The sequence below is a fragment of the Hydrogenophaga sp. genome (assembly GCF_050250835.1).
GTDB lineage: Bacteria > Pseudomonadota > Gammaproteobacteria > Burkholderiales > Burkholderiaceae_C > Hydrogenophaga.
In genome coordinates this window covers 1-108792 of record NZ_JBFWNX010000007.1, presented here as the reverse complement: position 1 = coordinate 108792, position 108792 = coordinate 1, and the positions used below count along the sequence as shown (strand labels likewise).

Below are 108792 nucleotides of genomic sequence, written 5' to 3'. Positions count from 1 at the left end.
CCAGTTCACCGACTTCTACGTTGAACCCGGCGCCAGCGCCGACGATGCCCTGGGCCACGCCCGCGCCCTCATCACCGACTGGCGCGACGGCCCGGGAAAGTTCTCCATGTTCGGCAAATACACGGTGCGCTTCGCGCGCACCTCCGATGGCTGGCGCATCCGCTCGGCCAGCGTCTACGTGCTGCCCGACGGGCAATAAGGAAACCACCATGAACACCGCCGCCACCGCATCCCCTGTCGATGCGCCCGATGCCCCGGTCCTGGACGAAGACCCGTTCTCGGACGAGAACCTGGCCAACCCTTACCCGCTGTTCGAGCGCATGCGCGAACTCGGTCCAGCCGTCTTCATCCAGCCGCACGGCTACTACGCCGTGGGCCGCCACGCCGAGGCCGGCATCGTGGCCAGCGACTACGCCCGTTTCACCACCGCCGGCGGCGTGGGCATGAGCGACATCCGCAAGCCCGGCGCCTGGCGCGCCCGCAGCCCCATCACCGAGGTGGACCCGCCCGAGCACACGCGGGTGCGCGCCGCCCTGCAGAAAATCCTTTCGCCGCTGGTGGTCAAGACCTGGCGCGAGGCCTTCGAGCAGCGAGCGCAGGAGGTGGCGGAAGCGGCACTGGCCAAGGGCGAGATCGACGGCGTGGCCGACATCGCCGAGGCCTTCGTGCTCAGCGTGTTCCCGCAGGTGCTGGGCGTGGCCGTGCCCCCCGAGCGCATCAAGCAGACCGGCGAACTCAACTTCAACCAGCTCGGCCCCAACAACGCCCGGCTGCAGGCGGCCATGGAGAAAACCGCCCCGCTGATGGAGTGGTACGCGCAGGTGCTGCAGCGCGAACACATGCTGCCCGGCGGATTCGGCGAGCGCATCTACCAGGCCGAAGACGCGGGCGACTTCGACCCAGGCACCGCGCCCCTGCACGTGCGCACCTTCTTTCGGGCCGGCGTGGACACCACCATGGCGGGCATCGGCTCCACGCTCAAGCTGCTGTCGGAGAACCCCGACCAGTTCGAGCGGGTCCGGCAGGACCCGGCCAAGCTGATCAAGTCGGCGTTCGAAGAGGCCCTGCGCCTGGAGTCACCGGCCCAGGTGATGTTCCGCGCCACCACCCAGGACGTGGAGCTCGGCGGTGTGAAGCTGCGCGCCGACACCAAGGTGGGGTACCACATGGGAGCGGCCAACCGCGATCCGCGCCAGTGGAAGGACCCCGACCGTTTCGACGTGACGCGGCAGACCACGGGTGTTCACCGCGCCTTCGGCCATGGCGCGCACGTCTGCATCGGGCAGATGATTGCGCGGCTGGAGGCGGAGTCCATCCTTGGCGCGCTGCTGCGCCGCGTCACCGCCATCGAGCCGGCGGGCCCGGCGCGCTGGCGGCCCGTGAACACGCTGCGCACGCTGGACACGTTGCCGCTGCGCCTGCGCGCCTGAGCACGGCACCCATGTATTTCGAACTCGTGCTGGGCGCGGTCGCCGACCCTGGCTCTGTGCCGCGGCCAGCGTCCTGCCTGGGCGCCTGGCGGGTGACGGCGGGCGCGCCGGTCCCTGGCCTCGTGAGCTTGCACCGCTGGAACCTGCTGAACGAGCGCGAGGCCGCCATCGCCGCCGGCACGCACCCGCTCCACGCGCTGCCCGGTCGCCACGAGGTTGCCATCTACGGCGCAAGTCCCGCCTGGCAGGCCGCGCGGCGCGAGGACGCCTTGCCCGCGGGAGCGGTCTTCGAACTGCGCATCCAGCGCATCCTCAACGGCCACGCCGCCGAAGCGGCACGCGTGATGGGCGAGTCCACGCTGCCGCTGCTTCAGGCCCTGGACGCCCGGGTGCTGGGCGTGTTCGATTTGCTGCTGGGCGCGCACCGTCCGCGCATGGCAACCTTTCTGGCGTGGCCAGACTTCGCCACGCAGCAGCAGGCCTGGGCACGCCTGGACGTGGAACCACGCTTCTGGCGCCGGCGCGACGAAGAACGAGCACGCCTGCACCGCCGCCTCTTTGGCGACGAACAGACACTGCTGCTCGCAGCCCTGCCCGGCAACGAACCCCAGGCGAACTTCGGGGTGGCGGCATGAGCGCGGCGCCGGGCCGTCCCCAAGCAAGCTCGCACCGCAGCCCGAAGGGCGAAGGTGCTCCAGTGAGCGCAGCGCCGGGCCGTCCCCAAGCAAGCTCACACCGCAGCCCGAAGGGCGAAGGTGCTTCAGTGAGCGCGCAGGGCTTCTGGGAGCTGCGGCTCTATGAAATGCTGCCGCGCCGCCTGCCCGACATGCACCACCAGTTTGCGCGCGAGGTGCCGCCGCTGTTCGAGCGCGCGGGCATCCCGGCGCCGCTGGCCTACTGGGACTGCTTTGCCGGCCCGATGACCGCCATGCTGGCCTACATCCTGCACTGGCCTGACCTCGATGCGCGCATGGCGGCCTGGGGCCGTTTCTACACCGATCCGCAATGGTGGAAGCAGTACGAGGACGCGCACGGCGGCGAACAGATGCTGGAGCGTTCACACGTGCTGGTGCTGCGGCCCTCGCCTGCGTGGTCGGCCGCGCCATCGGGCCCCCACCTGCAGGCCGGTCTTCACGAACTGCGCATGGTGGACCTGCTGTCGCAGGCGGCGGGGGCCGCGCACGACGCGCTGGTGCAGGTGGACCTGCCCTGCATCGAGGCACAGGGCGCGCAGGTGCTGGGCCTGTTCGACCAGGTGATGGGGCAGCGCCTGCCACGCGCCGTGGTGCTGCTGGCCTGGCCCGACCTTGCCACGCGCGAGGCCGCCTGGACGGCGCACGCGGTGGACCCGGCGGTGATGAGGGCGCGGACGAACGAGCACCAGACCCATGGGGCGCCCCTGGTGGGCAGCACCGAGGCTTTCCTGCTGCGCCCGGCGCCGTATGGCGCACGCTGGGCCGGCGACTGACGCGGTTCGTCCGGACAAACCCTGAGTTCGCCGCCACCGTCTGGCCGATGGTCCCCGTACGAGGGGACTGACCGCCAGCGGGGCCTTTTTGATACTGGAACCCGACACGGCACGCGCCGGTCCCACCGCACACATCCAGGAGACAACCATGGCTATTCGTCGCAGGCACACCCTACTGGCCGCCGCACTCATCGCGGCCGCGCCTCTCGTCTTTGCCCAGGGCAAGGACATTCCCGTCGGCGTGTTCAACGCCATGACCGGCACATACGCCTTCGGCGGCGTGCCGATCCAGAACGGCATGAAACTGGCGCTGGAGGAAGCCAATGCGGCAGGCCTGCCGGGCGGCAACAAGTTCAAGATTTCGGAAGGCGACACCGCTGGCGAAAAAGGGCAGACCATCAGCCTGGTGAACCAGTTCATCAAGCGCGACAACGCCATGTTGATCCTAGGCCCCACCACCAGCGGCGAGGCCCTGGCGGGCGCCCCGGTCGCCAACGAACTGAAGGTGCCCATCCTCGCCATCGGCAGCTCGCCCGGCATCCTGGCCACCGGCCCCTGGGCCTTCAAGATCCAGGCCACGCCCGTGGACATCATGAATTTCCTGGGCAAGCTCGCGGTGGAGAAGCAGGGCGTCAAGCGCATGGTGACCATCATCGACCAGAGCAACGACGGCTACGTGGGCCAGAAGGACGCGCTGATCGCCTACATGAAGGGCGCTGGCGCCACCATCGTGGCCGATGAGAAGTTCGTCTCGTCGGAGAGCAACTTCCTGGCCCTGGCCACCAAGGTCTCGTCCATGCAGACCGACGCGATCTTCATCGCCGCACCCGCCGAGGTGGCCGCCAACCTCATCATCCAGATCCGCCAGGCGGGCCTGGACCCGAAGGTCAAGATCTTTGGCCCCAGCACCTTTGGCTCGCTGGGCTTCATCAAGGCCGGCGGCAAGGCGGTGGAAGGCACCTACGTGGTGTCCGACTATTCGCCCAACAGCACCTCGGCACAGAACCAGGCGTTCGTGAAAGCCTACCAGGCCAAGTACAAGGCCATGCCGGACAACTGGGCGGGCATGGGCTATGCGCTGGGGACCGTGGCGGTGCAGGCCGTGCGCAACGCGGGTCCCAGTCCGGATCGCCAGAAGATCCGCGATGAGCTGGCCAAGCTGAACAATGTGCCGATGGTGCTGGGCAATGGCACCTGGAGCGTGGATGACAAGCGCAACCCGAGCTATGGTGGCGTGCTGCTGCAGGTGAAGGACGGCAACTTCGTCAGCATCCAGTGACGCCGCGCCTCCTGCCCGAGGCCCTGTCCCTGCAGGGCCGTCGCGTCCTCGTGACCGGTGCCGCCAGCGGCATCGGCCAGTCGGCAGCGGCATGCCTGGCATCGCTCGGCGCCGACCTGGTGCTGACCGATCGCAGCGCGCTGGAGGAAACGGCCGGGCTGGTGAAAGCGGCTGGCGCCCCGGCGCCACGCTGCATCCAGGGCGATGTCACCGACGACGCGGTGCAGCAGTCGCTGCTGGCCCTGGGCCCCTATTTCTCTCTCGCCAGCGCCGCTGGCGTGTTCGGCGGCCCGCCGGGCATGAGCGCACAGGAGAGCTTCGACTTCGTGATGGGCATCAATGTGCGGGCCACGATGAAGCTGGCCAGCGCCTGCGTGGACCAGATGATCCGTGAACGCCAGGGCTATGTGGTGCTGGTGGGTTCGGCCGCCGGCCGCAATGGCGGCGGTCTGCCCAACGATTCGCAGGAGTACGCGACGTATGCGGCGTCCAAGGGCGGTGTGCACACCCTGGTTCGCTGGCTGTCTCGCCGCGCCGTGGGCCACGGCGTGCTGGTCAACGGGGTGGCGCCCGGCATCGTGGCCACGCCGCTGTCGGCCACGCTGAAGGTGGACACCAGCATCCTGCCCATGAAGCGCATGGGTCGCCCGGAAGAACTGGGCTGGCCCATCGCCATGCTGTGTACCCCCATGGCTTCGTTCACCAGCGGCGCCATCCTCGACGTCAACGGCGGCATGTTCGTCGGCTGAGCCGCCGACGCAGGCGAGGTCTGCTTCGTCAGGCGGTCATGCCGCCGTCGACGTTGTAGACCGCGCCGGTGACGATGCTGGCCTGCGGCGAGAGCAGCCAGAACACCAGGTTGGCCACTTCGTCTGCGCTGGCGGCGCGCCTGAGCGGCTGGTTCAGGAAATGCTGTTTCAGGGCTGCCTCGGCTTCGGCTTCGGTGCGCCCGTCCACGCGAAAGGTGCTGCGCAGCAGCGGCGTGTCGATGGGGCCGGGGCAGATCACGTTGATGCGGATGCCGTGGGGTGCGAACTCCAGCGCCGCCTGCTGCGTCATGCGGATCACCGCCGCCTTGGAGGCGCCGTACACACCCAGCCCGGCTTCGGGTCGGCTGCTGCGCTGGCCCGAGACCGACGAGGTGTTGACGATGGCGCCCTCGCCCTGCTCACGCATCACCTTGCCCACCGCCTGCATGCCCAGCAGCATGCCGCGCACATTGACGGCGAAGATGCGGTCGAAGTCGTCCATGCCGAAGTCCAGCAGCGAGGACTGCGGCCCGACAATGGCCGCATTGTTGTGGAAGAGGTCGATGCGGCCGAAGCGCTGCACGGCGACCTGCGCGTAGCGCTGCACGTCGGCGGCCTGGGCCACGTCGGCCTGAACCCCGATGGCGCGGGCGCCGTCCATGCCATGCAAGGCCTGCTCCAGGGCGGCGGCGTCGCGGTCGACGAGGACCACGTTGGCACCGACACCGAGCAACTGCTGGGCCAGCGCCAGGCCCACGCCACTGGCACCGCCGGTGATGACGGCGGTCTTGTCCTGAAAGGGATGGCTGCTCATTGAAGTTCCACGGGAAGCGCCTCGGGGGCGCGGAAAACGAAGGTGTGCATGTGCCGGGCCTCGTCCGGTTCGCGCAGGCGCATGCCGGGGAAGCGCCTGGAGAACTCCTCGAACACGATCTTCATTTCCAGGCGCGCCAGCGGTGCGCCGAGGCAGAAATGCACGCCGTTGCCGAAGGTGAGCTGACGGCGTGCGTTGGGACGGGCGATATCGAAGCGGTGCGGCTGCTCGAACACGGCTTCATCGCGGTTGGCCGACGCGAAGGACAACATGATGGGTGCGCCTTCTGGAATCGCGACGCCGCGAATGGTCACATCCTGCAGGGCCACGCGGCGCCAGCCGATCACGGCGCCGGCAAAACGCATGCCTTCTTCCACCGTGTTGGCGCCCAGCGACGGGTCGGCGCACAGGCGCGCCCATTGCTCGGGGTGCTGCAGCAGCGTGCGGAAGGTGTTGGTGAGCTGGTTGGTGGTGGTCTCGTGCCCGGCAAATGCCACGCCGAAGGTGTGGTTGGTGGCCTCGCCCAGGGTCATCACGCGGTCGTCGCCGTTGCGGATGGCAAGGATGCGGCTGGTGAAATCGTCGCGCGGCTGCCGCAGCCGGTCTTCCACCATGCGCCGACAGTATTGCCAGTAGGCCACGAGGTTCTTCGCACCTTCGATCTGCTGTTCGTAGGTGGCGGGGCTGAAGTCGATCACGCTGCGCGTGCCGGCCCATTTCTTCACGTCGGGAATGTCCGCGTCGGGAATACCCAGCAGCTTGAACACCACCAGCGCGGGCAGTTCGTAGTTGAAGTCGCGCAGCAGGTCCACGTCGGCCTGGCCGTCGATGCGGTCGAGGGCCTGGGCCACCAGCTGGCGGATGTGCGGTTCCAGCTGGATGAACTCGCGCAGGTTCAGCACCTGCTGGGTCACGCCCCGGATGCGCCGGTGGGTCTCGCCGTCCAGGCTGGAGTGGCTTCCGGTGGGTGCGTAGCCGCCGTCCTGCAGGATCTTCAGCGCGTCCGGGTGCATGGGCGTCACCGGGCGCGTGGTGTTCTGCGAGGAAAAGCGCACGCCGTCGTGCAGAACGGCGTGCACGTCCTCGTGGCGCGTGAGCACCCAGTAGCCAATCTCCTCGCACCAGAACACCGGCTCATCGCGCCGCTGCGTCTCCAGTGCGGCGTGCAGCTCGGGGCTGTAGTACGGCTTGAAGCCGCTGCTGGGACCTCCCGCGTGGAAGGGACAACCGGTGGGGACGTTCATGTGGCTTGACTCCGATGGCGCGTGGCTTCGCTCAGCGCATGGAAAGACCGCCGTTGACGTCGAGCGTGGCGCCCGTGACGAAGGCCGCCCCGGGCGACACCAGGTAGCCCACGGCGGCAGCGATTTCTTCGGGCAGCCCGATGCGGCCGAGCGGCACGCTGGCGGTGCCCAGGTACTTCTGGCCTTGCTGCTCGGGCGGCACGGTCTGGTGCAGCATCGGCGTGTCGATGGGACCGGGCGAGATGGTGTTGACGGTGATGCCCAGCGGCGCAGCTTCGCGCGCGGCCACCTTGGACAAGGCCAGCACCGCACCCTTGGAAGCGCTGTAGGCAGCTCCGCTCTGCAAGCCGCCCATCTGGCCGGCGAGCGAGGACACCGTGATGATCCGGCCCTGCTCGATGACCTGCCCGTTCACCCGGCGCAGCATCTCGCGCACACACAGGAAGCTGCCGCGTGCGTTCACTTGCATCACGGCGTCCCACTCGGCCAGCGTGATGTCGGTGGTGGGCAGCCGGCCGGGCGTGGGGCTGGTGCTGAGGATGCCGGCGAAGCAGGCGAGCACGCTCACCGGGCCCAGGCGCGCCTGCACCGTGTCGAAGGCCGCACTCACGCTGGCCTCGCTGGTGACGTCCATGGCCAGGCCGATGTGCCCGCTGCCCGCGAGCTGCCGGGCCGCGGCGCTGGCCGCGTCGGCCTTCAGGTCGGCCACGGCCACGGTCAGGCCATCGGCCGCGAGGCGGTGGGCGCTGGCCAGGCCCAGGCCACTGGCGCCTCCGGTGATCAGGGCAACACGCATGGTTGGCTCTTTCCGCACAGGTTCATGGGGGTTGGGGATCGGGGTGGGCCTGCATCCAGCAGTCCACCATGGCCTGGCTGATGTACGCACTGGTGGACTGGCCGCCGTCCACGGCCAGCACCTGCCCGGTGACGAAGCCGGCGTCGTCGCTGCACAGGAAGGCGGCGGCGCCGGCCACTTCCTCGGGCAGGCCGGGCCGCCCCATTGGCAAGGTGCCGACGATGTTGGCGTAGAAGTTCGCGGTCTGCAGGCGCCCCGTCGTCTGTGGCGTGGCGATGATGCCCGGGGCGATGGCGTTCACGCGGATGCCACGGTGCGCGTAGTCGGCTGCCAGGTTGCGCGTCAGGCCCATCACACCGGCCTTGGCCATGGAATACACGGCCTGGCGGCGGTAGCCGACCAGGCCCAGGGTGGAGGCGATGCTCAGCACCACGCCCCGGCTGTCCAGCAGGGCATCGAAGCAGGCCCGTGTGATCCGGAAGTTGCTGCGCAGGTTGATGTCGATCCACTTGTCGTAGTCGGCGTCGCTGGTCTCGTGGAACGGCGGGCAGTTGCCCAGGCCGGTGTTGTTGACCAGCACGCGGATGCCGCCGAACGCCTCGATGCAGGCGTCGGCAATGCGCCTGGGCGCGTCTGCGGCGTTCACGTCTGCCTGCAGCGTGCGCAGGCTGGGCGACAGCGGCAGCGTGGCCAGGTTGGCCGCGTGGATGTCCACGGCCAGGACCTGTGCGCCTTCATCGTGCAGGCGCAGGGCAATCGCCCGCCCGATGCCGGAGGCCGCACCGGTCACGATGGCAGGGCGCCCTTCAAATCGCTTCATGCCACCTCCCACACGTCGTACACCGGACCGTCGGGTTCGCGCGTGCCAGTGCCGATGGCCACCTTGTCGTTGAGCCAGGCCAGCCTTGGCGCAGCGGTTTCAAATTGCACGACGACGCGAAAGTAGTCCGCCCCAGCCGGGATGGGATCGCGGTTCACGATCTTGCGCATGATCTCGGGCGTGGGTCCGTTGCGGCGGCCGTTGTAGGTCATGTAGACCAGTTCACCCTGCGTGGTCTGCAGCACCAGCCGCACGTCCAGGTGCAGGCCGCCATCGGGGCGCTCCAGCACCACGTCGGCGCCACCAGGCAACACCTGGCCGCTCAGCCGTTCACCTTCGAAATGGCCGCCGCTGACCACCATCACACGGCGGGTGAAACCGTGCGGCACCGCGCCCACCAGTTGTGGCGGGGCGGTGACGATGGCCTTGATGCGGAATAGCGGCGTGAGCTGGATCGGTGTCATCGACGAAGTGGCTTTTCGAGGGCAACCGCGGTACCGGCTTTGCCGGGCCGCTGGTTGCGCCCCCTTGACGGGGATGCGGCCGAACGCCGCTTCGGGGGGGAGCTTTCAGTCATATCGTTTGCGGACTTCCTTGATCATGCGGATCAACTCGGTCGGTACGTCCTTGCCTTCGGCCTGGGCCTTTTCCTTGCAGTCCAGCCACATCTTGAGGTCGGCATAACCTTTCTCGGTGTGGCGATTCCACTCCTTGTCCAGCGGCGTGGTGATCTCCAGCCGGATGCCGGCAGGGTCGTGGAAGTAGATCGACAGGATCATGCCCTTGTGGTCGGTCGGCCCGATCACTTCCACGCCGTTGGAGACGAGCCACGCATGCCAGCGCAGCACCTCATCGCGGTCCTTGGCCTGCAGCGCGATGTGGTTGAAGATTTCGTAGGCCGGGTGCGTGCTCTTGGCCGGTGCGGGAACGCCCGGGGCGTCGAAGAACGCCAGCGTGGAGCCATCGCCCATGCGGAAGAAGATGTGAAAGTAGGGAATCTTGTCGCCCGTGGAGGGCACGTGGTCGTCGAAGACCGTGCTGGCCAGCTCCATGCCCATGATGCGGGTGTAGAAGTCGGTGGTTGCGGCCACGTCGTGCGTCACCCACGCGGCATGGTTCAACATCTGTGGCGTCAGGCCGGGGTTGGGCTTGGCGCCGGCAGGGCGCAGGTGGCTCGGTGCGGTGGCTTGCATGGGTTCTCTCCGGTGGGAAGTTGGGTTCACAGCCCTTCAGAGCTGCGGGTCGGCAATGCGGACGCAGATGCCGTCCAGGGCATCGGTCATCACGATCTGGCAGGCCAGGCGGCTGTGGGGCTCGCGGGGCATGGCGGTGTAGTCCAGCATCTGGCTCTCGGTCTCGCTCGGCGGTGGCAGCTGGGCGGCGAAGGCGTCCTCCACCACCACATGGCAGGTGGCGCAACTCATCACGCCGCCGCAGTCGCCGACGACGCCGGACACACCGTGGCCGGTGGCGGCCAGCATCAGCGAAGTGCCGCTGGCCACGTCGAGTTCGGTCCGTTCGCCGTCGGATTGAAGGTAGATGACCTTGGGCATGGCTTTCTGTGTTTTCGGGTTCCTGAAGGAGACTGTGGTCCAGCCCGGGCGCGAAGTCAGTCCCCGCGCAGGGGACGTTCTCGGGACACTGGCGTCAATGCACGAGCACGTGGCGCGCCAGCCCCTCGAACGGGTAGGCGAGACCGCCCCGCTCATTGCGTCCGTACGGTGTCTGGAAGGCCTCGTTGCGCTGCAACCAGCGCGCGACGGCTGCACGGGCCTCGATGCGGTCCCGCCAGGCCAGCAGCTTCGCGTAGCGAACGGGGTCGTCGGGCGTGAGGTAGCGGATCCACGGAAAGCAGGCGATGTCGGCGATGGAGTATTCGCCCGCCAGGTGGTCCACGTCGGCCAGCCGCGCCTCCATCACGTCCCAGAGCGCGGCCAGCATCCGGTCGTAGCGGTTGCGCGGGTAGCGGAAATCGGTGGCGGGTTCGAGCCGTGGCGCGAACGCCCGGAAATGCCAGGCCTGTCCGCCGATGGGCCCCAGGCCACCCATCTGCCAGAACAACCACTGCATCGCCTCCAGCCGTCCGCGCGGGTCGCGCGGCAACAGGCGCCCGGTCTTCTCGGCCAGGTACTGCAGGATGGCGCCGGACTCCATCACGGTGATGGGCGCGCCGCCGTCAAGCGGCGCGGCATCGCGCAGCACTGGCACCTTGCCATGCAGCGCGCCGGCGAGCCGGGCCGGGTCCTTCTGCTCGCCCAGGCTCAGGTCGACCAGGCGCAGTTCGTAGGGCAGCTCCAGTTCTTCCAGGGCGATCATCACCTTGTAGACGTTGGGGCTTGACGAGTAGAAGAGTTCCAAGGGTTCCATGGTGTCCGCTCAGGGAAACATGAGGTTGGGCAACACCAGCGTCACCACCGGGAACAGCGCCAGCAGCGCGATGCGGAACACATCGGCCGCGATAAAGGGGCTGATGCCCTTGATGGTGGTGGCCAGCGAAACGTCGGGTGCCACCGCCTTGATGACAAAGAGGTTCATGCCGATGGGCGGCGCAATCAGCCCCACCTGGCACAGCACCACGATGAGGATGCCGAACCACACCGGGTCGTAGCCCAGCCCGACCACGAGCGGAAAGAACACCGGCAGGGTCAGCAGGATCATGGAGAGTTCTTCCATGAGCGCGCCCAGCACGATGTAGATGCCGATGATGATGAAGATCACCGTGATCGGCTGCAGGTCGTTGCCCTTCACCAGCTGAAGCACCGCCGAATCAAGTCCGGTCATGTTCATGAACTCGCCAAAGATGTTGGCACCGAGCACGATGGCGAACATCACGGCCGAGGTCTCCAGCGTGGACAGGAACACCTTGTAGAACTGCGCAAACCCCAGTCGGCCGCGAAACAGCGCGAACAGGAAGCCGCCCGTGGCGCCGACGCCCGCCGCTTCGGTGGCGGTGAACAGGCCGCTGTAGATGCCGCCCAGCACCACGCCGAAGAGCAGCAGCACCGGCCAGACCCGGCGGTAGGCGTCCTTGCGGTCTTCCTGCGTCGTGGGGTCGGCCAGCGGCGCACTGGCAGGATGGCGCCACACCGTCCAGCGAATGGCCGCGAAATAGCCGAGGATGCCCAGCACACCGGGAATCAGGCCGGCGGCGAAGAGCTTGCCGATGTGCGTCTCGGTGGCAATGCCGTAGATCACCATGATCACGCTGGGCGGGATGATGATGCCCAGCGTGCCGCCGGCGGCCACCGAAGCGGTGGCCAGGCTGTCGGCATAGCCGAAACGCCGCATCGACGGCAGCGAGACCTTGCCCATGGTGTAAGCCGTGGCCACGCTGGAGCCGCACACGGCCGCGAACCCGCCGCAGGACAGCACGGTGGCCATCGCCAGGCCACCGCGCAGTCGCCCCATCAGCATCTGGGCGGCGCGAAACAGATCGGACGAGATGCCGGCGGCAGCGATCAGGTTGCCCATCAGCACAAACAGCGGAATGACCGACAGCGCGTACGACATGCTGCTGTCTTTCGCCGCGATGGCCATCATGCTGAGCGCCGGCGTCAGGCCCTTGAGGACGTAGAAGCCGCCGAAACCGACCACCGCCAGCGAGATGCCGATCGGCACGCGGATGAAGATCAGCCCCAGTGCGGCCAGAAACCCCAGCAGGCCGGGAAGAATCATTCGGGAACCTCGTCGATGGGAAGGCGGGGATGCTCGAACTCGCCCGGGGAAAAGGCCTGCGGCAGCAGTGAGAGAAAAGCCAGGGTGGTCACCACGGACATCAGCGCAATGAAGCCGTAGACATAGACCAGGGGCAAGCCCAGGACGCCCGTCACCTCACCACTGGACCAGGCGTCCGTGGCCAGGTAGCCGATGCGCCAGGCCACCGCGACGAACACGGCCGCGCCAAGCAGGGCAGACAGCACGTGCTGGGCGCGGCGCAAGGGATCTGGCGTGATGCTGTCGAGCAGGTCGATGCTGATGTGCATGCCCTTGCGCGAGACGATGGGGTAGACCAGAAAGATGGTCACCACCATCGCCAGCTCGATCAGTTCCGAGGCCGGCCCGATGGGTTTGCTGAAGACCGTCCGGGCGATCACATCGACCACCGCCACGGTCATCATCACGAACAGCGCCGCACATGCGACGCTCCCCATCGCGGTTGACAACCAGGCCCGTGCCATGTCTTATTTCCGGCTTTCGTTCCTGGCGATCTCGGCTTTCAATTCCGCCAGCGCGCCTTCGGGGTTGGCCAATCCGGCCTTGCGGGCCTTGTCGAACATGGCTTTCTCCATGGGATCGAAGGCTTTCTTCATCTCGGCCACCATGGCGGGCGACGCTTCTGTCACCGTGCCGCCCTTGGCCTTGAACGCCGTCACGCCATCGGCCACGCTCTTGGAAAACACCACGCCGATGCGTTCGGCAAAGGGCTTGCCTGAGATCGCCTGGATCGACTTGCGGTCGGCATCGCTGATCTTTTTCCAGACGTCCTCGTTGATCAGCACCACCATGACGGAGCTGTAGAAGCCGCCGGGCACCACGGTGAGGTGCCGGGTCACTTCGCCCAGGCGCATGCCGTTGACCTGGTCCGGGCCAGCCAGCGTGCCATCGAGCACGCCGCCAGAGAGCAGTTCGTAGAGTTCGGTGGAAGGCTTCTGCATGGGCACCGCGCCCACGGCCTTGATGCTGTCCACCGTGGTGGTGACGGGGCTGCGCAGCTTCAGACCCGAGAAATCCGCCATCGAGGTCACCGGTTTCTTCGACGTGAAGATCTGGCCCGGTGACGTGGTGAACGCGCTCAGCACATGGGTGCCCTTGAACAGGTTCAACGCAGCGAGGTGCTTTTCGTAAAAGTTGTAGTAAGCCGGCGCACCCACGACCGGATCGGCGCTGGCCATGGGCAGCTCACCCAGGCCGAACACATCGAAACGCCCCGGGCTGTAGCCCGGCACCACGGTGACGATGTCGGCCAGGCCATCGCGTGCCACTTCATACTGCGTGCCCGGCGTGCCCACCACCTTGGGCAGGATCTCCAGCTTCACGCGGCCCTGCGTGGCCTTCTCGATCTGCGCCGCCCAAGGGATCACCACCTCGGTGTTGTACGAGTGTTGCATCGGAATCCAGTTGGACACCTTCAGCACGGTCTGCGCACCGGCGGTGCCCAGCACGCTGGTGAGGCCGGCACACAGAAGGGTGTGGCGGATGAGGGGGGACAGATTCAGCATGGTCGTCTCCAGGTCGATGGAATGCGGGGGGTGTTGGCGGCAAGAGAGGCTGCATTCTTGCGGTGCCCCTCGCTTCTGAGAGTCCCCCTGCGCGGGGACGCATTCCCACTACGTCCCCCCCGACGGGACAGACACCCCGGGGACCGCCACCTACAGTGGCTGCCACCGTGTCGCGCCAGGCACCACCAAGGACTTCCTCCATGATCGAAACCGACGTCGTCGTCATCGGCAGCGGCGCAGCCGGCCTCACCGCTGCCATCACCGCGCGCCATCTCGGACTCGAAACACTGGTGGTCGAGAAGACCGCCTGGTTTGGCGGCACCACCGCGTATTCCGGGGGTGCGCCCTGGATTCCCTTCAACCACGTGATGCGGCAGATCGGACTGGACGACAGTCGCGAAGCGGCGCAAACCTACCTCAGGGCGGTGCTGGGCGAAGCCTACGTCGCAGACCTGGTGGACAGCTACCTCGATCACGCGGCCGAGATGTTGAAGTTCCTGGAGCGCCATTCCGAGGTGCGCTTCAAGCCGTTCCCCCTGCCGGACTACGAGTCGGACCGCCCGGGTGCCGCGAAGTGCCGCACGCTGCTCACGCCCGAGTTCGACGGGCGGCGGCTCGGCGCGCGACTGGCCGAACTGCGCATGCCACTGCCTCAGTTGATGCTGTTCGGCAGCATGCAGGTGGAAGGCGCCGACATCCATCCGATGCGGCACGCGCTCAAGACCTGGGCAGGGTTTCGTCACACCACGAAAGTGATCGCGCGGTTCGTGCGCGATCGCATCGGGCATGGTCGCGGCACGCGGCTGGTGAATGGCAACGCGCTGGCGGCTCGGCTGTTCCACTCGGCCATCCAGAGCGGCGCCACGCTGTGGCGCAACACGCCCGCGCTCGAACTGATCACCTCGGACGCGGGCTCCGTCTCGGGTGTCGTCGTGCAGCGAGACGGCCAGCGGCTGGAAGTGCGCGCGCGCCGAGGCGTGCTGCTGGCCAGCGGCGGCTACGGCGCCAGTGAGGCGCTGCGCGCGAAGTTCATTCCCATGGCGGCGCACCACCATTCGCTGCAACCTGAGGGCAATGTGGGCGATGGCGTGCGCATGGGCAGCGCAGCAGGCGGCTTCCACGATCCCGCACATGCGGGCGACTGCATCTGGACGCCGGTGTCGGTTCACCACAGGCCCGATGGCAGCGTGGTCCGGTACCCGCACATCTTCATCGACCGCGCCATGCCGGGCTGCATCGTGGTGGGGCCGGACGGGCGTCGTTTCGTCAACGAGGGCACGTCCTACCAGACCTTCGTGAAGACCATGCACCAGCGCGGCTTCACGAAGGTGCACCTGGTGGCCAGCCGCGATTTCCTGCGCAAGTACGGCATGGGCCTGGCCCGGCCTTCGCCCTTCAGCGCCAGGCGTTTCGTGAAGGACGGCTACCTGATCGAGGCGCCCACGCTGGCCGAACTGGCGCGCCGCATCGGCGTGCCACCCGATGCCCTGCAAGCCACGGTACAGCGCTTTGACGACAGCGCCGAACACGGCAGCGACCCCGAGTTCGGCAAAGGCGCCGACGCGCATTCACGCTTCCGTGGCGACCAGACACACGCGCCCAACCCGGGCGTGGCGCCGGTGGGCGAAGGGCCGTATTGCGCCGTGGCCCTGTACCCCGGCGACCTGAGCACGGTGGGCGGGCTGGCGGCCAACGGCAGGGCACAGGTGCTCGACGCCGTCGGCAAGCCGGTGCCCGGTCTGTATGCGGCCGGCCTGGACATGAACTCCATGATGCGCGGCCTCTACCCGGGCGGCGGTTCGAGCATTGGCCCGGCCATGACCTTCGGCTACATCGCGGCGCAACAGATGGCTGCCGCGCACCAGCCGGCGAGCGCACGCCCAGTCGCGGAGGCCGCGTGATGGACTACGGACTCAACGGCCGCGTGCTCTTCATCACAGGCGGTGGTTCCGGCATCGGTCGCGCCATCGCGCTGGAGGCCGCTCAAGGTGGCGCGCATGTGGCGGTGGCGGACGCTGTGGCCGAGCGCGCCGCAGCAGTGGCCGCCGAACTGCGCGCGCTGGGCGTGCGGACGATGGCCTGCACGCTGGACGTGCGCGACGCCCAGGCCTGCGAAACCGCGGTGGCCGAGGTCGAAGCCGGACTCGGGCCCATCGACGGCATGGTGGCCTGTGCCGGCATCTCGCCGCCGCAGCCCGCCGCCACCATGCCCGACGAGGTCTGGACGCGCTGCCTGGAGGTGAACCTCAGCGGCATGTTCCGCTCGATCCAGCCGGTGGGCCGGCGCATGCTCGCGCGCCAGCGCGGCGCGATCGTGACGATCTCTTCGGTCGACGGCCTGGGCGGCCACGCGGGCCGCGCGCACTACAGCGCATCCAAGCACGGCGTGATCGGTCTCACACGGGCGCTGGCCATCGAATGGGGGCGCCATGGCGTGCGCGTCAACAGCGTGGCTCCCGGTGTGGTGGACACGCCGCTGGTGCGCGCCAACATCCCCCCAGACCACATGCAGCACGCCATGATGGACCGGGTGCCGATGGCGCGACTGGCGCGCGCCGATGAGCAGGCCGGCCCCACTCTCTTCCTGCTCTCCGACGGCGCGAGCTTCGTCAACGGCGCCGTGCTGTCGGTGGACGGCGGCACCACCGCCGGCTATTTCACGCGCTGGAACGGAGCCGACCTGGGCTCGCGCGCACTCCTCGAAGGCGGCGTGTATGCCGAACCGTCGCCACCCTCCTCCCTCTGAACCCATCCGTGAACCCCATGAACCTCAAGAACCATTTCGACCTGCGCGGCCAGCGCGTCTTCCTCACGGGGGCCGGTGGCGCCATCGGCGGCGCCACGGCGCGCGTGTTCGCCACACTGGGCGCCGAACTCTTCATTGCCGACCTGAAGGCGCCCACCGATCTGGCCAGGGAGATCGGCGCGCGCGCTGCCTTCGCGCTGGACAACACAAAGCGCGACGACGTGAACGCCGTGGTGCGCGACATCGGCGTCGAGCTGGACGCGCTGGTGGACACCAGCGGCTACTACGTCAAGGGCGACTGGCTCAACGGCGGAGACGAATGGGAAGAACTCTTCGCACGCACCATGGACATCAACGTCAAGGGGCCGGTCAACCTGATCCGCGCCGTGATGCCGGGCATGATGGAGCGAAAGCGCGGGCGCATCGTGCTGACCAGTTCCATGGGCGCTCGCAATGCGGGTTCGACGCTGGCGGTGGAGCCAGCCTATGCCGCATCCAAAGGCGCCCTGTCCACGCTGGTGCGCTACTACGCGCGACAGGCTGCGGCCAGTGGCGTGGTCGTCAATGGTGTCGCGCCTGGCGCCATCTTCACGCCGCTGCTGGTCTCGGCCAACCAGCCCTTCGCGCTGGATTCCTACCCCATGAAGCGCTTCGGCCAGCCCGAGGAAATCGGCTGGCCCTGCGCGTTTCTCGCTTCCGAGGGCGCCACCTTCACCACCGGCGCCGTGCTGGACGTGAACGGTGGTGTGTGCTTCTCGTGAGCGATCTCGACGTTCTCTGGCAACCGGTGCGCATCGGCCATGTGCAGGCGCGCAACCGCATCTACCTGCCCGCCCACCAGCCGACCTACGACGCGGCCACCTACGGCAGCTACCTGCGTGAGCGCGCGCGCGGCGGCCTGGGCCTGATCGTCACGCACGGCTTTCACGTTCACGCCAGCAGCGCGGCCGCCGGTGTCTCGCCCTGGGAGCCCGGCTGGGCCGATGCGGTGCGCCAGTTCGTCTCGCCCGCGAAAGCCGAAGGTGTTCCCGTGTTCGTGCAGATCACGCACATGGGCGCCAGTGGTCGCCGCCGCACGGACCGCCTGGACCAGTGGGGCTCCGTGCTGGCGCCCTCGGCCATTCCCTCGCCGGTGCACCGGTCCATGCCCAAGCCGATGGAGGAGCAGGACATCCAGGACGTGATCGCCGGCTTCGCCGATACCGCTGCCAACGTGCAGGCTGGCGGCGGCGACGGCGTGGAGATTCACGGTTCGCATGGCTACCTGCTCTCCAACTTCCTCTCGCCGTACTGGAACCGTCGCAACGATGCATGGGGCGGCGACACCGAACGGCGCGCGCGTCTGGCGCTGGAAATCGGCCGGGCGGTGCGGGCCCGCTGCGGCCCGGATTTCGTGGTGGGCATCAAGCTGAGCCTGGACGAGTACCTGGGTGAAGCGGGCACGCAACCGCAGGAGACCGCGCGCATCGTGCAGGTGCTCGAACGCGAGGCCCTGTTCGACTACGTGTGCCTCTCGCACACCGACTACCACTTCAACCACAAGCTGGTGCCGCCCGCCTCCAGCGGCGAAACCGCGCCGCTGGCGACCCACGCGAAACTGGTGCGCGACGCGCTCGGTGGCCGCATCCCGCTGCTGATCCAGGGTTCGGTGCGCGACCTGCCCACCGCCGCGCAGATCGTGGCGCACGGCCAGTCCGATCTGGTCGGGCTGGTGCGTGCGCACATCGCCGATCCCGAGATCGTGAAGAAAACGCGGGAGGGTCGCACCGACGAGATCCGCCGCTGTGTGGGTGCCAACCAGGGCTGCTGGCGACGGCTGGGCCAGAACCTGAGCTGCACCGTGAACCCGGCCACTGGCCGCGAGGCCACGGTGGGCGTGTCGGCGATGCAGGCCGCCGCCCGCCCGCGCAAGGTGCTGGTGATCGGCGGTGGGCCAGCCGGCCTGAAGGCCGCAGACACCGCCGCGCAGCGCGGCCATGCGGTGACGCTCTGGGAGCGCGACACGCAGCTGGGCGGCCAGGTGCGCCAGGCCGCGCGCCTGCCCGATTACGGTTCATGGAATTTTCTGGTGGACGACCTGGAGGCCTCGATCCGACGCCGCGGCGTGGCGATCGAACTCGGCAAGGAAGCCACGGTCGACAACGTGCTCGCATGGGCGGCGGATGAAGTGATCATCGCCACCGGCGCGCGCTGGCAGACCAGCGGCTTCAGCACCTTTCGCCCCGACCGCGATGCGATCCCGCGGGCCGAAGGTGCTCGCGTGATGGACCCGCTGACCGCGCTGGCGAACCCCGCGGCTTGCGGCGCGAACGTGCTGGTGGTGGACGACAACGGCGACTACCTGCCGCTGGGCCTGGCGCGCCTGCTGGCCGGGCCGGGCCGGCAGGTCACGGTGGTGACCAGCGACGCCATGGCCGGCCGCAAGCTGGAAGCGACGCTGGACTGGCCCTGGATCATGCCGCGCGTGGTGGCCGCCGGGGTGCAGATTCGCACATCGACTTTCGTGGAGCGCATCGGTGTGGGCGAGGTCGAATTGCGCGGTGCACTGGGCGGCGCGGCGGAAGTGATCGTGGTCGACACTGTGGTGCTGAGCATGATGCGCCAGAGCGCCGACGATCTGTACCAGCAACTCCAGGCGCACGGCGTGGCCGTGCGGCGCATCGGCGATGCGGTGGCGCCGCGCGAGGTGGACGACGCGGTGCTGGAAGGCTTCCGGGAAGGGCTGGCGGTCTAGGGCAACACCCGCGCCGTTGCCTCGCCCAGGCCGATGCGCGCGCGCCCCGGCGTTTCGCACCAGCCCACGAGGGTGACTTCATCGCCGTCCTCCAGGAAGCTGCGGGTTTCGCCGCCGGGCAGCGCAAAGGGCCGCTGGCCGCCTTCGGTCAGTTCCATCAGGCAGGCCCGCGATTCGTCGGTCGGCCCCGACAGCGTGCCCGAGCCGATCAGGTCGCCCGCGTCGATGCTGGCGCCATTCGAGGTCTGGTGCGCGATCATCTGCCCCACGGTCCAGAACGAGGTGGCGCAGTTGCTCACCGAGAGGCGGTGCCGGGACACGCCCAGTTCCCGCATCCGTGCGCTGCGGATGTAAACCTCCACGGTGGCGTTGAGCGCGCCACGCGTTCGCTCTTCGGTGCCGTCCAGGTGCGGCAGCAGCGTGTGACCTGCGTCGTCGCCCCAGGGTGGCGCGGTCCAGAACGGCTCCAGCGCCTCGCGCGTGACCACCCAGGCGCCCAGCGTGGTGGCAAAGCTCTTGCCGAGGAATGGGCCCAGCGGTGCGTATTCCCAGAACTGGATGTCGCGGGCGGACCAGTCGTTGAGCAGGGCCACGCCGAAGAGGTGTTCACGCGCCTGTGCCAGCGGCACGGTGTCGCCCGCGTGGCTGGGTGCGCCCACCAGAAAACCGAGCTCGGCTTCGTAGTCGAGTCTGGCGCTGGGCGCGTAGACCACCTGCCGTTCGGGGCCCTGCACGATCTGCCCGCGTGGCCGGCGAAACGCCTGCCCACTCGGGAACACCGAGGTCGCGCGGCCGTGGTAGCCCACCGGCAGATGCCTGTAGTTGGGCAGCAGCGGCGCGTCGGGCCGCACCAGCGAACCGATGCGGATCGCGTGGTGGATGGACGAGTAGAAATCGGTGAAGGTTGGTGGTCGACAAGGCAGCAGCAGTTGCAGGCCATCGCTGGACAGCAGGTGCGCCGAGGCCAGGTCGCGCTGCGCCTGCGCCGCGTGGCTGCCCAGCAGGTCGAACAGCACACGCCGCAGCACCCGGCTGGCCTGCGGCCCGGCCGCCATGAGGTTCTGCAGCGAACCGCCCGCCACCGGCTGCAGCGCCAGCGCGAGCTCACCGGAAACGCCCGGGGCCTGCGCCAGCGCGGTCAGGTCCAGCGCGTGGTCGCCCACGGCCGTGACCACATGCTCAGCGCCGTCGAGCGCGATGCGCGCCAGCGGCAGGTTCTGGATCGGGAAGCTGTCGTGGCCGTTGGCACGGGTCACCCAGCTCGTGGCGGCGGGGTCGTGGGTGTGATCGAGCAGGCCGCCCATCTCAAGCCACCTGCAGCGTCTTGCGCAGCACCGAACGCAACACCGCCTGCAACTGCGAATCGGGGTCGGGATGGCCCTGCAGGGTTCGCCAGGCAATGATCTGGTCAGGGCGCACCAGCAGCACGCCGTCGTCGCCGACCTCGCGGATGCGGCGCCAGTCGTGCCGCAGGTCCTGCGCATCGCCACCGTCGCAGATCGACACCACCTCGATGCGCACGCCGAAGGAGCGTGCGGCGCGCCGGGCCGCGTCGACCCAGGGCGACAACGGGCGACCGGTGAGCAGCACGAACGCATCTCGCGGCACCAGGTCCTGGGTGGACACCTCTTTTCCGTCGCGCTGCAACCAGGCGTGCGGCAGGCGCGCACCGGGTCGGGTGGCGGGCACGTAGTGGCGGCCCGTGGGGTCGCGCCGGGGCAGCGGTGTGCCATCGGGCACCAGCGCGCCCAGCTCGTACTGCACACCGATCTCCAGGTCGTTGGCCTGGTACTCGGTGTTGTGCATCTTCATCACCTCGCGGAAGCGGTGGCGGCGCGACTCGCCGTCCTCGCTGTCGGCCAGCAGGGCTTCAAAGTTGGTCCGGCTGCGCTGCGGATCGCCCGGCACCAGGCCGATGGCCGCGCCGGTGAGCTGGTGGTTGGAGAACGTGAACAGGGCCCAGTTGACGTTGCGCTCGGCGGCAGGGCGGCGCTCGCTCTCGTAGGTGTCGAGCAGCGCGTCGCTGGCCTGGCCGCCGATCACCAGGGCCAGTTTCCAGGCGAGGTTGTGCGCGTCCTGGATGGCCGAGTTCAGCCCCAGGCCGGTGGTGGGCGTATGCCGGTGGGCAGCATCGCCCCCGAGAAACACCTGGCCGAAGCGGTAGCGATCCGCCAGCACGCCCTGCACGATCCAGTGCCCCACCCCCAGCACCTGGGGCTGCAGGTCGGGGATCTTCATCAGGGCACGCATGCGCGGGATCAGCTTGTCTTCGTTGAAGCGCTCGGGGTCGTCGGACTTGAAACTGAAGTGGAACATCCACTCCTCGGAGTGCCGGTCGCCTGTGGGGCCGAGCTTGCCCAGCACACCCGTGCCCCAGGACCCGGTATCGCCACCGGGTGCGGCCATCCAGTAGGCAAAGGAATCGTCGTTGTCCAGGTAGGCCGAGAGGTCGGCCCGGAAGTACATCGTCACCATGTCGATGAGTTCGGGCGTGCCCTCCAGTTTCACGCCCACCATCGGCCCGACGGTCTTGCCGCCGTCGGCGGCGACCATGTAGCGCGCGCGCACGGTGTGGGTCTCGCCCGTGGCACGGTCTTCCACCTGCGCCGTCACGCCCTGATCGTCCTGCTCGAAGGACAGCAGCGTGCAATCGAACATGAGCTTGCCGTGAGCCAGGGTCTCGGCGTGGTCGCGCATCAGCGGCTCCAGCCGAACCTGCGGATAGATGGTGCTCTCGCACGGGCTGTTGGCCTTGTAGTGCGCGCTGAGGGAACCGCCGCCGAAGGTCTCCATCTCGTAGAGCACCTTGCGATCGTGAGGGCCCTCGCCGCCCAGGCTGGTGACCCAGCGGGTGGTCGACACGTGCCGGATCGGCAGCGCCTTGGCATAGATGGTGTCGGCCAGGCCATGCTGGCGAAAGACCTCCATGGTGCGCTGGTTGAGGTAGCGCGCCTTGGGCATGGGTGAAGGCGTGGCGTGGCGCTCGATCAGCAGCGAAGGCACGCCCAGGTTGGACAGGAACATGGAGGTGGCCAGGCCGAAGCCGCCGCCCCCCACGATGAAGACCGGGGTCTCGAACGTGGCCATGGGCGCCCCTTATTCCGCCTTGATGCCGCGGTCGCGGATCACGTTGCGCCAGCGCACGGTCTCGGCCTGGATGTGAGCGGCGAACTGGCCCGGCGTGGAGGTCACGGTGTCGATGCCGGCGTCGGACAGCTTCTTTTTCAGCTCGGGCGCCGACACCGCCCTGGCGTACGCGGCGGCAATGGCCTGGATCACCGGCTCGGGCGTGCCCGCCCGCACCGTGAGGCCCTGCCAACCCTCCACGTTGAAGCCCTTGATGCCCGATTCGGCCACGGTGGGCACATGGGGAAAAAGTGCAATGCGCGTGGCGCCGGCGGCGGCGATGGGCCGCAGCTTGCCCGATTCGAGGTGCGGCTTGGCGGTGGCGCGGTCCAGGAACATCACGCCCACCTGGCCGCCCAGCAGGTCCTGCACGGCTGGGCCGCCGCCCTTGTAGGTGATGGCGATCAGGCGGGCCTTGGCCTCGCGGGCCAGCATCTCCATGGCCAGGTGGTGGGTGGTGCCGATGCTGGGCGAGGCGTAGTTCAGGCCGCTGGGCGAGGCTGCGGCGGCGGCCACCACGTCGGCCACGCTGGTGCCTGGCACCACGGCCGGGTTGGTCACCAGCAGGAAATCGAAGCGGGCCGCCATGGTCACCGGCGCCAGGTCCTTCTGCACGTCGTACTGCTGCTGCTTCTCGAACATGGTGGGATTGACCGCATACGTGGTCATGTCACCCAGCAGGATGGTGTGGCCATCGGCCGGTGCTCTCTGGGCCACGTATTGCGCGCCGATCATGCCGCTGGCGCCCGGGCGGTTGTCGACGATCACCTGCTGGCCGAGCGCTTCGCCCATGCCGGGGGCGATGGAGCGAGCGAAGAAATCGGTGCCGCCACCCGCCGGATACGGCACGATGAGCCGGATCGGCTGGTTGGGGAACCGGTCCTGGGCCAGCGCGGCTGGCGCCCAGGTGGTGGCGAGAGCGGCCAGGGCCGCGGCCAGAATATGTCGCTTGTTCATGCTTGTCTCCTTCAGAATGCGGGTGTGATGGCGACTCTATCTCCCGGCACCTGCAATTTCATTCCCCCTGCGGGGGGATCGCCCACGCCCGCGCGCTCGCTGGTTCACGCGCTGGAGGCCACCGGCACGGACCGGTTTGGCGCGACGTTGCTGAACCTTCTGCAGGAGACCTGCGGCGCGGACTATTGCGCGGTGTTCCAGCTCGGGCCCGACGCGCCCAGCGAACTCGTGACCGGCAGCCACGACGGCTCGGCCACCGCCCACGCCCGCGTCTCGACCTACCTGCAACGCCAGACCTGGGCCAAGGACCCGGCGATGGTGTACGCACAGACCCGCCTGCCGGTCCACCAGACCCTGCTGATGCGCGTGGACGTGAGCGACATCCAGGACGAGGACTTGCGCGAGGCCGTCTGGCCTCGCATCCGCGATCGTGTGGTGATTGCCGGCCGCAGCGGCCGCTCGGCCTACAGCGTGAGCATCCTGCGGGAAGGGCGAGGACGCTTCACGCCCGACGGCATTGGCCGGATTGCGGAATCGGCCCAGGTGCTGATCTCGGTGCTGGCCAAACACGCGGACCTCTCTGGCGCGGTCTTGCGACGCAGCGCCCAGTGCGATGTCTTCCGCTCGCTCGCCGACACGCAGGCCTGTCTCACGGCCCTGACACCCCTGGCAAGGCGCGAGGCCGAAGTCTGCGCGCGCATCCTTCATGGCCTGTCGACCCGCCGCATCGCGCAGGACCTGGGCGTTGGCGCCGAGACGGTGAAGACCTTCCGCAAGCTGGCCTACCGGCGGATGGGCATCGGCAGCGAGCGCGAACTGCTGGCCTGGTACCTCGGCCTGCAGGCGCGCTGGCGCACGTCGGAGGCCGGGGCCTGATGCCGCGCGGACCGCGTCCCCGGCGAGGGGACAGACGCGTGCGCTCGCGAGCCGCAAGATGCCAGGGCTGAACACCGAGGAGCCTTGATGAGCATGATCACCGAAAGCGAATTGCAGGAAGCGCCCGTCCTGGACATCGACCCCTACGACATGGATGTGCTGCGCGACCCCTATGCGTTCCAGGCGGCGCTGCGCGACGCCGGCCCCGTGGTGCTGATCAAGCCGCACGGCGTCTACGCCACAGGGCGGCACGCCGAGGCCAAGGCGGTGCTCGCCGATCACGCACGCTTCATGACCGGCGCGGGCATCGGCATCCAGGACATCCGGCAGCCGGGCGAGTTCCGCATACCGAGCCGGCTGCTGGAAGTGGACCCCCCCGACCACACCCAGGTGCGCGCGGCCGTCACGCGCGTGCTTTCTCCAGTGGCGATCCGCCGCTTCAAGGAAGGTTTTGCCGAGAGGGCCGAGGCGCTGGTGCAGAAGATGATCGACCTGCGCGAGTTCGATGCTGTCGAGCAGGGCGTCGAGGCTTTCGTGCTGGACGCCTTTCCCGCGGCCGTGGGGGTGCGCCTGCCGCGCACCGAGACCCTGGCCATCGGCGAGATGCGCTTCAACCAGAGCGGCCCGAAGAACGCGCTCTACCACGCCGCCATGGCGCGCGCTCAGCCGTACCTCGAATGGTTCGAGCAGACGGTGCAGCGCGACGCGGTGTTGCCTGGATCCATCGCCGAGATGCTGTTCCAGGCCGAAGACAAAGGCGATTTCGATCCAGGCGTGGCATCCAACATCATCCGCAGCTTCGTGGGCGGCGGCACCGACTCCACCATCGCTGGCATGGGCTTCACGCTGCACCAGCTCGCGCTGCATCCCGATCAATGGGCCAAGGTGCATGCCGACCCCAGCCGGGTGAAAGCCGCGTTCGAGGAAGGCATTCGCCACGAGGCGCCGTTCCAGGTCACGTACCGCACCACCGTGGGACCCACGAGCGTGTCGGGCATCCGGCTCGACGGCGACATGAAGCTCGGCGTGTTCCTGGGCGCGGCCAACCGCGATCCCCGGCACTGGGACCGCCCCGATGCCTTCGACATCGAACGGCCTCAGCTCGCGGGCAACCACCTGGCCATGGGGACTGGTGCGCACGCCTGCATCGGCCAGATGATTGCGCGCGGTGAGTCCGAAGCCTTGCTGGGCGCCATGGCGCGGCGCATCAAGGCCATCGAGCTCACCGCCAGACCCACCTATCGACCGATCAACCAGATGCGCATGCTCGACAAATTGCCCCTGCGCGTGACACCCGCCTGACGCATGCCCGACACCGACGCAACTGCCCACAGCCCGCTCGCGGGTCTCAAGGTCCTCGAGATGGGCCAGCTCATTGCCGGTCCGTTTGCTGCCAAGACCCTGGCGGATTTCGGCGCCGACGTCATCAAGATCGAACCCCCCGGTGCCGGCGACCCCTTGCGCAAGTGGCGGCTGCTCAAGGACGGCACCTCGGTCTGGTGGCAGGTGCAGTCGCGCAACAAGCGCTCGGTCGCACTCAACCTGAACGAGCCGTCGGCGCAGGACATCGTTCGCAAGCTGGCGTCCGAGTGCGATGTGCTGATCGAGAACTTCCGGCCCGGTGCCCTGGAAGGCTGGGGACTCTCGCCCGATGTGCTGCTGCAGGCCAACCCGCGCCTGATCGTGCTGCGCGTGAGTGGCTACGGGCAGACCGGGCCCTACCGCGACCGGCCAGGCTTCGGCGTGGTGGCCGAGGCCATGGGCGGCCTGCGCCACCTCACTGCCGAACCCGGTCGCGTGCCCGTGCGCGTGGGCGTGTCCATTGGCGACACGCTGGCCGCGCTGCACGGGGTCATCGGCATCCTGCTGGCCTTGCAGGAGCGGCAGCGGTCTGGGCGGGGCCAGGTGATCGACGTGGCGCTGTACGAAGCGGTGTTCAACTGCATGGAGAGTCTGCTGCCCGAGTACAGCGCGTTCGGTGCGGTGCGCGGCGCGGCTGGCAGCGCGTTGCCGGGCATTGCCCCGAGCAACGCCTACCGCTGCCAGGACGGCCACTACGCGCTGGTCGCAGGCAATGGCGACAGCATTTTCAAGCGCCTGATGGGCGCGGTGGGCCGACCTGATCTCGCGGCCGATCCTGCGCTGGCAGACAACGCGGGGCGCGTGGCGCGCGTGGCCGAACTCGATGCCGCCATCGGCGACTGGACCGCCCGACACGACGTGGCCGAGGTGCTGGCCGCACTGGACGCGGCCTCGGTGCCTGCGGGCCGCATCTACACCGTGGCCGACATTGCCGCCGACCCGCACTACCAGGCGCGCGGCATGCTGGAGACCGTGCGCATGGCCGATGGCAGCGATCTCACCGTGCCCGGCATCGTGCCCAAGCTCTCGCGCACCCCCGGCGGCCACCGCCGCAACGCACCCGACGTGGGCCAGGACACCGATGCCGTGCTGCGCGAGATCGGCCTCACGCCCATGCAGATCGACGAGCTGCGCCGGCGCGGCGTGGTGGCAGGAGGCCCTGCGTGAGCCGCGTCTTTTTTCACGAGGTCGTCACCCGCGACGGCTTCCAGATGGAGCCAGAATTCGTGCCCACCGATGCCAAGGTGGCGCTCCTGGATGCGCTTTCGGACTGCGGCTACGCGAAGATCGAGGTGACATCGTTCACCTCCGCCAAGGCCATTCCCATGCTGCGCGACGCCGAGGAGGTGATGGGACGCATCCGCCGCGTGCCCGGCGTGGAGTACGCGGTGCTGGTGCCCAACCTGCGCGGCGCCGAGCGCGCGCTGGAATCTCGGGCCGATGAGCTCAACCTGGTGATGTCCTGCTCCGAATCGCACAACCAGGCGAACCTGCGCATGAGCCGCGCGCAGAGCTTTGCCGCCCTGTCAGACGTGATCCGCATGGTGGACGACCAGGCGGCGGTCAATGTGTCGCTCTCCACCGCCTTCGGTTGCCCGATGGAGGGCGACGTGCCGCAGGCCACCGTGCTCGAGCTGGCGCAGCGCTTTGCCGACCTGGGCGTGCGCGGCGTCACCGTGTGCGACACGACCGGCATGGCCAACCCGGTGCAGGTGCAGGCCATGGCCGAGGCGCTGCAACGTGTGCTGCCCGCATCACTGCAACTCGTCATGCATTTCCACAACACCCGTGGCATGGGCCTGGCCAACGTGCTGGCCGCGGTGCAAGCCGGCATCGTGCGGTTCGACGGTTCGCTCGGCGGCCTCGGCGGCTGCCCGTTCGCGCCGGGAGCCAGTGGCAACATCGCCAGTGAAGACGCGCTGCACATGCTGCAGACCATGGGGCACGACACCGGCGTCGATCTCGAACGCCTGCTCGCCGTCTCGCGCGACCTGCCAGCCGTGGTGGGGCACGACGTGCCCGCCCAGGTGAGCAAGGCCGGGCCGGTGTGGCAGCTCCACCCGGCGCCCTGCGCGCCAGCCTGAAACCTTCCTCCAGAGCACCATGCGCGCTGCCTGCTACTCACACCAGGGCCCTGCGCCCGAGGTATTCACCGTCGGCGAGCAGCCGACACCCGAGCCCGGGCCAGGCGAAGTTCGCGTGCGCCTGCGCTGGTCCGGCGTCAACCCGTCCGACTGGAAGACACGCAAGGGGGGCGGTGGGCGCAAGCTGATGGCGCCCCTGATCATTCCTCACAGCGACGGTGCAGGCGTGATCGACGCGGTGGGCGAGGGTGTGCAGGCTTCGCGCATTGGCGAACGCGTGTGGATCTGGAACGGCCAGTGGAAACGCCCCTTCGGCACAGCGGCTCAGTGGATCGCGCTGCCGTCTGCGCAGGCGGTGAAGCTGCCCGATGGCGTGGACGAGGAAGCCGGCGCCTGCCTGGGCATTCCGGCCTTCACGGCCATGCACGCGGTGCGCCTGGCTGCGCCCCACCCCGGCACCACGGTGCTGGTGGCCGGTGGTGCCGGTTCGGTGGGCCACTACGCCATCCAGATGGCGCGGGCACGCGGCGCCACGGTGATCGCCAGCACCAGCTCGCCCGCCAAGGCCCAGCACGCGCTGGCCGCCGGGGCGGACCATGTGTTCGACTACCGCTCCAGCGATTTCGCCGCCCGGGTGAAGGCGGCCACCGGTGGCGCCGGTGTGGACGCGGTGATCGAAGTCAACCTCACCGCCAACGCAGCGCAGTACCCGGGCCTGCTGAAGGCGCATGGCCAGGTCGTGGTCTACGGCATCACGGGCGCCGAGGCCACGCTGCCGGCGCTGTGGCTCATGCAGAACAGCATCGCATTGAAATTCTTCATGATCTACGACATCCCCCCGGTCGACCGGGAGGCCGCGCTCAGGGAGCTGGACGCGCTCCTGCGCGCACAGCGGCTGCGCCACACGGTGGCCCTGCGTCTGCCACTGGACCGCATTGCCGAGGCGCACGACATCGTGGAGCGCGGGGAGTTGATGGGGCACGTGCTGCTGGAGGTCTGAACGTGCGCGTTCCTTGACGCAGGTCAAGGTCCATGGGGTCATGGCTCTGGATCATATATAGACCGACGCGTCGGTTTAACCAAACATCCAGAGGGACACGCATGACTGAGGCCATCATCACCCCACCCGCCCGGCGGCACGACTGGGCGCACCTGATCCAGCCCGAACAGGTGCATGGATCCATCTACACCGATCCCGCGATCTACCAGGAAGAGTTGCGCAAGATCTGGCAGCGCACCTGGGTCTATGTGGGCCACACCAGCGAAGTTCCCAACCCCCACGACTTCGTGATGAAGTCCATTGGCCCCGACCCGGTGCTGATGACACGCGACAAGGACGGCCAGGTTCACCTGTTGCACAACCGCTGCCCGCACCGGGGCAACCAGGTGTGCGAGAAACACCGCGGCAACCAGAAGAGTTTCACCTGCAACTACCACGGCTGGAACTTCGGCATCGACGGCAGCCTGCGCGGTTACCCGTTTCCCTCCGGCTATGCGCAGGACCAGCGCAAACAGCTCGGCCTGGGCAAGGTGGCCCGCGTGGGCATCTACCGAGGCTTTGTCTTCGGGTCGATGGCCGAGGAAGGGCCCACGCTGGAGGAGCACCTGGGCGGCGCGATGCAGGCCATCGACAACCTGTGCAGCAACTCGCCCGAAGGCGAGGTGGAGGTGACCTCGGGTTTTCTGCAGCACAAGGTGCTGGCGAACTGGAAGTTCGTGATGGAAAACGAGACCGACGGCTACCACCCTGCCTTCGTGCACGCCTCCATCTTCGACGTGGCCGAAAGCCAGATCGGCTCGCTCTACGCCGACACCTCCTCGGCGGTGACGCGCTACTTCGGCAACGGCCACAGCGAGGTGGACCTGCGCCCGGAATTCCGCCTGCGGGACCAGCCACTGTCCTGGTTTGGCACCGCGCCCGAGAAGCTGCCCGACTACGTGGCGAAGATGAACGCCGCCTACGGCGAAGCAAAGGCTCGCCAGATCATGGTTGACGGCACGCCGCACATCATGATCTTCCCCAACCTGTTCATCGCGGAAATCCAGATGTTCTCGATCCAGCCGCTGTCGGTGGGTGAGACGGTGCAACACGTCACGGCGCTGCAGTTCAAAGGTGCGCCGGACTTCAACCGGCGTCTGCGCCAGCAGACCATGGGCTCGGTGGGCCCGGCCGGTTTCCTGCTGGCCGACGACGCCGAGATGTACGAACGCTCGCACCGCGGCGTGCAGGAGCAGAAGCCCGAATGGGTGTACCTGGCGCGCGGCAGCCACCGGGAGCGGCTGGACGAACAGGGATACCGCATCGGCCATGCCACCGACGACCTGTGCTCGCGCGGCATGTGGCAACACTACCGTTCATTGATGGAGGCCGTGTGATGGGCGCTTCGGACCGCATGATGACCACCGACCTGGCCGAGCTGGTGCGCTACCACGGGATCACCCAGTTCCTCTACCGCGAGGCCCGCCTTCAGGACGAACACCGCTTCCTCGAATGGGAGGCCTTGTGGACGGACGACGCCACCTACTGGATACCCGCCAATGGAGAACAGACCGACCCCGAGCTCGACATGTCCATCCTTTACGACAATCGCTCGCGCATCGGACTGCGCATCCGCCAGTTCCTCACTGGCAAGCGCTACAGCCAGATGCCCACGTCCCGCTTGCGCCGCGTGATTGGCAACGTCGAGGTGCTGGGAGACGAGCCCGGCGGCACACGCGTCACCGCCAACATGGTGCTGTATGAATCGCACCGGCGCGGCCAGACGGTCTGGGCCGCCCGCAACGAGTACCTGCTGCGCCAGGTCGATGGCCAATGGCGGCTCGCGTTCAAGAAGGTGGCACTGGTGAACAACGACAAGGCGCTCACGACCATGGCGTTCCTGATGTGAAGCAGGACGGCGTTGCGTCTGCAGCCTTCGGGAAATCCATTAATAGTCCGCCGCGTCGGTTTATTATATGATCCCGACATGAGCCACCCCACGTCCTTCGACGACCCCCGCATCGTCGAGTTGCGCGAAGCCGCCCGGCGCCATGTGCGAAACCACATCGAACCCCATGGCGATGCCTGGGAGCAGGCCGGCACCACCCCCCACGAAGCCTTCCGGGCGCTGGGCGCCGAGGGGCTGCTGGGCCTGTGCCATGCCGAGCGGGACGGTGGCCGGAATCTGGGGCCTGTCGGCTCCGTGGTGTTCTCAGAGGAGCTCTCGGCCTCGTCGTATGGCGGTGTGGCGGAGGCGGTGCTGATCCACACCGACATGTCGTCCACCCACATCGGGCATCGCGGCTCGCCCGCGCAGCGCGCGCGCTACCTGCCTGGCATGTTGTCTGGCGAACTCATCTGCGGCATTGCTGTCTCGGAGCCTGAAGCGGGTTCCGACCTTGCAGCGCTGCAGACCACGGCTCGCCGCGACGGCGATGGCTGGGTGCTCGACGGGGTGAAGACCTACGCCACCAATGCCGTCCATGGCGATGTGATGGTGGTGGCAGCTCGCACCAATGCCCATGTCAAGGCCACCCGTGGCATCTCGCTGTTCATCGTGCGGCCGGACACGCCTGGCCTGCAGATCAGGCCCATGCCGCGCAAGCTCGGTCTGCATTCGTCGGACATCGCCGACATGGTGTTCACCGGCGCGCGGCTCCCCGCCGACAGCCTCCTGGGCGAGGAAGACGCCGGTTTTCACGCGATCCTGGAGAACTTCCAGAACGAGCGGCTGGTGCTGGGCGCCATGGCAGTGGGCCTGGGTCGCCGTGCACTGCAAGTGACACTGGCTCACGTGAAATCGCGCCGCGCATTCAGCGGCACGCTGTGGGATCTGCAGGCCACGCGGCAGCGGCTGGCCATGCTGTCCGCGCGCCAGCAAGCCGTGGCGGCGCTGGTGCACCAGACCGCCGTGCGCGTGGCGCAGGGGCAGGACTGCGTGCGCGAGGTGTCGATGGTGAAGGCCCTGGCTGGCGAGACCGTGCAGGACGTCATGCGCGAGTGCCTGCAGTTGCACGGCGGCGCGGGCTACATGGCCGATTGCCCGCTGGAACGCATGACCCGTGACGCACGCATCCTGACCATCGGCGGCGGCGCCACCGAGGTGATGCTGGAAGAAGTCGCCAAACGCCTGACAGAGGAGTGTTTTCAATGAACCACGACCCACGCGTGAAGGTGGAAGTGGGCGACGACCATGTCGCCCGCGTCACCCTGGTGCGCACCGATAAGTCCAATGCCCTGGATGGGCCCATGTTCGACGCCATCATCAACGCCGGCGAGCGGCTGCGCGCCGACCGCAGCGTGCGCGCCGTGGTGCTGGCCGGCGAAGGCAGGGGCTTCTGCGCGGGCATCGACATGCAGGTCCTGGCCGACATGAAGGACGGCACCATCGCCGGCACACGCGACCTGGTGGAACGCACCCACGGCCTTTGCAACCGGTTTCAGCACGCGGCCTGGATCTGGCGCGAGTTGCCCGTGCCGGTGATCGCGGCCGTACACGGCTTCGCGCTGGGTGGCGGACTCGAGCTGGCGCTGGGTGCGGACATCCGGTACGCCACACCCGAGACACGCATGTCCATCATGGAGGTCAACTGGGGGCTGGTGCCCGACATGGCCGGAAGCGTGCGTTTCTACGACCTGATGCGCGACGACATCGTGCGCGAACTGGCCTTCACCGGCCGCACGTTCGATGCCACACAGGCCCAGGGCTATGGCCTGGTCACACGCGTGGACGCCGATCCGCTCAGCCTGGCCCTGGCCACCGCGCGCGAGATCGCGGGGCGCAGCCCCGACGCCGTGCGCGCGCTCAAGCGGCTGTTCGCCGTGCAAAGCTCGCCCGCCGCCGCTGCCGGCCTGCTGGCCGAATGTGTGGAACAGCAAGAGCTGCTGGGCACACCCAACCAGCTGGAAACCGTGCGCGCCTCAAACGAGAAGCGCTCCCCTGTCTTCTCCGACTGACCTCTTCCTCTGGAGCTTCCCGTGCTGAACCTCGACCAGGACTATCTTTCCGACGAACACCGCCAGTTCCGCGAACAGCTCAGCCGCTACATCGCGCGGGAGGTGGTGCCCCACGGCCTGCAGTGGGAAGCCGCCGGCACGCTGCCGCGCTCGGTGTACCGGCAGATGGGCGAGCTGGGCTTTCTGGGCCTGGCGATCCCTGCGGAATACGGCGGCACCGAACTCGACGCACTGGCCACCGTGGTGTTCGGCGAAGAACTCGGGCGTTCCAGCTTCGGCGGCTTCGGCTCGGCCGTGTCGGACCACGCCGACATGGCCGCCCCCGTGATCGCGCGGGCGGGCAGCGAAGACCTCAAACGGCGCGTGCTGCCCGACATCGCCTCGGGCAACAAGATCCTGGGCTTTGCCGTGACTGAACCCGGCGGCGGCTCCGACCTGACCCGCATGAAGACGAGCGCCACGCGCAGCGGCGACCACTGGCTGCTGAACGGCCAGAAGACCTTCATCACCAGCGCGGTGTCGGCGGACGTGTTCATCACAGTCGCGCGCACCGATCCACAGGCCAAAGGGGGCAACGGTTTTTCCGTTTTCCTCATTGAAAAAGGCGGCAAGGGCTTCACCGTCGGCAAGAACTTCGACAAGACCGGCTGGTGCTCGGCCGACATGAGCGAGCTGTTTTTCGACAATTTCGCGGTGCCGGCCGCCAACATGCTGGGCGAGGAAGGCAAGGGTTTCTACATGCTGATGCAGGGGCTGGAGCGCGAGCGCATGAGCCTGTGCGCCCAGTGCATCGGCATGATGGAACGCGCCATCACCATCACGCTGGAACACGTGAAGTCCCGCGCTGCCTACGGGCGCACCTTGTGGGACCTGCAGGCGATCCGCCACGAGATGGCCGGCTACGTCAGCGAGGTCAGCGCCGCCAAGCTCATGCTCTACCACGCTGCGGCGCGCAAGGTGCGCGGCGAAAGTGCCCGTCTGGAGACCTCCATGCTCAAGGCCCAGGTACCCCAGTTGCTCAAGCGCGTGGCCGATGGCTGCGCGCAGATGCATGGCGCGTCGGGCTACATGCGTGGCACCGAGATTGAACGCATCTTCCGCGATGCCCGGCCCTATTCGCTGGGCGGCGGTGCTGCCGCCGTGATGCTCGACGAAGTGGCCAAACTGCTTTGAAAACGAACTTGCGAAGTGCCGTGACCGAGTTTGACCTGATCGACCCGCCCTGCATCACCGAGGAACTTCGCCTGCTGCGCGACCAGGTGCGGCGCTTCGTTGCCGAAGAGGTGTTGCCCGTGGCCGACCAGTGGGAGCGCGAAGGCTGCATTCCGCGGTCCATCTTTCGCCGGCTTGGCGCGCTGGGCCTGCTGGGCATGCGCCATCCCGTGGAGCACGGCGGCACCGACATGGGCCCGGTGGCTTCGGTGTTGTGGGCCGAGGAACTGGCCCGCAGCGGCTATGGCGGCCTGCCGGCCTCCGTGCTGGTACATACCGACATGTCGTCCACCCACATCAGCCGGCGTGGCAATGAGGAACAGAAGTGCAAATACCTGCCGGACATCATCCGTGGCGAGAAGATCGTGGCCATCGCCGTCACCGAGCCGGGCGCCGGCTCGGACGTGGCGGGCATGAAGACCCGCGCGGTGCGCGACGGCGATCACTGGGTGATCCAGGGCACCAAGCTCTACATCACCAACGGCGTCTACGGCGACATCTACATCGTGGCTGCCCGCACCGACCCCGAGGCCAAGGGCAGCCGCGGCATTTCGCTGTTCATCGTGGAAAAGGGCACACCGGGCCTGGTGGTCGCGCGCGAGCTGGAAAAGCACGGGGACCTGTGCTCGGACACGGCCGAGCTGTACTTCGACAACCTGCGTTTGCCCGACACGGCCATGCTGGGTGAACTGAACAAGGGCTTCTACGCCGTGATGGACAACTTCCAGAACGAGCGTCTGGTCATGGCGGGCAGCAGCATCGGCGCCAGCATGCGGGCCATCGAGCTCACGCTGGACCATGTGCGCACACGCCAGGCTTTTGGTGGCACGCTGTGGGATTTGCAGGCCACGCGCCAGAAGTTGTCCATGCTGGCGACAAAGGTGGCCGCCGCGCGAGCGCTCACCTATTCGGCCGCCGAGCTGGAGGCGCTGGGCAAGGATTGCGTGCGCGAGATTTCCATGGCCAAGGTCTTTGCCTGCGAGGTCAACGTCGAGGTGGTCAACAGCTGCCTGCAACTGCATGGCGGCAGCGGCTTCATGCGCGGCATGGCCATCGAGCGCATGACCCGCGACGCACGCATCCAGACCATCGGCGGCGGCGCCACCGAGGTCATGCTGGAGGAAGTGGGCAAGCGCCTCTGAGGGATGGGTGGCCGGTTTCGGCCATCCGGCGCCATCAGCGGCCGCGAAACACCGGCTTGCGGCGTTCGACGAAGGCGCGCATGCCTTCGGCAAAACTCTCGCCGTCAATCAGTGCCGCCTGGCGCTGGCGCTCCAGCTCGAGCTGCGCTTCCAGCGAGTTGCGTTCAGCGGCATCCAGCATGGCCCGTGCCTCCAGGATGGCATGGGCCGGCAAGGCCGCCAGCTGGGTGGCCAGCGCCATGGCTTCCTCCTGCAGGCGGTCGTCGTCCACGCAGTCCCAGATCAGGCCCCATTCGGCCGCCTTGTCGGCGCTGAGCCTGCGCCCGGTGAGCATCAGGCCCGCGATGCGGGCGCGCCCGACCGTGCGTGCGCCCAGCCAGGTGGCGGCAAAGTCCGGCACGATGCCCAATGCCGGCACAAACGGCAGGTAGAAGAATGCGGAGCGCGCAGCGATCACCATGTCGCCCACCAGCGCCAGCCCGAAGCCGCCGCCGGCCGCTGCGCCATTGACGGCGCAGACCACCGGCACCGGCAGGGTGCGCAGGCCGTGGAACACGGGGTTGCCGGTTTCACCCATCATGCGGCCCACGTAACGGCCCAGGCTGTCGCCCGGCGCCATCTGCGCGGCGCGCTGGCTGAAATCCTTCAAGTCGGCACCGGAGCAAAAGCCGCGGCCGCGCGCTGTGAGCACCAGGGCGCGAATGGAGCGGTCGGTGCGGACATGCGCAATCACCTCCAGCAGCCCGGCCTGCAAGGAGGCCGACAGCGGGTTCATGCGTTCGCCTTCGTTCAGCGTGGCCACCGCCACGCCGTCATGGATCTCGAACAGGACGGAGCCCTCGCTCATGGTGTCGGCTCCTTGGATTGCGCCGGGAAATAGGTCTTGACGATATGCCCGTCCAGCCGCAGCGCATGGCAACCGCCCAGCGGTGAGGAGCGTTCGGCGCTTCCCTGGGGGTCCACGGTGGTGAAATCGCTGTCGGCCCAAAGCATCTGGAAGGCGACGCTGGCCATCAGCGGCAACAGTTCCGTCATGTGCGAACACCCCTGGGTACCACGGAACATGCGCTTGACCTCACGGGTGAAGCCCGGCTCGATGCGCATGCCCACCAGCCTGCGGTAGCCGGCCTCCACCTCCATGCAGTCCGGGTAGGGGTTGTGCTCGCTGTAGGCGCTGGCATCGACGATGCGACGTTCACCGTCCATGGTCACGCGCACCCGCATCTGGTGGATGGGCTCTTCCGGTGGCACTTCTTTGTTGACCAGGCGCAGCCGCGTGGGTTTGGTGTCGATCAACAGGCCCTCGATCTCGAACAGGCCGTCTTCGCGCAGAAAGCCTTCGCAGCTGATGCGACGCAGGTGCAGCCTGCGGCGGGCAGCGGGTGGGGGCGCAATGCTCATGCGGGCAGTTCCGGGTGCGCCACCTGCGCGCCCACCAGTTCTTCGATCTCGCTCGCCGAGTATCCCGCCTGGGCCAGCAGCTCCAGGGTGTGCTCGCCGGTGCGTGGTGCCTTCGCGGGCAGGGCAGATGGCGTGCGATCAAAGCGCGGCGCGGGTGCGGGCTGCAGCACACCATCCTGCCGCACGAAGGTGCCGCGTGCGGCGTTGTGGGGATGGTCGATGGCTTCGTTCATGGACAGCACGGGTGCAAAACAGGCGTCTGTTCCCTCCAGCAGTTCGCACCACTGGGCGCGTGTGCGGGTGAGGAACAGCGCCGCCAGCTTGTCGCGCAGCGCGGGCCATTCGCCTTGTGCCCATTGCTGCTCGAAGTGTGCGTCGGTGATGCCGCACAGGGCCAGCAACTGCCGGTAGAACTGAGGTTCGATGGCGCCGATGGCGACGTGCCCGCCATCCCGGCAGGCGTAGGTGCCGTAGAAATGAGCGGCGCCATCCAGGAAGTTGCTCTCGCGCTGGTCCTGCCAGAAACCCTTGGCCATCAGGCCGTACTGGGCGGCCATGAGCAGTGCGGCGCCGTCGGTCATGGCGGCATCCACCACCTGGCCTTCACCGCTGTGCCGAGCCTGGTTGACGGCGGCCAGCACGCCCAGCGCGAGCAGCATGCCTCCGCCCCCGTAGTCACCCACCAGGTTGAGGGGCGGCATGGGCTGGTCGGCCTTGCCGATGGCGTGCAAGGCACCGGTGAGCGCCACGTAGTTGATGTCGTGCCCCGCCGCCTGCGCCAGCGGGCCGGTCTGGCCCCAGCCGGTCATGCGGCCATACACCAGCTTCGGGTTGCGCGCATGGCATTCGGCCGGCCCCAGGCCCAGCTTCTCGGCCACGCCCGGGCGAAAGCCTTCCACCAGGACGTCGGCCTTTTCCACCAGTTTCAGAACTGCCTGCACGGCACGCGGGTTCTTCAGGTCGAGCGCAAGCGACTGGCGCCCACGGTCCACCACGCTGTCGTTGCGCATCAGCGCCTCCAGCCCGCCGCGTGCGGGCACGGGGGGTCGGTCGATGCGGATCACCCGCGCGCCCATGTCGGCCAGCAACATGCAGGCAAAGGGCCCCGGGCCGATGCCGGCCAGCTCGATGACGGTGAGATGGGACAAAGGTCCGGGCATGGGTCAGAGGCCTTCCACGTCGATGCGGCTGCGCCGGCCGCTCCACAGACTGGGCGGGTAGTAGCCGCCCCAGTCGTCGTCGATGCGCTGGTAGGGAACGTCGGACCACACGCCATGGTCGCGCAGGTACTCCATGTGGACCGAGCCGTCTTCCTTGTACTGCTGCAACACGGCATCGTGCAGGCCATCGAAATCCGTCGGCGGCACCCGCATCAGCGTGCACAGCTCCTGGTTGAAGGCGGGCACGGCCTTCAACCAGCGGCCCTCGATGTGCAGCGCGGCCCAGCCGTGGTGCATGAACACTTCGCGGTGGCCCATGATCTTCTGAAGCCTGGGCGTGCTGAAATGGTTCACCACATCGGACAAGCCGAGTGCTGCCGGAATGCCCAGCCACCGCGCGCCAGCGATCAGCAGCACCGCCTTGGGGATGCAGAAAGCGCCACGCTCGCGCACCACGGTACTGGCACGAAAGCATTCCGGCGTCATGCGCATGGAGTAGGGCTCGTAGCGCACCTGATCGCGCACCGCCGTGAACAGCCTCACTGCCTGCTCACGGGGCGTGGTGGCGCCTGCCGTGGCTGCGCGCACGAAGGCCACCACCTCCGGCTGCTCGAAATCGAAGAAGCGAGTCGGCGCGAGGTACAGCGGTCCCGGCTCGGGCCAGCCGTAGGGCGTGAACACCTTGTCCGTGAGCTGCATCGTCTACATCCGCTTGGCGACTTCTTCCAGCATCACCTCGGTGGCGCCTCCACCAATGGTCAGGATGCGGGAATCGCGCGCCATGCGTTCCACCGGTGTGCCGATGATGTAGCCCGTGCCGCCATGCAGCTGCAGGCAGGTGTGGACCACCTCCTGCAACGTCTCGGCACCGAACGCCTTGAGCATGGAGACCTCGCGCACCGTGTCCTTGCCCTCCTCGATCATCTGGGCGCACTGGTAGGTGAGCGCGCGCACCGCGGCCGCCTTGGCCGCGATCCATGCGATCTTGTTGCGAACCACTGGCTGGTCCCAAAGCGACTTGCCAAAGGCCTGCCGGTTGCGCATGTAATCCACGGTGAGTTCGATGGCCTTGGAACTGGCGCCCGACACCAGCGCGCCCACCACCAGCCGCTCGTTCTGGAAGGTGCTCATGATGTAGTAGAAGCCTTTGCCCTCTTCGCCCAGCAGGGCATCGTGGGGCAGCTTCAGGTCGTCCAGGAAGAGTTCGGCGGTGTCGGATGAACGCCAGCCGTGCTTCTCGAACTTGCGCGCAATCTTCAGCCCCGGGTTGCCCTTTTCGACAATGAACAGCGAAATGCCCCGGCTGCCCTTGGCCTCGGGGTCGGTGCGGGCAGCCACAATGTAGATGTCGCCGTAGACGCCGTTGGTGATGAAGGTCTTGGAACCGTTGAGCACCCAGCCATCGGCGGTTTTCACAGCGCGCGTCTTGAGCCCGGCCACGTCCGATCCGGCGTGCGGCTCCGTCACGCAGACGGCGCCGACCTGGCTGCCGGCGCAGGCGGCGGGCAGGTATTTCTGCTTCTGCTCGTGCGTGCCCCGGTGGGCGATGTGCGAGATGGACATGTCGCTGTGCACGGTGAGGGCTGAGGCCACGCCGCCGAAAGTGGAGCGCGCCAGCTCCTCCCCCAGCACCACCGAAGCAAGCGCCCCCAGGCCGCCGCCGCCATATTCGACCGGGTGTCGCATGCCCAGGAACCCCATTTCACCAAGCTCGCGAAACACGCTGCGCGGGATCTCGCCAGAGGCCTCCCAGGCATCGCCGTGGGGCACGATCTTTTCATTGACGAAGCGGCGCACCTGCTGGCGCACCATGCGCAGGTCTTCGTCCAGGATGTCGGGTTCGCTGAATTCGAATTCGGTCATGGCATGCGGTGGGTTGATGTGCGTCAAGGCGCAACGGGTGAGCGCCAATTATAGTCCGGCGCGTCGGTTTATTTATTTTAGATGCGCTCGATGCCCTCCGCAAGCGCATTGCTACACTCGCGTCCGACAGGAGAAGCCATGCCCCGTGTACGTTCGGACGACTACGAATCCAAAAGCCAGGCCATCATGGACTGCGCTGCCGCGCTGTTTGCCAAGGAGGGCTATCCGTCCGCCAAGATGCAGGACGTGGCGGCGGCCTGCGGCGCGACGAAGTCCATGCTCTACCACTACTTTCCCACGAAGGACGACCTGCTCTTCGCGATGCTGATGGAGCACCTGGAGCGTGTGCTGCAAGGGGTGGACGAGGCGATTGCCAGCAAGGGATCGGCGCGCGAGCGGCTCTCGGTGCTGGTCGAGACCTACACCCAGAAGTCTGCGCAGTCGCGGCGAAGGCACATGATTGCCATGCAGGATGTGAAGTACCTGCCCAAGCCGAAACAGGCGCCACTCATCGAGCTGCAGCGCAAGCTCACCGACCGGGTCTCCGATCTGCTGAAGGAACTCAACCCGGGGCTGCCCGAGGGTGTGTACAAGCCCTACACCATGATGCTGATCGGCATGCTGAACTGGACCGACATGTGGTACCGCACCGGTGGCACCATGAAGCCCCAGGAACTGTGTGACCGCATGTCACGGCTGTTCCTGAAGGGCTTCATGGCCGAGAAGGCCTGAGCCTTACTCGACGGTCTTGTAGGTCGCGGCCGCCGGATCGGCCTTCAGCAGAAACAGCTTGGGCGCAGCCAGGTGGTTGGTGGGGCTGAAGCTGACCGGCGTCATGGCACCGGTTTCCAGGTTGCGCACTTTCTCCAGTTCCGCCTTGGTGCAATCCCAGGTCAGCGCCTTGCCGCAGCGGCCCATGGCGTCAAACAGGGCGCGGGTGGCCGAATAGCCGGTGAAGGTGTAGCGGTTCACACGCGCCAGCTCTTCGGGCGCCAGGAACTTGCCCAGCTTTTCCTGGAAGTCCTTGGCCTGCGGAGACCCTTCCAGGTACACGTAGTCCACGGTGTACACGTTCTCGGCGGCCGATCCCATCATCTTGGCGCTCGCCGGTACGCGAGAGACGTAGGTCACGCCCGTCGGGATCTTGTGGCCGATGCGTTCGAGCTCCTTGGTCATGGTGACGTTCTCACCCAGCACGCCGCCCGCCATCAGCGCCTCGGCGCCGGCCTGCTTGACCTTGAGGATCTCGGAAGAGAAATCCTGCTGGCCCTTCTTGTAGATCTGGGTGGAAACCACCTGCAGGTTCTTGGCCTTGACGGCGCGCTCGAACCCGGTTCGCACGTTCTCGCCGTAGTCGTCGTCCTGCGAGATGAGGGCCCACTTCTTGCCCGGGTACCGGTCGGCCATGCGCGACACGAGTTCGGCCACCGCATCGGCCATGTCGTAACCCACGGCAAACACGTTCTTGATGACCGGCTTGTACAGGCCTTCATAGGTGGTCAGCGGTGCCATGGCGGGAATGCCCGACTGTTGAATCAGCGGCATCGCTGCCTGCGCCTGCGCCGTGCCGGACACGGAGGTGAGCGCAAACACCTTGTCGCTGTTGATGAGCTTGCGCACGCCCTGCACGGTGCGCGAAGGCACATAACCATCGTCTTCGGAGATCAGGCGCAGCTTGCGGCCGTTGATGCCGCCGGCCGCGTTGACCTCGGCCACGGCGGCCTTCACGCCCAGGTTGTGCGCCACGCCCAGCAAAGCCGGCGGGCCGGTCAGTGGCAGGATGTCACCGATCACGATCTCGGTGTCCGTGACGCCTTGCTGCGCCAGGGCTTGCCCGCAGGCAAAGGCGGTCAACAGGCTGAGGAAAGCGAATTGGGGAAGTCTCCGGTTCATGCTAGCTCCTTGTGATGATGGCACCTGCCACCGTGAAAAAAGGGGGAAAGCTCAGTAGCGCAGGGGCCAGAAGACCCATGCGTGCCTGACGTCGTGCCAGATGCCGCGCAGGCCACGCGGGTCAAAGCGCAGGAATCCGATGATGGCCAGCCCATACAGCACGCTCTTGATTTCGTGGGCGCTGGTGGTCATGAGGTCTTGCAGGCGTCCACCCACCACCGCCACCAGCGAGCTGAAGACCTCGGGCAGCAGGACGATGAAGATCGTGCCGAACACCGCTCCCAGCACGGAGCCCAGGCCGCCGACGATCACGATGGCCAGGGCCTCGATGGACAGCAGGAAGGGGAAGCTCTCCACGCTGACGATGCTGAGGTACATGCCCATCAGCGCGCCAGCAAGCCCGGTGAGCGCGGCGCTGACCAGGAAGGCGAGCAGCTTGAAGCGCACCAGATTGATGCCCATGGTGCGGGCCGCGATGTCGTTGTCGCGGATGGCCACCAGTGCCCGGCCGATGTAGGAGCGTCGGAAGTTCAGCGTCACGAGCACGCACAGGACGCACACGACGAGGCAGAACCAGTAGAAGCGCTGGTCACTGGAGAGGTCGACACCCAGCATCGTCGGCCGCTCGATCATGATGCCGCGACCCGCGCCGGTGAACTTGCCGCCCGCCAGGATGGCAGCGGTCACGATGTAGCTGAAGGCCAGCGTCGTGATGGCGAGGTACAGGCCATGCAGGCGCAGCGAAGGAATGCCCACCAGCAGGCCGAAGACGGCGGGGACGACCGCCGCCATCACCAGCGCGAGTTCCGGCGGCAGGCCCAGCCTCGTCACGCCAATGGCGTAGGCATAGGCACCCAGCATGAGAAAGCCCACATGGCCGAGCGAGATGAGGCCGGTGAAGCCGGTCAGCACCGTGAGGCCCAGCACGCCCACCAGCGTGAACAGGATGATGGTCACGTACGACAGCACGAAGCTGCTCAGCACCAGGGGCGCAGCGGCCATGGCCACCAGCAGCACCAGGGTCCACACCTTGACCGCTGGAGAGTCCGTGAGGACGAGCAGGTCGCTGTAGCGTTGTTTGAAGTATCCGCTTCTCATCAGACTCTTTCGATTCGTTTTTCACCGAACAGCCCGAAAGGCCGCACCATCAGCACCACCAGGATCAGCACGAAGCCCGAGATCTCCTTCAGCGTGCTGGGCAGGTAGCCGCCCACCAGGTTCTCGAAGACGCCGATGATCAGACCGCTGAACCCGGAGCCAAGCACCGAGTCGAATCCCCCCAGCACGGTGGCCGGGAAGGCCTTGAGGCCGAGCTCGAAAACGGTGGGGGTCAGGCCGTAGATGACGGCGAACATCGCACCCGCCAGGCCGGCCAGGCCCGAGGCCGATGCCCAGGCCACCGCCTGCACGCGCGCGGTGGACACGCCCATCAGCCGGGCGGTCTTTTCATCGGCGGCCACCGCCCGCATGGCCACGCCAAAGCGGCTGTGGCGCAGAAAGAACCAGAAACCGGCCAGCGCCAGCAGCAAGGCCACGATCACACTCACCTGGCTCGCACGGATGCCGATGCCGGCGATGTCGAGAATGGTGTCGGCCCCGGCGACCTCGAACTTGTGCGGCGACGCGCCCCAGATGATGGTGACGATGGAGCGCAGCACCACCGCCAGGCCGACCGTGACCAGCACCACCGACAGCACCGGCTCCCCCAGCATGGGCCGCATGATGAGACGTTCACAGATCAGCCCCAGCAGAGCACCGACCACGATGGCGATGAACACCGTCGCAATACCGCCCGTGCCCAGGGTGACGGCCAGCGACCACGTGGTGTAGGCGCTGAGCATGCCCATTTCGCCCTGCGAGAAGTTGACGATGCCGGTGGCCTTGTAGATCACCGCAAAGCTCATGGCGACCAGGCCATAGATGGCACCGACCGCGAGGCCGGAAACCACCAGTTCGATGAAGTAGTTCATGCCCCGGCTCCATAGATCTGCTCGAGCTCGCGCGCGAACTTCTTGTTGATGAGTCCTCGACGGACTTTCTGCGTGGCGGTGAGCTCGCCGTCGTCGTGGTCGAGCTCCTTTTCAAGCAGCACGAACTTGCGGATGTTCTCCACCCGGGCAAACTTCGCGTTGACCTCGTCGACCACGCCCTGGATCAGCTCCAGCACCTCGGCCATCTGCGTCAGCGACTTGAAGGTCGTGTACTGCAGGTCGCGCTCGCCGGCCCAGCGCCCGACGCTGTCGAAGTCGATCTGGATCAGGCCGCCCAGGAACTTCCTGCCTTCACCCACCACGATGGCCTCGCGCACGAAGGGACTGTCCTTGAGCGCGTTTTCGATTTCCGACGGCGCGATGTTCTTGCCGCCGCTGGTGATGATGATGGCCTTCTTGCGGTCGACCACCGCCAGTTCGTCCGGCCCCCGTTTTTCCACGATGTCGCCGGTCGCCAGCCAGCCGTCGGGTGTGAGGATGTCGGCGGTGCCCTTGTCGTCAAACAGGTAGCCCTTGAAGACACCGGGCGATCGCACGATGACCTCGCCATCGTCCGCCACCTTCCATTCCACGCCTTCCATGGCCGGCCCGCAGCTCCCCGAAATGAAAGGCCGTCCCGGCACCTGCACGAAACACAGCCCGCCGGCTTCCGTGAGGCCGTAGCCCTGGCCCACCGGCAGCCCGATGACGTCGAAGAACCTCAGCGTCTCCGGCGAGACCGAGGCACCACCGCACATGCGGGTGTGGGTCCGGTTCAGCCCCATGTGGCGCTGCATGTTTCGAAACAGCAGCACGTACCACAGCGCGAACTCGATGCGATCGCTCCAGGCGACCAGGCGTCCGTGTTCGGCACGCCGGTCCGACAGGGCACGCCCGCGCTTCATGCCCACGCGGTAGATCCAGCGCTGCGCCCGCCCGCTGTCCTTCATTCGGAACTCGAACCCCTGTTGCAGCTTTTCCCAGATCCGGGGCACGCCGAGGAAAAAGGTGGGGGCCACTTCACGAATGTTGGTGGCCACCGTGTCGATGGACTCGGCGAAGTTCACGCAACCACCCGAGATGAGGTGCTGCACGGTGGAATAGGTGCGCTCGGCCACATGGCACAGCGGCAGGTAGCACACGGATTCAAACGGCTTGTCGGCCATTCGGCGAGCCACCATGTAGGCGTAGGCGCCATAGACAAAGTTGCGGTGCGTGAGCATCGCGCCCTTGGGCGGTCCGGTGGTGCCCGAGGTGTAGACCAGGATGTTCACGTCGTCGGGGACCAGCTGGTCGATGGCGGCATCCAGCCAGGCCTCAGCCTGCGGGTTCTGCCTCACGTGCTCGTCGCCCAGCGCCATCAGGTGGTCGAAGCCGTGCGGACGGCCCGGCGTGTAGCGGCGCAGGCCCTTCATGTCCACGCAGAAGATGTGTTCCAGGTGCGGCAGGCCGTTGCCGTTGTCCATGGCGTCGAGCACCTTGTCGGTCTGCTCCTGGTCGCCGGTGATGGCGAGGCGTGCCTGGCAATGCCCGGCGATGTATTGCACCTCGGGCCAGGGGTTGGTCGGGTAGATGCCCACCACCTGCACGCCGATCATCTGGGCGCCGAGGTCGGCATAGAACCATTCGGGCACGTCCTCGGCGGCGATGATGATGCGGTCGCCGCGCTTCAGGCCCAGCTGGGTCAGGCCGAATGCCACGCGCCGGGCGTCGCGGTTGTAATCGGCCCAGGTGCGGCCGCGCCAGATGCCCTGCACTTTTTCGCGCAGCGCCACCTTGTCACCCAACTGGCTCGCCTGGTGGCGCAACAGTCCGGGCATCGTGGCCTCGCCACGGATGAGCTTGTCGTGTTCAAGCATGTGCCGCCTCCTCGCCCAGGTAGGCCTTGAGCACCACCGGGTTCGCTGCAATCTCGGCGGGTGTTCCCTCTGCGATCAGCGAGCCGAAATCCAGCACGTAGACGCGGTCCGACAGGTCCATCACGACCTGCATGTCGTGTTCGATCATCAGCACCGCCACGCCGAACTCGTCGCGAATGTCCAGCGTGAATCGCGCGATGTCCTCCTTTTCCTCGCGGTTCATGCCGGCGACGATCTCGTCGAGCAGCAAGAGCCTGGGTTCGCAGGCCAGGGCGCGTCCCAGTTCGACGCGCTTTTGCTGGCCGTAGGCCAGTTGCGACACGGTCTTGTCGCGCAGTTCCTCGATCTCCAGGAATTCGATGATCTGCTCGACCTTTTCGCGCGCGGCGATCTCCTCGCGGCGCGGACGGCCGAAGTAGAGCAGCGATTCCAGCACCGAATAGCGGAAATGAATGTGGCGACCCACGAGCAGGTTCTCCACCACCGTTCCATGGCGGAACAGCGCCAGGTTCTGGAACGTGCGACCGATGCCCAGGCCGGCGAAGTCGGACGATTTCAGCTTCGCCACGTCCTTTCCTTCGAACAGGATCTGGCCATCGCTAGGCGGGAGCACGCCACTGATGAGGTTGAAGGTGGTGGTCTTGCCGGCGCCATTGGGACCGATCAGGCTCACGATCTCGCCGGGCATGACCTTGAGGCTGACCTCGTTCACCGCCTTCACGCCGCCGAATCGCTTGGAGACCTTGCGGACCTCCAGCACGGGTTGCACGTGGGCGTTCATGACAGCCACCTCTTGCGGCGTTTGTAGTGCTTGACGTCTTTCATGTGGGTGCGGCCCGCCTGCGAGGACAGACCGAGGTAGAACTCGCGCACGTCCTGGTTGCGGCGCAGCTGTTCGCTGGTGCCGTCCAGCACCACGCGGCCGTTTTCCAGGATGTAGGCGTAGTCGGCGATCGCCAGCGCGCGGCTTGCGTTCTGCTCGACCAGCAGAATGGTCAGCCCCGCGGTCTCGCGCAAACGGCGGATGCTGTTGAAGATTTCGGTGACGATCAGTGGCGCGAGCCCGAGCGAAGGCTCGTCCAGGGCGAGCACCTTGGGCTGGCTCATCAGCGCCCGGCCGATCGCCACCATCTGCTGCTCGCCCCCCGAGAGGTAACCCGCGATCTGCTTGCGCCGGTCCGCCAGGCGGGGGAACAGTTCGTAGACCTGGTCACGCGCTTCGGCCATGCGGGCCGTGCCTTGCAGATGGGCGCCGACAACCAGGTTCTCGTCCACCGTGAGCGTGGCAAAGAGGCGGCGGCCTTCGGGCACCTGCACCATGCCGCGCCGCACGATCGAGGGCGCCTCTGCGCGTTCGATGGCCTCGCCGAACAGCTGGATGGAGCCTTTTTCAATCTCGCCGTCTTCGGCGTCGAGCACGCCGGAGATGGCCTTGAGCACGCTGGATTTGCCGGCGCCATTGGAGCCGAGCAGCGCCACGATCTGGCCGGGGCGAACCTCCAGCGAGACGTCGCGAACGGCCTCGATCGCGCCGCCGTAGACGATCTGGATGTTGTGCACGGCCAGCGCGGGCGGTGGTGCGGAAGTCGCATCGGGTGGGTTGGTCATTGTCTTGATAATTAGTCCGTCGCGTCGGTCTTTGAATTGGGCGAATTATGGGCTGAATGGGTCGGGCAGGACCACCTAGGGCTTACCCGTAACCGCGGTGGATTCGGCGAGAAGGTCCTTGAGGGGAACGGATTCATCCGACAGGCGGTCGGCATCCAGCGTCAGCGCCTGCGCGAGCGCGCGGCGCACCTGCATGAAGTCACCGGGCCGGTTGACGGCATCGACCGCCAGCACTCGTTTCCCCTGGAGGTAGAACGCGCAGAAGCTGCGCGCCTGAGGGTTTCCCCGCACCACGCAGCGGTCGTGGCCTTGCGAGAGGCCTGCCATCTGCAGCTTGAGTTCGTATTGATCGGACCAGAACCACGGCACCGTGCGGTTGGGCCTGGGTTTGCCGCACAACCACGAGGCGGCGGCACGCGCCTGCTCCAGCGCATTGGGCACGGACTCCAGGCGCAGCTGACGGTCGTACAGGGCATGGTGCTGGAGCGTGCAGTCGCCAGCGGCCACCACATCGGGATCGGCGGTGCGCGACAGGTCGTCCACCGGAATGCCGCCATCCTCGGCCAGGCCGGCGTCGCGCGCGGCTTCGATGTTCGGCAACATGCCGATGCCGGCCACCACCAGGTCGGCCTGCAGGCGCTGGCCGTTGCTGCACTGCACGGCGACGATGCGCCCACCCTCGCACTCCACGCGGGCGAGGCCGGTGTCTGTCAGGATCTCCACGCCGGCCTCGCGGTGCACGGATTCGTAGAAGCGCGAGACCTCGGGCCCTGCCACCCGCGCGAGCACGCGCGGCTGGGCTTCCAGCACGGTGACCAGCGCGCCCTGGCCGCGCGCGGAAGCGGCCACTTCCAGCCCCACGTAACCGCCGCCCACCACCACCACCCGCGCGCCGGGACGCAGCACCGCGCGCATGCCATCGGCATCGGCCAGCGTGCGCAGGTAAAACAGGTTGGCAGGTGGATGTTCGGGGTCGATGCCTTCGCACACCAGGGGCCGGGGCCGGCCGCCGGTGCACAGCGCGAGCTTGTCGTAGGCCAGCACACTGCCGTCGGCCAGCGTCACGCGGCGCGCGGCGCGGTCGATGGCCACCAGCCGCGCGCGCTGCATGCGCTCGATGCCTGCCGCTTCGTAGGCGGTCGCCGGCCGCAGCGCCAGCGACTCCACGTCCGTCTTGCCCAACAGGTAGGCTTTGGACAGCGGCGGGCGCTGGTACGGCACGCCGGCCTCTTCGCCCAGCAGGACGATGCGTCCGGTCCAGCCGCCCTGGCGCGCGGCCACGGCGAGCTCGCTGCCCGCGTGCCCGGCACCGACGATGAGCAATCCGCAGTGTGGTGTCTCCATGCTTACCCTGATCTGTTTCGGCCGGATGTGCTTTATAGTCCGACCCGTCGGTCTAACTATAAGGACATTGAGGCTGGCGCGCAAGGGTTGTCGGCACATGTCCGGCAAATCAGGGAACATGGGGCCACCATGGCCACAGGAGCAGGACGATGACGCGAGCACGCGCCGAGGATTACGAGGACAAGAAGCAGGCGATTCTGGACAAGGCCGCCGCGCTGATTGCCCGCAAAGGGTTCGAGGTGGCCACCATGATGGACGTCGCCAAGGCCTGCGGCACGTCGAAGTCCCACCTCTATCACTACTTCCCCAGCAAGGAAGACCTGTTGTACGCCATCGTGCACGAGTACATCACGCGCCAGGCTGCTGAGCTGGCACGCATCGTGGCGCAGCCGTTGTCCGCCGAGCAGCGGTTCGAGCAGTTCGTGGACAGCTTCATCCAGGGCGCGGCCCGCGCGCGCAACGAGCACCTGATCCTGATGAACGACATCAAGCTACTTCCCAAGCCGCAGCTGGAAAAGGTTCGCAGGATGGAGGTGGAGATGACGGAGCTCATGGAAACCCTGCTGCGGGAGATGAACCCCGGGTTCATGGCCGAGAGCCAGCTGAACAAACCCTATGCCCTGCTGCTGTTCGGCATGATGATCTGGACCTTCTCCTGGTACCGGCGCACGGGTACGATCACGCCGCACGAACTGGCTCATCGCATTTCAGAGCTGTTCGTGCACGGCTTCAAGGCGCTGCCGACCGATCCCTGAGCGCTGGCGCCGGGTTTCAGTTCACCGAGCGCTTGCGGTCCTTCCAGTACGGTTCTCGCAGCACGTTCTTCATGATCTTGCCGGCGCCCGAGAGCGGCAAGGCATCGCGGAACTCGACCTGCCGCGGGCATTTGTAGTTGGCGATCAGGCGGTGGCAGTGCGCAATGATGTCTTCGGCCGTGGCGGCTTTGCCGTCCTTGAGCGTGACCACCGCCAGAACCGCCTCGCCCCAGCGCTCGTCCGGCACACCGATGACGGCGCATTCGCGCACCGAGGGGTGCGCATGCACGGCGTTCTCGACTTCGCGGGAATAGATGTTCTCGCCGCCACTGATGATCATGTCCTTCACGCGATCGACGATGTAGACGAAGCCGTCTTCGTCCATCCAGGCTCCGTCGCCCGTGTGCATCCAGCCGTTGCGGATGGCGGCTGCGGTGGCCTCGGGCTTGTTCCAGTAGCCCAGCATCACCTGCGCGCCGCGCACGGCGATCTCGCCGGGCGTGCCCCGCGGCAGCTCCCGGCCTTCCGGGTCCACGATCTTCAAGTCCACCCCGTAGGAAGCGCGGCCGGCCGCAGCCCGCCTGGCCTTGCCGTGTTCGCCGTCGAAGTGAAAGCGCCACGGAAGGCTCACCGTCAGGGCCGCCGTCTCGGTCATGCCATAGCCCTGGATGAACTCCCACGAGGGCAGCTTCTCGATCGCTGCAGCCAGCACTGCGTCCGGCATGGGCGAGGCGCCGTACTCGCAGTACCTCACGCTGGTGAGGTCGTACCGGTCGAAGTCGGGATGGTTCAACATCATGTTGATCATCGTCGGCACGAAAAGCACGTAGTTGATCCGGTGCGTCTGGATCGCCTCGAAGGCCAGCAGCGCGTCGAACTTGGGCAGGCACACGTGGGTACCACCGGCCAGGGTCAGCGCGAAGGCGGGCGACGCTCCGGCCAGATGAAACAGGCCCGCCGAATGCATGTACACCGTCTGGTCCGAGAAATGCAGCGTGGCGATCCAGTTCACCGAGGCCGCGCAGAAGTTGGTGTGCGAGAGCATCACGCCCTTGGGGTGGCCGGTGGTGCCGCCGGTGTAGTAGATGCCGCAAAGGTCGTCGCCCTGGCCACACTCGTCGGGCATGGGGGACGAGCGCTCGATCAGGGCCTCGTAGCCCTGCATGCCTGCCGGCGTGGGGCCCTCGCCCATGTAGACCACCTGTGCCATTGCATGGCTCGCCAGCAGATCGGGCACCTGGGCGGCAAAGGCATCGTCTACCAGCAGGCCCGCGCATTGCGCATCGGTCAGGCTGTAGACGTTTTCCGGAATCGCCCAGCGCGTGTTCAGGGGCACGAGGACCAGGTTGGCCCATGCGGCGGCAAAGAACAACTCGATGTAGTTGTCGCTGTTGAGCGCGAGCACGGCCAGCCGGTCGCCGGGCTGCAAGCCCAGGCCACGCAGGCCGGCCGCGAGCCGGGGCACCCGGTCGCCGATCTCACGCCAGCTGCGCTGGCGGCCGTTGTAGATCGTGGCGGGGTAGCGGTGCCGCGTCTGCACCGCGCGATGAAGGGCCTGCGTCAGTTGCATCATGGCGGCGCTCCTGCCTGGGCCTAGAGAGCGGGAAAGCGCTGCGGCGCGGCATAGCGTGCAAAGCCCTCGGCCACGCCGTACTCACTGATGCCCATGCCGCTCAGGCCGTCCGTGGTGACACGCACCACATGGTCCGAGAGCGTGCGTGCGCGCTCTCGCGTGAGCGCATCGTCGAGGTCCCACACGTCGTGCGCCTGGGCATAGGGTCCGCGATCGTCACCGTGGTTCCAGCCGCCAAAGCCGCCGTACAGCCCCCCCTTGAGATAGAAGCGGATGGGCAGCGGTTCGAGCTGGAGCACGCGCGGCGGACCTTCCTCGAAATCGAGTTGCAAGGTGGCGCGCGCCATGGTCTGGCCCAGAGGATCATCGGCCCACTCGATGTCGTGACTGGCCGAGACCGCCTCGCGTTTTCGCACGCTGCCATCGGTCTGCCGCACGAATTCCGCACCCGACAGGTAATAGGGCTTGCCGGCCTCGCGCTCCTTCATGAAGATGGACACGCCCACGCTGTCGCACTGGAACATCGACCAGGTCCAGAAGAAATTGGAGTGCTGCTGCATGGGAGGTTTGGCGAAATCGGTGCGCATCTCGGAGCGAATGCCCCAGGAGCGGTCGCGCTGACCCCACCAGGTCGCTGGCTCCAGCAGGTGCCGCTGCCCCTCCACCACCAGCCAGCCTCGGTAGCGGCCCAGCTGCGCGACGCGCGCCAGGTCCTCTTCCACCTGTCCCTTGCGCTCGCGAAAGCTCTGCTTTTCCTGCGCGGCGGGAAAGCTGGCTTCGAAGGTGATGTCGAACGACACGCCCGAGCCGTTGTCCTCCAGGGTCAGTCGGTGCCGCTGCTGCCCTTCCACCATCTCCAGACGCAGCGGTCCCACTGCAGTCTCCAGCGGGTTGTGGCCCAGCTGGCGCGAGGCGCGGAAGTTGTGCTGCCGGCGACCCACCGTCACGCCCGCAAAACAGTCCATCACGCCCCGATTCGGGTAGTAGCCCAGCCCGATGTCGATGAGCAGGGGCGTGCCGTCCACGGGGTGCGCTGTGTACCAGTAACGCTCCGTGAAGCGCGGGTCGCCGTTGCCAGCCTGCGCGAAGGTTCCGGAAGTCTGGTGGCCCAGCAGGTCGTCTTGAGAGGTGAGCATGGATTGCCTTTCAGGGTGGGACAGGCTCACGGGCGGGCCGCCGCGGTCATGGCGCCGAAGTCGGTGAGCGGTATCAGCTTGCGCTGGACGAGGAGTTGTTCACGCAGGGCCTGGCGCAGGATGGCGTCGAGCTCGTCGCGCAGCGGCGCTGGCAACGTCTCCCCGGCATCGAACAGCCAGTCCGTCAGTTGCATCACGCGGGCTTCGGCGGCCTGCAGGTCGGCAGCAGGCGCCGGCGCTGCAGGGGGCAGCTCGACACCCGCCAGCGCCAACCGGGCGGCAAAGGCGGCGCAACCTTGCGCGAGCACGCTGGCCTGCTGAGCGGCGGCATCGGGCGACCACACCGCCATGCGCTCGACCTTGCCGAGAATGTCCAGCACGGCGGCCAGTTGCCCACGGGCATGGTCGGTGCTCAGCTCGGGGCGAACCTCGTCGGCCAGGCTGCGGCGCAAAGCCTCGATCAGCTGCGAGAGCTCGATGTTCATGCGGCGACCTCCGTGAGCAGGCGGTTGAGTTCCAGCAAGGTGGAGGCAAGCTGAAAACCCATGGACGCCATGCGCACGTCGCGCGCCCGGCCCGTGGCCACGCGCTGGGTGGCGCCCATGAGCATTGCGGCACTCTTGAACAGACCCAGGATCTCGTAGTAGCGGATCACCTCCGGGCGCAGGCGAACCCCGCTGCGTTCGGCATAGCGTCGGCTGAAGGCCTCGCGCTCGATCAGGCCGCCGATGCGCGGCGTACCCGCAGCGAACACGCGAAGACCTGCCCATGCAATGTCCTCCAGCGGATCACCGGCATGCACCAGTTCCCAGTCGAGGATGGCGGTGATGTGACCACCCTTCTGCAGGAAGTTGCCCACGCGGAAGTCGCCATGGACGATGGTCACCTGCTCGGCCACCGGTGCTTCGCGCTCCAGCCAGCGCATCGCGTGGTGCATCTGCGGCGGCACGTGGATGCGCGGCACGTCCAGCAGGCCCGCATGGCGTGCCCAGTGGCGCACCTGCTGGCGCGCCACGGTGTCGGGCGAGGCATCGGGCCAGAGCCGGTCCAGTGACGAGGCGCGCCAATCCACGCGGTGCAGGGCTGCCATGGCATCGGTGAACTCGCGCGAAAGCGATTCGTTCTCGGCGGCATCGCGCTGCTCGGCGTTGCCTTTCCAGGGCATCGGCGTGTCACCTTCGACACGCCCGGCAACGAGAAACGGCGCGCCGATGATGCGGTGATCGTCGCTGTAGGCGTGCATTCGGGGCACCGGGAGACCAGGCACCGTCTTCAAGGCGTCCAGCACACGGAATTCCGGCTCTGCCACGTAGGGCGCCAGCAAGCCCCGTGGGTCGCCAATGCGCAGGATCAGCGCCAGCGACTGGTGGCCCTGCGGTCGCTGCACATGGCAGGTGCAGCCCAGCGTCACCCAGGAAAAACCGGCAGGAAAGCGTTGCCACCCCTCCAGGCGAACCGGCGCGGACCACGTCGCCTGCAGAAAGGCTTCGAGTCGGGGCCCCAGTGTCTCGGGCGACAGGTCCAGAGCGAGTGCGGGAAGGGAGAGGTCGGTCATGAGAGACAGGATCAGCCCGTGACCGACTTGAACATCAGTTCGGGCAACCACAGCGTCACCGCCGGCACGGCGGCGATCAGCAGCACGCGCAGCAGGTCCACCACGATGAAGGGAATCACGCCGCGGATCACCGTGGTCATGGAGATGTCGGTCATCACGGACCGGATGACGAAGAGATTCACACCGATGGGTGGCGTGATCAGGCCGATCTCCACCACCACCACGATCAGGACGCCGAACCACACTGGGTCGTAGCCCATGGCCATGACAATGGGAAAGAAGATCGGCACCGTCAGCAGGATCATCGACAGGCTCTCCAGCACGCAGCCGAGCACCAGGTAGACAAGCAGCATCAGCAGCACGACTCCGAAGTCCGACAGGCCACTGCCCTGCACCACTTTCAGCAGCCCTTCATGCACGCCGGTGATGTTCACGAACTCGCCGAACAGGGCGGCGCCCAGGATGATGCCGAACATCATCGCGGAGGTGCGTGCGGTGTCGGCGAAGATCGCGTAGATGTCCGCCAGCCTGAGGTTGTGGCGCGTCAGCGCGAACAGCAGCGCCGCCACCGCGCCAATGCCAGAAGCTTCGATCGAGGTGAACACACCACCATAGATGCCGCCCATCACCACACCGAAGATCACGAGCACCGGCCACAGCGAGCGCAGCAGGGCGAAGGTGTCCGTTTTCTCGGCCTCGTCGGCCAGGGGCGCCACCGAAGGATCGCGCCACACGCTGTACTTCACCGCCGCCATGTAGCCCAGGATGGCGATGAGGCCGGGCACGATGCCCGCTGCAAACAGCTTGCCGATGTGCGTCTGCGTCGCCACGCCGTACACCACCATGATGATGGACGGCGGAATGAGAATGCCCAGGGTGCCGCCGGCGGCGACGGCGGCCGACGACAGCGAGTCGCCATAGCCCAGGCGACGCATCGACGGAATGGCCACCTTGCCCATGGTGGCGGCCGTGGCGACGCTGGAGCCACAGATGGCGCCAAAGCCGCCGCAAGCGGCCACGGTGGCCATGGCCAACCCGCCACGGCGGCGCCCAATGATGGCCTGGGCAGCCCGAAAGAGATCACCCGAGATGCCGGCGCCGGCAACCAGGTTGCCCATCAGCACGAACAGCGGCAGCACGATCAGGGTGTAGGCCAGTGTGGAGTCGCGCGTGATGTTGGCCACCATGCTGAGCGCGGGTGTCCAGCCGCTGAGCACGATCACGCCGCCAAAGCCGACCAGGCCCAGCGCGGTGGCAATGGGCACCTGCGCCAGGATCAGCGCGAAGGCGATGAAGAAGCCGACGAGCGTGGCGGTCATGCGTCAATCCACCGCCGTGCCCTGCGCGGGCACTTTGCGCGGGACCGCAGCCAGGAAGGCGAACGCGGACACCACCGACAGCGCGCACATGCCCCACAGCACGTAGGCCGTGGGAATCTGCAGCAGCGGCGATGCATCGCCATAGCCGGCGGAGCGGATCGCCTGGCGCGCAGTGCAGAAGGCGATCACCCCGAACAGGGTGGCGCCCACCAGCCCGGCCAGCGCGCGCTGCGGTGCCCGCAACGCGCGCGGCAACGGGATCAGATCCACCGTGATATGGCTGGAACGCAGCGCCAGCACGGGGTACAGGGCGAAGATCAGCACGGCCAGCACCACTTCCAGCAGTTCCGTGCCCCAGGGCAGGGGCCGGTTGAACAGGTTGCGGCCGACCACGTCGACGAAGACCACCACCATCAGGATGAACAGGGCAACGACACCCGCGCCTTCCAGCGCGAGCACGAACCTGCCGTGTGCCCGTTTGGCCACCTTGGTCTCACTTCGCCGCAGCGAAGTCAGCGCGCAACTGGTCAATCAGCTTCTGGGGATCGGCCACGCCCTTCTTCTTCACTTTCTCGACCCAGTCCTTCTCGATGGGTTGCAGCGTTTTCTTCATCTCGGCCACCACCGGTTCGGAGAGCACTTCCACTGTGCGGCCCGCCTTGCGGATGGTGTCGAACGCCGCCTTGTCTCCCTTGGCGTAGGCGCGGCCGATGTTCGCCGCAAAGACATCACCCGAGATGCGGGTGATGGCGTCGCGGTCCGCCTGGCTGATCGACTTCCATTTGTCCTCGTTGATGCCCAGCACCAGCACGGTGTTGTAGAGCGCACCGGGCACGACGGTGGCGTGGGGCACCAGGTCGGTGAGCTTGTAGGCAGGGATGGATTCCGGTGGCATGAAAGTGCCATCGAGCACGCCCGAGGACAGCAGCTCGTAGGTTTCGCTCACAGGCTTGGAAACTGGCACGGCGCCCAGCAGTGTCAGCGCCTGGGTGGCACTGGCTTGCGGACTGCGGACCTTCAGACCTTTGAAGTCGGCCAGCGCCTTGATCGGGCGCACGCGGTTGAAGATCTGGCCCGGCGAGACCACATAGACGGACAAGGGATGCACGCCCTTGAACTCGTTGTACGACGCCAGGTGCTTGCGGTAGAAGCGGTCCACCACCGGCGCCAGCTTTTCCGGGTCATCGCCCATGAAGGGCAGCTGCGCCACTTCCAGGATGTCGAAGCGATTCGGCGTGTAACCGGGGATGAACACCACCAGGTCGGCCTGGCCGTCACGGGCCACGTCGAACTGCGCGGGGACGGTGCCCACGACCTTGGGCAGGGTGTCGATCTTCACGCGCCCCTGGGTGACCTTCTCCACCTCCACGATCCAGGGCTCGATCACCTCCACGCGCATGGCCTGGCCCGCAGGCAGCCAGTTGGAGTATTTCACGGTGGTGGTCTGTGCCGAGGCGCTGGCAGCGCCGAAAGCGCAGCCAGCCACGGCCAGAGCAGCGGCCAGACATCGAAGCGAGTGAATCATGGCGAGTCTCCTGGAGGAATGATTGGTGGGGTGCCGGGGCCTAATTAGACCGACGCGACGGTCTATATTAAGGTCAGGCCACCCGGATCGTGCTCCGGGTTTGCCCGAACGGCTGTCCCTCGCCCGGGGGACAGCGACCCGCGCAGCGGCGGAGCGTGGGGGCAACAAGAACGGGCCAGCCGCCGGGCCGCCCCAATGCAGGCCCAGCCCCCTCAGGGAGCAGCGACCCGCGCAGCGGCGGAGCGTGGGGGCCAGGGCCAGCCGCCGGGCCGCCCCCAAGGCAGGCCCAGCCCCCTCGGGGGGCAGCGACCCGCGCAGCGGCGGAGCGTGGGGGCCAGGGGCCAGCCGCCGGGCCGCCCCCAAGGCAGGCCCAGCCCCCTCGGGGGGCAGCGACCCGCGCAGCGGCGGAGCGTGGGGGCCTAGCTAGCCAGCCCCAGCACCAGACCCCGTTCGATCAGTTTGCCGAACGCAGCCTGGTCGATGCCCAGCAACTCATGGAGCACCTCTTCGGTGTGCTGGCCCAGGAGCGGCGCCGGTCCGGCCGGCACCCGCAGCGAGGCCTGAAAAGTCAGCGGCGTTCCCGGCGCCAGCACGGGCCCCACGCCCGCCTGGTCGAATTCTCGGAACAGCGGGTTGGCCGCGCTGCACTCGGGATCGTCGTTGACCAGCTGGGCCAGCGTCTGGTAGCGGCTCCAGCACACGCCATGCTGATCGAACACCTGGGCCACTTCGCTCATCGGCCGCGCGGCGATCCAGGGCCGCACGAGTTCGGCGAGTTCGCGCCGGGCGCGGAAACGGTCGCCCTCCCGGCGCAGATCGAGCCCGAGGCGAGCACCCAGCGCATCGACAGCAGGTCCGATGGCCAGTGCGTCGCAGATGGAACGCCATTGCTTGCCGGTCAGGCCCACCACCATCACCCGTTCGCCGTCGGCGCAGACGAAGTCGCGACCAAAGGCGCCGAACAGTTCGTTGCCATGGCGCTCACGCACCTGGCCGGCACGGGCTTCGGCGATAAAGCCCAGGTTGCCCAGGGCCGCCAGCGCCACGTCCTGCAGCGCCAGCCTGACGTGCTGGCCCTCCCCCGTGCGGCGGCGGTGGCGTTCGGCGGCCAGCAGGCCCGTGGCCACGAGCTGGCCGGCGATGAGGTCCCAGGCCGGCAGCACGTGGTTGACCGGCTCTGTGGCATCTGGATCGCCGGTGATGAAGGGCATGCCGATGCGGGCGTTGGCGGTGTAATCCACTGCAGAACCACCGTGGCGGTCGCCTTGCAGGGTCAGCTGGATCAGGTCGGGGCGGCGCTGGCGCAAGGCATCGGGGTCGAGCCAGCCGCGCGGCGGGAAATTGGTCAGGAACAGGCCCGCGTCCTCGCCCGGCGCGGTGATGAGCGCCATCGCCAGCTCGCGCCCTTCGCCAGAGGCCAGGTCCAGCGCCACGGAGCGCTTGCACTTGTTCAAGCCACACCAGAACAGGCTGGTGTTGTCGGCCGTCACCGGCCAGCGGCGGTGGTCGAGCCCGCCGCCCAGCGGGTCGATGCGGATCACGTCGGCGCCCATCTGCGCGAGTGTCATCCCCCCCAGCGGCGCGGCCACGAAGGCCGAAGCCTCGACCACCCGCATGCCCGCCAGAATGCCTTCGATCATGCCGTCATTCTCCCGCCGGCTGGACACCCAGCGTGCGTTCCATCAGGCTGCGCGCGATCACCTTGAGCGCCAGCGTCTCCTCCGCGCCCTCGAAGATCGAGAGCACGCGCGCATCGACGAAGTAGCGGCTCACCGCCGTCTCCTCCGCGTAGCCCATGCCACCGTGCAGCTGCAGGGCCTCGCGCGTGACCATCTCGGCCGAGCGGCAGGCCAGCAGCTTGACCAGGCTGGCCTCCATGCGGCCATTGCCCTCATCGACGATGCCCGCCACCGTGTACGCCAGCTGGCGGCAGGCCGCCAGGCGTGCTGCCATGCGCGCGAGCTTGGCCTGTGTCAGCGGGAACTCGGCCAGCGCCGACCCGAAGACCTTGCGGTCACCGGTGTAGCGAATGGCCGCGCGCAGGGCGGCGCGCATCACGCCGCAGGCGCGTGCGGCGGTCTGCATGCGTCCGCCCACCATGCCGGCCATGGTGAAGTAGAAGCCCTTGCCCACGCCGGCTTCGCCACCGATCACGTTGGCATCGGGCACGAAGAAGTCCTCGAACGCGAGGTCGAACGAATGCATGCCTCGGTAACCAATGGTCGGGATGGCGCGCCCGGTCAGCTTGCCGCCGCCGTCCTGCTGGAAGGCGAACTCGTGCGTGTCGTACGAGGGCTTTTCCACCAGCAGCACGCTCAGGCCCTTGTGGCCGCGTGCGCGGTCGGGGTCGGTGCGCGTCACCACCATCAGCACGCCGGCCTTGCCGGCGAAAGTACACCAGGTCTTGGCTCCGTTGAGCCGCCATCCGCCGGGCACGCGCGTGCCTTTGAGGCCGAGCGCGGCGACGTCGGAGCCGTAGTCCGGTTCCGTGATGGCGATGGCGCACAGGGGATCGCCCGCCGCCAGGCGCGGCAGCCAGTCGGCCTTCTGCGCCTCGGTGCCGCCCGCCATCAGCGCGCGGCTCAGGATCTCGGGACGCGTGATGAGGCTGCCGGCTGCGGCCAGCGACCCTTCGGACAGCGCCTCGGTCACCACCACCATCAGCAAGGTGTCGTCTCGGTCGTCCGGCCCGCTGCCGCCGAATTTCTCGGGAATCGCCAGGCCGAACACGCCCATCTCGCGCATGGGGCCCAGCAAGGATTCGGGCACCGTCAGGTCGTGCCGGTGAATGGCCTCGGCCTGTGGCGCAACCACCTCGCTGGCAAAGCGGCGAAAGGCGTCCTGCGCCAGCGCGTGGGGTTCGTCGAGCACGATGCCACCCGGGTCGCCATCGGACGCGGCCACCGCCTGGCCCGCGGCCTCCAGCGCACGCGCTCCGCCTGCTTCGCGCCGCAGAATGGTCCACGCGGCACCGTCGCGCACGGCGCGCAGCGGCTCGGCGTCCAGGCCGGCCTCGGCATAGACCGTCTCCAGCCGCTCGAGCACCGAGCCCACGGCTTCCACCGTGAAGACCAGGGCCAACTGCGCCTGCAGTCGCGCGGCAGCGGGCGTGAGCGCGGCCACGCTGGTTTCGGCCGCCAGCAGTTCAGCACCGGCCCAGGCCATCTCGAAGCAGGCCACCTGCCGGGTATCGAGCAGTCGGTTGTCCAGCCGGCCATCGCGCGCGCAGGTTTGCGCCAGCGCCTGCACACCGGCATCGAGCGCGGGCCGCAGCGTGGCCAGCACCTCGCGTGCGGCGCCCAGTTGTCTTTCCATCGTGTCGTTCATCGGGGGCCTTTTCTCAGGCGACCGCTGTCGCGAGCGCGGCCAGGGCCTTGTTGGCGGCCTCACGACCGGTGTAGGCGCAAGCCTGGGTTCCGCCGTCGCCGTAGTCCTTCACCGCGTCGCCCACGTGCCAGAGGTTGGCCAGCGGCGTGTCCTGCGACATGTCGTAACCCGCGCAGGAACGCTGAGCCGGCCATCCATCGCGCATCACGCGCACGGACAGCATCTTCGCGTCCTTGAACCCGGGGAAGATGTCGCGCAGGTCCTGCAGCGATGCCTCGATCTCGGTTGTCTCGTCGAAGTCGCCAATGGCCGGGCGCGGCACGGCATAGGCGACGTACTGGTACCAGCCGGCGGGCGCGAGCTCGGGGCAGGTGGCGGTGAGTTCGCCCAGGTTGCACAGGCGCCGCGTCGGACCGAAGGTGACCAGGCCCGGCACGTCCAGCAGCCGCTCACGCGTGGCGAAGTTGATGACGATGTTGGCCGCCGGCCGTGGTGCGGACCTGGCCTGCTCGATGTACGTCGCACCCATGGCCTCGGCACCCGGCAGCTGCGCGGTGGCAGTGGGGCCGATATTGCTGATCACGACACCTGCCTCCACCCGCTGCACCACACCGTCGTGCTCGATGTCCAGCGCAGTGACGCGGCCGTTCTCCGCGTGCATCGCCACCACCGGCGAATCCAGCCAGATCTCGCCACCGCGCGCGCGGATGCCCTGTCCCAGGTCGTCCCACAGCCCGACGGTGCCGCGTGGGCAGAAGCCGAAGCGCTTGAAGGCCCCCTTCTGCGCAAAGTACACCAGGAAGGCACGCGCCGGAAGTTCGTCGGCATTGACCGCGAAGATGGCCGCGCAGAGGTTGCGAAAGATCGCGTGCACGGTCTTGTTGGAGGTGTATTGTTCCAGCCACTGCTGCGTGGTCAGGCGGGCCTCGGGGAGGTCGCCCGCGCGCGCATCGGCGAATTTGCCGCCGATCTTGGCGGCCTGTTTGGTGAAGGTGCCCAGCAGGACGCCCCAGCCGCCTTTGGCAACGTTGATGACCTTGCCATCAATGTAGAACACCGTCGCGGGATTGGGTTCGCGGATGTCCAGCGGCACGCCCAGCATGTCGAAGGTCTCTTCAAAGATGCCGCCGCGTTCGATGGCGATGGCCCCGATGTTCACGATGTGCCCGTCGATGACTTCGCTCGACGCGCGCCCGCCGAGGCGACCAAGCCGCTCGACGAGCAGCACCTTCTTGCCAGCGGCGGTGAGGCGTGCGGCCGCGCTCATGCCGCCGGCACCGGCGCCGATCACGACCGCGTCGAAGCGGGCGGTGGTTGCATTCATGGATGTGTCTCCAGGGTAGTTGGTCTGTTGGGGGGCAGGAAAGTCTCAGGCGAAGGTCGCCGTGGCCTTCATGCCGGTGAAGCCTTCGGCGTCGCTTGTCCAGAGCTCGGCGCCGGTGGTGGTGGGCGTGCCGCACAACTGCAGGGCGGCGCCCTCGAACGCAGGCCGCATGGCGCGAAACGAGAAGTTGCGGATGTCGGCGCCTGGGCGCTCGCGCTGCGCCAGATCCAGCAGCAGCGTGGCGAGCAAGGGACCGTGGACGACCAGCCCGGGATAGAACTCCACCTGCGTGGCGTAGTCGCGGTCGTAATGGATGCGGTGTCCGTTGTAGGTGAGCGCAGAGTAGCGAAACAGCAGGGGCGTGTCGGGCGCCAGTTCGCGCGACCATTCGGCCCCCGTGGGCGCGGTCTCACCGGGCGGCAGCGGTGCGTGGGCGGTGGGCGCCTCGCGGTAGACGATGTGCTGCAGCTCACTGATGCACGCACGGTCGTCCTGTGTCAGTTCGTGCGCCACCGTCACGAACACCAGCGCGCCGGCCTTGCCCTGCTTGAGATCCACGCTGCGCACCGTGGAGGTCTTGCGCGCGTTGCGGCCCAGGCGCAGCGGCCGGTGCAGCGTGAGTTCACCGGCGGCCCACATTCGGCGCGGCAGCGGCACGGGCGGCAGGAAGCCACCACGCCTGGGGTGGCCATCCACGCCGGTGCCGGCGCGGCTCGGTGCTTCCAGGAAATAGAGCCAGTGCCACAGCAGCGGCAGTGCGTCGCCCTCGACCGGCGCGGCGTCGCGGTCCAGCAGTCCGGCCAGGGCACGCGCCGCAAACGGCTCGAGGTGCTGCTCTTGCGTGGCCGATCGGCCGACCCACTGGCGCAGGTGATCGAGGTCGAGAGCGCCCTCGCTCATCGCTCCGCCTCCGGCATGACCAGAGGTTGCCCGAGCGCGACGCGGCGCACCAGCCAGGGGCTTGGGCGGTAGCGCGGATCACCCGTGGCGTCCTGCTGGGCGCGCAGGATCGCCAGGATGCGCGCTGGTCCGATGCGGTCGCCCCAGGCCAGCGGCCCATGCGGATAGCCCAGGCCCAGCTTCACGGCGTCTTCGAGGTCGGCCACGCTGGCGATGCCGCGCTGCGCGATGTTGGCCGCGATGTTGACGATGGTCGCGATCACGCGCTGCGCGATGAAGCCACCGGAGTCGTTGATCAAGGTCACCGCCACGCCATCGCTGGCCAGCAAGGCGTGTGCGGCATCGCGCGCGGGCCCAGCGGTGACCGAGGTGAGCATCAGCGTGCGGCGCAGGCCGAGTGGCGTGAGCGGGTCCACAGCCACGGTCCGGGCCGGGTCCAGGCCAAGCAGGAGCGCCGTGGTGGTGGCGTCCATACCCCATGGCTGCACGATGCACAGATCGGCGTCCGAACCGCGCGGAGCCAGCGCCAGGCCTGCCGCAGTGGCCAGGCCCTTCAAGCCGTCCGCCTGCTCGGCATGCGGGTCGACCCACACGCGCAGGTTGGCGGGCAGCGCAGGCACCGGGCGTGCGGCGGGTCGTTGTTGCTGACCGGCTTCGTAACGGTACCAGCCCTCGCCGCTCTTGCGCCCGAACAGACCGGCTGCCACACGCGGCGGCACCAGCGAAGAGGGGCGAAAGCGTGGTTCCTGCTGGAACTGTTCGTAGATGGAGGCCATGACCCGGGAGGACACGTCCAGGCCAGTGAGGTCGAGCAGTTCGAACGGGCCCATGCGAAAACCCAGGCCCTCGCGCAGCACGTCGTCCACGTCGGCAGGGCTCGCCACCTGTTCCTCGACCACGCGCAAGCCTTCGGTGTAGAGGCCGCGGCCCGCATGGTTCACCAGGAAACCGGGCTGATCGGCCGTGACCACCGCGCGGTGGCCAGCGCCTTCGGTGAGGGCCTGCAGCAGGCGCACCGTGGCGGCATCGGTGCGCACGGCCGCAATGACCTCGGCCACCTTCATCAAGGGCACCGGGTTGAAGAAGTGCAGCCCCGCCACTCGCTGCGGCCGCGCGCAGCCCGCGGCGATGTCGGACACGGTGAGCGACGACGTGTTGGTCGCCAGCACGGCATCATCGGCCAGGATGGCCTCCAGGCTGCGGAACAGCTCTCGCTTGACGCCCAGGTCCTCGACAATGGCTTCGATCACGACGCCACAACCCGCCAGCGCCGGCAGGTCGCCGGCCACGCTGATGTTCGCCCGGATGCGCTCGAACGCATCGGCGCTCAGACGGCCCTTTTCCACGCTGCGCTGGAGCATGCCCACGACATGCTCCACCGCCGCCTGGGCCGCACCGGCCTGCGCGTCAAAGCAGCGCACGGCATGGCCCGCCTGCGCGAACAGTTGCACGATGCCGCGCCCCATGGTGCCGGCGCCCACGACGCCGATGGTGATCTTCTCCGCCATGTTCAGAATCCCTTGAAGTCGGGCTTGCGTTTGTCCAGGAAGGCGCGCATGCCTTCGGTCTTGTCGGCGGTGTCGAACAGCAGCAGGAATTCGCGGTTCTCCAGCGCCAGCGCGGCATCCAGCGGCAGGTCGGCGCCCTGGCGCAACACACGCCGAGTGGCGGCCACCGCCTTGGGTGGCATGCGGGCCGCCTTCCTGGCCAGTTCCATGGCACGGGCCAGTGCGTGCCCGGGGTCGGCGAGATCGGCCACCAGGCCCAGCTGGAAAGCGCGTGTGCCCGTGACCTGTTCACCGGTGAGCAGCATCAGGCCGGCCACCTGCTTGCCCAGGCTGCGCACCAGCCGCTGGGTGCCGCCGGCGCCCGGCATGATGCCCACGGCGAGCTCCGGTTGTCCGAATCGCGCGCTTTCGTCGGCCACGATGAAATCGCACATCAGCGCGAGCTCACAGCCGGCACCCAGTGCGAAGCCACTGACCGCCGCAATGACCGGCTTGCCACAGTTCGCCACTGGCGCCCAGTACTGACCCAGGTCGATGTCGGCGACGTCCTGGGCGCCCTTGTCCACCAGCAGGTTGAGGTCGGCACCGGCGGCAAACACCGTTTCGCTGCCGGTGATGACCAGGGCGCGGATTTCGCCGTCGCGCGCCAGCTCCTCCACGGCAGCCGCAATGGCGGCGCGCATGGTGAGGTCCAGCGCATTCCTCTTTTCAGGGCGGTTCAGGGTCACCAGGCCCACCGCACCTTCGCGGCGCACCAGCACGGGTGGCGGGGTTGTGTCGGTCGTCACTGGTCGCCTCCCTGGCGAACAAAGTCGGGCGCGCGCTTTTCGCGAAAGGCCGCGAAGCCTTCCTGGAAGTCGTTGCCGAGCAGGCAGACGGCCTGGTCCGATTCCTCCCGTGCCAGTTCCTCCGCGAGGGAACCGGAAGCGTGGTTGAGTCGCTGCTTCATCCGGCTGTAGGCCTCCTGCGGCAGGCGCGCCAGTTCGGACGCCCTGCGCACGGCCGCGCCCATGACGTCTTCGTCGGCCACCAGTTCATCGAGCAGGCCGATGCGCAGCGCCTCGTCGCCGCCCACCGCCTCGCCGCGGCTGAGGATGCGGCGGGCGTTGCCGATGCCGACCTTGCGCGGCAGCGTGAGCAACTGGCCCCAGTCGGGCGCGAGTCCGAGCCGCAGGAAGGGAAAGAGCACACGAGTGCCCGGACCGCCCACCACGTGGTCCCCCAGCAGTGCCAGGCCGACCACTGCGCCCGCCGCGATGCCTTCCATGGCGCTGACCACCGGGAAACGCGCACCAGCCACCAATTGGCAGAGGACGTGGATGTGCTGCATCCGCGCGCGCGCTTTTGCCTCGTCCAGGCCCTGCATGCTGGTCACATCACCGCCAGCCGAGAAAACTCCGCCCACGCCACCCAGCACGAGGGCACGCGTCGAGGTGTCTTGCAGCAGACCGCGCAGATGCACGGTCATCTGCTCGCGCACGTCGAAGTCGATCGCGTTGCGCTTGAGCGGACGATTGATGAGCAGCCGGGCCACGTGCGGCGCAGGCTGGTCAAGCAGGACAGCAGGCTCCGCCACCGTCAGACCCCTTCCAGGCCAACGATGGAGATCGAGCACACGTTCTGCGAGGGCTGTCCACCCAGGTTGTGGATCAACCCGGTCTTCGGGTCGGCGAGCTGGCGCTGGCCGGCCCGGCCCTGCAGTTGCAGGTAGATCTCGTAGAGCATGCGAATGCCGCTGGCGCCCACCGGGTGGCCGAAGCACTTGAGGCCGCCGTCGATCTGGCAGGGCACGTCACCATCGGCGTCGAACACGCCGTCGAGCACGTCGCGCACCGCCTGGCCTTCGCCAGACAGGCCCAGGTCTTCCATGGTCACCAGCTCGGTGATGGAGAAGCAGTCATGCACCTCGGTCATGCTGAGTTCCTTGCGCGGATCGCGAATCCCGGCTTCCTGATAGGCCTTCTTTGCCGCGACGCGCGCGGTGTGCACGTAGCTGCCATCCCATTCGCTGGACTGGAGTTCCCAGCCATTGGACACCGCGACTTGCAAGGCCTTGAAGGTGACCAGATCGGTCTTGCCGAGCGCGCGCGCGATCTCGGGCGTGGTGACGATCACCGCCGCCGCGCCGTCGGACACGCCGCAACAATCGAACAACCCCAGCGGCGCCGCGATGGTGGGCGCCTTGAGGCATTGCTCTTCCGTGATGGCCTTCTGCAGATGGGCCTTGGGGTTCTTGGCGCCGTTGGCGTGGCTTTTGATCGACACATGCGAGATCGCCCGCTTGAGCAGCGCGGCGTCGATGCCGTGCTTGGTGCGATAGGCGCTGGCCAGTTGCGCGAAGTTGGCCGGAGCCACTGCGTTGGGATACCACTGTGGAATGTAGGTGCCGACCTGCGCCATCGGCAGGCCGCCGTAGCCGGTGTCCTTGAGTTTTTCCACGCCCAGCGCCAGCGCGATGTCGCAGGCACCGGCGGCCACCGCGTACACCGCTGCACGCGTGGCCTCGGAACCACCAGCGCAGAAGTTTTCCACGCGCGTGACGCCGATGTTGGGCAGGCGCAGCGCGATGCCCATGGCGGTGCCGCCGCGCCCCGTGCCCACGTCGTCCATGTGGGTGGAGTACCAGGCCGCGCCGAGTTGCTCGGGCGAAATGCCCGCGTCGGCCATGGCCTCGTTGTAGGCCTCCAGCATGAGATCTTCGGGGCTGGCATCCCAGCGCTCCCCGAACTTGCTGCAACCCATCCCGAGGATGGCGACCTTGTCCTTGATGCCTGTGGCCATGCTGGTTCCTTTCAAGCGTTGGCGGAAGCGACACGCACCGGCGTGGCTTTCCAGAAATAGCGGGTGAACCCGCGGCGCTCATCCACGTCCTTGACGCGAAACACCATCTCCATCGCGGTGCCGGAGTCGACCTCGCCGACATCAAGGTCGGTGAAGTCCATCAGGATGCGGCCGCCGCCATCGAAGTCGATCTGGCCGTAGTGGTGCGGTGGCGCCGGGTGGTAGGACAGGTATTCCGCCGACCACGAGAGGATGCGCGCCTGGCGGTCCGCCAGTTTGTAGGGTTTCTGCGTGTCCTGCAGCGGCTTGCCCTGGTCGTACGACAGGCGCGACGGCGGGAAATGCACGCTGCCCGTCACTTCGCAGCGACCCGCCACCAGTCCCATCAGCGCCTCGCGATGGCGCCAGGCGGTGGACAGGGCGGTCTTCTTGTCCTGCTCGCCGCGCATGCCGCGCTCCAGTTGAACCTGGCCCTTGAAGGCGAGGAATTTGGTGTAGTTGCGTTCTTCGACGCCGCGTGCAAGCCACTGGCTCACGCCGCGCACCGGCTTGAACGAGCCGATGGCATCGGTGACGCGAAACACCAGCGCCTGCGCGCCGCTGCCGAACTGCGCCACCACGATCACCTGGCCGGGCTGTGCGCGCTCGAGCACATGCGCGAGCAGCAGCAGTCCGTGCGGCAGTCCGCTGTCACCCACCCGGTCGAGCAAGGCATCCACCACCGCTTCGGCGCGGATGCCGCAGGCCTTGGCGAGTTGCCCATCCATCTTGGCAAAGCTGGAGGGGAAGATGAAGTGATCCACCTGCCCGGCGTTCACCTTCGCCTGTTGAAGCGCCGCAGCCACGGCACGCGGCATCAGCTTGCCAATGCCCTCGTCGCGCACCCAGCGCTCTTCCCAGTGGTAGTCCATGTCTTCGCCGCTGGCCCGGAAGTGGTCCACGAAATCCACAGAGAGCGTGCTGGAGCCCAGGTACTCGGCCAGCACCTTGTCCGTGCCGATCAGCAGCGCGGCGGCGGCGTCGCCGTAGTCCAGCTCCTGCTGGCTGGCCGCTCGCGTCCTGCGGTCGTCGGCAGCGAGAACCAGCACGTCGCCCGCGCCCGACTGCACGCGGGCCACCGCCTGCGCCACCGCCGACAGTGCCGCACGCTGCGAGCCCCCCATGTCGATGGCTTCAATGTCTTCGGCCAGCGTGAGTGCGCCCGCCACCACGCCCGCGTTGAGCCGTTCGGCGAATGGCAGCGTGTCGGAAGCCAGGAACACGGCGCGCACGTGCTGCCGATCCTCGCCCACGCCCAGGCAGTCTCGCGCGGCGGCCACGGCCATGGTGATGCTGTCTTCGTCCCAGTTGGCCATGGTGCGGGTGCCCTTGCGGCCTGCAAAACTGGGGGCGTACCAGGCATTGGCCTGTGCCACGGCTTGCCGCGACAGTCGCAATCGCGGCAGATAGCCGCCGAATCCGGTGATTCCGATCATGGATGTCTCTCTCGGGTGGAAGCGGCGTCGAATTGCGCCGCCAGGAACTGGCCGCCCGCCTCGAGCGCCTGTTGCGCCTCGGGCAGTTCGGCAGGGAATTGCTGGAAGACGTGAATCATTTCTGGCCAGATCTGCAGCTCGGCCTGCGCACCTGCCAGGCGCGCCTTGAGCACGAAATCTTCTGAATCACTCACCACGGTCTCGCGCTCGCCGACCTGCAGCAGCATCGGCGGCAGCGCACCGAGTTGCGCGGGTGTGGCCAGCAGCGGAGACACCAGCGGATCTCGGGCATTGCCTTCGGCGCCCAGGTAGTTGCGGGCCATGGCGACGATCATGGGACGCTGGTGGATGGGGTCGAGCGCGGAACGTGTCTCGTAGCTGGAGCCCGATGCGGTGAGGTCCGTCCAGGCGGACATGCCCCAGAAAGCCGATGGCAGCGGCTCGCCCCGCGCCTGCAAAGCGAGCAGCAAGGACAAGGCGAGGCCGCCGCCAGCGGAGTCGCCGGCCACAGCCACTTGCGATGGCTTCACGCCCTGGCCTGACAGCCACCGCCACGCACTCAGCGCATCGTCCAGTGCCGCCGGATACCGATGCTCGGGCGCGAGTCGGTAGTCGACCGCCAGCACCCGGGCCTGTGCGGCGCTCGATACGTCGGCCATGAGCTCCGCATGGGAGGCAAGCGAGCCCACCTGGAAGCCGCCGCCGTGGAAATAGACCACCACGCGATTTTCGCGCGCGCCCGGAGCGCAGATCCACTGGCACGGCACGCCGTTCGCGTCCACCGCTTCGACAAGCGCCTCTGCGCGTGCACTGAAGAGCGCGTCCCAGTCTGCGCGCATCTGGGCCACCGTGGTGTCGCGGCGCCAGCGACCATAGGTCTGGCTGACGCGCTGGACGATGGCCTGCACGGCAGGGTTCATGCCCCGCACCCCATGCCGCCAGACACGCCAAGCACCTCGCCAGTGACGAAGCCCGCGGCGTCCGACACCAGGAAAGCCACCGCAGCGGCCACTTCATCGGGCGTGCCCAGGCGTCCGGCCAGGGTGGCTCCGGTCATGGCGCCCAGGATCTTCTCGCCGGCGTGTTCCACCGCCTTGCGCAGCAAGGGAGTGTCGATCGGGCCGGGCGCGACCACATTGGCCGTGATGCCCTTGCGGCCGTTCTCGCGCGCGATGGAACGCGTGAATGCGATCACCCCGCCCTTGGCGGCCGCGTAGATCGAGCCGCCGCGCGAGCCCAGGCGGCCGGCTTCGGACGCCACGTTGACGATGCGCCCGTGGCCCGCTGCCTGCATGGCGGGCAGCACCGCATGGGTGGTGTTGAGCACCGATTCGAGATTCACCGCCAGCAGCCGGTGCCAGTCGGCCGGCGTGGTCTGGGTGAAGAAGGCGTGCTGGTCCACGCCTGCGCTGTTGACCAGGATGTCAAAGGGACCATGCTCGCGCACGGTGGCCTGCACACGATCGAAATCGACCACGTCGAGCTGCACGCTGGTGGCGCCGATCTCGGTGGCCAGGCGCGCGGCGGCGTCGCCCTGCAGGTCGGCAATGAGCACGCTTGCACCATCGGCGGCCAGACGCCGTGCGATGGCCGCGCCAATGCCGCTGGCACCGCCCGTGACGAAGGCGCGGCGCCCAGCCAGCGAGTTCGGATGGGTCGCGCTCATCATCGGCCCACGAAGCGCGGCGCGCGCTTCTCGATCACGGCCGTGAGGCCTTCGCGCGCATCGGCCATGCCGCTGAGCACGGCCTGGGTCTGGTTCTCTTCAGGCATGACAGCCTCGACACCCTGGCCAATGCCGCTCCACAAAAGGCGTTTGGTGTTGGCCAGCGCCGCTGGTGCGCCAGCGGCCAGTTGGCGCGCCAGGGCCAATGCTTCTTCGGCCAGGCGTTCGTCGGGGACCACGCGGGTGATGAGCCCCATCTCCCTGGCCTCGGGCGCCGTGATCACGGGATTGAGCATCAGGATCTCGGTGGCGCGGCGCAGGCCAACGAGTTGCGTCAGCGTGACCGACACCCCTGCATCCGGCACCATGGCCACGCGCGTGGCACCGGCCAGGAATTTGGCGGATTCGGCCGCCACCACAAAGTCGGACGAGCACACCAGCCCCATGCCACCGCCGCCGGCCGCAAAGCCCTGCACCGCCGACACCACCGGCGGGTTCAGTCGCATCAGGCCCGCCGCGATGAGTTGAAGGTACACCGTGGCCACACGGATGTAGTTCGGCAGGTCTTCACCCTTGGAGAGGAAGGTGTGCACATCGCCGCCAGCGCAGAAGTTCTTGCCTTCCCCGGTGATCAGCACGGCGCGCACGCGGCCGTCGCCATGCACTTGCATCACGACCTCGTGCAGCGCCTTGAGCAACTCGATGTTCAGGCCATTGGCCGCCTCGGGGCGGTTCAGACGAATGTGCGCCACACCGTCGGCGTGGAGTTCGAGCAACGCCGGCCCCTGGGCGACCAGTGCCTCGGGCGGGAGGTTGGGAGCAGGATGGTTCATCGTGTGGTCCTCAGATCAGGAAGGCCATGGAGTGCAGGGCCGTGTGGTTGTTGACCAGCATCACCTTCTTGAAGGCCATGCGCAGTTCGCCGCCTTCGCGGCGCAGGGTGTATTCGTTGCGCGATGCCCAGACGACATCGCCACGCGTGCGCGACTCGAAGACCATGGCGTTGGCCGCCACGCGCAGTTCCGCGCCTTCGTCAGACAGGATTTCCACGTTGGATACCAGGCGGCGCAGGCGCGACTGGGGCGTCTGGCTGAATCGTTTGCCAGTGTGGTACTGGCGGATGCGCAATGCAATGCGCGAGCGGTTGTCGTAGAGGATCGACATCTTCTGCTCGGGGTCGATGTCGTCACCATTGGCGGGCACCCAGTAGACGCCATCGTCGGTCCACAGGCTTTCCCACTCGTCGTACTGGTGCTCGTCCTGCAGCCGCGCTTCGCGGTAGATGAACTGGGTCACGTCCTGCAGCGTTTCCCGCTGTTCGGGGGTCATGGCCATCAGTCGGCCTCCATCATGGATTTGTAATGTCGCCAGATGCCCCGGGTCGGGACTTCGTCGGTGTTGTCGCCGACCAGGAAGCCGTCTTCGTCGCGCCGCTCCCGGTGCTTGCCACGCCCGAGGTAGAGCCATTCGGGGTTGCGCATCTGCACACCCATCTGCGTGCGCTCGTACATCTCGGCGTCGTCGGCCAGCAGGAAACCGGCCGGTCCGACCGAGCCCATGGTCTGCTGGCGCAGGCGGCGGTTGAGATCGGGAGCGCCCTTGAACTGGAGCGCGGTCACGTGCTGCACAGTCTCATCCACCCCCAACGGCTGGATCACGAAGATCTGGATCTCCGCGATGAACAGGTTGGGGAAAATCATCACGTGCGGCGTGCCGTCGATCATGATCTTGCGGGCCTTCTCCGGACCGTGCGCCGCGTTCATCTTCTCGACGTAGTCCGGCAGCTTGTCGGCGGTGGTGCCGAACCAGGACATGGGCACATCGCGCTTGCGAAATTCCGGGCGCAGGTCGTTTTCCGTGTGGCCATTGCCGAAGTCTCGCGAGACCGCGGTGGACTCGGCACTGTAGAGGCTGCCGATGCCGCTTTGCGCCACTTCGAAGATGGAGGCGTGGACAAACGACGGGTGGTAGCCATCGGTTTCGTTTTCCACCAGGAACTTCCAGTTGGCCTTGACCTTGTGCTTGAGGAAGCCGGCGGTGATTTCGACCTCGCCTTCGGGCGAGGTGTCGCAAAGCGCGTCGATCGAGCGCGCGGCACCGCCCAGGTGTTCCTCCAGGGTGGGGCCTTCTGCCGCCATGGAACCGAAGATGAAACCTCGGTAGTTGCCCACACGCGCCACACGCCCCAGGCCCAGCTCGCGGCGATCAACGCCCTCGTAGCCCGAAGGGAAGGGATAGCCCTTGAGGTCTCCGTCGTTTGCAAACGTCCAGCCATGGTACGGGCAGGTGAACGAGCGGGCATTGCCCTGCTCGCTCATGCAGACGCGGTTGCCCCGGTGAGGGCAGCGGTTGTGCAGCAGGTGAATGGCGCCTGCCTTGTCGCGCGTCATCAGCACCGGCTCGGGTCCGATGGACTTCATGACAAAGTCGTTGGCGTTGGGGATCTCGCTTTCATGACCCACGTAGACCCAGGTGCGTTGCCAGATCTTGCGCAGCTCTTCCTGGTAAATGGCGGGGTCGGTGTAGAGCGAGCCGTGGACCTGATCGGGCCGCACGAGGCGTTCCCAGGCCGGCGCCGGCGAGGACGCCGCAGGCGCGATCGAGAGGGTGGCGCAGTGTTCCAAAAGCTGACTCCGGAAAGGGTTGTTGGAGCGAATCGTTGGTGCAATAATAGTCCGACGGGACGGACTATGTCAACGGATTCCGCCCTCTTCTGCACCAAAGAAAGTACATCGCATGCCCACCGTCGTCTTCATTGATCACGCCGGCGCCACCTACCAGGTCGAGGCGCCGCTCAACAAAAGCCTGATGCAGGTCGCTCTCGACAACGCCGTGCCCGGCATCCTGGGCGACTGCGGCGGGTCGTGCAGTTGCGCCACCTGCCATGGCTACGTGGACCAGCCCTGGGCGGCGGCGCTGCCGGCGCGTTCCGAAACCGAGGTGTTCATGCTGGAAGGTGTGCCGGATCTGCGCGAGAACAGCCGCCTGTGCTGCCAGATCCGCATGTCACCCGAGCTCGACGGGGTGGTGGTGCATCTGCCGCAAGAGCAGGTGTGACGTCGTGGCCGCACGCGCGGCTCAGTCGGCGTAGGCCATCAGGCAGTCCTGCGTGAGCGTGGCGAGCACCCGGCCCTGCTGGTCGTGTACCGTGCCCATGGAGAGGCTGTGCCCGCTCGCACCGGCCGGGCTCGTGCAGTCCACATGAAGCCACTGGTCGACGCGCACCGATCGGTGCAGCCAGATCGCGTGGTTCAGGCTGGAGATGTAGAGCCGGCGCTCGCCCAGGTCGCGCAGGTGCAGTCCCAGCGAACTGAAGTTGAGCCACCAGTCCGAAAGATAGGCAAACGCCGCCGCGTGAGCGCGCGCATCGTCGGGCAAGGCCTGCGCGGCGCGCATCCAGAAGCGAAAGCGCCCGTCCATGGTTTGCGGGGCGAGCTGGCGTCCGGGGTCGGGAATGCGGAACTCGATGCTGGGCTTGCGGTCCTCTGAATAACCGCCCAGGCGCCGGATGCCCCGCATGAGAGCGGGGTCCACGTCGTCGAGCGTGGCCAGGTCCTCGGGGCACTCACCTGGCGGCGCCGCGCTGGGCTTGCCGTGGGTGGGCGAGTCCATGGGCACGGCACAGGTGACCTGCGCATCGAGCACCAGGCGGCCGTTGTCCTGGTGACCGCGCACGTGCCGCGAACTGAACCGCTTGCCTTCCTGGAGTTCTGTGACCTGCAGTTCCACGCTGTCCTGCGGCATCGCGCCCTGCAGGAACAGAAACTGCATCATGGTGGGCTCGCGTTGCGCAGGCACATCCATCAATCCCGCCATCAAGGCCTGCCCCAGGAGCTGGCCGCCGTAGGAGCGCCCATTGAGGTTGGCATCGCCATGGCGCGTGCGCCAGCGTCCCGGTCCCACGGCGTCCAGCGCCAGCAGTTCAGGGATGTCGAGTTCGTTCCAGGGGCTGATCGGCATGCATCACCCTTGCCGAATGGAACGCCGGTGCCCTGCCGTGCGGGGTGCGACGTCGGGCTTGAGGCGCCAGTCTGGACCGAACTCGGCGAGTGTGTGCGTGGGCAGGGTGTTCTCTTGTTCGATGGTGCGCAGGCGCGCCTCGTACGCATCCAGGTAGGCCCTGCGCTGGTCGTCGTCCGTGTACTGGATCGACCAGCCCACGAAGGGCTCCAGCACCTGCAGGCCGCTGTAGCCGAAGGTGCCATGGTGAAGGTGCCAGAGGATCACATCGCGCTGGCCCAACAGCCCGTCGGGCTCCATCATCTCGGGAAAGCATCCCGTGGTGAAGGCCAGCATGGCCTTGCGCCCCTTGAGGCCGCCCTGATCGAAACGCTTGCCACCGGCGCCGTAGACGGTACCGTTGACGAACACGCGGTCGATCCAGCCCTTGAGAATGGCGGGCACGGAAAACCACCAGAGCGGGAATTGCAGGATCAGCAGGTCGCAGGCCTGCAGCTTGTCCAGCTCGGTCTGGATTTCGGGCACAAATGTGTGCTGCTGAGATGCCTGTTTCTGCTCGCGGTCGTACTGCAACGCGTCCGGGAAGCGCCGCTGCGTGAAGTCCTCGCCGGTGGCCACCGGGTTGAAACCCATGGCGTACAGATCGGACACCACCACCTCGTGCCCGCAGCTGGTGAGGGTCGTGACCGAACGGTCCAGCAAGGCGCGGCCAAACGAGCGCGGCTCGGGATGGGCAAAGACGATCAGGATTTTCATGGGGCTCCGTTCCTCGGACAGGATCTTATAATAATCCGTCCCGACGGTTTATTTATGAAAAGTCCCGCCAGCGCTGCGCGCACCTTCCTGTTTCTTCCCGCCGACCGCATGGAGCGGCTGGACAAAGCCTTGGCCAGCGGTGCGCACATGGTGGTGCTCGACCTGGAGGACGCGGTGGCGCCTGCGGTCAAGGCGCAGGCCCGCACCGCTCTGACCGAGCACTGGTGCAGGCTGGACGAGGCGGCGCGCGCGCGCATCGCCATCCGCATCAACGCAACAGAAACCCCCTGGCATGCCGAGGACGTGGCCATGCTCCAGCACCTCAGGCCGTCCGGGCCGGGCGCCGTGATGCTGGCCAAGACCGAATCGGTCGCGCAGCTCGATGCGCTGGCGCTGCAGATCGGCGCCATCGCCTTGCTGGCGCTGGTGGAGTCGGCCGAGGGCCTGGCGGCGCTGGACGGCATCGCGCGCATGCCGGCGGTGGCCCGCCTGGTGTTCGGCCATCTCGACTTCCAGGTCGATCTCGGCATGCAATGCGATGCCGAAGAGCGCGAGCTCGACTCCGTGCGCCTGGCGTTCGTCTGCGCGGCTCGCCGCGCCGGGTTGCCCGGCCCGGTGGACGGCGTGACCATCGACCTCCACGACCCGGCGCGGCTCGCCGACGATACCCGGCGAAGCCGGCGATTCGGCTTCACCGGCAAGCTGTGCATCCACCCGAACCAGATCGACACCGTGAACGCATCGCTGGGCCCCACCCCCGATCAAATCGACTGGGCGCGGCGTGTTCTGGCGGCAGCGAGTGTCCAGCAGACGGGCGCCTTCCAGTTCGAAGGAGCCATGGTCGATGCCCCTGTGCTCGCCCGCGCGCGGCGCCTTCTGGGCGAACCGCGCCAGGGGCCTTGGCTATAATCCTGGGTTGCTTCATAGCCCCCACGTCGAAGCCATCCCCAGCCTTGAGGACACCATGAGCGACCACGCGCACGAACATCACACCGGCCCGATCAAGACGCCCGCCCAGCTGCTGTGGACGTCCTTCTTTGCGTTTGTCGCCCCCGTCTTCATCATCATCGGCCTGGTGTACTACGTGACCTCGGGCGACAAGCCCGCAGCCGGTGCGGTGGACCAGGAACTGGCCACGGCACAGCGCATTCAGCGCGTGGGCACGGTGGAGTTGCGCGACGCCAACCGTCCGCTTCAATCGGGCGAAGCCGTTTACGCCGCGCAATGCGTGGCCTGCCATGGCGCTGGTCTGGCCGGTGCACCCAAGTTCGGCGACGCCGGTGCCTGGGCGGCCCGCATCGCCACGGGCTACGAAGCCTTGCTGAACTCGGCGCTCAAGGGCAAGGGCGCCATGGGCGCACAGGCCGGCGGTGCGTTCACCGACATCGAGATCGGCCGTGCGGTGGTGCACCTGGCCAACGCGGCAGGCGGCAAGTTCGAGGTTCCCCAGGCGCCCGCGGCTGCGGCTCCGGTGGCCGAAGCCGCGCCGGCTGCCGCTGCTGCACCGGCACCCGCTCCCGCCGTCGTGGCCGCCGCAGCGCCTGCGGCCCCCGCGGCCGCCGCCAGCGCCACCGTGGCGGCCGGCACCGGCGAAGCGCTGTACAAGCAGTCCTGCACGGTCTGCCACGCGGCGGGCGTGGCAGGCGCACCCAAGTCCGGCGACAAGGCCGCCTGGGCCCCGCGCATCGCCCAGGGCATTGACGCGCTCACCGCCAGCGCCATCAAGGGCAAGGGTGCCATGCCGCCGAAGGGCGGGTCGGCCGCTTCGGATGCCGACATCCGTGCAGCGGTGCAGTTCATGGTGGACGCGGCCAAGTAAGCCCTGGCTGTCCACAGACAAAAAAACCGGTCTCTGACCGGTTTTTTTACGCTCTCGCCTTCAACGCCTGCGGACTGGGCACGTAGCCAAAGCGCGCGGGCAATTCCCCCGCCTGCACCGCGCGCGGCGCCCAGCGCCCGGTCTCCACTGCATCGGCAGCCAGCGCCATGTCGGCGCTGTGTACCAACCCGACCCCGAGCTCGCTGACCAGATAGAGGTGTCCGCTTTCATCCAGCAGGCTCGTCTGCACCAGCACCGGCAGCCCCGTGTGGCTGAGCACGCGCCCGTCGGGTTGCAGCCGCCAGACCCAGGGCGTGTGTTCGAGTTCAACATACACCCGCTGCGGACCGTTCTGGAAGTACCACTGCCCTCGCTCGTCGGCGGCGTAGTTGCGGTGAATGAAGTCGATGAGCTTGTCGTGCCTGAGCAGCGAGCCCTTGGCCGTGGGAAACGGCCCGCTGGCCTGCACGCGGTCGTCGCGCATGTACCACTGGCCACGAGCGTCCAGGCCGAGCCAGCCAAAGCAGTGCGGCACATTCGGCCATTTGGCCATCGCGGCCTTGACGATGTCGTCCATGGGGCTTGTTCGCTCAGACGTGGGTGAGCAGCCAGTTTCCCACGGCCTCGGGCATGGCGCGCACATGGCCCGGCAGGCCGAAGGGTCCTTGCGAAACCGGAAAGCCCACGTGCCCTCCCTGAGCAGGTTGCCACAAGGTCACCTGCGGGCCCGCCTCTCGCGCCGTGGGCAGCGAACTCGCGGGCACGAAGGGGTCGTTGCGTGCATTGAGCGCCAGCGCGGGCACGCGGATCTGGTGCAGCACCGGCTTGGCGGAGGCGCGGCGCCAGTAGTCGTCGGTGCCCTGAAAGCCGTGCAGGGGTGCGGTGAAAAGGTTGTCAAATTCGTACAGGTCGCGCGCGGCCAGCAGCGACGCGCGATCGAACAGCCCCGGGTGCTGCTCGAGCTTGCGGAGTGCCTTGGGCACCATGGAGCGCAGGAACATGCGGGTGTAGATGAGGCGGTTGAAGCCGCGCCCGATGGCGTGTCCCCCCGCGGCGAGATCGAGCGGCGAACACACCGCGGCCACCGCGCGCACGCGCTGGCCGGCGGCTGCGCCCATTTCGCCGGCCCAGCGCAGCAACGCATTGCCACCCAGCGAGACGCCCACGGCCAGCAACGGGCGGGCGGGGTGCTCGCGAGCGAATCGCTGAAGGATCCAGTCCACCTCGGCAAAGTCGCCCGAGTGGTAGGCGCGGGGCGCGTGGTTGAGTTCGCCGGAGCAACCGCGAAAGTGGGGCACAGCGAACGCGATGCCGCGTGCGGCCGCAAAATCGGCGAAGGCCACAGCGTACTGGCTGGACGACGAGCCCTCCAGGCCATGAAAGAGCACCAGCAGCGGTGCCTCGGCGGCGCTGGCGTGCCGGGCCTGATCCACGTCGATGAAGTCGCCATCGGGCGTGGCCCAGCGCTCCCGCCGCCAGCAGGGGGCCGCGCCTACATGGCGCCGGCTGGCGAGCGCCGCCCAGATGGTCTGCGCATTGCCGCCTGGCAACCACCAGGGCGCGTGGTAGGCGAAGCCGCTTGTGCTCAATGCAACACCGGTTTGGCGTTCAGCACCTCGGGCGGTTCGGCGCGGGTGCCCGGGCTGGCGTGGTGGGCCATCAGGCGCCATCCCTGCGCTGTCTTGGCATACACGTTGGTGGCCACCACCCACGCGTGCTGCGGTCCGTCGTCGGTCATCACCTGCACGCGCTCGACCACGCTGTGGACGCTGCAGGAGCCCGCATCGAGGCGGCGCACCTTCTCTGGCTGGGCCTGCACGCTGCCGTTGGAAAACAGCGCCTCGAACGCGGCCCGCACCGCCGCGTGGCCCACCAGGCGCGGGCCACCCGGGTGCACGCAGACGATGTCTTCCTCATCGGCCCAGCAAGCCATGAGACGCTCGATGTCGGCGTGCTGCAGGGCCTCGTAGAAGGCGTGCTCGGTGTCGTCGGGTGTGCCAGGGGGCAGTTTGGTCTTGGGCATGATGGCCGTGCATTCGTCGATCGTCAGGACTGGCGATTGTCGCCGGTCGTGCCCAGGCGATGCAGCCACTGGCTCAGCAGTGGTTCAGGGTCTGGCGCCGACGCGGCGGCCCAGACCAGTTCGGGCGCGGCCACATGGATGCCCGGCGGCGCCAGCTTGAGCGCGATGGTCGCCACGCGGGCCACGCCTTCGGCGCGCACCGGCTTCTGGTTGCTTGGCACGAGGTAGTGCAACGCGCCCAGCAGGCCCGCGGCCAGCCGGTTGAGAAAGCTGCCCGCCGCGGCCACCCGGGGACCTGGCTGGGCCGAGCGCAGCAGCAGCACGGTGCCAAACCCCATGGCCACCACGGCCTGCTCGTCCAGCGTGGCCAGGCCGCGTTTGATGGCCTCGGGCAAACGCCCTTGCTGGTGCGGCAGCACCACCACCAGTCGGCTCACGCCGCAGCGCCGCATCCATGCCGCCAATGGCCTGAGACCTTCGGGCTGCACCGCCAGCATGGCCTTCTCGCGCCCATGGAAGAGGCGCGGAGGATCCATCAGGATCCAGCCTTCCTCGGCGGGCTTCACTGGCCAGCGCGCCGGGTCGTCACCGAGCACGTGCAGGTCTTTCACGCGGCGCAGGCTCATGACCATGGGCTCGCGGACCACCACACTCAGGAGGCGCACTGCGCTGCTGGAGGCGAGGCGGGTCACCATGGCTTCTCCCAGCGCACCGGTGGCGCCCGCCAGCAGCACATGTGAGCCGCGAGCAGATGCCAGGGGGCTAGGCCGGTTCACGGCTTGCAGGACATCGGTGGTTTCGAGGCGCATGCCAAAATGCTACCGGATACCGACTGCACTCGACCGAATGGAGGACCCGATGACGAGACGCCACCTTGCTGCCCTGATGCTGCTGTGCGCCAGCCTGCTGACTGGCTGCGGCTACAACGACTTCCAGCGACTCGACGAGCAGAGCAGCTCGGCCTGGTCTGAGGTCCTCAACCAGTACCAGCGCCGCGCCGACCTGATCCCCAACATCGTCGCGACCGTGAAGGGCGAAGCCAACTTCGAGCAGGAAACCCTCACCCGCGTGATCGAAGCGCGCTCCAAGGCCACGTCGATCCAGATGACTCCGGAGATGTTGAACAACCCGGCCGCGATGCAGCAGTTCCAGGCCGCACAAGGCGAACTCGGCAGCGCGCTGAGCCGGCTGATGGTGGTGGTGGAACAGTACCCCAACCTCAAGGCCAACCAGGGCTTCAGCGACCTGCGCGTGCAGCTCGAAGGCACCGAGAACCGCATCACCGTGGCGCGCAATCGCTACATCCAGACGGTGCAGGAGTACAACGTGCTCGCGCGCAGCTTCCCCACCAATCTCACCGCCATGGTGTTTGGCTACCAGCCCAAGGCCAACTTCACCGTGGCCAACGAAGCCGCCATCTCGGCACCGCCCACGGTGGACTTCGAGAAGAAATGACCGCACGCACGGCATGGCTGAGCCGCGTGCTCTGCCTGCTTGTTCTCCTGCTGGCACCACCGATCGCACAGGCTCAGGCGCTGCAGCCGGTGCCGGCACTCACGACGCGCGTGATCGACCAGACCGGCACGCTGGACGCGGCATCGCTCGCCAGCCTTGAAGCCAAGCTGGCCGCCTTCGAGCAATCCAGGGGCTCTCAGGTGGTGGTGGTGATGGTGGCCACCACCGCGCCGGAAGACATCGCCGACTACACGCAGCGGCTGGGTGACGCCTGGAAGATCGGGCGCCGCGACGTCGGCGATGGCGTGCTCTTCGTGATCGCCAAGGACGACCGACGCCTGCGCATCGCCACCGCCAAGACGCTTGAGGGCGCGATTCCCGACCTGCTGGCCCGTCGCATCCTGGACCAGGCCGTCACACCGGCCTTCCGCCGGGGCGACTACGCCGGTGGAATCGAGGCCGGCGTGGACCAGATCCTGGCGCGCATCAGCGGAGAAGAACTGCCGCTGCCCGGCGACGGCCGGGATGCGCGCGCCGGCGGCACGGGCTTCGAGTGGATGGACCTGGTGATCTTCATGGTGTTTGCCGTGCCTTTCATCTCGTTGGCCTTGCGCAGCATCTTTGGCAACAAACTGGGCACCCTGCTCACAGGTCTGGGCGCTGGCGGCCTGGCCTGGGCACTCACCTACGTGCTCTGGATCGCCATCGGCGCGGGGCTCGTCGGCTTGCTGGCGGCCCTGTTCATGCAGTTCATGCCCGCATCCTCGTCCGGCGGAGGACGGGGCGGCCGGGGTGGCGGCCACTGGGGACCGCCCGGCGGTGGCTGGGGCGGGGGCGGGCGCAGCGGTGGCTTTGGCGGCGGAGGCGGGTTCAGCTCCGGCGGTGGTGGCAATTTCGGGGGCGGCGGCGCTTCCGGCGGGTGGTGAACGTCATGGTGGATCTGCCTCGCCTCCTCAAGCACCGCTGGCTGGATCGGTCGGACACCGCGCGCGCCGTGCCCGACGACATGGCCCAACGCCTGGGGCAGCGCGTGGCCGCCAGCGAAGTTCGCCACAGCGGTGAAGTGCGGCTGTGCGTAGAGGCCTCGCTGCCAACCAGCTACCTCTGGCGCGTGAGTGCCAGCAACCCACTTTCGGGCGTGGTTCGTGAACGCGCACTGGCCTGGTTTGGGCGGCTGCGCATCTGGGACACCGAGCACAACAACGGTGTGCTGATCTACGTCCTGCTGGCCGAACATGCCATTGAAATCGTGGCGGACCGCGGCTTGGCGAAACATGTCGGAGCCGCGCAATGGCAGGCCATGGTGGATCGCCTCGGCGCCCGACTGCGCAATGGCGCTTTCGAAGACGGCCTCACCGAGGCGCTGGAAGAGGTATCTGCCTTGCTGGTGGCGCACTTCCCGGTGGAAGCCGGAGCGACCAGCCCCAACGAGCTGCCCGACAGCATCGTGCGCTGCTAAAGCGCACTCAGGAGCGGGTGCGCTTGAACAGCCCGGTGCGGTTGTTGTTCATGGCCACGTTCAGCTCCTGTTGAAGCGCGCGGTTCATCTGGGCAAACGTCTTGAGCTTGCGTGTGGTCTCACGCAGCCGGTCGGCCATGCGCTTGGAGATGGCCAGGAGCAGGCGCGACCCCAGGCGCGGATCTTCTTTCAGCAATCGCATGAGAGCGGTTCGTGACAGCACCGCCACGGCGATGTCGGTGTTTGCGGTGCAGGTGGCCGAACGCGGTGCGCCGTCCAGTACGCCCATTTCCCCGATCAGGTGGCCAGGACCCATGATGTTGACGACCATGCTCTCCTGCAAGCCGGGCAGCTCGTTCTCCACCGCGATGTCACCTTCGAGAACGAGCAGCATGTAGTCGGTCTGCTTGACCTCGCCCTCCTGGATGATCACCGTTCCGGCCTTGAGCAGCTTGGGGCGCATGTAGCCCACGATCTTGAGCGCGTCGCCCAGGGTGAGATCGGCCAGGGCCGAGGACGTGACGAGCAAGCGTGCGGCCACCTCTTCGGGGGCCAAGTCCGGGCTTTCAAATATCGATGACATCACACGCTCCCAACTTCATTGTGCGGTCGATGATATTCGGCCTGTTACATCCTGTACCGCATTGACCAACTAAAAGACCGGCACTTGGCCGGTCTTTGAAGCATCGTGAAGGCGCAAGGCCATCGCCTATTTTTTCTGGCGGTATTTGCGCAAGGCCGCAATCTGGGCCGCCATCACAGCGAGTTCCGACGTGGCCTTGGCCAGGTCGATGTCGCTCTGTGCGTTTTTCACGGCCTCTTCAGCCTGGCGACGTGCCTCGGTGGCCTTGGCCTCATCGAGGTCGTGGCCGCGAATGGCGGTGTCGGACAAGACCGTGATGTGGTTCGGCTGCACTTCCAGGATGCCGCCGGCCACGAACACGAACTCTTCGCCGCCGTCGGCTTTTTCGATGCGCACGGCACCGGGCTTGATGCGGGTGATCAGCGGAATGTGACCGGGCAGGATGCCCAGCTCACCGGCTTCGCCCGGCAACGCCACGAACTTGGCTTCACCGGAGAAGATGGATTCTTCGGCGCTGACCACATCGACGCGGATGGTGCTCATTGGTACTCCTGTGAAAAGGGGGTGAAAGACCCGCTGCGAGACAGCCCCTTCGGGCCATCTCGGCACTCGGCTTTACGCCACCTTCTTTGCCTTTTCAAAGGCTTCGTCGATCGTGCCGACCATGTAGAACGCCTGCTCCGGCAGGTGATCGCACTCGCCGTTGGCAATCATCTTGAAGCCACGGATGGTTTCGGACAGCGGCACGTACTTGCCGGGCGAACCGGTGAACACTTCGGCCACGTGGAACGGCTGTGACAGGAAACGCTGGATCTTGCGGGCGCGGGCCACGGCCAGCTTGTCTTCCGGTGCCAGTTCGTCCATGCCCAGAATCGCAATGATGTCGCGCAGTTCCTTGTAGCGCTGCAGCGTGCCTTGCACGGCGCGGGCGGTTTCGTAGTGTTCCTGGCCCACGACCAGCGGGTCGAGCTGGCGGCTGGTGGAATCCAGCGGATCCACGGCGGGGTAGATGCCCAGCGCAGCGATGTCGCGCGAAAGCACCACGGTGGAGTCCAGGTGGGCAAAGGTCGTGGCGGGCGACGGGTCGGTCAAGTCATCGGCAGGCACGTACACGGCCTGAATGGAGGTGATCGAGCCAACCTTGGTGGAGGTGATGCGCTCTTGCAGGCGGCCCATTTCTTCGGCCAGCGTCGGCTGATAGCCCACGGCGGAAGGCATGCGGCCCAGCAGGGCGGACACTTCGGTTCCGGCCAGGGTGTAGCGGTAGATGTTGTCCACGAAGAACAGCACGTCACGGCCTTCGTCGCGGAACGACTCGGCAATGGTCAGGCCGGTCAGTGCCACGCGCAGGCGGTTGCCCGGGGGCTCGTTCATCTGGCCATAGACCATGGCCACCTTCGACTCACCCAGGTTCTCCAGATTCACGACGCCGGAATCGGCCATCTCGTGATAGAAGTCGTTGCCTTCGCGGGTGCGCTCACCCACGCCGGCAAACACCGACAAGCCGGAGTGGGCCTTGGCGATGTTGTTGATGAGTTCCATCATGTTCACGGTCTTGCCCACACCGGCACCACCGAACAGGCCCACCTTGCCGCCCTTGGCAAACGGACACACCAGGTCGATCACCTTGATGCCGGTTTCCAGCAGTTCCTGTGAAGGCGAGAGCTCGTCGTAAGCGGGGGCCTTGCGGTGGATGGAGGCAGTCAGTGCCTGGTCGACGGGACCACGTTCGTCGATGGGCGTGCCCAGCACGTCCATGATGCGACCCAGCGTGGCCTTGCCCACGGGCACCATGATCGGGTTGGCGGTGTTGGTCACCACCATGCCGCGGCGCAGGCCGTCGGAAGAACCGAGCGCAATGGTGCGCACGACACCGTCGCCCAGCTGCTGCTGGACTTCCAGCGTCAGCGCCGAGCCTTCCATTTTCAGGGCGTCGTAAACGCGCGGCATCTGGTTGCGCGGAAATTCCACGTCCACGACGGCGCCGATGCACTGGACGATCTTGCCTTGTACTTGAGACATGATGGGTACCTTTTAAATTCTCTGGATTCTGTTGAACGGCTGCTTCAGACCGCTGCGGCGCCGGCGACGATTTCCGAAAGTTCTTTCGTGATCGCGGCCTGACGGGTCTTGTTGTAGACCAGCTTGAGTTCGCCAATGACGCTGCCAGCGTTGTCGGTGGCGGCCTTCATGGCAACCATGCGGGCGGACTGCTCGGAGGCCATGTTCTCGGCCACCGCCTGGTACACCTGGGCTTCCACGTAACGCAACAGCAGCTCGTCGATCACGGCGGCGGCGTCGGGTTCATAGATGTAGTCCCAATCGCGCCCACCGGCGTCGTCCTGCAGCTTGCCGGCGTTCAGCGGCAGCAGTTGCTCGATCACCGATTCCTGCTTCATCGTGTTGATGAACTTGGTGTAGCTCACATAGACCGCATTGACGCGACCTTCGGTGTACGCATCCAGCAGCACCTTGACCGGGCCGATCAGCTTTTCCAGATGCGGCGTGTCGCCGAGTCCGGTCACGCTGGACACCACCTTGGCGCCGATCCGGTTCATGAAGCCCAGGCCTTTGTTGCCGATGGCAACGACCTGTGCATCCTGCCCCTTGGCCTGCAGCGACTTGAGCTCGGTGGTCACGGCCCGCAACACGTTGGTGTTGAGACCGCCACACAGACCCTTGTCGGTCGTGACGACGACAAAACCAGCGGTCTTGGCGTCGTTCATCTGCATGAAGGGGTGCGTGTACTCGGGGTTGGCCCGGCTCAGGTTGCCGGTGATCTGGCGCACCTTCTCCGCATAAGGCCGTGCCGAACGCATGCGTTCCTGCGCCTTGCGCATCTTGGAGGCGGCGACCATCTCCATGGCTTTGGTGATCTTCTTGGTGTTCTCCACCGATTTGATCTTGCCGCGTATTTCCTTGCCTGCTGCCATTGGGGCTCCTTAGCTGGTCAACGGGGCGTTCAGTACGTGCCGGTCTTCTTGAAGTCGGCGACTGCGGCGGCGAGCTGGGCTTCGGCTTCCTTGTCCTTGTCCAGCGCCTTGCCGCTTTCCATTTTCTGCAGCAAGGCGGCGTGCTTGTCCTTCAGGAAGGCGTGCAGGCCGGCTTCGAACGGCAGCACCTTCTTGACTTCGATGTCGTCCAGGTAGCCCTTGTTCACGGCGAACAACGAGGCCGCCATCAGGCTGATCGACAGCGGCGCGTACTGGGCCTGCTTGAGCAGTTCCGTCACACGGGCGCCACGGTCGAGCTGCTTGCGGGTGGCTTCGTCCAGGTCGGAGGCAAACTGCGCAAAGGCAGCCAGCTCACGGTACTGCGCGAGGTCGGTACGGATACCGCCGGACTGTTTCTTGATCAGGTCGGTCTGGGCCGCACCGCCGACGCGAGACACCGAAATGCCGGCGTTGATGGCGGGGCGGATGCCCGCGTTGAACAGGCTGGTTTCCAGGAAGATCTGGCCGTCGGTGATCGAGATCACGTTGGTCGGCACGAAAGCGGACACGTCGCCGGCTTGCGTTTCGATGATGGGCAGCGCAGTCAGCGAACCGGTCTTGCCCTTGACTTCACCCTTGGTGAAAGCTTCGACGTAGTCGGCGTTCACGCGGGCTGCGCGCTCGAGCAGACGGCTGTGGAGGTAGAACACATCGCCGGGATAGGCTTCGCGGCCAGGCGGGCGACGCAGCAGCAGCGAGACCTGGCGGTAGGCCACGGCTTGCTTGGACAGGTCGTCGTAAACGATCAGGGCGTCCTGTCCACGATCGCGGAAGTACTCGCCCATGGTGCAGCCAGAGTAGGCCGAGAGGTATTGCATGGCGGCCGACTCGGATGCCGACGCGGCCACGACGATGGTGTATTCCATCGCGCCAGCCTGCTCCAGAGCACGCACAACGTTCTTGATCGACGAAGCCTTCTGGCCGATCGCGACGTAGACGCAGGTCATGTTTTGACCCTTCTGGTTGATGATCGCGTCGATCGCCACAGCGGTCTTGCCGGTCTGGCGATCGCCGATGATCAGTTCGCGCTGGCCACGACCCACGGGCACCATCGAGTCGATCGACTTCAGGCCGGTCTGCACCGGCTGGTCCACCGATTTCCGGGCAATCACGCCCGGTGCAACCTTTTCGATCACATCGGTCATCTTGGCGTTGACCGGGCCCTTGCCGTCGATGGGTGCGCCCAGCGCATTCACCACACGGCCGATCAGCTCAGGGCCGACGGGCACTTCCAGAATGCGGCCCGTGCATTTGACGGTCTCGCCTTCGGAAATGTGCTCGTATTCACCCAGAATCACGGCGCCCACGGAATCGCGCTCCAGGTTCAGTGCCAGACCAAAGGAAGGCACGCCGTCCTTGTTGGCGGGGAATTCCAGCATTTCGCCCTGCATCACATCGGACAGGCCATGGACACGGACGATGCCGTCGGTGACCGACACCACGGTGCCCTGGTTGCGCACATCGCTCGATGCGCCCAGCCCCTCGATGCGGGACTTGATCAGTTCAGAGATTTCGGCGGGATTGAGTTGCATGACTCTTTCCTTCTTTCGTTAAATGGTGTGCAGGCGGCGCGCCCGGGATGACGGCCGTCAGGCCGTCAGGGCTGCTTTCATTTGTTCCAGGCGGGCTTTGACCGAGGTGTCGAGCACCTCGTCGCCCACCACCACGCGGATGCCCCCGATCAGGTCGGGCTGCAGTTCGACCTGCAGGTTCAGCTTGCGGCCAAAGCGCTTCTCCAGCACGCCGGAGAGTTCGGCCAGCGCTGCGCTGTCGACCGCGAAGGCGCTGTAGACGATTGCATCGAAGGCACCCAGTTGCGCGTTCTTCAGCGCGCGAAACTGGCTGGCGATCTCAGGCAATGCGGCGAGGCGTCCGTTCTCGATCACCGTGCGCAGGAAGTTCTGCGCCTTCGCCGGCAGACTGGTTTTCAACACACCCGAGACAAGCGTGAACACCTGCTCGGGCGTGGTCTTGGGGCTGTCGGCGAACTGGCGCAACTGCTCGTTGGCGGCCACGGCGGCCAGCTCGTCGAGCCAGGCTGCGGTGCCGGCGGCGTCAGGTCCGGCGGACTTGAACAGCGCTTCCGCGTAAGGACGTGCGATGGTGGCGATTTCGGCCATGGTTTACCTTTGAGTGCCGGTTCGGAAGCGTCGGGCGTGAATCAGAGTTCGGTCTTCAGGCGGCCCAGCAACTCGGCGTGGACGCCTGCGTTGACTTCGCGCTTGAGGATCTGCTCGGCACCCTTGACAGCCAACGCAGCGACCTGCTCACGCAAGGCTTCGCGGGCCTTGATGATCTGCTGCTCGGCCTCCTGATGGGCGGCCGCCACGATCTTGGCGGCCTCATCGGTGGCGCGTGCCTTGGCTTCCTCGATCACAGCCTGAGCGCGGCGCTCGGCATCGGCCAGACGGGTGGCAGACTCGTTGCGCGACTTGCTCAACTCTTCTTCGACCCGCTTGTTGGCCACGGCCAGTTCGGACTTGGCCTTCTCGGCAGAAGCCAGGCCCTCGGTGATCTTCAACGCACGCTCATCCAGTGCCTTGGCGATGGGGGGCCACACGAATTTCATCGTGAACAGCACCAGGATCGCAAAGACGATGGCCTGCGCGAAGAGGGTTGCATTGATGTTCATCGCAACGCCTTTCTGTGTATGGACAAGAGGTGAAACGAACCTGCTGCGGCATCAGCGGAAAGCCGGAAGGCGAACCGGCTGGACCGATCCGCCTGGCACCGCTGCGCGAGGCAGCAGACCGATCAAGCCAGCGTGAAGGGGTTGGCGAACGCGAACAGCAGTGCGATGGCCACGCCGATCAGGAAGGCCGCGTCGATCAGACCGGCCAGCAGGAACATCTTGGTCTGCAGGTCGTTCATCAGTTCGGGCTGACGCGCACCGGATTCGAGGAACTTGCCGCCCATCATGCCGATGCCGACAGAGGCGCCCAGGGCACCCAGACCGACGATAAGACCGCAAGCCAGTGCGACGAGACCCAGAACGTTTTCCATGATGACTCCTTAGAAAGAAACGGAAGTTGAGAGAGGGAAAAGAAACAAAAGAAACCGGACGCGCCTGTTCAGCGCATGTCAGTGAGCGTCATGCGCCTGCCCGAAATAGATCAGGGCGAGCATCATGAAAATGAACGCTTGCAGCGTGATGATCAGGATGTGGAAGATGGCCCAGATCGAGCCGGCAATGATGTGACCGATGAAGAAAAGGCCTCCGCTGAGGGACACGGCAGCGAAACCACCCAGCAGCGCGATCAGCATGAACACCAGCTCGCCAGCGAACATGTTGCCAAACAGCCGCATGCCGTGCGACACGGTCTTGGCCACGAACTCGATGATCTGCATGGCGAAGTTCACCACGCCCAGCAGCAATGCAAACACCGGGTTCTTGCTGGTGCCGAACGGCGCACTCACCAGTTCGTGCGCCCAGCCGCCCAGGCCCTTGATCCTGACGTTGTAGTACAGGCAGAGCAGGAACACGGAGACGGACAGGCCCAGCGTGGTGGACAGGTCGGCGGTGGGCACCACTCGGAGGTAGTCCGGGTAGCCCATGGCGGGGCCGGCGACATGCCAGATGCCGGGCAGGAAGTCCACGGGCAGCAAGTCCATGAAGTTCAGCATGAAGATCCAGCAGAACACGGTGAGTGCCAGCGGAGCGATCAGCTTGCGGCTGTTGGCGTTGTGGATGACCGACTTGGCCTGGTTGTCGACCATTTCGACCAGGATTTCAACCGCTGCCTGGAAGCGACCCGGCGTACCGGACGTGGCCTTGCGGGCAGCCAGCCATAGAACAAAGCAGACCAAGGCACCCATGAGGATGTTGATCACCATCGAGTCGATGTTGATCACGGAGAAGTCGACGATCGACTCCTGCTTCTTGTTCGTCAGGTGAACCAGGTGGTGCCGGATGTATTCACCCGGTGTCAGCGCTTGTCCTTCAGCAGCCATGTTCGTTCAGTTCCATCAACCGTTTCAGTTTGGACGACGGGTCTGGATCCAGAATCCAAACCAGTACACCTTGAGTACCACCACCAGGCCCGCCACCAGGGCCAGCCAATTCAGGTCAGGGACGATTCTGGGCGCCGACCACAACATGGCCACCGACAGCAGAAGCTTGACCCCCTCCCACAACACGAAACTCATGAACGCCGAGATGACGTGCCCCGACGCTTGGCGGGACAGGGCACTCGACGTCACTCCCCAGGCCATCAAGGCCGTCGGAATCACCACCGAAGCTGCGCCGTACAGAACAGAATAGGCCACCGACTCGCTGCGGGTGAACAACCACGCCAGCACTCCAGCAACCAACCCCACCACCGTCTGGACCCCGACCACCCGCCATGCCGACAACTTCGGCTGGGAGGCTCGCCACCGCGACGCTTCGTCGTGGTTCAACGGCTTGAATTCGGGGTCTTTGTCGCCATCTTCCCAGTTGCCTGGGGCAGGTGCCTTCGACGTCACCGGGGGCATTGTCGACATGGCAGATTACGGATGGGTTACAGACGCGGGCGTTTAGGCACAGCCGTTGATTATACGTAGAAACCCCATGCGCCCGTCAAGGCTGCCTGACATCTTTCGCCCTGCGCGACACTCGCCGCCGATAATCCCCGCATGAACCTCTCGCCTAAGGGCCAAGGGCCCTCGCTTCCCGCGTCATTGTGTTACTTGAACGGTGAATTCACGCCTTTGTGCGACGCTCGCATCAGCGTGCTGGATCGCGGGTTCATTTTCGGCGACGGCGTGTACGAGGTGCTGCCCGCCTACGCTGGCAAGGTGTTTCGGTTTGAACATCACATGGCGCGGCTGGATCGCTCGCTGGCCGAGTTGCGCATCCCCAACCCGTTCACCCGCGAGCAATGGCTTGCCGTGGCGAGGCGACTGATTGACGACCTGCGGGCCACCACGCCTTCTGAAAATCAGTTGATCTACATCCAGGTCACGCGCGGCGTTGCGGTTCGCGACCACGTCATGCCGCCCAGCCTCCAACCCACGGTGCTGGTGACGGCTGCCGAAATGAAGCTGGCCACCCCCGGGCAGCGTGAGCAGGGCGTGGCCTGCGTGAGCGCCGACGACTTCCGCTGGAAGAAGGCGCACATCAAGACCACCAGCCTGCTGGGTGCCGTCCTTGCACGCCAGATCAGTGCCGATGCGGGTGCCGTGGAAACGGTGATGTACCGGGATGACTTCCTGAGCGAAGCGGCGGCAAGCAATGTATGGGTGGTGAAGGATGGGACGGTGATGGGCCCGCCCCGGGACAATCTGGTGCTCGAAGGCATCCGCTTCGGTCTGATGGAGGAACTCTGCCGCGAGCAGGGCATTCCCTTCGAGTTGCGGCGCATCAGCCGCGCCGAAGTGCTTGACGCCGACGAGCTGATGCTTTCTTCGGCCACCAAGGAGGTGCTGCCTGTCACGCTGCTGGACGGTCGCCCGGTGGGCAGCGGCCGCCCGGGCCCGGTGTACGCCCGCCTCTACGCCAGCTACCAGCAAGCGGTGACCGCGCAATCGGCCTGACAGGAGGACCCGACATGGACTTCCCTCGCGAAATTCCCCCTGAGCAATCGCTCATCGTCTACCCATGCGACTTCCCTATCAAGGTGATGGGCGCCAACGTGGAAGGATTTGCCCAAGCCATGACCCACGTGGCGCGTGCCTTCGATCCCGCCTTCGACCACGGCACGATCGAGCACCGCCCGAGCAAGGCCGGCAACTACCTGGGCCTGACGCTGACGGTGCGTGTGACCAGCCGGGAACAGCTCGACGAGCTGTACCGCACGCTGACCACGCACCCCATGGTCAAGATCGTGCTGTGATCATTCGACCCCTCGGCGGGGTGGACTATGCCCCCACCTATGAGGCCATGCAGGCGTTCACGGCCCAGCGCGGGGTCGGTACCGCCGACGAGCTGTGGATCTGCGAACACCCGCCGGTCTTCACCCAGGGACTGGCCGGGCGTGAAGATCACCTGCTCGCTCCCGGAAGCATCCCTGTGGTGCAGACCAACCGGGGCGGCCAGGTGACCTACCACGGCCCCGGCCAGGTGGTGGCCTATCCGCTGGTGGATCTGCAGCGCGCAGGCTATTTCGTCAAAGAGTTTGTCTATCGCGTGGAGGAAGCCGTTATCCGCACGCTGGCCCCCTTGAATGTCACTGGCCACCGAGTGGCGGGCGCGCCGGGCATCTATGTCCGGCTGGACGACCCGGGCAGCCATGCACTGCTGCCTCAACGCCCGCAGCGCAAGGTCGCGGGGCAGGACCGCCCCGATCCCGACTTCACCGGCCTGGGCAAGATCGCCGCGCTGGGCATCAAGGTCAGCCGCCACTGCACCTACCACGGCGTGGCGCTCAACGTGGGCATGGATCTGCAACCCTTCGAACGCATCAACCCATGTGGCTACCAGGGCCTGCGCACGGTCGATCTTTCTACAATCGGTGTCTCAGCCTCCTGGGACGATGTCGCGCAGGCCCTGAGCCAGAAGCTCTCGGCCCTTCTCGCTCCCTGACCCCAACCGCGCCACACGCGCCCTCGCCATGACCCGCCCCGACACCCCCACCGCCACCGACAGCAGCCCCGTCCGCCAGGCCCAGCCCGCTGCGAGCTACGACGCCACGGCCAAGCAGAAGAGCCAGGCCAAGACCGCGCGCATCCCGATCAAGGTGGTGCCCGCAGAGGTGCTGAAGAAGCCCGAGTGGATCCGGGTGAAGGCCGGCAGTCCCACCACGCGCTTCTATGAGATCAAGGACATTCTGCGCACCAACAAGCTGGTCACGGTGTGCGAAGAAGCGAGCTGCCCCAACATCGGCGAGTGCTTCGGCAAGGGCACGGCCACCTTCATGATCATGGGCGACAAATGCACGCGGCGCTGCCCGTTCTGCGACGTGGGCCACGGCCGTCCTGATCCGCTGGACACGGACGAGCCCGACAACCTCGCCCGCACCATCGCACAGCTCAAGCTGAAGTACGTGGTGATCACCAGCGTGGACCGCGACGACCTGCGCGACGGTGGTGCAGGCCATTTCGTTGCCTGCATCGAAAAGACTCGCGCGCTCTCACCGCAGACACAGATCGAGGTGCTGGTGCCCGACTTCCGTGGCCGGGACGACCGCGCGCTGGACATCCTCAAGGCCGCACCGCCGGATGTGATGAATCACAACCTGGAAACCGTGCCGCGCCTTTACAAGGAGGCACGCCCCGGCTCCGACTACCAGTTCAGCCTGAACCTGCTCAAGAAATTCAAGGCGCTGTTTCCGCACGTGCCCACCAAGAGCGGCCTCATGGTCGGCCTGGGCGAGACCGACGAAGAGATCCTGGCCGTGATGCGCGACATGCGCGCGCACCACATTGACATGCTCACCATCGGCCAGTACCTCGCACCCAGCGGCCATCACCTGCCCGTGCGCCGCTACGTGCACCCCGACACCTTCAAGATGTTCGAGGCCGAGGCCTACAAGATGGGCTTCACCCATGCCGCCGTGGGCGCCATGGTGCGCAGCAGCTACCACGCCGACCAGCAGGCGCATGGCGTCCTGAACCAATGAACCATCCATGCCACGCCGGGTGCGATCACCTGAGCGTGCGCGAATATGGCGCGTCTCATGGCAGCCACGATCACGACCATTTCCAGGTCCTCGTGGGCCTGGAGGGCGTGCTTGAACTGGAGGTGAGCGGAAGCGGGCGGCGAATCGCTGCCGGCGACGGCTGCGTGGTGCCTCCAGGGGAGCGCCACGACTTCGAGTCCCGCACGGGCGCCCGGTGCCTCGTGCTCGACAGCCACGCCAGCGAATGGGCCCGCGTCGGCGCGGCGTTGGCGCCACCGGCCACACGGGCACTGGCCAACTACCTCGACCGAGCAGTCACCGACCGCTTGCCGCGCGCACAGCAGCTTGGCCCCTCGCTGTTGCTCGAAGCCTGGTTGCGCCCCCTGCAAGCTACGCCGCAGCGCCATCGACGCGCCATCGACTGGGATGCCCTCGCCCGCTGGGCGCTCAGCCACACGGACGCCGCGCCCACGGTGGCCGACCTGGCCGAGCGCGTGCACCTCAGTGCCGCACAGCTCGCCGCCCGCTGCCGCGAAGAGCGCGGACAGAGCACCCAGCAATGGCTGCGCGAGATGCGCCTGGCGCGAGCTCGCGCCTGGCGCGCACAGGGCCTGAACGTGGCCGAGGTGGCGCGTCGCAGCGGCTACCGCTCGCCCTCGGCGCTCACGGCCGCGCGGCGTCGCGTCGGCATCTGACCACTGCCGCGCGACGCCAGAGCCGCGTTTCGCGACGATGGAATCGCTACGCTGGGTGGCATGAAATCCGCCAACCTCCTCGCACTGGGCGCCATCGTTTTGTGGGCCTCGCTGGCCGCTCTGGGCGTCGCGCTGTCGCATGTGCCGCCCTTTCTGCTCACCGGCCTTTCATTGCTGGTGGGCAGCCTGATCGCATTGCCGCTTTCCCGGTTCGACCTGCGACAGTGGCGCGTGCCACTGTCCACGCTGGCCCTGGGCGTGTACGGCTTGTTCGGCTTTCATTTCCTGCTGTTCATCGCGCTGCGCCACGCACCGCCGGTGCAGGCCAACCTGGTGAACTACCTGTGGCCACTGGGCATCGTGGTCATGGCACCGCTGTTTCTGCCTGGCGTGTCGCTCACCCGCCGACACATGGTGGCGGCCGTGCTGGGTTTCGCAGGTGCGGCCCTGGCGATTCTGGGTGGCTCGGGCGCAACCGGCGAAACGCGCTGGGCCTGGGGCTACATCCCGGCACTCGGCTCTGCGTTCATCTGGGCCAGCTATTCTTTGCTGACGCAACGCGTGAGGGCCTTTCCGACAGCCGCCATCGGCAGCTTTGCGCTGATCTCAGGCCTGCTCGCGCTGCTGTGCCACGCGTTGCTGGAGCCGTCGGTGAGCCTCTCTCCCCGCGACCTGGTCCTGGTCGCCGTGTTGGGCCTGGGGCCCCTGGGCGGCGCTTTTTTTCTGTGGGACGCCGCCCTCAAGCGGGGCGATGCCCGGCAGATCGGGGTGCTGAGTTTTCTCACGCCCCTGTTGTCCTCGTTGACGTTGCTGGTGCTGCGCGGTGAAACCCCCAGTGTGGCGGTGGGCGCCGCAGCCCTCATGATCGTCGGCGCGGCGGTGTTGGCCACGCGCCGGTAAACGGCTTCAGTCCACCATGAGCGCGGCAGGGTCCTCGGCCGCCAGCACGCTCTGCGCCCAGGTTTGCAAACGTCCAGTGTCGCACCGCAGGATCTGCTGCTTGACCGCCAGGATCTGCGACGGGTGCATGGAAAAGCTGCGCAGGCCCAGGCCGAGCAACAGTCGCGTGAGGGTCACGTCGCCGGCCATTTCGCCGCACACACTCACACCCTTGCCCTGCTCGCGGCACTGCGCGATGGTGCTGGCCAACAGGTGCAACACCGCCGGGTGCACAGGGTCGTAGAGATGCGAGACCGCCTCGTCGGCGCGGTCGATGGCCAGGGTGTACTGGATCAGGTCGTTGGTGCCGACCGAAAGAAAGTCGAAATGGCGCAGGAACAGCGGGATGGTGAGCGCCGCGGCAGGCACCTCGATCATGGCGCCGAGCTTGACCGCGCCCTGCGGCACACCCGCGCTGGCGAGTTGCTCCCGCGCCCGGTTGACGAGCACCAGTGTCTGGCGGATCTCGCTCGCATGGGCCAGCATGGGAATGAGCAGGTTGACTGGCCCGTGGGCGGCTGCGCGCAGGATGGCGCGCAACTGCGCCAGGAACATGGATGGCTCGGACAGGCTCCAGCGAATGGCCCGCAGCCCCAACGCCGGGTTGAGGTGATCTTCGCCCGCGCGCGAGGCGCTTCGGTCCAGCGGCTTGTCGGCCCCCACGTCCACCGTGCGGATCGTCACCGGAAGACCCTGCATGCCTTCGACCGCGCGGCGGTAGGCCTGGTACTGCTCCTCTTCGTCGGGCAGCTTGCCGTCTCGGCCCATGAACAGGAATTCGCTGCGAAACAGCCCCACTCCCACGGCGCCGGCCTTGAGCGCGGCGGCAGCGTCCTCGGGTTGCTCGATGTTCGCCAGCAATTCGATCTTCTGACCATCCAGCGTCACGGCCGGCGTGTTCTTCAAGCGAGACAGGCGCTCGCGCTCCACTTCGCCCTGGCGCTGCTTGAACCCGTATTCAGCCAGCAGGATGGGCGACGGATCGACCAGCACCACACCGGCATCGCCGTCGATGATGACCCAGTCGTCCTGCTTGACCAGGTGGCTGGCCGAGCGAGCGCCCACCACAGCCGGAATGTCCATGCTGCGGGCAACGATGGCGGTGTGGCTGGTCTTGCCCCCCACGTCGGTGACGAATCCCGCAAACACGCTCTGCTTGAACTGCAGCATGTCGGCCGGCGAAAGGTCGTGCGCAATGAGCACCAGCGGCACTTCCGAGGTGTTGTCGTGCACGGGCCGCGAGCCGCCCGCCACGGGTGAGGCCACACCGCGCATGACGCGCAGCATGCGTTCGACGACCTGCTCCAGGTCCGCCTTGCGCTCACGCAGATAGGGGTCTTCCATCTCGTCGAACTGGCGCGCGATCACCTCCAGCTGGGTGGTCAGTGCCCATTCGGCGTTGTAATGACGATCCACAATCCAGTGTTTCACACCACTGGTGAGCTGCTCGTCCTGCAACAGCATCAGGTGAACGTCGAGCAGCGCGGTGAGTTCGGGGTGCGCGTCGGTGGACTCCAGCTCATTCAGGCTGTGCTGGACCTTGAGGATCTCCTCGGCCACCGCGTTGCGTGCGTGGCGCAGGCGCTCGATCTCACCCTCCACCTCCTCGGCCTGGACGAAATAGTGCGCCACATCGACACGGCTCGACGCCACGATCACGGCCCGCCCGATGGCAATGCCTCGGGAAACCGCCAGGCCGTGGACGCTGAAAGTCATGCCAATCTCGCGCAACAGGTTTCACCGCCGGGCCGCCCCCAGGCGAAACAGCCCCCTCGGGGGGCAGCGACCCGCGCAGCGGTGGAGCGTGGGGGCAACGTTTCACCGCCGGGCCGCCCCCAGGCGAAACAGCCCCCTCGGGGGGCAGCGACCCGCGCAGCGGCGGAGCGTGGGGGCAAGGTTTCACCGCCGGGCCGCCCCAAGGCGAAACAGCCCCCTCGGGGGGCAGCGACCCGCGAAGCGGCGGAGCGTGGGGGCAACGTTTCACCGCCGGGCCGCCCCCAGGCGAAACAGCCCCCTCGGGGGGCAGCGACCCGCGAAGCGGCGGAGCGTGGGGGCAACATCACTCCCCCTCGCCGAACTTGTCGTCGATCAGCGCAACGATCGCATTCATCGCCGCCTGCTCGTCGCTGCCAGACGTTTCGATCTCCACCGTGCTGCCCAGGCCCGCCGCCAGCATCATCACACCCATGATGCTCTTGGCGTTGACGCGGCGGTCGGCGCGCGTCATCCAGACGTCGCAGGCGAAGCTGCCGGCGAGTTTGGTGAGTTTGGCCGAGGCGCGTGCATGCAGCCCGAGCTTATTGCTGATGGTCACGGTGGTCTTGATCATGGGTGGTTCGTCGGGCCTGGTTCTGGGGAGCGGTCACCGCGACCTGGATGACCCCCTGCGTGGCTCCGATCATGGCGCGGGAAATCAGGGCGTCGAGCGACTCGTGCCGGTACGACACGGTGCGCAGCAGCATGGGCAGGTTCACCCCGGTGATGAGCTTGGAGTTCACTCCGTCGATGAGCTTCTGCGCCACATTGCAGGGCGTGGCGCCAAACACGTCGGTGACCACCAGGGTCTGGGGCAGGTGCATCTGGCGCAACAGGGCACGCGCCTGCGCCAGCGATTCCTCAGGCGGCACGTTGGGCTGGATGTCCAGCGCGGCCACGGCCTCGGCTGCATCGGGAAACACATGCAGCACGCATTGGCGCAACGCTGCGGCCAGGGGAGCGTGCGCAATGATGAGGATGCCGTTCATGGGGACAAGTTTAGCCGGCCCGCCTGCCTTCGAGGCTGCGCCAGGCGCGCCAGAAGGCCGCGTAGGCGAACACACAACACACCCCGAAGATCGCAAAGGCACCTCGGTAGCGCGCGGGCTCGCTCCAGCCCAGAACGATCAAAGCCTCGACCAGGAGGCCAATGCCCCACTGCACCGCGAACACGCCACCGAAGATGGCCAGGTTGTAGGCCGAGAGCACACGCCCTGCCGCCTCGGGCGGCAAGGCCAGCGCCACGGCGGGCTGTGAGAGCGACGCAAAGGTGCTGCAGACGCAGAACAAGGCCCAGAGCGCCCAGCCGGCATCGGCACCGCGCAGCACGATGGCCGCCAGCACCGCGAGGCTCAGCGGCATGCCCCACCCAATCAGCCGTTCAGGTGAGAGACCTCGGCGCGCCAGGTGCGGGTTGACCATGCCCCAGGCCCAGAATGTGCAGAGCATCGACAGGTTGATGCCGAAGAGCCCGGCGGCAGCGGCCTCGGGCGTGTAGCCCGCCACCTTGACCATCCAGGGTCCTGCCCAGAGGGTCTGCACGGCGATCATGCCGCCGTAGTTGACGAAGCCGATCGGCAGCATCTGGCGAAAGTACGGATGGCGCCAGATGAATCCATAGCCTTGCATGACCGGTTCGACCGCTGCAGGCTTTGATGCGCCGTTCCGCTGCCAGCGCGGCACAGTGAACGCCAGCACGGCCATGGACAACAGGATCAATGCCGCCAGCAGCCAGAACAGGCCCCGCCAGCCGGTCAAGGGCATCAACCATTGCACCGGCAGTGTGGACGCCACCATGCCGAGTGAACCGGACATGAGCATCCATGAATTGGCCCGCATCTGCGCTGCCGGCGTGAGCCAGCGCCGGTAGCCGGTGAGCGGGGCCATGAGGCAGGCACTCACACCCATGCCGATCAGCACCCGCGCCGCCAGCAGACCGGAGAAGCTGGTGGCCATGGCGAAGGCCGCACATCCGAGCGCCGCCACGCTCAGGAAGCTCAGCACCACCACCCGAGGGCCGTACCGGTCAAGCCAGTTGCCCAGCGGCAGTTGCGTGAGCGCAAAGCCAAAGAAGTAGCCACCCGCCAGCAGGCCCAGGTCTCCAGCGCTGAGCGCCATCTCGGTGCTCAGGATCGGTGACAGCGTGGCGGTGATGGCGCGCAGCAAGGCCGACAGGAAGTAGGCAAAAACGAACGCCAGGAAAACGATGACCGCAGTGCGCGCGGTCAGCAAGTCGGATCGCGACACGGCGCTCATGGCAACTGCAGGGCCTCGAAGAACGTGGCGGTCACCTCGCCAGGCAGTTGAGGGCCGTAGACGGCCGCCTGAAACACCTGGGTGCCTCGCGCAAAGTACGCCGCACGCATCAGAACCGCCTGGCCTTGTGGCCCCGTCCCCTGCACGCTCAGGCCAAGCGCCTTCGGAGCGCCCGGCATCTGGAAGTCCCAGCGTGCCTGGGCGGCGTCGGCCACCTCGGGCGCCAGGCGCAGGCTGGCCAGCGAGGCGCGCGGCCATTCCACCAGTGCGGCGTCCACCCGCGCCAGCTCACGCAGGTCGACCCAGGCCACGGCGAAACTCAAGCCGCCGGTGTCGCAGCTGTGCAGGTGCATTTCCGTCCCGGAGCCCGCCAGGGGCACGGTGCGTGACGCATGCTCGGGCTTGCAGGGCATGAGCACCTTCAAGGGGGTGCCCTGTGGGCGCAGCTCGCGCCAGTTGAAAGTGGGACTGCAGGCCGACAGCGCCAGCACGGCGATCAACCCGGTCGACAGGCGACAAACGGGCACGCGGCCCGCAGAGAACAGAGGCATGGGATTTCCAGCTGAGCCACGACCGCGACATCGAGGCGCAGTTGGCCTCGCGCACAATGTCGGCATGAATGCTCTGGATGGTATCCGTATCCTGGACTTGTCCCGCGTGCTGGCCGGGCCCTGGTGCACACAGACCCTGGCCGACCTGGGGGCCGATGTGGTGAAGGTGGAGCGGCCGCCGGGCGATCAACATCCCGGCGGCGACGACACGCGTGGCTGGGGTCCGCCCTTCCTGCGCGGGCGCGACGGCGCCGACACCGCCGAGGCAGCCTACTATCTGGGCGCCAATCGCAACAAGCGATCCATCACCTGCGACATCGCCCGGCCCGAGGGTCAGGCCCTGATCCGCGAATTGGTTCAGCAAGCCCAGGTGTTCGTGGAGAACTACAAGGTCGGCGACATGGCGCGCTATGGCCTGGACTTCGACAGCCTGCGCCAACTGAACCCACGGCTGGTGTACTGCTCCATCACCGGCTTTGGCCAGCAGGGTCCCTACAAGGACCGGGCCGGATACGACTTCGCCATCCAGGCCATGGGCGGGCTCATGAGCGTGACCGGCGAGCGCGATACCCTGCCGGGCGGTGGCCCGCAGAAGGTGGGCGTGGCCGTAGCGGACTTGTTCACCGGCCTCTACGCGACCGTGGCGATCCAGGCCGCACTTCGCCACGCCGAACGCACGGGCGAAGGCCAGCACATCGACATGGCGCTGCTCGATACACAGGTGGCCATGCTGGCGAACCTGGGGGCGAACTACCTGGTGCGGGGCCGTGAGGACGGCAAGGTGCCCGGACGCGCCGGCAATGCCCACGCCAATATCGTGCCCTACCAGGTGTTCGAAGTGGCGCCGGACCAGCGGGGGCAACCCCAGCACATCATCCTGGCCGTGGGCAACGACGGCCAGTTCGCCAAGTTCTGCGCGGTGGCCGGCCAACCCGAGCTGGCCACCGACCCACGTTTTGCGCAGAACCAGAACCGGGTGCGCCACCGCGAGGTGCTGGTGCCCTTGCTGGAAACCATACTGAAATCCCGCAGCAAAGCCGACTGGCTGGCCGCACTGGAAGCCGCCAAGGTGCCCTGTGGCCCGATCAACAACCTGGCCGAAGTGTTCGCCGATGAACACGTGCGCTCGCGCGGCATGGTACACACCTGGACCCACCCCCTGGCCGATGCGGTAGACCTGGTGGCCAGCCCGCTCAAACTGGGCGCGACGCCCGTGCGCAACGACCTGCCACCGCCCCTGCTGGGCCAGCACACCGCCGAGGTGCTGAAGGACTGGCTGTCCTGCCCATCCGAGCGACTGGCCGAACTGCGGCGCAATGGCGCGGTCTGACGAACGCCGCGCGCTCATGTCCGATCAGCTACCCACTCCCGCCTCGCTGCGCGGCGCCGCTCAGGCGGCAGCCGCACGCGGCCAGCCGCTGGTGGTGATGATCACGCTGGCGGGGTGTCCTTACTGCGAGATCGTGCGCAAGCACTATCTGCTGCCCATGCGCCGGGAAGGCCTGGTGCATGCAGTGCAGCTCGACGTGCTTGACCGCACCGGCAACCTGCAGGGATTCGACGGGCAGATGACCACCCCGGCCGCGCAGGCCACGGCCTGGAAGGCCCGGTTCACTCCGACCGTGCTGTTCTTCGGCCCCGATGGACGCGAACTGGCGGAACGGCTGGTGGGCATCGCGGTGCCGGACTTCTATGGCGAGTACCTGGAAGCCCGGCTGACCGAGGCTCGGAACAAGCTCAAGTAGCCAAAACAACCAGACGAGAGCGGGCGCTTACTTTAATGAGCCGAACACCTTCTTGAGGATGGCGCTGCCCGTGCCCACGGGATCCTGGCGGATCTTGCGCTCTTCCTCGCCAATGATGGTGTAGAGGCCATCGAGCGACTTCCCGGTGACATAGCGCTGGATGTTGGCGTCTTCGCTCTTGACCAGACCGATCCCTGCCGCCTTGCCAGCGACCCGGTTGTACTGCTGGGCGAGGCCCACCTTTTCGGTGGCTTTGGTGACGATGGGCAGGAATTTCTCGCCCAGAGGACTGCGGGTCTTCTCGGCAAAGAACTGCGTCACGGCGTTGTCGCCGCCGCTCAGGATGTTCTTCGCATCGGTGACGCTCATGGACTTCACCGCCCCCACCAAGAGGTCCTTGCCCATGGGCACCGCCGCTTCCGCAGCCCGATTCATGCCGGTCACCAGCTCGTCCACTCGCTTGCCCTGGCCGGTCAGCTTGAGCAGCTTGGACGCATCTTCAAGAAATCCGGGCAAGGGAATCCGAACTTTCGGGTTGCCCAGGAATCCATCGGTCTTGCCAAGCAAAGCGACCGCCGCCAAAGCGCCCTTTTCCAGCGCCACTTTGATGCCCTGGCTGGCGTCACGGTCGGTCAGGTCGCCCAACGACAGTGCCCTGGCCTGCTGGTGTGCTGCCAGCACCAGTAAACCGATCAGAGCGGAAGTGGACTGGGTAAACTGACGACGTTGCATGGCGGGATCCTCCGGGATGGCTGTTCAAACTAAGAAGTGGGGCAATGTAGCCCCGGGGAAGTGAAAAGACAATGACCGATCTGAGCCCACGCGGCCTTCGCCGCAGGCGTACCCTTCTGGCCAGCGCCGCGCTGGGCACCGTGGTCGCGCTCGGCCTCGCTGGATGCAGTGGCCGCGACGCCGCGCCCGAATCCACGTTCGTGCTGCTGAACGGCACCAAGGCCACCACGGCCGACCTCAAGGGCAAAGTCACACTGGTGAACTTCTGGGCCACCACCTGCGTGACCTGCGTCAAGGAAATGCCCCAGATCGTCGCCACCTGGCACAAATACCAGGGCCAGGGCTTCGACACCGTGGCGGTGGCCATGGAATACGACCCACCGGCCTGGGTGCTCAATTTTGCCCAGAGCCGCCAGTTGCCCTTCAAGGTGGCCCTGGACAACACTGGCGACATCGCCCGGCAGTGGGGGGACGTGAAGCTCACGCCCACCACCTACCTCCTGGACAAGCAGGGCCAGATCGTCAAGCGCTACGTGGGCGAGCCCGATTTCCCGGCGCTGCACGCCCTGATCGAGAAGCTCCTCGCCCAGACCACCTGACCGGGGCGTTCCTCAGTTCTTCTGATAGGCGTCGTGGCAGGCCTTGCAGGTCTGACCCACCGACCCGAATGCCGTCCTGACGCTGTCGAGGTTGCCGGTCTTGGCTGCTGCCGCGAGTTTCGCGGTCTCCACCTGGAGCTTGTCCGAACCTTCCTTGAACTTGGCTTGTTCGGCCCAGATTTCCGGCTTTGCCCGCGTTTCACCCTTGTCGGTTCCAGCGACAAAAGCCTCCCAGGGCAGCTTGCTCAAAGTCTCCAGCAGAGCCGAGCTGTCCGCCGCCGCCTTGCCGTCAAAGGGAATCCGACCGTTGGCCATGGCGCCGATCCGGCCCGCATGGTTGCCCATGAGGGTCATGACCGCTTTGCGGTATTTCACCGCGTCTTCCGGTTTCTGGAACTGGGCCAAAGCGGGGGCCGAAAAAGAAGCCACGGACATGGCCAGGGCAAGCGGGGCGACGATTCGCATGTTGTCTCCTGATGGAAGGGTGGGGAAGTGACGCAGTGGCTCTGTGTCCACCTGCCCAGGAGTGTAGAGGCGAGGCCGAAGTTCCGCTGGAACCCTCTCCCGTGTATCGTCTCCCTTCAATTCCTGCAGGCTTCGGCCCAAACACCATGCACACCATCCGCGTCTGGGACCTTCCAACCCGCCTTTTCCACTGGCTGCTGGCGGCCTGTGTGATCGGCCTCGTGATCACCGGCAGCGTGGGCGGGAACTGGATGACCTGGCACTTGCGACTGGGCTACGCGGTGCTGACCCTGCTGCTGTTCCGGCTGGTCTGGGGCTTCGTGGGCGGACACTGGTCGCGCTTCGCCCATTTTCTCTACACACCTTCATCCCTCCTGGCTTACCTGCGCGGCCAGTCCCCGCCCGAACACGAGGTCGGCCACACGCCGTTGGGCGCACTGTCGGTGTTTTCGCTGTTGCTGATCCTGGCCGCCCAGGTCGGCACCGGGCTGATGAGCGACGACGAGATCGCGGTATCCGGCCCGCTCGCCCGCTTCGTCGCCAGCGAGACGGTGTCCCTGGCCACGGGCTACCACACCGAAGTGGGCAAGTTCATCGTCATCGCGCTGGTGCTGCTGCACATACTGGCCATTCTTTTCTACCGGTTCGTCAGAAAGCAAAACCTGGTGCGCCCGATGATCGTCGGCGACAAAGAACTGTTCGTCGCCGTGCCACAAGCCCGCGATTCCGCTGGCACGCGGTGGCTGGCCCTCTCGATCCTGATCGCTTGCGCCTCAGCGGTCGCCTGGCTGGTCCAGCTCGGGCAGGCCTTCTGAAACTTCCCACGAGGCTGTCGTATAGTGACGGCCACGCCACCGCCCGAACCCCGGTTCGCCCATACCGCCATCATGAACGACCACGGCGCCGCTGCCGTCTCGCTGAGACCGGCCCAGTTTCCCGACGACCTCCAAACCATTCGCGATCTGTTTCTGGAATATCAGGCCGATCTCGGCATTGACCTGTGTTTCCAGGGTTTTGCGGCCGAACTGGCCGGCCTGCCCGGCGACTATGCACCGCCCACCGGCGTGCTGTTGCTGGCCCTCGTGGACGGCGAACCTGCGGGCTGCTGCGCCCTGCGCGCCCTGCACAACTCGGACCACCTCAATGCCTGCGAAATGAAGCGCCTGTTCGTGCGTCCAGCGTTTCGCGGCTTCGGCCTGGGGCGACTGCTCGTGGAACGCATCTTGTCGGAAGGCCAGCTGGCCGGCTACACCACCATGCTGCTGGACACCTTGAGCGACATGGAAACCGCCCGAGCCCTTTACCAGGAGGCGGGCTTCGTCGAGGTCGCGCCCTACTACCACAACCCCATTGCCGGGGCGCACTACCTCAAGGTCGATCTCTGATCAGACACCCGCTCTGGCCTGGGCCAGCAAGGTGTCCGCGTCGCTGACTTCGAACTTGCCAGGGGCCTCGACGTTGAGCGTCCTGACCACGCCGTCCTTGATCAGCATCGAATACCGGTTGCTGCGCAGGCCCATGCCACGCCCGGTCAGGTCCAGCGTCAGCCCGGTGGCCTTGGCGAAATCAGCACTGCCATCGGCCAGCATGCGCACCTTGTCGCCCGTCTTCTGGTCGCGCGCCCATGCGCCCATCACGAAGGCATCGTTCACGCTCAGACACCAGATTTCATCCACACCGGCGGCCTTGAAATCCGCAGCGTGCTGCACGAAGCCCGGCACATGTTTCGCCGAGCAGGTGGGCGTGAAGGCCCCAGGCAAGGCGAACACAGCGATCGTCTTGCCGGCTGCGGTCTTCTGAACGTCCACCGGATTCGGCCCGATGCTGCAGCCATTGCCCTCGACTTCGCTGTATTCCATCAGCGTTGCCGTCGGAATCTGGTCGCCCACCTTGATCATGTTGTGCTCCTGGTCGTGATGGCCCGCAGGCCGTGGCTGGAAGACCCGATACATCCGGGTCTGAAAAAAGAAAAAGCGACCGAATTGTCGGTCGCTTTTTCGTTGTGTGCTGAGACCAGCAACTTGGGGCTTACACCAGTGCGGCTTTTTGCACCAGGCGGGTGGCAACCCAGTTCTTGGTCTTGGACAGCGGACGGCTCTCGGTGATCTCAATCACGTCGCCCATCTTGTACTCGCCCTTTTCGTCATGGGCGTGGTACTTGCTGGACTTCGCCACGATCTTGTCGTAGAGCTCGTGCTTCACACGGCGCTCAACCAGGACCGTCACGGTCTTGGAACGCTTGTCGCTGACCACCTTGCCAACCAAGGTGCGCTTGAGGGATGTTTTAGCTTCCGTCATGGTCACTCCTTATTTGGCCGAGGCCCGCTGCTTCTCGGCCAGGATGGTCTTGGCGCGAGCGATCGCACGGCGGGTGTCACCCAGCGTGGCGTTGTTGTTGAGTTGTTGCGTGGCTTTTTGCATGCGCAGGCCAAAGTGGGCCTTTTGCAGCGACTTCACTTCGGCTTCCAGGCCGGCCACATCTTTCTGGCGCAGTTCAGCAGTTTTCATCTTGTGTTCTCCTGAATCACTGACCCAGCATGCGCGTCACGAACGTGGTGCGCAGGGGAAGTTTGGCGGCGGCCAGCTGGAAAGCTTCGCGAGCCAGCTGCTCGGGCACACCCACGATCTCGTAGAGCACCTTGCCAGGCTGGATTTCGGCCACGTAGTACTCCACCGAACCCTTGCCGTTGCCCATGCGGACTTCAGCAGGCTTCTGAGAGATCGGCTTGTCCGGAAACACGCGGATCCATATGCGGCCGCCACGCTTGACGTGACGGGAGATCGCACGACGAGCGGCCTCGATCTGGCGAGCCGTGAGGCGACCACGGTCGGTCGACTTCAGGCCGAAGTCACCGAACGCGACGGTGGCGCCGCTTGTGGCGACGCCGGTATTGCGGCCTTTTTGTTCTTTACGGAACTTGCGGCGAGCAGGTTGCAACATGTTTATTCTCCTTTGCCGTCCGCAGCTGCAGATGCGGGCGCGGCGTCTTTGCGAACGCGCTTAACGGCGGGTTTGGTTTCGGTGCCAGCGGTGGCTTCGGCAGGCTTGTCGCTGCCATCGGCCGGGGCGGCATTGGCGCCAGGGCGGCGAACCGCAGCGCGGGCAGGAGGACCTGCCGGACGCTCACGGCGCGGACCGCGCGGACGACGCTCTTCTTCAGCTCTGGGCTCGGCCACCACCGGTGCATCGTTGCGGCCCAGGGTGTCGCCCTTGTAGACCCAGACCTTGACACCAATGATGCCGTAGGTGGTCTTGGCTTCGGACGTGCCGTAGTCGATGTCGGCGCGCAGGGTGTGAAGCGGCACGCGACCTTCGCGGTACCACTCGCAACGAGCAATTTCAATGCCGTTCAAGCGACCCGACGACATGATCTTGATGCCCTGAGCACCCAGGCGCATGGCGTTCTGCATCGCGCGCTTCATGGCACGGCGGAACATGATGCGCTTTTCGAGCTGCTGGGTGATGCTGTCGGCGATCAGCTTGGCGTCGATTTCGGGCTTGCGCACTTCCTCGATGTTGACCGCAACCGGCACGCCCAGCTTGGCGGCCAATTCCTTCTTCAGCTTCTCGATGTCCTCGCCCTTCTTGCCAATCACCACGCCCGGGCGGGCCGAGTAAATGGTGATGCGGGCGTTCTTGGCGGGGCGCTCGATCACGACGCGCGAAACGGCGGCGTTCTTCAGCTTGCCCTTCAGGTACTCGCGTACCTTGATGTCTTCGGCCAGCATGCCGGCGAAGTCACGGTTGCTGGCGTACCAGCGGCTGGCCCAGTTGCGGGAAACTGCGAGGCGGAACCCGGTCGGGTTGATTTTCTGTCCCATATTCCTGTGACCTCTTCAGTTGCCAACCGTCACGTAGATGTGACACGTGGGTTTGCTGATGCGGTTGCCGCGGCCTTTGGCGCGGGCCGAGAAGCGCTTGAGCGTGGTGCCTTGTTCGACATAGATGGTCTTGACCTTCAGCTCGTCGATGTCGGCGCCGTCGTTGTGTTCGGCATTGGCAATGGCAGACTCCAGCGCCTTCTTGACGATGCCGGCCGCCTTCTTCTGCGTGAAAGCCAGAATGTTGAGGGCCTGGTCGACCTTCTTGCCACGAATCAGGTCGGCAACCAGTCGGCCTTTGTCGACCGAGAGGCGAACGCCTCGAACGATTGAACGGGTTTCCATGGTTAGTCCTTACTTCTTCGCTTTTTTGTCGGCCGGATGGCCTTTGAACGTGCGCGTCAGCGAGAACTCGCCGAGCTTGTGTCCCACCATCTGGTCGGTGATGTACACGGGCACGTGCTGCTTGCCGTTGTGCACAGCGATGGTCAGGCCGATGAAGTCGGGCAGGATCATCGAGCGGCGCGACCAGGTCTTGACGGGCTTCTTGTCCTTGGTGGCCTGGGCTTTTTCAACCTTGGCCATCAGGTGGTGGTCGACAAACGGACCTTTTTTGAGTGAGCGAGTCATGTTGTCAACCCTTTACTTCTTGCGACGCGAGACGATCATCGACTGCGTGCGGCGGTTGTTGCGGGTGCGGTAACCCTTGGTCAGGTTGCCCCACGGATCCACCGGAGCACGGCCTTCGCCGGTCTTGCCTTCACCACCACCATGCGGGTGGTCGATCGGGTTCATCGCGGTGCCGCGAACGGTCGGGCGAATGCCCATGTGACGCTTCACACCGGCCTTGCCCAACTGGCGCAGGCTGTGTTCCTGGTTGGACACTTCGCCGATGGTGGCACGGCAATCCACGTGGACCTTGCGCACTTCGCCAGAGCGCATGCGCACCTGGGCGTAGATGCCTTCGCGGGCCAGCAGCACGGCTGAAGCACCGGCGGAACGCGCAATCTGCGCGCCCTTGCCGACCTGCAGCTCGATGCAGTGGATGGTCGAACCGACCGGAATGTTGCGGATAGGCAGGGTATTTCCCACGCGGATCGGCGATTCCGAGCCGGACAGCAGGGTGGCGCCCACTTCAACGCCACGCGGAGCGATGATGTAGCGGCGCTCGCCGTCGGCGTAGCAGAGCAGCGCAATGTGCGCCGTGCGGTTCGGGTCGTACTCGATGCGCTCGACCTTGGCCGGGATGCCGTCCTTGTTGCGACGGAAATCGACCACGCGGTAGTGGTGCTTGTGACCCCCGCCCTTGTGGCGGGTGGTGATGTGACCGTTGTTGTTGCGGCCAGCCTTCTGGAACTGGGGTTCCAGCAGCGGCGCAAAACCTTCACCCTTGTGCAGGTGGTCACGCGTGACCTTCACCATGCCGCGACGGCCTGGTGAAGTGGGTTTCATCTTGATGACTGCCATGATTAAACGCCCTCTCCGCCGAAGTTCAGCTCTTGACCCGGCATGAGCGTCACATAGGCCTTGCGGACGTGGTCGCGACGACCCACGGTCTTGCCAAAGCGCTTGGACTTGCCCTTCTGGTTGAGCACGGAAACACCCTTGACCTGCACCTTGAACATGAGTTCAACAGCGGCCTTGATTTCGGGCTTGGAAGCATCGCGCAGCACCTTGAACAGCACGGCGTTGGTTTGTTCGGCAACCTGAGTGGCTTTCTCGGACACGATGGGTGCCACGAGAACCTGCATCAGGCGGCCTTCGTCGAATTGTGCGGCGCTCATGCGAACATCTCCTTGAGCTGGTCGATCGCCGCCTTGGTGACGATGACCTTCTTGTAATGCACCAGCGACAGCGGATCGGCATAACGGGGCTCGACCACCAGCACGTTGGGCAGGTTGCGCGAGGCCAGGTACAGGTTCTCGTCGACTTCTTCGGCGATCACCAGGACCGACTGCAGGTTCATGGCCTTGAACTTGTCGGCCAGTTGCTTGGTCTTGGGCGAATCCACCTTGATGGACTCGACCACAGCCAGGCGGCCTTCACGTACGAGCTGCGAGAAGATGGACGCCATGCCGGCGCGGTACATCTTCTTGTTGAGCTTCTGGGTGAAGTTTTCGTCGGGGCTGTTCGGGAAAATGCGACCGCCTCCGCGCCACAGCGGGGAAGACGTCATACCAGCTCGGGCGCGGCCCGTGCCTTTTTGCTTGAACGGCTTCTTGGTCGAGTGCTTGACCATCTGGCGGTCTTTTTGCGCACGCGTGCCTTGACGGGCGTTTGCCTGGTAGGCCACCACCAGCTGGTGGATCAGGGCTTCGTTGTAGTCGCGACCAAACACGGTCTCAGGCACATCCACATTGGACGAAGCCTGGCCCTGGTCGTTCAGGAGTTCAACTTGCATCAGTTTGCTCCCTTGCCGGATTTGGCCTTGATGGCGGGACGCACGGTCACAAAACCGCCGTTGGAGCCGGGCACTGCACCACGGATCATGAGCAGCTGACGGGTTTCGTCCACGCGCACGATGTCGAGGTTCTGAATGGTCTTGGTGTCATCGCCCATGTGACCGGTCATCTTCTTGCCCGGAAACACGCGGCCCGGATCCTGGGCCATGGAGATGGAGCCAGGCACGTTGTGCGAACGGCTGTTGCCGTGCGAGGCGCGCTGGGACTTGAAATTGTGGCGCTTGATCGTGCCGGCAAAGCCTTTACCGATCGAGGTGCCTTGCACGTCCACCTTCTGACCCGCCGCGAAGATCGCGTTGGGAGCCACCACGGCACCAGGCTGGTACTGGGCAGCGACGTCGGAGGCGACACGAAATTCCTGGATGATTTCACCCGCTTCGACACCGGCCTTGGCCAGGTGGCCCGCTTCGGGCTTGGTCACGCGGGAGGCACGGCGGGCACCGAAGGTGACCTGCAGCGCATCGTAGCCATCATGGGCCAGGGTTTTGACCTGTGTCACACGGTTGTTCGACACGTCGACCACCGTGACAGGAACTGCGTCCCCATCATCGGTGAACAGGCGCATCATGCCCACCTTGCGACCCAACAACCCGAGGGAGTTGCTAAGACTCATTGTTTTCTCCGTTCCCGACTTCAATTGGCCGGGGCTGATGTTGCGAAACCGGGGTTTCGCGCTAAGGGCCAGCCAGATTCAGGATCTGGCCAGCACCACGAAATCTCCGGCCAGAAGCCGGAAAGCCCGCCAGTATAACCGGCGGGCCTTTTTTGTGCAAGCCGCTTGGCGGCCAAACACCTTATTGCAGCTTGATCTCGACGTCCACGCCAGCCGGCAGGTCGAGCTTCATCAGGGCATCGACCGTCTTGTCGGTCGGGTCCACGATGTCCATCAGACGCTGGTGGGTGCGGATTTCGAGCTGATCGCGGCTGGTCTTGTTGACGTGCGGCGAGCGCAGGATGTCGAAGCGCTTCATGCGGGTCGGCAGGGGCACGGGGCCCTTGACGATCGCGCCGGTGCGCTTGGCGGTATCCACGATCTCGGCGGCCGAGCTGTCGATGAGTTTGTAGTCGAACGCCTTGAGGCGGATGCGGATTTTCTGCTTGGTGGACATGGCCGCTCCTTAGGCGATGATCTTGGCAACCACGCCGGCGCCGACGGTGCGACCGCCTTCGCGGATGGCAAAGCGCAGGCCTTCTTCCATGGCGATCGGGGCAATCAGCTTGACCGTGATCGACACGTTGTCACCCGGCA

General features: G+C 66.7%; 122 protein-coding genes and 1 pseudogene (1 of these 123 only partly in view). 40 read left to right on the top strand and 83 right to left on the bottom strand.

All coding sequences use genetic code 11. The features are described 5' to 3' along the window. The 6 genes from AB7F11_RS11230 to AB7F11_RS11205 form a co-directional block, all read left to right on the top strand. A protein-coding gene (locus tag AB7F11_RS11230; protein ID WP_428288434.1) for a nuclear transport factor 2 family protein crosses the window boundary here: on the top strand, positions 1–199 show its 3' end. 254 nt of this gene lie to the left of the window's left edge; 199 of the gene's 453 nt are visible here — the last part of the coding sequence; its start codon lies beyond the left edge, outside the window; the stop codon is at positions 197–199. Positions 200–209: 10 nt separating this feature from the next. Continuing rightward, positions 210–1430 carry a cytochrome P450 gene (locus AB7F11_RS11225; RefSeq protein ID WP_428288433.1) on the top strand — a complete coding sequence of 407 codons (1221 nt, stop codon included), beginning with the start codon at positions 210–212 and terminating at the stop codon, positions 1428–1430. Between the two features lie 11 nt (positions 1431–1441). Then, on the top strand, positions 1442–2065 hold the full coding sequence (locus tag AB7F11_RS11220) for a hypothetical protein (protein ID WP_428288432.1): 624 nt from the start codon (positions 1442–1444) through the stop codon (positions 2063–2065). Between the two features lie 128 nt (positions 2066–2193). Beyond that, on the top strand, positions 2194–2898 hold the full coding sequence (locus AB7F11_RS11215; RefSeq protein WP_428288431.1) for an NIPSNAP family protein: 705 nt from the start codon (positions 2194–2196) through the stop codon (positions 2896–2898). Between the two features lie 148 nt (positions 2899–3046). Beyond that, positions 3047–4177, top strand: coding sequence for an ABC transporter substrate-binding protein (locus AB7F11_RS11210; protein WP_428288430.1), 1131 nt, complete (start codon positions 3047–3049; stop codon positions 4175–4177). Then, positions 4174–4926: an SDR family NAD(P)-dependent oxidoreductase gene (locus tag AB7F11_RS11205; RefSeq protein ID WP_428288429.1), complete on the top strand. Its 753-nt coding sequence runs from the start codon at positions 4174–4176 to the stop codon at positions 4924–4926. Before AB7F11_RS11210 ends, AB7F11_RS11205 begins: the two co-directional genes overlap by 4 nt. A 28-nt stretch (positions 4927–4954) precedes the next feature. Here the strand turns inward: AB7F11_RS11205 and AB7F11_RS11200 are convergent, their stop codons facing one another. The 11 genes from AB7F11_RS11200 to AB7F11_RS11150 form a co-directional block, all read right to left on the bottom strand. Next, complete coding sequence (locus tag AB7F11_RS11200) at positions 4955–5740, bottom strand: SDR family NAD(P)-dependent oxidoreductase (protein ID WP_428288428.1); 786 nt, start codon at positions 5738–5740, stop codon at positions 4955–4957. Next, positions 5737–6984, bottom strand: a complete 1248-nt coding sequence (locus AB7F11_RS11195) for a cytochrome P450 (protein ID WP_428288427.1) — start codon at positions 6982–6984, stop codon at positions 5737–5739. The genes AB7F11_RS11200 and AB7F11_RS11195 overlap by 4 nt, the downstream gene beginning before the upstream one ends. A 31-nt stretch (positions 6985–7015) precedes the next feature. Then, positions 7016–7780, bottom strand: a complete 765-nt coding sequence (locus tag AB7F11_RS11190) for an SDR family NAD(P)-dependent oxidoreductase (RefSeq protein WP_428288426.1) — start codon at positions 7778–7780, stop codon at positions 7016–7018. Between the two features lie 22 nt (positions 7781–7802). Continuing rightward, positions 7803–8600, bottom strand: a complete 798-nt coding sequence (locus AB7F11_RS11185; protein WP_428288425.1) for an SDR family NAD(P)-dependent oxidoreductase — start codon at positions 8598–8600, stop codon at positions 7803–7805. Further along, positions 8597–9064, bottom strand: a complete 468-nt coding sequence (locus AB7F11_RS11180; protein ID WP_428288424.1) for a DUF3237 domain-containing protein — start codon at positions 9062–9064, stop codon at positions 8597–8599. Before AB7F11_RS11180 ends, AB7F11_RS11185 begins: the two co-directional genes overlap by 4 nt. A 105-nt stretch (positions 9065–9169) precedes the next feature. Further along, positions 9170–9793, bottom strand: a complete 624-nt coding sequence (locus AB7F11_RS11175) for a VOC family protein (RefSeq protein WP_428288423.1) — start codon at positions 9791–9793, stop codon at positions 9170–9172. Between the two features lie 36 nt (positions 9794–9829). Then, positions 9830–10153 carry a 2Fe-2S iron-sulfur cluster-binding protein gene (locus AB7F11_RS11170; RefSeq protein ID WP_428288422.1) on the bottom strand — a complete coding sequence of 108 codons (324 nt, stop codon included), beginning with the start codon at positions 10151–10153 and terminating at the stop codon, positions 9830–9832. Positions 10154–10247: 94 nt separating this feature from the next. Beyond that, positions 10248–10967, bottom strand: coding sequence for a glutathione S-transferase family protein (locus AB7F11_RS11165; protein WP_428288421.1), 720 nt, complete (start codon positions 10965–10967; stop codon positions 10248–10250). Between the two features lie 9 nt (positions 10968–10976). Further along, a complete protein-coding gene (locus AB7F11_RS11160) occupies positions 10977–12275 on the bottom strand; it encodes a TRAP transporter large permease (protein WP_428288420.1) in 1299 nt (432 codons plus the stop codon). After that, a complete protein-coding gene (locus AB7F11_RS11155; RefSeq protein ID WP_428300742.1) occupies positions 12272–12778 on the bottom strand; it encodes a TRAP transporter small permease in 507 nt (168 codons plus the stop codon). The genes AB7F11_RS11160 and AB7F11_RS11155 overlap by 4 nt, the downstream gene beginning before the upstream one ends. A gap of 3 nt (positions 12779–12781) precedes the next feature. Further along, positions 12782–13819 (bottom strand): TRAP transporter substrate-binding protein, encoded by a 1038-nt coding sequence (locus AB7F11_RS11150; RefSeq protein WP_428288418.1) that lies wholly within the window; start codon positions 13817–13819, stop codon positions 12782–12784. Positions 13820–14019: 200 nt separating this feature from the next. Between AB7F11_RS11150 and AB7F11_RS11145 the strand changes: the two genes are divergently transcribed. Genes AB7F11_RS11145 through AB7F11_RS11130 form a run of 4 tightly spaced genes read left to right on the top strand, consistent with a single transcriptional unit; the run spans position 14020 to position 19299 of the window. After that, positions 14020–15720, top strand: coding sequence for an FAD-dependent oxidoreductase (locus AB7F11_RS11145; protein ID WP_428288417.1), 1701 nt, complete (start codon positions 14020–14022; stop codon positions 15718–15720). Then, a complete protein-coding gene (locus AB7F11_RS11140) occupies positions 15720–16565 on the top strand; it encodes an SDR family NAD(P)-dependent oxidoreductase (RefSeq protein ID WP_428288416.1) in 846 nt (281 codons plus the stop codon). Before AB7F11_RS11145 ends, AB7F11_RS11140 begins: the two co-directional genes overlap by 1 nt. 17 nt (positions 16566–16582) lie before the next feature. After that, positions 16583–17326 (top strand): SDR family NAD(P)-dependent oxidoreductase, encoded by a 744-nt coding sequence (locus AB7F11_RS11135; RefSeq protein ID WP_428288415.1) that lies wholly within the window; start codon positions 16583–16585, stop codon positions 17324–17326. Continuing rightward, positions 17323–19299 carry an FAD-dependent oxidoreductase gene (locus AB7F11_RS11130; protein ID WP_428288414.1) on the top strand — a complete coding sequence of 659 codons (1977 nt, stop codon included), beginning with the start codon at positions 17323–17325 and terminating at the stop codon, positions 19297–19299. Before AB7F11_RS11135 ends, AB7F11_RS11130 begins: the two co-directional genes overlap by 4 nt. On the opposite strand, the gene fahA is transcribed toward AB7F11_RS11130, so the two are convergent. The 3 genes from fahA to AB7F11_RS11115 are packed head-to-tail and all read right to left on the bottom strand — an operon-like array spanning position 19296 to position 23382. Next, positions 19296–20603 carry a fumarylacetoacetase gene (fahA, locus tag AB7F11_RS11125; protein WP_428288413.1) on the bottom strand — a complete coding sequence of 436 codons (1308 nt, stop codon included), beginning with the start codon at positions 20601–20603 and terminating at the stop codon, positions 19296–19298. The genes AB7F11_RS11130 and fahA overlap by 4 nt on opposite strands. Before the next feature lies 1 nt (position 20604). Further along, entirely contained in the window at positions 20605–22386 is a 1782-nt protein-coding gene (locus tag AB7F11_RS11120; RefSeq protein WP_428288412.1) for an FAD-dependent monooxygenase, read from the bottom strand. A gap of 9 nt (positions 22387–22395) precedes the next feature. Beyond that, positions 22396–23382, bottom strand: a complete 987-nt coding sequence (locus tag AB7F11_RS11115) for a tripartite tricarboxylate transporter substrate binding protein (protein WP_428288411.1) — start codon at positions 23380–23382, stop codon at positions 22396–22398. Positions 23383–23409: 27 nt separating this feature from the next. Here AB7F11_RS11115 and AB7F11_RS11110 point away from each other — a divergent pair, with 27 nt between their 5' ends. From AB7F11_RS11110 to AB7F11_RS11060, 11 genes are all read left to right on the top strand, one after another. After that, entirely contained in the window at positions 23410–24258 is an 849-nt protein-coding gene (locus AB7F11_RS11110; RefSeq protein ID WP_428288410.1) for a helix-turn-helix transcriptional regulator, read from the top strand. A gap of 87 nt (positions 24259–24345) precedes the next feature. Next, the gene (locus tag AB7F11_RS11105) at positions 24346–25560 is read left to right on the top strand and encodes a cytochrome P450 (RefSeq protein ID WP_428288409.1); all 1215 of its coding nucleotides are present in this window, start codon (positions 24346–24348) and stop codon (positions 25558–25560) included. A gap of 3 nt (positions 25561–25563) precedes the next feature. Further along, on the top strand, positions 25564–26787 hold the full coding sequence (locus AB7F11_RS11100; RefSeq protein WP_428288408.1) for a CaiB/BaiF CoA transferase family protein: 1224 nt from the start codon (positions 25564–25566) through the stop codon (positions 26785–26787). Continuing rightward, positions 26784–27704, top strand: a complete 921-nt coding sequence (locus AB7F11_RS11095; RefSeq protein ID WP_428288407.1) for a hydroxymethylglutaryl-CoA lyase — start codon at positions 26784–26786, stop codon at positions 27702–27704. The genes AB7F11_RS11100 and AB7F11_RS11095 overlap by 4 nt, the downstream gene beginning before the upstream one ends. 19 nt (positions 27705–27723) lie before the next feature. After that, positions 27724–28704, top strand: a complete 981-nt coding sequence (locus tag AB7F11_RS11090; protein ID WP_428288406.1) for an NADPH:quinone reductase — start codon at positions 27724–27726, stop codon at positions 28702–28704. Between the two features lie 101 nt (positions 28705–28805). Continuing rightward, positions 28806–30080 (top strand): aromatic ring-hydroxylating oxygenase subunit alpha, encoded by a 1275-nt coding sequence (locus AB7F11_RS11085; RefSeq protein ID WP_428288405.1) that lies wholly within the window; start codon positions 28806–28808, stop codon positions 30078–30080. Continuing rightward, the gene (locus AB7F11_RS11080) at positions 30080–30592 is read left to right on the top strand and encodes an aromatic-ring-hydroxylating dioxygenase subunit beta (RefSeq protein ID WP_428288404.1); all 513 of its coding nucleotides are present in this window, start codon (positions 30080–30082) and stop codon (positions 30590–30592) included. The genes AB7F11_RS11085 and AB7F11_RS11080 overlap by 1 nt, the downstream gene beginning before the upstream one ends. 78 nt (positions 30593–30670) lie before the next feature. Further along, on the top strand, positions 30671–31837 hold the full coding sequence (locus AB7F11_RS11075) for an acyl-CoA dehydrogenase family protein (protein WP_428288403.1): 1167 nt from the start codon (positions 30671–30673) through the stop codon (positions 31835–31837). Further along, positions 31834–32640, top strand: coding sequence for a crotonase/enoyl-CoA hydratase family protein (locus AB7F11_RS11070; RefSeq protein WP_428288402.1), 807 nt, complete (start codon positions 31834–31836; stop codon positions 32638–32640). The genes AB7F11_RS11075 and AB7F11_RS11070 overlap by 4 nt, the downstream gene beginning before the upstream one ends. A gap of 21 nt (positions 32641–32661) precedes the next feature. Continuing rightward, positions 32662–33813, top strand: a complete 1152-nt coding sequence (locus AB7F11_RS11065) for an acyl-CoA dehydrogenase family protein (protein ID WP_428288401.1) — start codon at positions 32662–32664, stop codon at positions 33811–33813. Between the two features lie 8 nt (positions 33814–33821). Continuing rightward, positions 33822–34994 (top strand): acyl-CoA dehydrogenase family protein, encoded by a 1173-nt coding sequence (locus AB7F11_RS11060; RefSeq protein WP_428300741.1) that lies wholly within the window; start codon positions 33822–33824, stop codon positions 34992–34994. A 34-nt stretch (positions 34995–35028) separates the two neighbouring features. Here AB7F11_RS11060 and AB7F11_RS11055 read toward each other — a convergent pair whose 3' ends face one another. The 5 genes from AB7F11_RS11055 to AB7F11_RS11035 are packed head-to-tail and all read right to left on the bottom strand — an operon-like array spanning position 35029 to position 39418. Then, positions 35029–35841, bottom strand: coding sequence for an enoyl-CoA hydratase-related protein (locus AB7F11_RS11055; protein ID WP_428288399.1), 813 nt, complete (start codon positions 35839–35841; stop codon positions 35029–35031). Next, on the bottom strand, positions 35838–36395 hold the full coding sequence (locus AB7F11_RS11050; RefSeq protein WP_428288398.1) for a DUF2889 domain-containing protein: 558 nt from the start codon (positions 36393–36395) through the stop codon (positions 35838–35840). Before AB7F11_RS11050 ends, AB7F11_RS11055 begins: the two co-directional genes overlap by 4 nt. Further along, positions 36392–37555 carry a CaiB/BaiF CoA transferase family protein gene (locus tag AB7F11_RS11045; RefSeq protein WP_428288397.1) on the bottom strand — a complete coding sequence of 388 codons (1164 nt, stop codon included), beginning with the start codon at positions 37553–37555 and terminating at the stop codon, positions 36392–36394. Before AB7F11_RS11045 ends, AB7F11_RS11050 begins: the two co-directional genes overlap by 4 nt. 3 nt (positions 37556–37558) lie before the next feature. Next, on the bottom strand, positions 37559–38254 hold the full coding sequence (locus AB7F11_RS11040; RefSeq protein ID WP_428288396.1) for a transglutaminase-like domain-containing protein: 696 nt from the start codon (positions 38252–38254) through the stop codon (positions 37559–37561). A 3-nt stretch (positions 38255–38257) separates the two neighbouring features. After that, positions 38258–39418: an acyl-CoA dehydrogenase family protein gene (locus AB7F11_RS11035; protein ID WP_428288395.1), complete on the bottom strand. Its 1161-nt coding sequence runs from the start codon at positions 39416–39418 to the stop codon at positions 38258–38260. A gap of 138 nt (positions 39419–39556) precedes the next feature. On the opposite strand from AB7F11_RS11035, the gene AB7F11_RS11030 reads away from it, so the two are divergent. Further along, positions 39557–40150, top strand: a complete 594-nt coding sequence (locus AB7F11_RS11030) for a TetR/AcrR family transcriptional regulator (protein ID WP_428288394.1) — start codon at positions 39557–39559, stop codon at positions 40148–40150. 3 nt (positions 40151–40153) lie between these two features. Here AB7F11_RS11030 and AB7F11_RS11025 read toward each other — a convergent pair whose 3' ends face one another. From AB7F11_RS11025 to AB7F11_RS10995, 7 genes are all read right to left on the bottom strand, one after another. Beyond that, on the bottom strand, positions 40154–41311 hold the full coding sequence (locus AB7F11_RS11025) for an ABC transporter substrate-binding protein (RefSeq protein ID WP_428288393.1): 1158 nt from the start codon (positions 41309–41311) through the stop codon (positions 40154–40156). Positions 41312–41362: 51 nt separating this feature from the next. Beyond that, positions 41363–42409, bottom strand: a complete 1047-nt coding sequence (locus AB7F11_RS11020) for a branched-chain amino acid ABC transporter permease (RefSeq protein ID WP_428288392.1) — start codon at positions 42407–42409, stop codon at positions 41363–41365. Further along, positions 42409–43281, bottom strand: a complete 873-nt coding sequence (locus tag AB7F11_RS11015) for a branched-chain amino acid ABC transporter permease (RefSeq protein ID WP_428288391.1) — start codon at positions 43279–43281, stop codon at positions 42409–42411. The genes AB7F11_RS11020 and AB7F11_RS11015 overlap by 1 nt, the downstream gene beginning before the upstream one ends. Further along, positions 43278–45140 carry an AMP-dependent synthetase/ligase gene (locus tag AB7F11_RS11010; RefSeq protein ID WP_428288390.1) on the bottom strand — a complete coding sequence of 621 codons (1863 nt, stop codon included), beginning with the start codon at positions 45138–45140 and terminating at the stop codon, positions 43278–43280. Before AB7F11_RS11010 ends, AB7F11_RS11015 begins: the two co-directional genes overlap by 4 nt. Next, entirely contained in the window at positions 45133–45921 is a 789-nt protein-coding gene (locus AB7F11_RS11005) for an ABC transporter ATP-binding protein (protein ID WP_428288389.1), read from the bottom strand. Before AB7F11_RS11005 ends, AB7F11_RS11010 begins: the two co-directional genes overlap by 8 nt. Then, positions 45918–46748, bottom strand: coding sequence for an ABC transporter ATP-binding protein (locus AB7F11_RS11000; RefSeq protein WP_428288388.1), 831 nt, complete (start codon positions 46746–46748; stop codon positions 45918–45920). Before AB7F11_RS11000 ends, AB7F11_RS11005 begins: the two co-directional genes overlap by 4 nt. A gap of 75 nt (positions 46749–46823) precedes the next feature. After that, a complete protein-coding gene (locus AB7F11_RS10995; protein ID WP_428288387.1) occupies positions 46824–48092 on the bottom strand; it encodes an NAD(P)/FAD-dependent oxidoreductase in 1269 nt (422 codons plus the stop codon). A gap of 149 nt (positions 48093–48241) precedes the next feature. On the opposite strand from AB7F11_RS10995, the gene AB7F11_RS10990 reads away from it, so the two are divergent. After that, positions 48242–48847 (top strand): TetR/AcrR family transcriptional regulator, encoded by a 606-nt coding sequence (locus tag AB7F11_RS10990; RefSeq protein WP_428288386.1) that lies wholly within the window; start codon positions 48242–48244, stop codon positions 48845–48847. A gap of 16 nt (positions 48848–48863) precedes the next feature. On the opposite strand, the gene AB7F11_RS10985 is transcribed toward AB7F11_RS10990, so the two are convergent. The 21 genes from AB7F11_RS10985 to AB7F11_RS10885 form a co-directional block, all read right to left on the bottom strand. After that, positions 48864–50420, bottom strand: a complete 1557-nt coding sequence (locus AB7F11_RS10985) for an acyl-CoA synthetase (protein ID WP_428288385.1) — start codon at positions 50418–50420, stop codon at positions 48864–48866. A 20-nt stretch (positions 50421–50440) separates the two neighbouring features. Beyond that, positions 50441–51556, bottom strand: a complete 1116-nt coding sequence (locus tag AB7F11_RS10980) for a hypothetical protein (protein WP_428288384.1) — start codon at positions 51554–51556, stop codon at positions 50441–50443. A gap of 26 nt (positions 51557–51582) precedes the next feature. Continuing rightward, positions 51583–52041 (bottom strand): hypothetical protein, encoded by a 459-nt coding sequence (locus tag AB7F11_RS10975; protein WP_428288383.1) that lies wholly within the window; start codon positions 52039–52041, stop codon positions 51583–51585. Further along, positions 52038–53111, bottom strand: a complete 1074-nt coding sequence (locus AB7F11_RS10970; protein WP_428288382.1) for a phosphotransferase family protein — start codon at positions 53109–53111, stop codon at positions 52038–52040. Before AB7F11_RS10970 ends, AB7F11_RS10975 begins: the two co-directional genes overlap by 4 nt. Positions 53112–53122: 11 nt before the next feature. Continuing rightward, positions 53123–54430 carry a TRAP transporter large permease gene (locus tag AB7F11_RS10965; protein WP_428288381.1) on the bottom strand — a complete coding sequence of 436 codons (1308 nt, stop codon included), beginning with the start codon at positions 54428–54430 and terminating at the stop codon, positions 53123–53125. A gap of 3 nt (positions 54431–54433) precedes the next feature. Continuing rightward, positions 54434–54916, bottom strand: a complete 483-nt coding sequence (locus AB7F11_RS10960; protein ID WP_428288380.1) for a TRAP transporter small permease — start codon at positions 54914–54916, stop codon at positions 54434–54436. Positions 54917–54923: 7 nt separating this feature from the next. Next, positions 54924–55955, bottom strand: a complete 1032-nt coding sequence (locus AB7F11_RS10955) for a TRAP transporter substrate-binding protein (RefSeq protein ID WP_428288379.1) — start codon at positions 55953–55955, stop codon at positions 54924–54926. 419 nt (positions 55956–56374) lie between these two features. Beyond that, on the bottom strand, positions 56375–57595 hold the full coding sequence (locus tag AB7F11_RS10950; protein WP_428288378.1) for a CoA transferase: 1221 nt from the start codon (positions 57593–57595) through the stop codon (positions 56375–56377). Positions 57596–57599: 4 nt separating this feature from the next. Beyond that, positions 57600–59282 (bottom strand): acyl-CoA dehydrogenase family protein, encoded by a 1683-nt coding sequence (locus AB7F11_RS10945; protein WP_428288377.1) that lies wholly within the window; start codon positions 59280–59282, stop codon positions 57600–57602. Positions 59283–59295: 13 nt separating this feature from the next. Beyond that, on the bottom strand, positions 59296–60606 hold the full coding sequence (locus AB7F11_RS10940; RefSeq protein ID WP_428288376.1) for a phytoene desaturase family protein: 1311 nt from the start codon (positions 60604–60606) through the stop codon (positions 59296–59298). A gap of 45 nt (positions 60607–60651) precedes the next feature. Next, positions 60652–61506 (bottom strand): FAS1-like dehydratase domain-containing protein, encoded by an 855-nt coding sequence (locus AB7F11_RS10935; protein WP_428288375.1) that lies wholly within the window; start codon positions 61504–61506, stop codon positions 60652–60654. After that, entirely contained in the window at positions 61503–63014 is a 1512-nt protein-coding gene (locus AB7F11_RS10930; RefSeq protein ID WP_428288374.1) for a 3-hydroxyacyl-CoA dehydrogenase, read from the bottom strand. The genes AB7F11_RS10935 and AB7F11_RS10930 overlap by 4 nt, the downstream gene beginning before the upstream one ends. Positions 63015–63016: 2 nt before the next feature. Next, positions 63017–63802 (bottom strand): enoyl-CoA hydratase-related protein, encoded by a 786-nt coding sequence (locus AB7F11_RS10925; protein WP_428288373.1) that lies wholly within the window; start codon positions 63800–63802, stop codon positions 63017–63019. Further along, on the bottom strand, positions 63799–64590 hold the full coding sequence (locus tag AB7F11_RS10920) for an enoyl-CoA hydratase/isomerase family protein (protein ID WP_428288372.1): 792 nt from the start codon (positions 64588–64590) through the stop codon (positions 63799–63801). The genes AB7F11_RS10925 and AB7F11_RS10920 overlap by 4 nt, the downstream gene beginning before the upstream one ends. A 2-nt stretch (positions 64591–64592) precedes the next feature. Continuing rightward, positions 64593–65795, bottom strand: coding sequence for an acetyl-CoA acetyltransferase (locus AB7F11_RS10915; RefSeq protein WP_428288371.1), 1203 nt, complete (start codon positions 65793–65795; stop codon positions 64593–64595). 11 nt (positions 65796–65806) lie between these two features. Next, positions 65807–67270 (bottom strand): hydroxymethylglutaryl-CoA synthase family protein, encoded by a 1464-nt coding sequence (locus AB7F11_RS10910; protein WP_428288370.1) that lies wholly within the window; start codon positions 67268–67270, stop codon positions 65807–65809. Beyond that, positions 67267–68190: an alpha/beta hydrolase gene (locus AB7F11_RS10905; RefSeq protein WP_428299998.1), complete on the bottom strand. Its 924-nt coding sequence runs from the start codon at positions 68188–68190 to the stop codon at positions 67267–67269. Before AB7F11_RS10905 ends, AB7F11_RS10910 begins: the two co-directional genes overlap by 4 nt. Next, entirely contained in the window at positions 68187–68936 is a 750-nt protein-coding gene (locus tag AB7F11_RS10900) for an SDR family NAD(P)-dependent oxidoreductase (RefSeq protein ID WP_428300740.1), read from the bottom strand. Before AB7F11_RS10900 ends, AB7F11_RS10905 begins: the two co-directional genes overlap by 4 nt. Next, positions 68936–69769, bottom strand: a complete 834-nt coding sequence (locus tag AB7F11_RS10895) for an enoyl-CoA hydratase/isomerase family protein (RefSeq protein WP_428288367.1) — start codon at positions 69767–69769, stop codon at positions 68936–68938. Before AB7F11_RS10895 ends, AB7F11_RS10900 begins: the two co-directional genes overlap by 1 nt. Before the next feature lie 10 nt (positions 69770–69779). Beyond that, positions 69780–70271, bottom strand: a complete 492-nt coding sequence (locus AB7F11_RS10890) for an aromatic-ring-hydroxylating dioxygenase subunit beta (RefSeq protein ID WP_428288366.1) — start codon at positions 70269–70271, stop codon at positions 69780–69782. Next, the gene (locus tag AB7F11_RS10885) at positions 70271–71560 is read right to left on the bottom strand and encodes an aromatic ring-hydroxylating oxygenase subunit alpha (RefSeq protein ID WP_428288365.1); all 1290 of its coding nucleotides are present in this window, start codon (positions 71558–71560) and stop codon (positions 70271–70273) included. Before AB7F11_RS10885 ends, AB7F11_RS10890 begins: the two co-directional genes overlap by 1 nt. A gap of 112 nt (positions 71561–71672) precedes the next feature. Between AB7F11_RS10885 and AB7F11_RS10880 the strand changes: the two genes are divergently transcribed. Next, a complete protein-coding gene (locus AB7F11_RS10880; RefSeq protein ID WP_428288364.1) occupies positions 71673–71993 on the top strand; it encodes a 2Fe-2S iron-sulfur cluster-binding protein in 321 nt (106 codons plus the stop codon). A gap of 21 nt (positions 71994–72014) precedes the next feature. Here the strand turns inward: AB7F11_RS10880 and AB7F11_RS10875 are convergent, their stop codons facing one another. Together AB7F11_RS10875 and AB7F11_RS10870 are read right to left on the bottom strand one after the other, a co-directional pair. Then, complete coding sequence (locus AB7F11_RS10875) at positions 72015–72896, bottom strand: acyl-CoA thioesterase (protein WP_428288363.1); 882 nt, start codon at positions 72894–72896, stop codon at positions 72015–72017. A gap of 3 nt (positions 72897–72899) precedes the next feature. After that, entirely contained in the window at positions 72900–73652 is a 753-nt protein-coding gene (locus AB7F11_RS10870; RefSeq protein ID WP_428288362.1) for an NAD(P)H-dependent oxidoreductase, read from the bottom strand. Between the two features lie 54 nt (positions 73653–73706). Between AB7F11_RS10870 and AB7F11_RS10865 the strand changes: the two genes are divergently transcribed. Beyond that, the gene (locus tag AB7F11_RS10865) at positions 73707–74561 is read left to right on the top strand and encodes an HpcH/HpaI aldolase/citrate lyase family protein (RefSeq protein WP_428288361.1); all 855 of its coding nucleotides are present in this window, start codon (positions 73707–73709) and stop codon (positions 74559–74561) included. A gap of 55 nt (positions 74562–74616) precedes the next feature. After that, complete coding sequence (locus tag AB7F11_RS10860) at positions 74617–75471, top strand: c-type cytochrome (protein ID WP_428288360.1); 855 nt, start codon at positions 74617–74619, stop codon at positions 75469–75471. Between the two features lie 46 nt (positions 75472–75517). On the opposite strand, the gene AB7F11_RS10855 is transcribed toward AB7F11_RS10860, so the two are convergent. The 4 genes from AB7F11_RS10855 to AB7F11_RS10840 are packed head-to-tail and all read right to left on the bottom strand — an operon-like array spanning position 75518 to position 78303. Beyond that, positions 75518–76048 (bottom strand): DUF2946 family protein, encoded by a 531-nt coding sequence (locus tag AB7F11_RS10855; RefSeq protein ID WP_428288359.1) that lies wholly within the window; start codon positions 76046–76048, stop codon positions 75518–75520. Positions 76049–76061: 13 nt separating this feature from the next. Then, positions 76062–77060 carry a YheT family hydrolase gene (locus tag AB7F11_RS10850; protein ID WP_428288358.1) on the bottom strand — a complete coding sequence of 333 codons (999 nt, stop codon included), beginning with the start codon at positions 77058–77060 and terminating at the stop codon, positions 76062–76064. After that, the gene (locus tag AB7F11_RS10845) at positions 77057–77494 is read right to left on the bottom strand and encodes a YybH family protein (protein ID WP_428288357.1); all 438 of its coding nucleotides are present in this window, start codon (positions 77492–77494) and stop codon (positions 77057–77059) included. Before AB7F11_RS10845 ends, AB7F11_RS10850 begins: the two co-directional genes overlap by 4 nt. Positions 77495–77517: 23 nt before the next feature. Further along, positions 77518–78303, bottom strand: coding sequence for a hypothetical protein (locus AB7F11_RS10840; protein WP_428288356.1), 786 nt, complete (start codon positions 78301–78303; stop codon positions 77518–77520). Positions 78304–78352: 49 nt separating this feature from the next. Here AB7F11_RS10840 and AB7F11_RS10835 point away from each other — a divergent pair, with 49 nt between their 5' ends. Genes AB7F11_RS10835 through AB7F11_RS10825 form a run of 3 tightly spaced genes read left to right on the top strand, consistent with a single transcriptional unit; the run spans position 78353 to position 80408 of the window. Continuing rightward, complete coding sequence (locus AB7F11_RS10835) at positions 78353–78949, top strand: LemA family protein (RefSeq protein WP_428288355.1); 597 nt, start codon at positions 78353–78355, stop codon at positions 78947–78949. Beyond that, positions 78946–79875 (top strand): TPM domain-containing protein, encoded by a 930-nt coding sequence (locus tag AB7F11_RS10830; protein WP_428288354.1) that lies wholly within the window; start codon positions 78946–78948, stop codon positions 79873–79875. The genes AB7F11_RS10835 and AB7F11_RS10830 overlap by 4 nt, the downstream gene beginning before the upstream one ends. Positions 79876–79880: 5 nt before the next feature. Next, complete coding sequence (locus AB7F11_RS10825) at positions 79881–80408, top strand: TPM domain-containing protein (protein ID WP_428288353.1); 528 nt, start codon at positions 79881–79883, stop codon at positions 80406–80408. 7 nt (positions 80409–80415) lie between these two features. Here the strand turns inward: AB7F11_RS10825 and AB7F11_RS10820 are convergent, their stop codons facing one another. The 10 genes from AB7F11_RS10820 to AB7F11_RS10775 form a co-directional block, all read right to left on the bottom strand. After that, positions 80416–80991 (bottom strand): cyclic nucleotide-binding domain-containing protein, encoded by a 576-nt coding sequence (locus AB7F11_RS10820; protein ID WP_428288352.1) that lies wholly within the window; start codon positions 80989–80991, stop codon positions 80416–80418. A gap of 126 nt (positions 80992–81117) precedes the next feature. Further along, entirely contained in the window at positions 81118–81534 is a 417-nt protein-coding gene (locus AB7F11_RS10815) for a F0F1 ATP synthase subunit epsilon (RefSeq protein ID WP_428288351.1), read from the bottom strand. A gap of 72 nt (positions 81535–81606) precedes the next feature. Then, positions 81607–83013 (bottom strand): F0F1 ATP synthase subunit beta, encoded by a 1407-nt coding sequence (gene atpD / locus AB7F11_RS10810; protein WP_428288350.1) that lies wholly within the window; start codon positions 83011–83013, stop codon positions 81607–81609. Positions 83014–83057: 44 nt separating this feature from the next. After that, on the bottom strand, positions 83058–83924 hold the full coding sequence (gene atpG / locus AB7F11_RS10805) for a F0F1 ATP synthase subunit gamma (protein ID WP_428288349.1): 867 nt from the start codon (positions 83922–83924) through the stop codon (positions 83058–83060). A 29-nt stretch (positions 83925–83953) separates the two neighbouring features. After that, positions 83954–85516, bottom strand: coding sequence for a F0F1 ATP synthase subunit alpha (gene atpA / locus AB7F11_RS10800; protein WP_428288348.1), 1563 nt, complete (start codon positions 85514–85516; stop codon positions 83954–83956). Between the two features lie 57 nt (positions 85517–85573). Further along, positions 85574–86104, bottom strand: coding sequence for a F0F1 ATP synthase subunit delta (locus tag AB7F11_RS10795; protein WP_428288347.1), 531 nt, complete (start codon positions 86102–86104; stop codon positions 85574–85576). Positions 86105–86145: 41 nt separating this feature from the next. Then, entirely contained in the window at positions 86146–86616 is a 471-nt protein-coding gene (locus AB7F11_RS10790) for a F0F1 ATP synthase subunit B (protein ID WP_428288346.1), read from the bottom strand. Positions 86617–86738: 122 nt separating this feature from the next. Then, positions 86739–86987 (bottom strand): F0F1 ATP synthase subunit C, encoded by a 249-nt coding sequence (gene atpE / locus AB7F11_RS10785; protein ID WP_077334647.1) that lies wholly within the window; start codon positions 86985–86987, stop codon positions 86739–86741. A gap of 78 nt (positions 86988–87065) precedes the next feature. Then, complete coding sequence (gene atpB, locus AB7F11_RS10780; protein ID WP_428288345.1) at positions 87066–87935, bottom strand: F0F1 ATP synthase subunit A; 870 nt, start codon at positions 87933–87935, stop codon at positions 87066–87068. Positions 87936–87959: 24 nt separating this feature from the next. Next, positions 87960–88466: an ATP synthase subunit I gene (locus AB7F11_RS10775; protein ID WP_428288344.1), complete on the bottom strand. Its 507-nt coding sequence runs from the start codon at positions 88464–88466 to the stop codon at positions 87960–87962. Between the two features lie 132 nt (positions 88467–88598). Here AB7F11_RS10775 and AB7F11_RS10770 point away from each other — a divergent pair, with 132 nt between their 5' ends. Genes AB7F11_RS10770 through AB7F11_RS10745 form a run of 6 tightly spaced genes read left to right on the top strand, consistent with a single transcriptional unit; the run spans position 88599 to position 93117 of the window. Continuing rightward, a complete protein-coding gene (locus AB7F11_RS10770; protein ID WP_428288343.1) occupies positions 88599–89498 on the top strand; it encodes a D-amino acid aminotransferase in 900 nt (299 codons plus the stop codon). Between the two features lie 14 nt (positions 89499–89512). Next, positions 89513–89797 (top strand): DUF493 family protein, encoded by a 285-nt coding sequence (locus AB7F11_RS10765; protein WP_428288342.1) that lies wholly within the window; start codon positions 89513–89515, stop codon positions 89795–89797. Between the two features lie 47 nt (positions 89798–89844). Further along, entirely contained in the window at positions 89845–90486 is a 642-nt protein-coding gene (gene lipB, locus AB7F11_RS10760) for a lipoyl(octanoyl) transferase LipB (protein WP_428288459.1), read from the top strand. A 28-nt stretch (positions 90487–90514) separates the two neighbouring features. Further along, positions 90515–91522, top strand: coding sequence for a lipoyl synthase (gene lipA / locus AB7F11_RS10755; RefSeq protein WP_428300000.1), 1008 nt, complete (start codon positions 90515–90517; stop codon positions 91520–91522). Beyond that, positions 91519–92217: a helix-turn-helix domain-containing protein gene (locus AB7F11_RS10750; RefSeq protein WP_428291293.1), complete on the top strand. Its 699-nt coding sequence runs from the start codon at positions 91519–91521 to the stop codon at positions 92215–92217. The genes lipA and AB7F11_RS10750 overlap by 4 nt, the downstream gene beginning before the upstream one ends. 60 nt (positions 92218–92277) lie before the next feature. Continuing rightward, a complete protein-coding gene (locus AB7F11_RS10745) occupies positions 92278–93117 on the top strand; it encodes a DMT family transporter (RefSeq protein WP_428291294.1) in 840 nt (279 codons plus the stop codon). A gap of 6 nt (positions 93118–93123) precedes the next feature. Here the strand turns inward: AB7F11_RS10745 and ptsP are convergent, their stop codons facing one another. From ptsP to AB7F11_RS10720, 5 genes are all read right to left on the bottom strand, one after another. Next, positions 93124–94872: a phosphoenolpyruvate--protein phosphotransferase gene (gene ptsP, locus AB7F11_RS10740; RefSeq protein ID WP_428291295.1), complete on the bottom strand. Its 1749-nt coding sequence runs from the start codon at positions 94870–94872 to the stop codon at positions 93124–93126. 343 nt (positions 94873–95215) lie between these two features. After that, positions 95216–95485: an HPr family phosphocarrier protein gene (locus tag AB7F11_RS10735; RefSeq protein WP_428291296.1), complete on the bottom strand. Its 270-nt coding sequence runs from the start codon at positions 95483–95485 to the stop codon at positions 95216–95218. Then, the gene (locus AB7F11_RS10730) at positions 95454–95900 is read right to left on the bottom strand and encodes a PTS sugar transporter subunit IIA (protein WP_428291297.1); all 447 of its coding nucleotides are present in this window, start codon (positions 95898–95900) and stop codon (positions 95454–95456) included. Before AB7F11_RS10730 ends, AB7F11_RS10735 begins: the two co-directional genes overlap by 32 nt. A 10-nt stretch (positions 95901–95910) precedes the next feature. After that, entirely contained in the window at positions 95911–97167 is a 1257-nt protein-coding gene (locus AB7F11_RS10725; RefSeq protein WP_428291298.1) for an MFS transporter, read from the bottom strand. Then, positions 97164–97718: a hypothetical protein gene (locus AB7F11_RS10720; RefSeq protein WP_428291299.1), complete on the bottom strand. Its 555-nt coding sequence runs from the start codon at positions 97716–97718 to the stop codon at positions 97164–97166. The genes AB7F11_RS10725 and AB7F11_RS10720 overlap by 4 nt, the downstream gene beginning before the upstream one ends. A gap of 64 nt (positions 97719–97782) precedes the next feature. Between AB7F11_RS10720 and AB7F11_RS10715 the strand changes: the two genes are divergently transcribed. Together AB7F11_RS10715 and AB7F11_RS10710 are read left to right on the top strand one after the other, a co-directional pair. Continuing rightward, entirely contained in the window at positions 97783–99048 is a 1266-nt protein-coding gene (locus AB7F11_RS10715; protein WP_428291300.1) for a CaiB/BaiF CoA transferase family protein, read from the top strand. 16 nt (positions 99049–99064) lie between these two features. Continuing rightward, positions 99065–99463, top strand: coding sequence for a thioredoxin fold domain-containing protein (locus tag AB7F11_RS10710; RefSeq protein ID WP_428291301.1), 399 nt, complete (start codon positions 99065–99067; stop codon positions 99461–99463). Between the two features lie 27 nt (positions 99464–99490). Here the strand turns inward: AB7F11_RS10710 and AB7F11_RS10705 are convergent, their stop codons facing one another. Next, a complete protein-coding gene (locus AB7F11_RS10705; protein ID WP_428291302.1) occupies positions 99491–100195 on the bottom strand; it encodes a DUF4197 domain-containing protein in 705 nt (234 codons plus the stop codon). Positions 100196–100266: 71 nt separating this feature from the next. On the opposite strand from AB7F11_RS10705, the gene AB7F11_RS10700 reads away from it, so the two are divergent. Next, positions 100267–100794 carry a TlpA family protein disulfide reductase gene (locus tag AB7F11_RS10700; RefSeq protein WP_428291303.1) on the top strand — a complete coding sequence of 176 codons (528 nt, stop codon included), beginning with the start codon at positions 100267–100269 and terminating at the stop codon, positions 100792–100794. A 12-nt stretch (positions 100795–100806) separates the two neighbouring features. On the opposite strand, the gene AB7F11_RS10695 is transcribed toward AB7F11_RS10700, so the two are convergent. After that, a complete protein-coding gene (locus tag AB7F11_RS10695) occupies positions 100807–101199 on the bottom strand; it encodes a c-type cytochrome (protein ID WP_428300001.1) in 393 nt (130 codons plus the stop codon). Positions 101200–101405: 206 nt separating this feature from the next. Between AB7F11_RS10695 and AB7F11_RS10690 the strand changes: the two genes are divergently transcribed. Both AB7F11_RS10690 and AB7F11_RS10685 read left to right on the top strand, forming a co-directional pair. Continuing rightward, positions 101406–102074, top strand: coding sequence for a cytochrome b/b6 domain-containing protein (locus tag AB7F11_RS10690; RefSeq protein ID WP_428291305.1), 669 nt, complete (start codon positions 101406–101408; stop codon positions 102072–102074). A gap of 72 nt (positions 102075–102146) precedes the next feature. Beyond that, positions 102147–102644, top strand: coding sequence for a GNAT family N-acetyltransferase (locus tag AB7F11_RS10685; protein ID WP_428291306.1), 498 nt, complete (start codon positions 102147–102149; stop codon positions 102642–102644). Here AB7F11_RS10685 and AB7F11_RS10680 read toward each other — a convergent pair whose 3' ends face one another. The 13 genes and pseudogenes from AB7F11_RS10680 to AB7F11_RS10620 form a co-directional block, all read right to left on the bottom strand. Beyond that, complete coding sequence (locus AB7F11_RS10680) at positions 102645–103157, bottom strand: peroxiredoxin (RefSeq protein WP_428291307.1); 513 nt, start codon at positions 103155–103157, stop codon at positions 102645–102647. Between the two features lie 130 nt (positions 103158–103287). Then, on the bottom strand, positions 103288–103557 hold the full coding sequence (gene rpsQ / locus AB7F11_RS10675; protein WP_428291308.1) for a 30S ribosomal protein S17: 270 nt from the start codon (positions 103555–103557) through the stop codon (positions 103288–103290). Positions 103558–103566: 9 nt separating this feature from the next. After that, the gene (rpmC, locus tag AB7F11_RS10670) at positions 103567–103767 is read right to left on the bottom strand and encodes a 50S ribosomal protein L29 (RefSeq protein WP_428291309.1); all 201 of its coding nucleotides are present in this window, start codon (positions 103765–103767) and stop codon (positions 103567–103569) included. A 16-nt stretch (positions 103768–103783) separates the two neighbouring features. Beyond that, positions 103784–104200: a 50S ribosomal protein L16 gene (rplP, locus tag AB7F11_RS10665; RefSeq protein ID WP_086126960.1), complete on the bottom strand. Its 417-nt coding sequence runs from the start codon at positions 104198–104200 to the stop codon at positions 103784–103786. Between the two features lie 2 nt (positions 104201–104202). After that, positions 104203–105081, bottom strand: coding sequence for a 30S ribosomal protein S3 (rpsC, locus tag AB7F11_RS10660; RefSeq protein ID WP_428291310.1), 879 nt, complete (start codon positions 105079–105081; stop codon positions 104203–104205). Between the two features lie 15 nt (positions 105082–105096). After that, positions 105097–105426 (bottom strand): 50S ribosomal protein L22, encoded by a 330-nt coding sequence (rplV, locus tag AB7F11_RS10655; RefSeq protein ID WP_137918325.1) that lies wholly within the window; start codon positions 105424–105426, stop codon positions 105097–105099. A 9-nt stretch (positions 105427–105435) separates the two neighbouring features. Next, positions 105436–105711 carry a 30S ribosomal protein S19 gene (gene rpsS, locus AB7F11_RS10650; protein WP_428291311.1) on the bottom strand — a complete coding sequence of 92 codons (276 nt, stop codon included), beginning with the start codon at positions 105709–105711 and terminating at the stop codon, positions 105436–105438. A gap of 12 nt (positions 105712–105723) precedes the next feature. Then, positions 105724–106548 (bottom strand): 50S ribosomal protein L2, encoded by an 825-nt coding sequence (rplB, locus tag AB7F11_RS10645; protein WP_066272349.1) that lies wholly within the window; start codon positions 106546–106548, stop codon positions 105724–105726. 2 nt (positions 106549–106550) lie between these two features. Beyond that, complete coding sequence (rplW, locus tag AB7F11_RS10640; RefSeq protein ID WP_428291312.1) at positions 106551–106865, bottom strand: 50S ribosomal protein L23; 315 nt, start codon at positions 106863–106865, stop codon at positions 106551–106553. Then, entirely contained in the window at positions 106862–107482 is a 621-nt protein-coding gene (gene rplD / locus AB7F11_RS10635) for a 50S ribosomal protein L4 (RefSeq protein WP_428291313.1), read from the bottom strand. Before rplD ends, rplW begins: the two co-directional genes overlap by 4 nt. Next, positions 107482–108156 carry a 50S ribosomal protein L3 gene (gene rplC / locus AB7F11_RS10630; RefSeq protein ID WP_428291314.1) on the bottom strand — a complete coding sequence of 225 codons (675 nt, stop codon included), beginning with the start codon at positions 108154–108156 and terminating at the stop codon, positions 107482–107484. Before rplC ends, rplD begins: the two co-directional genes overlap by 1 nt. Positions 108157–108337: 181 nt before the next feature. Beyond that, complete coding sequence (gene rpsJ, locus AB7F11_RS10625; RefSeq protein WP_056266806.1) at positions 108338–108652, bottom strand: 30S ribosomal protein S10; 315 nt, start codon at positions 108650–108652, stop codon at positions 108338–108340. 9 nt (positions 108653–108661) lie between these two features. Continuing rightward, positions 108662–108792 (bottom strand): annotated as a pseudogene (locus tag AB7F11_RS10620) (elongation factor Tu); the annotation flags it as partial.

Bases quoted from the DNA above. Each gene is read 5' to 3' on its own strand.
- AB7F11_RS11225 (WP_428288433.1), top strand. From the start codon at position 210: ATGAACACCGCCGCCACCGCATCCCCTGTCGATGCGCCCGATGCCCCG.
- AB7F11_RS11220 (WP_428288432.1), top strand. From the start codon at position 1,442: ATGTATTTCGAACTCGTGCTGGGCGCGGTCGCCGACCCTGGCTCTGTG.
- AB7F11_RS11210 (WP_428288430.1), top strand. From the start codon at position 3,047: ATGGCTATTCGTCGCAGGCACACCCTACTGGCCGCCGCACTCATCGCG.
- AB7F11_RS11200 (WP_428288428.1), bottom strand. From the start codon at position 5,740: ATGAGCAGCCATCCCTTTCAGGACAAGACCGCCGTCATCACCGGCGGT.
- AB7F11_RS11195 (WP_428288427.1), bottom strand. From the start codon at position 6,984: ATGAACGTCCCCACCGGTTGTCCCTTCCACGCGGGAGGTCCCAGCAGC.
- AB7F11_RS11190 (WP_428288426.1), bottom strand. From the start codon at position 7,780: ATGCGTGTTGCCCTGATCACCGGAGGCGCCAGTGGCCTGGGCCTGGCC.
- AB7F11_RS11185 (WP_428288425.1), bottom strand. From the start codon at position 8,600: ATGAAGCGATTTGAAGGGCGCCCTGCCATCGTGACCGGTGCGGCCTCC.
- AB7F11_RS11180 (WP_428288424.1), bottom strand. From the start codon at position 9,064: ATGACACCGATCCAGCTCACGCCGCTATTCCGCATCAAGGCCATCGTC.
- AB7F11_RS11175 (WP_428288423.1), bottom strand. From the start codon at position 9,793: ATGCAAGCCACCGCACCGAGCCACCTGCGCCCTGCCGGCGCCAAGCCC.
- AB7F11_RS11170 (WP_428288422.1), bottom strand. From the start codon at position 10,153: ATGCCCAAGGTCATCTACCTTCAATCCGACGGCGAACGGACCGAACTC.
- AB7F11_RS11165 (WP_428288421.1), bottom strand. From the start codon at position 10,967: ATGGAACCCTTGGAACTCTTCTACTCGTCAAGCCCCAACGTCTACAAG.
- AB7F11_RS11160 (WP_428288420.1), bottom strand. From the start codon at position 12,275: ATGATTCTTCCCGGCCTGCTGGGGTTTCTGGCCGCACTGGGGCTGATC.
- AB7F11_RS11155 (WP_428300742.1), bottom strand. From the start codon at position 12,778: ATGGCACGGGCCTGGTTGTCAACCGCGATGGGGAGCGTCGCATGTGCG.
- AB7F11_RS11150 (WP_428288418.1), bottom strand. From the start codon at position 13,819: ATGCTGAATCTGTCCCCCCTCATCCGCCACACCCTTCTGTGTGCCGGC.
- AB7F11_RS11145 (WP_428288417.1), top strand. From the start codon at position 14,020: ATGATCGAAACCGACGTCGTCGTCATCGGCAGCGGCGCAGCCGGCCTC.
- AB7F11_RS11140 (WP_428288416.1), top strand. From the start codon at position 15,720: ATGGACTACGGACTCAACGGCCGCGTGCTCTTCATCACAGGCGGTGGT.
- AB7F11_RS11135 (WP_428288415.1), top strand. From the start codon at position 16,583: ATGAACCTCAAGAACCATTTCGACCTGCGCGGCCAGCGCGTCTTCCTC.
- fahA (WP_428288413.1), bottom strand. From the start codon at position 20,603: ATGGGCGGCCTGCTCGATCACACCCACGACCCCGCCGCCACGAGCTGG.
- AB7F11_RS11120 (WP_428288412.1), bottom strand. From the start codon at position 22,386: ATGGCCACGTTCGAGACCCCGGTCTTCATCGTGGGGGGCGGCGGCTTC.
- AB7F11_RS11115 (WP_428288411.1), bottom strand. From the start codon at position 23,382: ATGAACAAGCGACATATTCTGGCCGCGGCCCTGGCCGCTCTCGCCACC.
- AB7F11_RS11110 (WP_428288410.1), top strand. From the start codon at position 23,410: ATGGCGACTCTATCTCCCGGCACCTGCAATTTCATTCCCCCTGCGGGG.
- AB7F11_RS11105 (WP_428288409.1), top strand. From the start codon at position 24,346: ATGAGCATGATCACCGAAAGCGAATTGCAGGAAGCGCCCGTCCTGGAC.
- AB7F11_RS11100 (WP_428288408.1), top strand. From the start codon at position 25,564: ATGCCCGACACCGACGCAACTGCCCACAGCCCGCTCGCGGGTCTCAAG.
- AB7F11_RS11090 (WP_428288406.1), top strand. From the start codon at position 27,724: ATGCGCGCTGCCTGCTACTCACACCAGGGCCCTGCGCCCGAGGTATTC.
- AB7F11_RS11085 (WP_428288405.1), top strand. From the start codon at position 28,806: ATGACTGAGGCCATCATCACCCCACCCGCCCGGCGGCACGACTGGGCG.
- AB7F11_RS11080 (WP_428288404.1), top strand. From the start codon at position 30,080: ATGGGCGCTTCGGACCGCATGATGACCACCGACCTGGCCGAGCTGGTG.
- AB7F11_RS11075 (WP_428288403.1), top strand. From the start codon at position 30,671: ATGAGCCACCCCACGTCCTTCGACGACCCCCGCATCGTCGAGTTGCGC.
- AB7F11_RS11070 (WP_428288402.1), top strand. From the start codon at position 31,834: ATGAACCACGACCCACGCGTGAAGGTGGAAGTGGGCGACGACCATGTC.
- AB7F11_RS11055 (WP_428288399.1), bottom strand. From the start codon at position 35,841: ATGAGCGAGGGCTCCGTCCTGTTCGAGATCCATGACGGCGTGGCGGTG.
- AB7F11_RS11050 (WP_428288398.1), bottom strand. From the start codon at position 36,395: ATGAGCATTGCGCCCCCACCCGCTGCCCGCCGCAGGCTGCACCTGCGT.
- AB7F11_RS11045 (WP_428288397.1), bottom strand. From the start codon at position 37,555: ATGCCCGGACCTTTGTCCCATCTCACCGTCATCGAGCTGGCCGGCATC.
- AB7F11_RS11040 (WP_428288396.1), bottom strand. From the start codon at position 38,254: ATGCAGCTCACGGACAAGGTGTTCACGCCCTACGGCTGGCCCGAGCCG.
- AB7F11_RS11035 (WP_428288395.1), bottom strand. From the start codon at position 39,418: ATGACCGAATTCGAATTCAGCGAACCCGACATCCTGGACGAAGACCTG.
- AB7F11_RS11030 (WP_428288394.1), top strand. From the start codon at position 39,557: ATGCCCCGTGTACGTTCGGACGACTACGAATCCAAAAGCCAGGCCATC.
- AB7F11_RS11025 (WP_428288393.1), bottom strand. From the start codon at position 41,311: ATGAACCGGAGACTTCCCCAATTCGCTTTCCTCAGCCTGTTGACCGCC.
- AB7F11_RS11020 (WP_428288392.1), bottom strand. From the start codon at position 42,409: ATGAGAAGCGGATACTTCAAACAACGCTACAGCGACCTGCTCGTCCTC.
- AB7F11_RS11015 (WP_428288391.1), bottom strand. From the start codon at position 43,281: ATGAACTACTTCATCGAACTGGTGGTTTCCGGCCTCGCGGTCGGTGCC.
- AB7F11_RS11010 (WP_428288390.1), bottom strand. From the start codon at position 45,140: ATGCTTGAACACGACAAGCTCATCCGTGGCGAGGCCACGATGCCCGGA.
- AB7F11_RS11005 (WP_428288389.1), bottom strand. From the start codon at position 45,921: ATGAACGCCCACGTGCAACCCGTGCTGGAGGTCCGCAAGGTCTCCAAG.
- AB7F11_RS11000 (WP_428288388.1), bottom strand. From the start codon at position 46,748: ATGACCAACCCACCCGATGCGACTTCCGCACCACCGCCCGCGCTGGCC.
- AB7F11_RS10995 (WP_428288387.1), bottom strand. From the start codon at position 48,092: ATGGAGACACCACACTGCGGATTGCTCATCGTCGGTGCCGGGCACGCG.
- AB7F11_RS10990 (WP_428288386.1), top strand. From the start codon at position 48,242: ATGACGCGAGCACGCGCCGAGGATTACGAGGACAAGAAGCAGGCGATT.
- AB7F11_RS10985 (WP_428288385.1), bottom strand. From the start codon at position 50,420: ATGATGCAACTGACGCAGGCCCTTCATCGCGCGGTGCAGACGCGGCAC.
- AB7F11_RS10980 (WP_428288384.1), bottom strand. From the start codon at position 51,556: ATGCTCACCTCTCAAGACGACCTGCTGGGCCACCAGACTTCCGGAACC.
- AB7F11_RS10975 (WP_428288383.1), bottom strand. From the start codon at position 52,041: ATGAACATCGAGCTCTCGCAGCTGATCGAGGCTTTGCGCCGCAGCCTG.
- AB7F11_RS10970 (WP_428288382.1), bottom strand. From the start codon at position 53,111: ATGACCGACCTCTCCCTTCCCGCACTCGCTCTGGACCTGTCGCCCGAG.
- AB7F11_RS10965 (WP_428288381.1), bottom strand. From the start codon at position 54,430: ATGACCGCCACGCTCGTCGGCTTCTTCATCGCCTTCGCGCTGATCCTG.
- AB7F11_RS10955 (WP_428288379.1), bottom strand. From the start codon at position 55,955: ATGATTCACTCGCTTCGATGTCTGGCCGCTGCTCTGGCCGTGGCTGGC.
- AB7F11_RS10950 (WP_428288378.1), bottom strand. From the start codon at position 57,595: ATGATCGAAGGCATTCTGGCGGGCATGCGGGTGGTCGAGGCTTCGGCC.
- AB7F11_RS10945 (WP_428288377.1), bottom strand. From the start codon at position 59,282: ATGAACGACACGATGGAAAGACAACTGGGCGCCGCACGCGAGGTGCTG.
- AB7F11_RS10940 (WP_428288376.1), bottom strand. From the start codon at position 60,606: ATGAATGCAACCACCGCCCGCTTCGACGCGGTCGTGATCGGCGCCGGT.
- AB7F11_RS10935 (WP_428288375.1), bottom strand. From the start codon at position 61,506: ATGAGCGAGGGCGCTCTCGACCTCGATCACCTGCGCCAGTGGGTCGGC.
- AB7F11_RS10930 (WP_428288374.1), bottom strand. From the start codon at position 63,014: ATGGCGGAGAAGATCACCATCGGCGTCGTGGGCGCCGGCACCATGGGG.
- AB7F11_RS10915 (WP_428288371.1), bottom strand. From the start codon at position 65,795: ATGGCCACAGGCATCAAGGACAAGGTCGCCATCCTCGGGATGGGTTGC.
- AB7F11_RS10910 (WP_428288370.1), bottom strand. From the start codon at position 67,270: ATGATCGGAATCACCGGATTCGGCGGCTATCTGCCGCGATTGCGACTG.
- AB7F11_RS10905 (WP_428299998.1), bottom strand. From the start codon at position 68,190: ATGAACCCTGCCGTGCAGGCCATCGTCCAGCGCGTCAGCCAGACCTAT.
- AB7F11_RS10900 (WP_428300740.1), bottom strand. From the start codon at position 68,936: ATGAGCGCGACCCATCCGAACTCGCTGGCTGGGCGCCGCGCCTTCGTC.
- AB7F11_RS10895 (WP_428288367.1), bottom strand. From the start codon at position 69,769: ATGAACCATCCTGCTCCCAACCTCCCGCCCGAGGCACTGGTCGCCCAG.
- AB7F11_RS10890 (WP_428288366.1), bottom strand. From the start codon at position 70,271: ATGGCCATGACCCCCGAACAGCGGGAAACGCTGCAGGACGTGACCCAG.
- AB7F11_RS10880 (WP_428288364.1), top strand. From the start codon at position 71,673: ATGCCCACCGTCGTCTTCATTGATCACGCCGGCGCCACCTACCAGGTC.
- AB7F11_RS10875 (WP_428288363.1), bottom strand. From the start codon at position 72,896: ATGCCGATCAGCCCCTGGAACGAACTCGACATCCCTGAACTGCTGGCG.
- AB7F11_RS10870 (WP_428288362.1), bottom strand. From the start codon at position 73,652: ATGAAAATCCTGATCGTCTTTGCCCATCCCGAGCCGCGCTCGTTTGGC.
- AB7F11_RS10865 (WP_428288361.1), top strand. From the start codon at position 73,707: ATGAAAAGTCCCGCCAGCGCTGCGCGCACCTTCCTGTTTCTTCCCGCC.
- AB7F11_RS10860 (WP_428288360.1), top strand. From the start codon at position 74,617: ATGAGCGACCACGCGCACGAACATCACACCGGCCCGATCAAGACGCCC.
- AB7F11_RS10855 (WP_428288359.1), bottom strand. From the start codon at position 76,048: ATGGACGACATCGTCAAGGCCGCGATGGCCAAATGGCCGAATGTGCCG.
- AB7F11_RS10845 (WP_428288357.1), bottom strand. From the start codon at position 77,494: ATGCCCAAGACCAAACTGCCCCCTGGCACACCCGACGACACCGAGCAC.
- AB7F11_RS10840 (WP_428288356.1), bottom strand. From the start codon at position 78,303: ATGCGCCTCGAAACCACCGATGTCCTGCAAGCCGTGAACCGGCCTAGC.
- AB7F11_RS10835 (WP_428288355.1), top strand. From the start codon at position 78,353: ATGACGAGACGCCACCTTGCTGCCCTGATGCTGCTGTGCGCCAGCCTG.
- AB7F11_RS10830 (WP_428288354.1), top strand. From the start codon at position 78,946: ATGACCGCACGCACGGCATGGCTGAGCCGCGTGCTCTGCCTGCTTGTT.
- AB7F11_RS10825 (WP_428288353.1), top strand. From the start codon at position 79,881: ATGGTGGATCTGCCTCGCCTCCTCAAGCACCGCTGGCTGGATCGGTCG.
- AB7F11_RS10820 (WP_428288352.1), bottom strand. From the start codon at position 80,991: ATGTCATCGATATTTGAAAGCCCGGACTTGGCCCCCGAAGAGGTGGCC.
- AB7F11_RS10815 (WP_428288351.1), bottom strand. From the start codon at position 81,534: ATGAGCACCATCCGCGTCGATGTGGTCAGCGCCGAAGAATCCATCTTC.
- atpD (WP_428288350.1), bottom strand. From the start codon at position 83,013: ATGTCTCAAGTACAAGGCAAGATCGTCCAGTGCATCGGCGCCGTCGTG.
- atpG (WP_428288349.1), bottom strand. From the start codon at position 83,924: ATGGCAGCAGGCAAGGAAATACGCGGCAAGATCAAATCGGTGGAGAAC.
- atpA (WP_428288348.1), bottom strand. From the start codon at position 85,516: ATGCAACTCAATCCCGCCGAAATCTCTGAACTGATCAAGTCCCGCATC.
- AB7F11_RS10795 (WP_428288347.1), bottom strand. From the start codon at position 86,104: ATGGCCGAAATCGCCACCATCGCACGTCCTTACGCGGAAGCGCTGTTC.
- AB7F11_RS10790 (WP_428288346.1), bottom strand. From the start codon at position 86,616: ATGAACATCAATGCAACCCTCTTCGCGCAGGCCATCGTCTTTGCGATC.
- atpE (WP_077334647.1), bottom strand. From the start codon at position 86,987: ATGGAAAACGTTCTGGGTCTCGTCGCACTGGCTTGCGGTCTTATCGTC.
- atpB (WP_428288345.1), bottom strand. From the start codon at position 87,935: ATGGCTGCTGAAGGACAAGCGCTGACACCGGGTGAATACATCCGGCAC.
- AB7F11_RS10775 (WP_428288344.1), bottom strand. From the start codon at position 88,466: ATGTCGACAATGCCCCCGGTGACGTCGAAGGCACCTGCCCCAGGCAAC.
- AB7F11_RS10770 (WP_428288343.1), top strand. From the start codon at position 88,599: ATGAACCTCTCGCCTAAGGGCCAAGGGCCCTCGCTTCCCGCGTCATTG.
- AB7F11_RS10765 (WP_428288342.1), top strand. From the start codon at position 89,513: ATGGACTTCCCTCGCGAAATTCCCCCTGAGCAATCGCTCATCGTCTAC.
- lipB (WP_428288459.1), top strand. From the start codon at position 89,845: ATGCAGGCGTTCACGGCCCAGCGCGGGGTCGGTACCGCCGACGAGCTG.
- lipA (WP_428300000.1), top strand. From the start codon at position 90,515: ATGACCCGCCCCGACACCCCCACCGCCACCGACAGCAGCCCCGTCCGC.
- AB7F11_RS10750 (WP_428291293.1), top strand. From the start codon at position 91,519: ATGAACCATCCATGCCACGCCGGGTGCGATCACCTGAGCGTGCGCGAA.
- AB7F11_RS10745 (WP_428291294.1), top strand. From the start codon at position 92,278: ATGAAATCCGCCAACCTCCTCGCACTGGGCGCCATCGTTTTGTGGGCC.
- ptsP (WP_428291295.1), bottom strand. From the start codon at position 94,872: ATGACTTTCAGCGTCCACGGCCTGGCGGTTTCCCGAGGCATTGCCATC.
- AB7F11_RS10735 (WP_428291296.1), bottom strand. From the start codon at position 95,485: ATGATCAAGACCACCGTGACCATCAGCAATAAGCTCGGGCTGCATGCA.
- AB7F11_RS10730 (WP_428291297.1), bottom strand. From the start codon at position 95,900: ATGAACGGCATCCTCATCATTGCGCACGCTCCCCTGGCCGCAGCGTTG.
- AB7F11_RS10725 (WP_428291298.1), bottom strand. From the start codon at position 97,167: ATGAGCGCCGTGTCGCGATCCGACTTGCTGACCGCGCGCACTGCGGTC.
- AB7F11_RS10720 (WP_428291299.1), bottom strand. From the start codon at position 97,718: ATGCCTCTGTTCTCTGCGGGCCGCGTGCCCGTTTGTCGCCTGTCGACC.
- AB7F11_RS10715 (WP_428291300.1), top strand. From the start codon at position 97,783: ATGAATGCTCTGGATGGTATCCGTATCCTGGACTTGTCCCGCGTGCTG.
- AB7F11_RS10710 (WP_428291301.1), top strand. From the start codon at position 99,065: ATGTCCGATCAGCTACCCACTCCCGCCTCGCTGCGCGGCGCCGCTCAG.
- AB7F11_RS10705 (WP_428291302.1), bottom strand. From the start codon at position 100,195: ATGCAACGTCGTCAGTTTACCCAGTCCACTTCCGCTCTGATCGGTTTA.
- AB7F11_RS10700 (WP_428291303.1), top strand. From the start codon at position 100,267: ATGACCGATCTGAGCCCACGCGGCCTTCGCCGCAGGCGTACCCTTCTG.
- AB7F11_RS10690 (WP_428291305.1), top strand. From the start codon at position 101,406: ATGCACACCATCCGCGTCTGGGACCTTCCAACCCGCCTTTTCCACTGG.
- AB7F11_RS10685 (WP_428291306.1), top strand. From the start codon at position 102,147: ATGAACGACCACGGCGCCGCTGCCGTCTCGCTGAGACCGGCCCAGTTT.
- AB7F11_RS10680 (WP_428291307.1), bottom strand. From the start codon at position 103,157: ATGATCAAGGTGGGCGACCAGATTCCGACGGCAACGCTGATGGAATAC.
- rpsQ (WP_428291308.1), bottom strand. From the start codon at position 103,557: ATGACGGAAGCTAAAACATCCCTCAAGCGCACCTTGGTTGGCAAGGTG.
- rpmC (WP_428291309.1), bottom strand. From the start codon at position 103,767: ATGAAAACTGCTGAACTGCGCCAGAAAGATGTGGCCGGCCTGGAAGCC.
- rplP (WP_086126960.1), bottom strand. From the start codon at position 104,200: ATGTTGCAACCTGCTCGCCGCAAGTTCCGTAAAGAACAAAAAGGCCGC.
- rpsC (WP_428291310.1), bottom strand. From the start codon at position 105,081: ATGGGACAGAAAATCAACCCGACCGGGTTCCGCCTCGCAGTTTCCCGC.
- rplV (WP_137918325.1), bottom strand. From the start codon at position 105,426: ATGGAAACCCGTTCAATCGTTCGAGGCGTTCGCCTCTCGGTCGACAAA.
- rpsS (WP_428291311.1), bottom strand. From the start codon at position 105,711: ATGACTCGCTCACTCAAAAAAGGTCCGTTTGTCGACCACCACCTGATG.
- rplB (WP_066272349.1), bottom strand. From the start codon at position 106,548: ATGGCAGTCATCAAGATGAAACCCACTTCACCAGGCCGTCGCGGCATG.
- rplW (WP_428291312.1), bottom strand. From the start codon at position 106,865: ATGAGCGCCGCACAATTCGACGAAGGCCGCCTGATGCAGGTTCTCGTG.
- rplD (WP_428291313.1), bottom strand. From the start codon at position 107,482: ATGCAAGTTGAACTCCTGAACGACCAGGGCCAGGCTTCGTCCAATGTG.
- rplC (WP_428291314.1), bottom strand. From the start codon at position 108,156: ATGAGTCTTAGCAACTCCCTCGGGTTGTTGGGTCGCAAGGTGGGCATG.
- rpsJ (WP_056266806.1), bottom strand. From the start codon at position 108,652: ATGTCCACCAAGCAGAAAATCCGCATCCGCCTCAAGGCGTTCGACTAC.